Raw genomic sequence first — 113,025 nt, 5'->3', positions numbered from 1 at the left:
TTTCAAGGTGGATTTCATTGTGAGCGTCCCGCCGCTGAGTGATTCTCAGTGTGGAGTTTCAGGCGAGTTTCGAGACATGGCAATGAAATTTTACATATGACGGCTCATGGCACGTCAAGGATGCGGCCGTCTCCGCCGGTCCGTCAGCAGTTTTTGCCACCCTTTGCCCAGTGCAGCACGTCCTTGCGGATGCGGTCGGCGCCTGTCTCGTTCATCATCGGTCCAAAAGCATCCAGCCGCGCCGGGCGTCCCTCGGCCTGAACGACGAGAAGCGGGCGGATGTCGGCAGAGCCGCGGCGAACGACGAGGAAGCGCGGCTTGCCGGAGAAGGAGTTCAGTTCCGGTGCCATCGAATAGGCCTTGAAGGCCGTGTCGCCCGATTTGAACCAGCAGCGATTGGCGGCGACGGCAACGAGTTCCATCACATCCAGTGCGGATTGCCCACGCGGCGGCGGTGGCGGCGCTTCGGGCTTGCAGGCGGCAAGCAGTGTTGCGGCTGAAACAAAGGCAAGGCAGAGAAAGGGGCGCATGGCAGGTATCCGGCTGTTCGCCGCCTCTCTAGCATCATTTTGGTTAAGCGAAGCTTGAATTATGCCGCGATGACATCGAGTGCCGAGGCAAAGATGCCGCGACCGTCATTGCCGCCATGGGCCGCTTCGATCAGGTTTTCCGGATGCGGCATCATGCCGATGACATTGCCCTTGGCGTTGATGACGCCAGCAATATCGTTGACCGAACCATTTGGATTGGTGTCGTCGGCATAGCGGAAAACGACCTGACCATTGCCTTCGATCGCCTTCAAGGTTTCAGCATCGGCGAAATAGTTGCCGTCATGGTGGGCGACCGGGCAGCGGATGATCTGGCCCTTAGCGTAGGCACGGGTGAAGTCCGTGTCGGCGTTGACGACTTCGAGCTTGATCTCCCTGCAGACGAATTTCAGAGACGCATTGCGCATCAGTGCGCCGGGAAGCAGGCCGGCTTCGACCAGGATCTGGAATCCGTTGCAGACGCCGATGACCTTGACGCCTTGTTCCACCTTTTCCTTGATCGCCTGCATGACCGGCATGCGGGCGGCGATCGCGCCGCAACGCAGGTAATCGCCGTAGGAGAAGCCGCCCGGGATGACGATCAGATCAACGTCCGGAATCTGCGTTTCGGTCTGCCAGATGGTAGTCGGGGCATGGCCGGAAATCTTGGTGAGGGCGGCAATCATGTCGCGATCGCGATTGAGGCCGGGGAGCTGGACGACGGCGGACTTCATGGGTGTGGCTCAAACCTTGCTTGTGCTTCCTGAAGCTCCCGCAGCTCCAGGCGATTTTCAATTCGACTGAGACGCTGATCCACGCGGTCCAGCCGCGTATAGATCTGATGTATGTCCATCTGCATGGAGGCGACCGTCCCGCGCAGATTGCTAAGCTCGTTTTTGGTGCTGGCCATCTCGAACTTCAAGCCAGACATTTCATGCTGAATCTTCTTCAGCAGTCAAAAATCAGCTCATTCGTGATCTCGGCCATGCACCATCGCTCCTTCAACCCTTAGGCGAGAGCGATAGTATAGTTCTCAATAACCGTGTTGGCGAGGAGCTTCTCGCACATCGCCTTGAGGTCGGCCTCGGCCTTGGCCTTGTCCGTGCCTTCGACTTCGAGGTCGAAGACCTTGCCCTGGCGGACCTGGCCGACGCCTTCAAAACCCAGCGCGCCGAGCGCGCCCTCGATTGCCTTGCCCTGGGGGTCGAGTACGCCGTTCTTCAACGTAACGGTGACGCGTGCCTTGATCACTTGCGTTTTCTCCAGATCTTACTTGACCAGAACCGGACCGGTGCCACGCAGCGGTTCGTTCTCATTGATGATGCCGAGCCGCTTGGCGACTTCCTGATAGGCTTCGAGCAGGCCGCCAAGATCCTCGCGGAAGCGGTCCTTGTCGAGCTTTTCGCGGGTTTCGATGTCCCACAGACGGCAGCTGTCCGGCGAAATCTCGTCCGCCAGGATAATGCGCATCATGTCGCCTTCGTAGAGGCGGCCACATTCGATCTTGAAATCGACGAGCTGGATGCCGATGCCGAGGAAGAGGCCCGACAGGAAGTCGTTGACCCGGATGGCCAGCGCCATGATGTCATCGAGTTCGGGCGGGCTTGCCCAGCCGAATGCCGTAATGTGCTCTTCCGACACCATAGGATCTGCGAGCGCGTCGGACTTGTAATAGAACTCGATGATCGAGCGCGGAAGCACGATGCCTTCTTCGATGCCCAATCGCTTAGACAGGGAGCCGGCAGCGACATTGCGAACGACGATCTCGAGCGGAATCATTTCCACTTCCTTGATCAACTGCTCGCGCATGTTGAGCCGGCGGATGAAATGCGTCGGGATGCCGATCTTGTTGAGATGCGTGAAGAGATATTCGGAGATGCGGTTGTTCAGAACGCCTTTTCCGTCGATGACTTCATGTTTCTTCTTGTTGAACGCCGTTGCATCATCCTTGAAGAATTGAATCAACGTGCCGGGCTCGGGTCCTTCATAGAGGATCTTAGCCTTGCCCTCGTAAACGCGGCGGCGACGGTTCATGGCTGGTTTTCTCTGTTGTTGGCATCCGATTGCGGACGCAGTGGTTGGGTATCGAAGCGGTCCCTTAACGGAAAACCTCGGTTTTCACAATGCAGCAGTTTCTCCTTCCCACCAAAACCTCTCCGCGAGGCCGACGCACACGGAATCGCGGAAGTGTGCATTGCACTTTGTACTCCCTTTTGATTAATGGGGAAACGATACCGCACAATGGCGGCATAAAAGGGGAGATGCAGATGAGCGGCATAAGCGATCGCGAAAAGGCGTTTGAAAACAAGTTCGCCCATGACCAGGAACTACGCTTCAAGGCTGAAGCCCGTCGCAACAAGCTGATCGGCCTCTGGGCTGCGGGCTTGCTCGGCAAAGAGGACGCCGATGCTTATGCGAAGGAAGTGGTGGCTGCCGATTTCGAAGAAGCGGGCGATGAAGACGTGTTGCGCAAGCTGCGCGCGGATCTTACTGCCGGTGGCGTGTCGATCACCGATGAGGAACTGCGCGCCAAGATGACCGAATATCTCGTCGTGGCCGTCGAGCAGATCCAGAACACCTGATCTCAAAGCTCATGTGCTGAAAACAGTCCGCCCGCATGTCTGTCGGGCGGATCAAATGCCTTTGGCCAGAAATGCGGTCGTTGCGATAAAATCCATCGGTTTTGCCAATCCGAAGCCTTGAAGCGTGTGACAGCCAAGCCTTTTCAGGATGGCGACATGATCTTCGGTTTCGACCCCTTCTGCGATTACCCTGATATTGAGCGACTTCGCTATTCCGATGATCGATTTGGCGAGCGCGCGCTGTTCCTGACTGCTTGGCAGTTTGTGAATAAGCTGGCGGTCGATTTTCAACGTCTTCGGCTTGAGATTGAGAAGGCCGACAATGGAGGCGTGACCAGTGCCGAAGTCATCGATCTCGATGTCGATGCCCAGATGGCGCAAATGGGCGAGATTGCTCATGGCAACCGCGTCATTGCTGTCGAGAAACACTGTTTCCAGCAGTTCGAACGATACGATTCCCGGTTCGATATCGAGGTCGGTCAGCAATTGCGGCAGTTTCGGGTCGTTCAGCCGTTTGGCGGAGACATTCACGGAAATCTTGGGGATGCCCAGGCCCATCGCGCGCCACTGCCTGAAATCGACGAGAGCTTTCTCGAGGATGAGGCCATCAATCCGAGCCAGGACACTCATTTCTTCAGCGATCGGCAGGAAGCGGTCCGGCGCCAATAGGCCATGTTCCGGATGCTGCCATCGCGCTAGGCACTCTGCGCCGACCACTGCGCGGCTGCGTGCGTCGAACTGCAACTGATAGAAAGGGACGATTTCGTTGTTTTCCAGCGCATGCAGAAGATCGTCCGACAGTCGCCGGTGATTGGCGAGGATCTTGCGGCTGCCCTGCGAATAAAATTCGTGGCGATTCCGGCCTAGGTTCTTGGCGTTGTAGAGGGCGATATCGGCGTTCAACAGCATTTGCTGCGGATCGATGATATCGCCATCAGAATGGGAAATGCCGATACTGGCCCCGAAGCGGCATTGATGGCCATCGTGGGTTACGGGTTGGCTGAGTTCGGCGATGATCCGATCGGCCAATTGAGACAGTGTTTTGGTCTTGCCGTCGAAGGCGACGAGCAGGACGAATTCGTCTCCGCCGATGCGCGCGACAAAATCACTGGCACGAATATTGGTGCGCAGGATACTGGCCGCATGTTTGAGCATGGCGTCTCCCGCGCTATGGCCCAGCGTGTCATTGATCTGCTTGAAGCGATCGAGATCGACATGCAAGACGGCCAGCCGGCCGAAGGTATTGGTTTTTGATTTCTGCCATTCGTCGAGCTTTGTTTCGAGATAGCGGCGATTTGGCAGGCCGGTCAGATAGTCATGGAGCGCGCTGTATTCGGCCGTCGCCCGGGTCTGCTCCAGTTCGGCATTGCGCGCTTCAGCCAATGTCTTGGCCCGTTCGAGTTCCTGGCGCAGGCGATGATCCTCGCTCACGTCCCAGTTGACGCCGATCATCTTGAGGTGGCCGTCGTGATCGATATAGGGCAGGCTGTTGGAGCGAATATACCGCACCGAACCGTCGTCTGCGATGATGCGATAATCGTCGGTGAAGGGTTGCAGTTTGCTGATGTGCTTCTCGACATGGGCCAGGGTGCGCGCCCTGTCATCCGGATGGAGCTTCGATTCCCAAAACTCGCCTATGCGGATGTCGTCCCCCTTCTTGACCTCGAAGATACGCCGCATGCTGTCATCCCAGTCGCTGGTACCGGATGCGAAATCGGTTTCGAACACGCCGATCCTCGACACGTCGAGCGCAAGTTTCAAGCGCCGCGAAATGCGCTCCAGCCATTCTTCCTGTTCCTTGCGCGCAGTGACGTCCGTATCCGTCCCCGTTATGCGTGCCGGCTGGCCGTTTTCGTCCCATTCGACGCAGGCTCCGCGGCATTCGATCCAGATATAGTGGCCATCCTTGTGGCGCTCGCGATACTGGAAAACCGTGTAGTCCGGGTCGCCGGCATTCTGCCGCGCGATGCAATGAAGCGTCCTTTCGCGGTCCTGGGGGTGGACCATTTCGAGCCATTGCTCAGTGGTCGTCGGGATTGGATCCTCCGGTGCCATGCCGCGCAACTCGCGCCAGACGTCCGAGTAGTAGAGCTGGCCGTCAAAGCGCTGGTCCCAGACGCCGGAAAGCGAGCTGCGCAGCGCATTGTTCCAGCGGCTTGCGTTGATTTCGAGATCCGCGATCGTGGCTTTCAGCGCAGAGATGTCCGTCAGCTGCACCAGGGCCTGAAGTCCGCCCTCGTCGGTCACTTGGGATGATAGGGCGGCCAGGCATGTTGCATATGCCTGGGTGGTGCCAAATCGGATCTCCAGATTGCTGATGATCGAGCCCGTAAAGGCTGACGACAGGGCCGCCAGAAAAAGTGGGCGATCGTCTGGATGCAGCGAATCCATGAGACTAGATGAGCCTGCACGGAACTCAGTCGTGAGCGCCGAAAACGCCACATTCTCGACAATCAGCGCACAACTTGCATCGATTAACGCTGCCGCGATCGGCATGCTTTCGATGCCGATTTGCCGGTCTATGCCGGATGGGTCCTGATAAAGAAAGTTTGGCTGCAATAGCTTTGCTCACATGGAACGCAGAACATCGTGCCATGCTAGGTTTTTCGTCTTAATATCGCTTTAATGCGCAATGCTAATAAAACTAAGGGTATAGTTCGGAAACGATCCGCATATCTTGCGCATTGTACCGATTTGAAGCGATCATCCCTTATTTCAGTTTTCCGATAAATTGCGCGAAAACCATCGTGCCTTCCGGCCAGGGTCCATGCCCTGAATCTGCGTTGATATGGCCGGACTCGCCGGCGTCTACCAAAAGAGATCCCCAGCTGTTGGCGACGTCCTCGGCATGGTCGTAGGCGCCAAACGGGTCGTTGCGGCTGGCAACCATCACCGATGGAAAAGGCAGCGGATCGCGCGGGTACGGTCCGAATGTCATCAAGTGTTTCGGCCTGATTTCGGCGTTGGCCACATCTGGCGGGGCGACCAGAAACGCGCCGGCAACACGCTGCTTGAATTGCGGCACGGCATGAATCACAGTCGGAACACCGAGCGAATGCGCCACCAGCACGACTGGGCGTGTCGATGCGTTGACCTCGGCAACCAGCCGGGCGACCCAGTCTTCGCGCACGGGCTTTGTCCACTCCGCCTGTTCGACTCGGCGTGCGGTGGAGAGTTTTGTCTCCCAGCGGCTCTGCCAGTGGTCTGGGCCAGAATTGGTGTAGCCGGGGACGATGAGGATATCTGCTTCAGAGACTTTCATGCGCCCTATCTGCGTTCGCCTCCTTCCGACGTCAAGATGCCCGAGCGCATAGGTGGCGCGAAAAATTGGCATGGCGCCGTGTCGGGCGGAGAAAACCAACAGGCACTACGGGGGGGGCGGGTCGTTCATCGGTCGCAGGAGACGCCTCTGCCGGGCGATTGAAATCTGTTGGAGATCAGACCGATCAGACGTACAGTATCGTTGAAAAACAACCGCCACCTATCGGTGACCTCGCACCAGGCTTACGCCGGCGACTGCCGGGTGGACGCGACGGTATGAGACGTACCGCCTTCTGAATTTCATTGCCAGACTGCAGACTTGCTTTGCTTGAGGAGGAAATGAGGATGTCGAACTTTCATGTCATGACCGGCTCAGCCGGTGTTCTGGAACGGCCGGATATACGGCGCATAACGGTGGAGGATGTCTTCGATGCGCTGCGCGCGGGCGTTGACGACTTTCGCGAACAGCCGTCGCATTATGCCTTTGTCTGCCTGATCTATCCTATCGCGGGCGCGATCATGATCGCATGGAGTGCCGGGGTCGAGCTGCTGCCGATGGTCTATCCGCTGATGTCCGGCTTTGCGCTTCTGGGGCCACTGCTTGCGCTTGGCCTGATGGAAATCAGCCGGCGGCGGGAGAGGGGCGATGATACGAGCTGGTCGCATGTCTTTGCCCTGCGCAAGTCTCCGGCCCTGCCTTCCCTGCTGATGATGAGCCTCTATCTGCTGACTTTGTTCATGGTCTGGCTGATCACGGCTCGGGCGCTCTATCTGCATTTCATCGGCGACTATCCGGCGCCCGGTTTTATCGGCTTTGCCTCTGGCGTGCTTTCGCATCCGAACGCCATGGCGCTGATTGTCTGGGGCAATCTGATCGGATTCGCGCTTGCCCTGATTGCTCTGGTGATCAGCATTGTGGCGTTTCCGCTGCTTCTCGATCGCGACGCCGGGGCGGCGACCGCGGTGCACACGTCGGTTCGGGTCAGCATGCTCAACCCGGTGCCCGTTGTCGTCTGGGGGCTGATCGTGGCCGCATCGCTTGCGGTCGGCATGGCGACCATGATGGTCGGCCTTGTGGTGATCATGCCGATCCTCGGTCACGCGACATGGCACCTGTACCGAAAGCTTGTGGTGTCGTCGCCGCGCTGAGTAAAGCTCTGCGCCTGGAGAAAGAAAAAGGCCCGGTCGCTCAAAGCGCCGGGCCATGATCGTCATCGTGTTCCGTGCGGCTCAGCCGAAGACGCGTCTGAAAATCGTGTCGACATGTTTGGTGTGATAGCCGAGGTCGAATTTTTCGCGGATTTCCGCTTCCGGAAGTGCTGCGCGAACTTCGTCGTCGGCGAGCAGTTCCTCGAGGAAATCAGCACCCTTTTCCCAGACCTTCATGGCGTTGCGCTGGACGAGACGGTAGCTGTCTTCGCGCGAGATGCCGGCCTGCGTCAGTGCGAGCAATACGCGCTGGCTCATGACCAAGCCTTTGAACTTGTTCATGTTTGCAAGCATGTTTTCCGGGTAGATCACCAGCTTCTCTATGACTCCGGCCAAGCGGTTCAGGGCAAAATCGAGGGTGATCGTCGTGTCTGGGCCGATTGCGCGCTCAACGCTCGAATGGCTGATATCGCGCTCGTGCCACAGCGCCACGTTTTCCAGTGCCGGGACGACCGACATGCGTACGAGACGGGCAAGGCCGGTCAGGTTCTCGGTCAGGACCGGGTTGCGCTTGTGCGGCATGGCGGAGGAGCCCTTCTGGCCCGGTGAGAAGAACTCTTCGGCTTCCAGAACTTCGGTGCGCTGCATGTGGCGGATTTCGATGGCGACGTTTTCGATCGACGAGGCGATGACGCCAAGCGTGGCGAAAAACATCGCATGGCGGTCGCGCGGGATGACCTGGGTCGAGATCGGTTCGGCGACCAATCCCAGCTGTTCACAGACATATTCCTCGACGCTTGGATCGATATTGGCAAACGTGCCGACGGCGCCCGAGATCGCACCAGTGGCGATTTCGGCACGGGCGGCGACCAGGCGGGCGCGGTTGCGGTGCATCTCGGCGTAGAAACGGGCAAAGGTCAGGCCCATCGTCGTCGGTTCGGCATGAATGCCGTGGCTGCGACCGATGCGGACCGTGTCCTTGTGTTCGAAGGCGCGGGTCTTGAGGGCATTCAGAACCCGGTCCATGTCTGCCAGCAAGAGGTCGGCAGCGCGCACCAACTGGATGTTCAGCGTGGTGTCGAGCACGTCCGACGATGTCATGCCCTGATGCACGAAACGGCTGTCGGGGCCGATGAATTCGGCGAGATGCGTCAGGAATGCGATGACGTCATGCTTGGTGACGGCTTCGATCTCGTCGATGCGGGCGACGTCGAATTCCGCAGCCGAGCCCTTTTCCCAGATGGTCCTGGCGGATTCCTGCGGAATTACGCCGAGATTGGCGAGCGCGGTGCAGGCGTGGGCCTCGATCTCGAACCAGATGCGGAACTTGGTTTCGGGCGACCAGATGGCGACCATTTCTGGCCGGGAATAGCGCGGGATCATCGGGATTTCTTTCGTTCAAACGGGAGACTGGCTTACGCAAGCTGGCCCGCTTTAGCAAAGACCACCGACAAGCTCAACGGTTACGGCGCGACATAGCGAGGCTGACGACAAACAGAAGCAAAAATGCGAAGGGGAGGAAGTGGCGCAGGCCGAGCACGGCAAACTGGTAAAGCGCGGACGCGCTCGTAAAGATCTGCTGTAGAAACCAAACGCGAGATAGAAAAGGCGCGTGCCATTGCGCATAAAAAATGCGGTATTGCAGGGCGAAAAGCCCGGCGGTCACGGCGATCGTGCCCATGCCGAGAAAGAGGAACCAGGCGGCCAGTACCGTTTCCGACTGTCGGCCGAAGGCAGCGACGCGGATTATTGGCAGAGCGGTCAGCCAGGCCAGAGCGCCACCGGCGCCGTAAATGAAGGCAAGAAGCGGCTGGTGACTGCCGCCGGATCGTCCCAGCAGATGGACGGACAGGGTGAAACATCCGGCCATTGCCAGACCCCAGGCGATTGCGCCGAAAAACCAGAGCGTTGCGGGCGGTCGGCTGGCCGAAAATCGGGAAACGGGCCTTGATCCGCGCGAGAATGTCGCTGCGCTCGTCGTCATGGGATCTGCGGCGAAAGGCATGCGATATCACTGGCACTTGTCGGCAGCGGAAGGCATATGGCGGCGCGAGCCACGGTGCATTCCTTCAATCGCCTCAAGCCCTTCCTCCTTTGGCCGCCATGCGCAGAGTGTCGATCGTTTTGCGGTAGTCGTCAACGCCCTTGCCCTGATAGATGGCGGAGCCCGCGACCAGCACATTCGCACCGGCCTTGGTGACCAGCGGCGCCGTCGCCGCCGTGATGCCGCCGTCGACTTCGAGGTTGATCGGTCGGTTGCCGATCAAGGCATTTGCCTTGGCGATCTTGTCGGTCATGGCGGGGATGTATTTCTGGCCGCCGAAACCCGGATTGACGGTCATGACCAGGATCAGGTCGAGATCGTCCATCACATGCTCGATGGCTGAGAGTGGCGTTGCCGGATTGAGCGACACGCCGGCCTTCTTGCCAAGGGCCCGAATGGTCTGCAGCGAGCGGTGCAGATGCGGACCGGCTTCGGCATGCACGGTGATGATGTCGCAGCCGGCATCGGCGAAGGCAGCGAGGTAAGGATCCGCCGGCGCAATCATCAGGTGGCAGTCGAAGATCGCCTTGGTATGCGGGCGAAGTGCCTTGATCACGGCAGGTCCGAAGGAGATATTCGGGACAAAGTGGCCATCCATCACGTCGAGATGCACCCATTCGGCACCGGCATCGACGACATCGGAGACTTCCTGTCCAAGCCTGGCGAAATCGGCAGCAAGAATGGAAGGCGAAATCAGCAGCGGGCGGGTCATGGGGCAGGGTCCTCGATGGCAGTCGTTGTTGCGGCTGCCCATAGCATCGCGTGCCTTTCGCGGCAACCGTCGTGGGCCCCGACGATCTTGGCAGGTAGGCGGGATCCCGCGCTGTGCGATCTTGACTGTTGGCAGCGGTCCCGTCATCCATCGTCAACGGGGTGGAGCCCCGGCAGGGAGGACGGACATGCACAAATTTACCATTATCACCGGCGGCAGTTCAGGTATCGGCCGGCATCTGGTCCATGCGTTTGCGGCAGCAGGCTACGACATTGCCTTCACCCATCTCGGCCAGATGGATGCGGCTGACGAAGTGGTGCAGGACGTTGCCCATCATGGCGTCCGGGTGATCGGGCACGATACCGACGTTGCCGATAGTGCCGCCGTCGCAAGTTTCCTCGATCAGGCCATCTCATGGGCGGGGCAGGCGCCGGATGTGCTGATCAACAATGCCGGAATCCAGACCTGGGCGCCGCTGCTTGAGTTGTCCGAGGAGCGCTGGGACATGGTCATTCGGACCAATCTCAAGGGCACGTTCCTCAATACCAAGCTGACCGCGCAGCGCATGATCGATGCAGGCAAGGGCGGCTCGATCATCAATCTCGGCTCCGGCTGTAACAAGCTCGCCTTTCCCAAACTCGTCGACTACACGGCCTCCAAGGGCGGCATCGAGCAGTTTACCAAGGTGTCGGCGGTGGAACTGGGGCCTTATGGCATCCGGGTCAACTGCATCGCGCCAGGCGCCATTGAAACGGCAAGGACGCAAGCCGAAGCGCCGGACTACGGCAAGACTTGGGGTGATGTCACGCCGCTAAGACGTGTCGGTACGCCCGAGGATCTCGCAGGCCCCGCCCTGTTTCTGGCCGGCGATCAGTCGAGTTTCGTCACCGGCCAGACGATCTGGGTCGACGGCGGCGTGTTCAGCCAGGCCTTCTGGCCCTATCGTGACTAGCATTCCTACTGGGTGCTTGCGGCGACAGGTACAAAGACGCCGTCCTTCCACTCGACAATCCGATAAGGGTTATCTGCCAGTTCATGCCCCTCGGTGAAGGTGATCGGTCCAATCACCGTCTCGAACATGGTGCCTGTGAGGGCATCCGTCAGGGGCGTGCCCATGGCCGACGATATACCGGCTGCGTCCGCGACGATGGTGACTGCGGCATGCGCTGGCAGTAGATAGCCGTCCGGCGGGCGATTTTGCTCGGCCAGGGCCGCGTTTACCTCGTCCGCCGATGGGCCTTCCGGTGTCTCCGTCAACGCCACGGCCATGACGCCATTGCGCAGCGGCACGGGCTCGTCGGCGGCCTGCATCGCATCACCGGCCAAAATCGTCAGGGGGATTTTCTCCGCGGCCGCGTCGCGGGCGATGATCGCGACATCATTGCGGTCACCGCCGATGAAGACATGCGTCGCGCCAGCCTTCTGAAGGCGGCGGACCAGAGCCAGCTGCTGCTCCTGACCCGGACGCAAGGTGTCGGTGAAGACGGGCTTCAGACCGCGTTCTTCCAGGCTGTTGCGGATCGCCTCGGTGAGTTCGCGGCCACGGATGGTACCGTCCTCCAGAAGTGCCACGGGTTCGCTCGCCCAATCGCGCAGAATGAAGTCGGTGAGTATCTGCACTTCGGATTCTGCCGTCGGCGCAAGTCTGAAGAAAGGCCAGCCTTGCTTGGCCGCATCCTCCATCAGTCCTTTCCAGCGCACCGATAGCGAGATGGCCGGGATGTTCTTGTCCGCGAGAAGGGGCAGCCCGCCCTCGAGGCTTTCGCTGCAGAGGAAACCGATCGCGGCCGTGACCTCAGCCTCGGTGATCTTTTTCGCAATGTCGGGGCCGCTACCGGCCTCGCAGTTTTCGTCGATCTCGACGAGGTCGATGGAAAGCCGGCTGGCTGCCAGTTGCGCGCCGTGGCGGACCTGATCGCCAAGCGGTGCAAACATGCCGGTTTTCGGGGCCACGACCGCCAATGTCAGCGGCTTTGCCTCGGAGCCGGCAATGCCGGCAAGCAGAAGGGCGGTGGTGATCAGCAGGCGCTTCATCGGGTCATTTCCATCTCTGTCGCGATGATCCTAGCGCAAAGGTTTGCCGTTTGGAAATGTGCCGAGCTTGGCTTTCTCTTTGGTGCTTTTTTCAAGGCGGCCGGCCCGTTGTGGAAAAGGTAAGGCTTGCGGCCCATATTCGCCTCGGCTACGGAGCTTGGACGTGCAGGGAGACGGCATTTGAAAATCGAGAATTTGGATCCGGTCATCTATCGCGACGCGATGAGCCGCTATGCCGGCCATGTGCAGATCGTGACCACCCAGCATGACGGGATCCGGCGCGGTGTGACGATTACCGCGGCCTGCTCGGTGTCGGACAAGCCCCCCACCGTTCTTGTCTGCCTGAACAATGGCAATGCCAATAACATCGTCATGTTCGAAAGCGGGCATTTCGCCCTGAATTCGCTTTCCGATCACCATCGTCCGCTGGCCAATGCCTTTGCCGGTTTCGATGGTCTTTCCGTCGACGAGCGATTTGCGCTGGCCGAATGGCAGGTGATGGCGACCGGATCGCCTGTGCTTGTCGAGGCGGTAGCCGCCTTCGACTGCGTTGTCGTGGATCGCAAGGTGACGGCCACCCATACCGTCCTGTTCGGTGAGGTCAAGGCGGTGCATTTTGGCCCGAAAAACGCCCCGCTCATCTATCTGGACCGGGGCTACCACACGCTGTAAGCTCTTTCTCAAACAGGAGGAGACATGGCGGATACCTCTACAAAGGGACTGCCGGAATCAATTGATTCTGTTGTGGAAATTCTTGCGGCCGAGGATTATCTCGCCGGTCGGTCGCTGGCGACCGTGTTGTTTCTGGCGTTGAAGATGAAACGGCCGCTGTTTCTCGAGGGCGAAGCGGGGGTCGGCAAGACCGAGGTCGCCAAGGTGCTGGCCAAAGCCCTTGATAGACCGCTGATCCGACTGCAGTGCTATGAGGGTCTGGACGTCGCATCCGCCGTCTATGAATGGAACTATCCGGCACAGATGCTGGAGATCCGCATGGCGGAAGCCGCCGGTGTATCCGATCGCGACCGTCTCGAACATGACATCTTTTCCGAGCGATACCTGATCCGCCGGCCGGTTCTTCAGGCTCTGCAGAGCGCTCCCGGCCGGGCGCCGGTCTTCCTGATCGATGAACTCGACCGCACCGACGAGGCCTTCGAGGCTTTCCTGCTGGAAGTGCTGTCCGATTTCCAGGTGACCATCCCGGAGTTCGGCACGGTGAAGGCGGCCGAACCGCCCATCGTCATCGTCACCAGCAATCGGACCCGCGAGGTGCATGATGCGTTGAAACGGCGCTGCCTCTACCATTGGGTGGACTATCCGACGGCGGCCGACGAGTTGGCCATCATCCGCCGCAAGGTTCCGGGCTGCAATGAACAGCTTTCGCGGCAGATCGTTGCCTATGTGCAGCGATTGCGGACCATCGACCTGTTCAAGAACCCGGGCATTGCCGAAACCATCGACTGGGCGACGGCACTGACAGAACTCGACCGACTGGCGCTCGATCCGGAAACCATTGCCGACACGCTGGGGACACTGCTGAAATACCAGGAGGATATCGCCCGCATTCAGGGCAGCGATGGTCAGAAGGTGCTGTCGGAGGTCAAGGCTGAACTTCTGGCGGCGGGCTGAGCCGATGCAGACGCCTGGCGCGGGACCTGACAAAAGAGATGGGATCGTGGCGTCTCTGCCCGTTCAGGGAGAGGGCCGACTGGCCGACAATATCGTGCATTTCGCCCGTGTGCTGCGCAAGGCCGGCTTGAAGCCGGGCCCGGGGGCGGTGATCGACGCTATCGAAGCCATTGATACGATTGGTATTGGTTCCCGGTTGGAGTTTCATGCGGCAATGGCTTCGATCTTCGTCAAGCGGCATGAGGATCAGCCGGTGTTCGACGAGGCTTTTGCGATCTTCTGGCGCGGTCGCGACCTTGTCGGCAAGATGATCGCGCTGATGTCACCGGTGGCGATGGATCTCAGTGAGCGGCAAAAACCGAAACCGGGATCGGCGCGGGTCAGCGATGCGCTGTTTGCCGAGAAGAACAGGCCAGCGCGGGAACGCAACGAACCCGATATCGAGATTGATGCCCGGTTGACCGTGTCAGGCCAGGAAGTGCTGCGGCAGATGGATTTCGGCCAGATGACTTCAGGCGAACTGGCGCAGGCACGACGGGAAATCGAACGCCTTGCCATGCCCTTCGACAAGGTATCGACGAGGCGTTTCCGTGCGTCGACACGGGGTCGCTACGTTGACCAGAGGGCCAGCATGCGCCAGGCGCTCAGAACCGGAGGCGATCTGATGCTGCCGCGTTTTCGCGAACGGCGTCAGCGTCCGCCGCCGCTGGTGGTGCTTGCCGACATTTCGGGTTCGATGAGCCAGTACAGCCGGATCTTCCTGCATTTCCTGCATGTGCTGAGCGAGCGCCGGCAACGGGTGCATACCTTCCTGTTCGGCACGCGGCTGACCAACGTCACGCGGCAACTACGCCATCGCGATCCGGACGAGGCGATCGACCAATGCACGGATGCCGTGGCCGACTGGTCGGGCGGCACCCGTATCGGCGAGACACTGCGACTGTTCAATCGCCAATGGGCACGCCGCGTTCTGGGCCAGGGCGCCGTCGTGCTTCTGATCACTGACGGTCTGGAGCGGGATGATGTCGAGACCCTGGGCGTGGAGGTCGACCGATTGCACCGCTCGTGCCGCAGACTGGTCTGGCTGAACCCGCTGTTGCGGTTTTCAGGTTTCGAGGCTAGAGCGCGCGGGGTCCGGGCGATGTTGCCGCATGTTGACGAATTGCGTGCGGTTCACAATCTCGAGGCCTTGGGCGACCTTGTCAGGGCGTTGTCCGGCCCGCCCGAGAGAGACGCCGATCCGCGTCGGTTCCTTGCATCCATGAAAGGTGTGTCATGACCAAAGACAGCTTGCGGCATGATCCGCTGGTGATTGCTGAAGAATGGATCGGGGAAGGCCGCGATGTCGCCATCGCCACGGTGGTCGAGACCTGGGGCTCGGCGCCTCGGCCCGTCGGCAGCCATTTGGTGATCGATCGCGACGGCAATTTCGAGGGGTCGGTGTCCGGCGGCTGTGTCGAGGGCGCGGTGATCACCGAAGCGCTCGACGTGCTGGACAGCCGGCAGCCGAAGATGCTCGAATTCGGGGTGGCGGATGAAACTGCCTGGCGGGTCGGCCTGTCCTGCGGCGGGCGCATTCGTGTCTATGTCGAAAGGCTCGGCTGATGGATCCGGCGCATCTGAAGGCTCTGAACGCGGCCAGACGCACGCGCAGCGCTGTCATGCTGGTGACAGACCTGGCGAATGGCCATGACAGGCTGGTTCTGGAAGGCGAGGATGTTGACGGCCCGCTTGGCGAGGCGGTTGCGCAGCATTTCCTTTCGGGGAAAGCCGGGGCGGTGCAGATCGATGACCGGCACCATTTCCTTAATGTCTATCTTCCGCTGCCGCGCATCGTGGTGATCGGTGCCGTACATATCAGTCAGGCACTGGTGCCGATGGCCCAGCTTGCCGATTTCGACGTGACGATCATCGATCCGCGTACCGCCTTTGCGACGCCGGAGCGCTTCGCCGATGTCGAGCTGATCGCCGACTGGCCACAGGACGTTTTCCCGCAGCGTCCGCTCGATCGCTATAGCGCCTTGGTGGCTGTCACCCATGACCCCAAGATCGACGATCCGGCGATTGCTGCTGCACTTGAGGCGCACTGTTTCTATGTCGGTGCGCTTGGAAGTCGAAAAACCCATGGCAAGCGGGTCGAACGGCTGCTGACGGCAGGCTTCGGGCCTGAGCAGATCGGGACGATCTCTGCACCGATCGGGCTCGACATCGGGGCGGCGACACCGGCGGAAATCGCCGTTGCGGTGTTGGCGGACATCATCCGCGCCTTTCGCCGCCGCACGCTTGTCTCGTCGACAGGGGACGCCGCATGATCTTCGGCAGCGTGGCGGTCGATGAAGCCTTGGGCGCAGTCTTGGCCCATTCGATTTCGCTTGAATCTGGAAAACTGGCCAAGGGCCATGTGCTGGAGGCCCGCGACCTGGATGCATTGCGCGCAGAGGGTATTTCCTCGGTGATCGCTTGCTGTATGGAGCCGGGCGATCTCGGTGAAGATGCTGCGGCTCAAAAGCTCGCTGAGATGCTGGACAGCATTGAAATTCGGCGTTCGCCAGCGACCACGGGCAGGGTCAATTTCTATGCCGAAGCCAATGGTCTTTTTGTTGCGGACAAATCGGTGGTCGATCGGTTCAATCGCATCGATCCCGCCATCACGCTCGCCTGTCTGGCCGATCATGCCGATGTCCGGACCGGGGATCTGGTTGCGACGATCAAGATCATCCCGCTCGCGGTCGCCGGACGCTGGGTCGAACAGGCCTGTCAGCTGCTGCAAACAGGCCCCGCTTTTCAACTGAAACCGTATGTCGCCCATGCCGTGTCTCTGGTCGCCACGACCTTGCCATCGCTGAAAGCGTCGGTGATGGACAAGACAGCCAGGGTTCTGCAGCAGCGGCTCGTTTCGTCCAGCAGCGAACTCACCTCGGAAGTTCGCGTGGCGCATCGGGCCAAGGCCGTTGCAGAAGCGATGAAAACTGCGATTGCGGCTCCACAGAGCACTGAGAAGACGCTGCCCGCCATGATCATCGTCTTCGGCGCGTCGGCGATGAGCGATCCGCAGGATGTCATTCCGGAAGCGATCCGGCTGGCGGGCGGGCGGGTTGTCCAGGTTGGGCTCCCGGTCGATCCCGGCAATCTCCTGGTGCTCGGTTATCTCGGCGACGTGCCGGTGATCGGTGCGCCGGGCTGTGCGCGATCGCCGAAAGAGAATGGTTTCGATTGGGTGCTCAGCCGCCTGCTTGCCGGCGAGGTGCCGACACGTGACGATTTGACCGGTCTTGGTGTTGGAGGATTGTTGATGGAAATCCCGAGCCGGCCGCTGCCGCGTCTGATGGCTACGGCCGATCACAAAGCAGAGGAAATTGCCGTCGTCATCCTTGCAGCGGGTCGGGCAAGTCGCATGGGAGAAGGCGGGCAGCACAAGCTGCTGGCGGAATTCGGCGGCGAGGCGCTTGTGCATCGGGTTGCGCGTCAGGCGGTCGAGGCAAAGATAGGGAAGGTGCATGTCGTCGTCGGGCATCGCGGCGATGAAGTATCCGCCGCGCTTCAAGGGCTGGATGTGACGATCATCGATAATCCACACTACGCGACCGGCATGGCGAGCTCGCTAAAGGCAGGGCTTGAACAAACAGATGTCTCGGAGGCTCCGGGCATGATGGTGCTGCTTGCCGATATGCCGAATGTCGCCACGGACGATATCAGGGCGCTGGCAAAGGCATTTTCCAAGGCGTCCGGAACGGCAATCGTTCGTGCCGTCGCTGACGGGCAGCGCGGCAATCCGGTCATCCTGCCGCGTTCCACCTTCGAAGCGCTCAAGGCGATCGAAGGCGATATTGGCGCACGTCCGGTGATCGAAAGTGCCGGCCTGCCGGTGATCGATGTTGAAATCGGCGTGGCAGCGCGGCTTGATGTCGATACGCCGGAGGCTATCGTGGCGGCGGGCGGTATTCTCAGGGACTGAGCAGACACATGGACAATGATGCGATCGAGGAAATGTTTCAGGCGCTCGGGCCAGTCTCCATCCGCCGGATGTTCGGCGGCAAGGGCATCTATCACCGGGGCATCATCTTCGCGCTCGATCTGTTCGATGAGATCATGCTGAAGGGCGACAGCGAGACGGCGCCGCTGCTGGAGGCCGCCGGTGCCAGGCGCTGGTCCTATGAAGGCAAGACTGGAAAGCCGGTCGCCATGCCTTACTGGAGCGTTCCCGAAGAGGCCTATGACGATCCCGACGAGATGGCGAAATGGGTGCGGCTGGCTTTCGAGGCAGCCATCAGGGCGGACGCCAAGAAATAGGTTTCAGCGCAGATAGGGCAGCAGCGCCAGGGTGAAGGCCGAGAGCGGCTGCGGCAGGTCGTCGAGAGCAAAGAAGCCGATTGCCGACAGCTTGTCCGGCTCGGTCAATTGCGGCTCGCCCTGGATGTCGGTGGTCTTGTAGAGCAGGGAGACCCAGTGCTGGCGATCCGCTTCGATCCGCTGCTCGGACCAGGCGACGAACTCGATCGCGCCGATCGTCAGGCCAGTTTCCTCCTCGGCCTCGCGACGGGCTGCTTGTTCGGCCGGTTCCATATGGTCGACCTTGCCGCCGACGATGTTCCAGTGGCCAGCTTCCGGCGCCTTCATGCGTTTGCACAAAAGCAACTTGCCATCCCGAAGGATGGCAAGACCGACGCCGAGGCCGGGAAAATCAATGCCGGGTGCACCCATGACCGGATCAGGCCTTGGCTGCAGCCACGATCAGCATGAAGGCAGGGATATCATCGCCGAAACCAACCGGTGTCGGGCCGTCATCATGGTCGCGGTGGTGGCTGCGGCGACGCTCGCGATGATCGTCATTGGCCGGGTTCGGCGTCGAATTGTTGCGGGCATTGCGCGGGTTCTGGTTTGGACGCTTGTCCGCCTTGCGCTCGTTTGCCACGGGTGTTTCGATCCTTGCCGGTTCCATTACGACTTCCTCTACAGGCTTAACATATTCTGCGCGCGTTTCGGTTTTGTGACTGCTGCGCTCGCCACGGCCTTCGCGATTGCTATCGCGTGCACGATCACGGCTGCCTTCGCGGCCCTTGTCGCGACTGCCACGCTTGCCGCGACCTTCGTCACTGCTCTCAGCGGGGGCCGGCAAGGCGGAAAGGTCACCATTGTGCCATTCGATCTTCTGACCGATCAGCTTTTCAATGGCATCGAGGAACTTGGAATCGCTGCGGGTCACGAGCGAGAAAGCCGCGCCGGACCGGCCAGCACGCCCTGTACGACCGATGCGGTGGACATAGTCTTCGGCATGGATCGGGATGTCGAAGTTGAAAACATGGCTGACGTCGGGAATGTCGAGACCACGGGCTGCGACGTCGGACGCGACGAGCAGGGTGATCTGGTTATCCTTGAAGCCGGCCAGCATGTTGGTGCGCGAGCGCTGGTCCATGTCGCCATGCAGGGCGCCGACGGAGAAACCGTGGCGTTCGAGCGAACGGAACAGGTCAGCGACGTCCTTCTTGCGGTTGCAGAAGATAATGCCGTTCTTCAGGTCTTCCTGGGAACGGATCAGGTCGCGCAGGACAGAGCGCTTTTCGTAGTCCTTATTGTGCGCGGCGACGAGGCGCTGCGTCACGGTCGTGGCCGTCGAAGACGGCAGCGACACTTCGACGCGCTCCGGGTTCTGCAGGAAGCGGTCGGCCAGTTTCTGGATCTCTGGCGGCATGGTGGCCGAGAAAAACAGGGTCTGGCGGGTGAACGGGATCATCTTGGCGATGCGTTCGATGTCCGGGATGAAACCCATGTCGAGCATGCGGTCGGCTTCGTCGATCACGAGGATCTCGACGCCGGTCATCAGAAGCTTGCCGCGCTCGCAATGGTCGAGCAGGCGGCCAGGGGTGCAGATCAGCACGTCGGCGCCGCGTTCCAGCTTGCGGTTCTGCTCTTCGAAAGACACGCCGCCAATGAGAAGCGCGACATTGAGCTTGTGATTCTTGCCGTATTTATCGAAATTTTCGGCGACCTGGGCGGCGAGCTCGCGGGTCGGCTCGAGAATCAGTGTGCGCGGCATGCGGGCGCGCGCACGGCCGTTTTCCAGGAGCGTCAGCATGGGGAGAACGAACGAAGCGGTCTTGCCCGTACCTGTCTGCGCGATGCCGCAGATATCCCGGCGCTGCAGGGCAGGCGGGATCGCACCGGCCTGAATCGGCGTCGGGTTAACATAGCCGGCATCGGTGACGGCTGAGAGGACTTTTTGGCTCAAGCCAAGGTCAGCAAAAGTGATCAAAGGGAAGTAGTTCCGTTCCTGTTCTTACGAACATCCATGAATCGCCCTAAACGCGGGCCTTAATGGAAGGGGCGAATAGTCCCAAACTACCTGAAAGTCAAGGAAACTGAGGTATCTGGCGCAACAAAGGCTTAACAGCTGTGCTTAACTGCTGCGGGTTGTCACAAGGATCTGAATACCAGCCAGTGCCAATGCGGAGCCGGCAATCCGGTTGGCGCGTCTGATAATTGACGGCGTGCGCAGAAGGGCGCGGGCGCGATCGGCAATCCAGACATGGCCACCGATGACCGCGCACTCGACCAGAACAATGACCATTGCCAGTCTGCCATAGTCGCCCATGCCGAAACTGGTGCCGACAAAGCCGGGCAGCAGCGCAAGATAGAACAGTGGCATTTTCGGGTTGCCGAGATTGAGCGCAACAGCGGTCAGGCAGATGCTGACGAGGTCGCGTGGGCCGCCGCCTGCCTTGATTTCGGGAACGACGGCCGGTTCGGTCCAAAGCCGATAGGCCATGTAAATCAGGTAGGCAGCGCCGGCATAACGCAGGACGGTCATCAACAGGCCCATTTCACTGGCAATGATCGACAGGCCGAAGGCGGCAAGGCCGAGATAGATCAGGATGCCGAAGACTGTGCCGATGCCATAGGCGATGCCCGAAGCGGGACCATGCGAAACCGTTCGGGCAACGATGGTCATGTTGTCAGGACCGGGGGAGGCGGCAAACAGGAAGAAGGCCAAGGCAAAGGCAAGCAGCGACATCGTGTCCATGGCAGGCTCCAATCACATTGTTGCCTGCAATCATTGGGCGAAACCGTGGGCGCGTCAATTGATCAGGGTGGTCAATTTCATGCCGGCATTGAGAAAGCGGATCGGATCAACCGCTTCCTTGCCGCGGCGGACTTCGTAGTGCAGATGCGGTCCGGTGGAGCGACCGGTGGAGCCGGACAGGCCGAGGAGATCGCCGGCCTCGATCTGGTCGCCTTCCTTCACCAGGATACGGGACATGTGACCGTAGCGGGTCGACAGGCCAAAGCCATGGTCGATTTCGACCATGTTGCCATAGCCGCCGGAGGGGGCGGCCGTCACCACCTTGCCGGCGCCCGTCGCGTGAATTTCGGTGCCGGTCGGCGCGCGAAAGTCGATCCCGGCATGCATGGCCAGGCCACCGAAAAATGGGTCCGGGCGATTGCCGAAGCGGCTGGTGATCTCATGGCCGGGGGCAGGATTGGCAAAGGGCAGGCGCCGCGCGGTGTCACGCACGGTCTCCAGTCGCGTCAGGGCCGCATCGAGCGTGTTCAGGGTGGCATTGAAATCATGGTCGGGGTTGGGGGCGATGTAAGGCCCGCCGATCGCATCGGGTTGCGGGGCCAGTGCATCGTCGAGCTGAATTCCACTGCGTTCCAGGATCGCGGCAATCTCGGCGGCTGTCTGCGTGGCGCCGGATGCGAGACTGGCGATGCGGTCCATCTGTTCGCTCTCGATGTCTTTCAGCGACAAGGTCATGTGGGAAAACAGCTTGTCGGCCCGGTCGGCGACGTTTTCCTCCGTCATCGGCACATAGCCAAGTGCCAGGTTTGCCCTGCCGGCCCTGGTCACCGGTTTTGCGCCGAGAAGAGAGGCGAATGCCTGGGTGCTTGTCGTTGGGACAGAGGCTTCGTCCTTGATGCCGATCTGCGGGCGATCCGCCGGCATCGGGCCATCGGTCGGCAGGCTCTCCTGGCCTGATGCCCCTTCGAGAAGCGCGTCGATGCGGCCATGGCGCGAGGTCAGCGCCATCTGCTGCTCCAGCAGTTTTTCAACCTTCTCTTCCACCACCTGCTGATCGAGCAACTGGCGGGAGGTGACCCGGTCGACCTGAGCCCGGAGTGAAGCGATGCGATCTTCGTAATCGTGCTGCATGCGCGCCTGGCGTGCCATTGTGGCGCCGATCAGGTTGTCGCGCAAAACCAGATAGGTGGTGGCGCCGAGATAGCCGATCGCCATGGTGCCGCAAAAGCAGAATGTCAGGGCGACCATCCAGGGGCGGATTGTCATGTGGCGTATCTTGTCGCCGCTGGCGAGAATCACGACGTGTTGCTGACGGCGCTTGCCAAAGACCTGGTTGCTTGCCTTGATTGTCACGTCGTTCCCCATCGCTTCGGCGGCTTACCGCACAGGAAGAGGGTGAAAGCCGGCGCCTAGGCTCTCACTCGTCCATGCGCATTTACGCATGATTAGGGTTAATAAACGCTTAGCCATGGCCGACCGCTCGGTCGGCTACGATGCGTTTTTCGACGACAGAGACCGATAGAATGATGGTGTCAGGCCAGCCTCGGCGCGGGCAACGTCGTTGAATGGCGGCTTGAGGTTTCCGCGGAAATTGGCCCGGACCAAATCCTGGAATGTCTTGGCCGGATCGCGTTTCTCCCGCGCGCAAAGAAAGCGGAACCACTTGGCGCCTACGGCGACATGGCCTTTTTCATCCTCATAGATGATGTTCAACACATCGGCGCTTTCGTTATCACCTGTTTCACGCATCTTCTCTTGCAGGGCGGGCGTCACATCGAGGCCGCGCGCCTCCAGAATCAACGGGACCACGGCAAGGCGGGCAGTCAGGTCGTTGCGGGTGGAATGGGCAGCCTGCCACAATCCGTCATGGGCCGGCATGTCGCCATAGTCCGCGCCAAGGCTGCGCAACCGGTCGCGCACCATGCGGAAATGCTTGGCTTCCTCGAAAGCAACTTTCATCCAGCCGTCGAAGAACGAATGCGGCACGGGTTGCGAGGCGAAGCGGCCGACGATGTCGAGCGCGAGATCGACGGCATTGAGCTCAATATGCGCGAGCGCGTGCAGCGTTGCGATACGTCCGGGCAGGGTGTGAAGCGAGCGCTTCTCGGTGCCTTTCGGGGGAACGAGAACCGGCTTTTCCGGACGTCCCGGACGATCCGGCAAGGGCGGATCCAATGGCGACCGGAGTGACAGACGCCGCTCCTGCCAGCGGACCGCAGCTGTCTGGGCTAGGCTGGTCTTTTCGTCGAGATCTGCGCTCATGATGGCAAGCGTTGCTGCGCCGCGCAGGGAGTGAAACTGGGTCTTGGGCTCTCTCACTGTCAGATCCATCAGAGGGATTGAACCGCCTCGAGCACAGCCTGTGCGTGTCCCGCAACCTTCACCTTTGGCCAGATTTGGGCGATCTTGCCCGCCGCATCGATCAGGACCGTGGTGCGTTCGACACCCATATAGGTCTTGCCGTACATGCTCTTCTCCTTCCAGACACCGTATGCTTCAAGCGCCGTGTGCGCTTCATCGGCAGCCAGGATCACCGACAGGTTATGTTTTGAGGCAAACTTGTCGTGGCTCTTGACCGAATCCGGCGATATGCCGATGACGGTTGCGCCCGCGTTTGCGAATTTTTCAAAAAGATCCGTGAAATCAAGCGCTTCTGTCGTGCATCCTGGCGTGTTGTCTTTCGGATAGAAATAGACAACGGTGGGTTTCCCGGCGACATCAGCGAGGGAAACAGTGCCGCCTCCGGCCTTGGGCAGGGAGAAATCGGGGGCCGCGTCGCCAACTTTCAAATCCGTCATGGGATAACCTTTCTTTCGCCCGCTTTATGGATGATTGTGGGCGTCATCGATATATAGTCCGCTTCGGAGTCGTCCACAGCGACTTGATAGCTGCATCGATAGACGGAGACAATCACCAGGACATGTCGGATATCCGGGGCGAAAAGCTACGGTTTCGCACGCGGGACATCGTTCCGCTGCATGCCCTGCCTTCGGCGCAGGCGGAGGATCCGATGATCGTCCACTGCCCGCCGCGTCGCAGTGTTGCGCGCCGGTGTCTGCGGGGGATCATCGCTTTCATCGGGCTCTGGGCCGTCGTCATCGGCGGGGTGTTTGCCGTCGTCGAAAGCGGCGCGCTGGACGCAGCCCTTGCGCAGCGGGCCGCAGTCGCTCTCTCCAATGCCATGGGGCCACAATTCGACGCGAAGATCGGCCGGACGGAAGTTCGTTTTTCGGGCGGCCTTGATGTGACTGTCGATGCGCATGACGTATCGGTCGTCGAGGCAGCAAGCGGCCAGCAAGTCGCCATGACGCAGTCGGTCAGCTTCATCCTCGAGCCGATGGCGCTGCTCGGGGGGCGGTTCTCCGTTCGAGAAATCGACAGTCAGGGCATTGCCCTAGACGCCCGGCTTTTGCCGAAGCGCGAACCGTTGGATCTCTCCAAATTCCGCATCGACAACATGCCCGCTGTTTTAGACGGCGCTTTCGTCGAACTGGATCGGTTGCAGGGTTTCATCGCGCGCGGCGGGCTCGACCGCATGCGGATCGGCGGGCTCGAAGTGGCCGCGACAAGCGCAAGTGGTCGGCCTTTGACGCTGTCCATCGATGATCTCGCATTGGAGCGGGGCGGGGACGATTCGCTCTCGATCTTCGGTGCGATCTCGGTCAATGGCCAACAGACCGAATTGACGGCGCTGACGACGAATGTGGGCGGCGCGGTCCATTCCATGACGCTTCGGGTTGCCGATTTCCGTGTCACGCCCTTCATGCTGCGGCGATCCAAGGCTGGGCTTGCTCGCCAGGGCATCGACGGTTCGGCGGAACTGGTTCTGTCTGCCAAACGCGATATCGACGGCCAGAAGCCGCAGATGTCGCTGGCGGTCAACACGAGGGCCGCGACATTCTATTCGGACGGCCAGCCGCAGGAAATCACCAAGGCAGACCTGAATTTTTCCTATGACTTCGACAAGGATACGGTCGAAATCGGCGATTCCAGGGCTGAGTTCGGGCCAATGATCCTGCCGCTTTCCGGCGGCTTGATTGATCTCGACCGGCTGCCTGAGGGCAAGAATTTCGGCAAGGGCATAGGCATTGATCTGCTCGTCGCACAAGGGCGTGCCGATGTTCCCTCGTCGGGCGAAGCGGCGTTTCCCTTCGACATGAAGGCTTATGGCCGTTATCTTTTCGACGGCACGCTGCTGCAAGTCGATACGCTGGATGTCTCGACGGCTGGCGGCAAGTTGGTCAGCACGTTGCAGATCCGCTTCGGGGGCACCGGTCCGGAGGTCAAGTTCGACGGCGTCGTCGAGAATATGAAGTCTGCGGTGGTCAAGCAGCTCTGGCCATACTGGATCGCCGACAAACCGCGCAGCTGGGTCTTGCGCAACATCTTCGGCGGCACGGTCTCACATGGCGAAATTTCCGTATTTATCCCGCAGAATCGCCTGTCGCTGGAACCGCGTCCCGTACATCTGGTGGGCGACGAGCTGCGCGTCGGTTTCGACGTTGTCGATGCCAGAGTGAACCTGACCGGCGACATTCCACCACTGCGCGACGCCGATGCCCGGTTCGACATGAAGGGTGAGCGGATCGAGGTGAAGATCAAGTCCGCGGCATCCTACTTCCCGTCCGGTCGCGTCGTGACGCTGGACAGTGGCGCGGTGACGATTGCGCACGCCTATGAGAAACCGTTGATGGCGACCATCAATGTTGCCGTCAACGGCGCTGCGGATGCAGTTGCCGAGTTGGTGTCGTTCAAGCCGATCCAGGCGTTGCAACGTATCGGGTTTGTCGCGGAAAACTTTTCAGGCGGGGTCAAGGGCACTGCTGAAGTCACTCTGGGTCTGATTGCCGATCAAAATCCGCCATCGCCGGTCTGGCGGGCCGACCTTCAACTGGACAAGGTGGCGATCGATAAACCATTCGACGGGCGCAGGATCAGCGATTTTACCGGGACACTCGGCGTCGATCCCAAACTTGCCAATATCGAAGGCTCGGCAAAGATCGATGACGTTCCGATGGACATCCGCATGAGCGAACCCGTCGAGCGGGGCGTCGACAGCGGACGCGAGCGGGTGGTTACCGCCAAACTCGACAATGCGACGCGCAACATGCTCGTGCCGGGGCTTGACGATATCATCGATGGCCCGATTTCGGTGGAACTCACCCGGCTTGGCGATAAGCGTCAGGCGGCGTCCGTCGATCTGCGCAATGCCAATCTCAATATACCGTGGATCGGCTGGTCGAAGGGGCAGGGCATCGGTGCGAAGGCGACATTCGAGCTCATCGAACAGGACGGCCAGACGACGATCGAAAAATTCGTGCTGGATGGCGATGGTTTTGGGGCAAATGGAGAGTTGTCCATCGGCCCCAAGGGTCTGGTCGCAGCCAATTTCAGCAAGGTAAGGCTGGCGCCGGACGATAATCTTTCCATCGCGATCCGCCAGGCCAAAGGCGCCTACAATGTCTCGGTGTCCGGTGCGTCGTTTGATGCGCGATCGCTGGTTTCCAAGCTCAAGGCGCCAGCCACGAAGGGCACGGGCAGCGGCGATGATGTCACCTTGCGGATCGAGGGCAAGATCGATCGCGTCCTGGGCTTCAACGGCGAGGCACTTTCGGGAGCCTCGGTGATCTACAGTGCGCGACAAGGCAAGACGACGGCACTGGATTTTTCCGCCGTGACCAGCAACGGCCAGGCGGTCGTCGCCAAGCTTCGCCGGCCTGAGGGGTTCAGCGAGGTATCGGTCACGAGCAGCGATGCCGGCGCGCTCGTGCGTTTTATCGATCTCTACAAACGGCTGGTCGGCGGACTGGTGAACCTGAAGCTGAACGAGACCCCGAAGGGCGCCTGGGCTGGAAATCTCGACCTGCGCAGCTTTCAAGTCGACAACGAGGAACGTCTGCAATCGATCGTCTCGACGCCGACAGGCAGCGATGGCCGCAGCCTGAACAGCGCCGTGAAGCGCGATATCGATGTCAGTTCCGCCCGGTTCCAGCGCGCTTTCGCGCGGCTGTACTACAATGCCGGCACGCTGAGTGTGGAGAATGGCATCGTCAGGGGGGACCAGATCGGGGCGACGTTCCAGGGCATCGTGCGCGACAGCAGTGGCCAGATAGACCTGACCGGTACCTTCATGCCGGCCTATGGCCTCAACCGGCTGTTTGGCGAGCTGCCGATCATCGGTGCGATCCTGGGCAATGGTCGCGACCGCGGTCTCCTGGGGATCACCTTCAAGCTGACCGGCGCCGTCGAAAAGCCCAACCTCGTGATCAATCCGCTGTCGATCATTGCGCCCGGCGTGTTTCGCCAGATCTTCGAATTCCGCTAACAAAAAACCCGCCGGTTGGCGGGTTTGATGAGAGTGTGGATCGTGTGCCGGATCAGACCGGACGCACCAGGATATGCTTCTTCTTGCCGAGCGAGAGCTTGATCACGCCATCGGCGGTCACTTCGCCTGTGCCGACGACCATCTTTTCATCCGACACGCCGGCGTCATTGATCTTGACCGCGCCACCCTGGATATGGCGGCGCGCTTCGCCGTTCGAGGTTGCGAGACCGGCCTTGACGATCAGTGCCAGCAGGCCGATTCCGGCTTCAAGTTCATTCTTGGCGACCTCAATGGTCGGAAGGTTGTCGGACAGGGCGCCTTCCTCGAAGGTCTTGCGGGCAGTCTCGGCCGCCTGTTCGGCGGCTTCACGGCCGTGCAGCATGGCTGTGACTTCGGTGGCGAGGATCTTCTTCACCTCGTTGATTTCCGAGCCTCCGAGTGCCGACAGCCGCGCGATCTCGTCCATCGACAATGTCGTGTAGAGCTTCAGGAAGCGCGAGACGTCGGCGTCCTCGGTGTTGCGCCAGTACTGCCAGAAATCATAGGCCGACAGCATGTCCGGGTTAAGCCAGACAGCGCCGTTCAGCGACTTGCCCATTTTTGCGCCCGACGACGTGGTCAGCAGCGGCGAGGTCAGCGCGTAGAGCTGCGGCGTGCCCATGCGGTGGCCGAGGTCGATGCCGTTGACGATGTTGCCCCACTGGTCGGAACCGCCCATCTGCAGGCGGCAGCCGTAGCGCTTGTTGAGTTCGACAAAGTCGTAGGCCTGCAGGATCATGTAGTTGAATTCAAGGAAGGACAGCGACTGCTCGCGGTCCAGGCGTGTCTTGACGCTGTCGAAGGACAGCATGCGGTTGACCGAGAAATGGCGGCCGACATCGCGCAGGAATTCGAGGTAGTTGAGATCGCGCAGCCAGTCGCCGTTATTGATCATCTTGGCGTCCTTCTGACCTTCGCCGTAGCTGAGGTAGTTGGAGAAGACGCGCTTGATCGAGGCGATGTTGCTTTCGATCGTGTCGACCGTCATCAACTGGCGGGCATCGTCCTTGAACGACGGATCACCGACCATGCCGGTGCCGCCGCCCATCAGGGAAATTGGCTGGTGACCGGTCTGCTGCATCCAGTGCAGCATCATGATCTGGATAAGCCCGCCGGCATGCAGACTTGGAGCCGTCGGATCGAAGCCGATATAGGCGGTCACGGTTTCCTTGGCGAACAGTTCATCGAGCCCGGCCTCGTCGGAGACCTGGTGGATGAAACCGCGCTCGTCGAGCGTACGGAGGAAATCGGACTTGAACTTCGTCATGACGGTCTAGCTTTCAGGTTTTCAGTAAATTCCGTCGGCGCTTTAGCATTGTTTTTTTGAAAAGTGCACCCGTTTCCACCATGAATGTTGACGATAAGTGGCATGCGAATCGGTGATGGGCTCATGACAGAATTACTCACAGCAATCGGCCTGATGAGCGGTACCTCGATGGATGGCATCGACGTGGCGCTGGTGACGACGGATGGCGAGGCTGTCGTCGAGCGCGGGCCGTCACTCTCCGTGCCCTACGAACCGGCTTTTCGCGCCCGGCTGAAACAGGGGCTGGAGGATGCCAAGCCGATCACCCAACGTGATCAGCGGCCAGGCGACCTCTCACGTCTGGAGACGGAACTGACGCAACGACATGCGCAGGCCGTTGCGATTTTCCGCCGACGCCATAGTCTTCAGCCAGACAAGATCAACGTGATCGGGTTTCATGGCCAGACAGTGCTGCACAGGCCGGATCAGGCGCTGACGGTTCAGATCGGCGATGGTGCGTTGCTGGCCCGGGAGACCGGGATCGAGGTGGTTTTCGACATGCGGGCCAATGACATGGTGCATGGCGGCCAAGGCGCGCCGCTGGTACCGGTCTATCACCTTGCGCTCGCCCGGCGCCTGCCGCCCGAACAATGGCCGGTCTGTTTCGTCAATATCGGCGGGATTTCCAACCTGACCTATCTCGATCGCCAAGGCGCAATCATCGGCTTTGACAGCGGGCCGGGCAATACGTTGATCGATCAATGGGTCGAAGCACATGCTGGTATTCCCTATGACGATGGCGGCCGCATCGCATCTGAGGGCAGGGTATTGATGCCGCTGGCCGAGCGCTATCTTGCCAATCCGTTTTTCACCGCCAGCACACGCCGTTCATTGGATCGCAATGACTTTTCTCCACCAACAGGTAGCGAGGCGGAGCTTTCGGATGGCGCGCGCACGCTGGCCTATGTCTCGGCGGCGGCGATCCTCAAATCAGCAGCGCATCTTCCGCAAAGACCGAAGACCTACGTGGTCTGCGGCGGCGGTCGGCTGAACCGGATCATCATGGCTGATCTGGCGCAATTGGCGGGCGAGCAGGGCGCCAATGTCCTGTCGGCGGAAGCGGCAGGTTTCGACGGCGATGCGATGGAGGCCGAGGCCTGGGCCTATCTTGCCGTGCGTGCGACAAGAGGATTGCCGCTGACCTTTCCCGGAACCACCGGCGTCAAGGCGCCGGTCACCGGCGGCATCCTGGCACGACCGCCGGCCGTTCAAGTTGTGCGAGACTGAGGGTTCCGCGCAAAGGCCAGCCCATCTCTCAAGCCCACTTCATAGGCATGCCGGATGCCGGCCGCATCACCGACGGCGAATTTGCTGACGGGAATGTCCTCGCTTGGGCCGACCACGATGCGGTTCGGCGCTGATAGCGGCTTGCGGCCGTAGCGTGTGGAGAGGAGCAGCGTCCGCCAGCCCTTGTTCTCGACTTCCGTCAGTTTCATCAGCGGCGGGTTGTCGACCAGCCCGCCGTCGAGATAGGCGCGGCCGCGCACGCGCCCCACCGGCATGAACGGCGGCACCGAGGAGGTTGCCATCAGCGCATCGACGAGTTCTCCGGGATAATCGATATGGTGCGTCGAGATCCACACGGGCCGGAGCCCCATCCGCGCGCCTGCTCTTGAATGAGTTCCGTCGGTCAGCAGCTTCTCGATCTGGTAGGCGCCGATCGATCCGAGCGCCCCGAGGGCGCCCGGCATCCAGTCCGGCAGGCCGGACAGCTGGATCAACATGGGTGGCGCCACCTTCAATGCTTCTAGCTCTGTCTCGCCGAATTCGCTGGCGAGCAACTGCCGGAAGAGCGAACCGACGACGAGCGGCGATTGCCGGCGCCTGAGCGCCCGCCAGTCGACGCCCGGGTGTCGCTGTTCGGCAAAGGCGAAGGCGGAGGCGCGAACACGGTCGCCGACGCCTGCAAGGAACATCGCGCCATGATAGGCGCCTGCCGAGACGGAGACGTAGAAGCGTGGCGACAGAGGCTGGTGTTCGCTGAAGGCCTTGAGAAAGCCGCTCTGCCAGTAACAGCGGTTTCCGCCGCCTGCGAGCCCGACGGCGCCAAAGTTCATGTCACTCGCCATGGTGCAGCTCTCCAAGACTGCGGCGTCTGCGGCTCTGCAATCTTGCGTCACAGGCTTCAGGCGTTGCATCGAAAGCAAATGGCGCGGAAGCAATCCGCGCCATTCATCTCTTGTATGTCGATGTTACCGGATGCGTTTGGCGGCCGGTTCAGGCACCAGCTCACCTTCGAGGCGACGGTCGAGATAGTCCTCGCATTCGCCCATCAGGGTTTCGACCTGGCCGTTGAAGAAGTGGTTGGCACCGGGGATCGTCTTGTGGGTGATCAGAATGCCCTTCTGGGCCTTGAGCTTGTCGACCAGGCCCTGGACGTCTTTTTCCGGCGCGACCTTGTCATTGTCGCCATGGATGATCAGGCCGGATGACGGGCAGGGGGCGAGGAAAGAGAAGTCATAGGTGTTCGGCTGCGGCGCGATCGACATAAAGCCTTCGATCTCCGGACGGCGCATCAGAAGCTGCATGCCGATCCAGGAGCCGAAGGAATAGCCGGCGACCCAACAGCTCTTCGAATCGGGATGCAGGCTTTGTACCCAGTCGAGCGCGGAGGCGGCATCGGACAATTCGCCGGCGCCATGGTCGAATTCGCCCTGACTGCGGCCGATCGAGCGGAAGTTGAAGCGCAACGTGGTGAAGCCGCGCTTCTGGAACATGTAGAAGAGCTGGTAGACGATCTGGTTATTCATCGTCCCGCCGAATTGCGGATGCGGATGCAGGATGATCGCGATCGGCGCGCTCTTTTCCTTCGAGGGCTGGTAACGTCCTTCGAGGCGACCCGCAGGGCCGTTGAAAATGACTTCGGGCATTGAGACTCCGGTCAGTAAGAATTTTGCAGTTCTGTTCCATCAATTTAGAAACCTGACTTGACGACATCAGTCAGCTTTTCTAAAACGAAGTTTAGAATTGTTCGAAACTGGATGCTGCGCATCCGGGATGAACGTGTCATAGTGCAAGCCCGGTCGAAATTTCAAGAAAAATGCGCCGGTGCTAATCAGAGGTTTTCCAGAACAGATGGCGATTGAGCGCATCTATCTCGATTGGAACGCGACCGCGCCGCTTCTCGGCTGCGCGCGCGATGCCATGATCGAGGCGCTGTCGCTGCCTGGAAATCCGTCTTCCGTGCATGCTGAGGGCCGTTCGGCGAGAACGCTTGTCGAGAATGCGCGCCGCGCGGTCGGAACGCTGGTCGGTGCGTCGCCTGCAACGGTGACCTTTACGGCAAGCGCAACTGAAGCTGCCAATCACCTTCTGTCGCCGGTCTATCGCATGGGGCGTTCGCCCATCTCGATCGGTCGGCTTTATGTTTCCGCGATCGAGCACCCCGCCATTCGCTCCGGTGGACGCTTTGCCGCAGACCAAATCAGTGAAATCGCGGTTAAGCCGTCAGGTGTGATTGATCTCGGTTCCTTGACTGCGCATCTCATGACGCATGATGTCACCTCCGGTCTGCCGCTGGTGGCGTTGATGCTGGTCAACAACGAGACCGGAATCGTGCAGCCGATCGCCGAGGCCGCAGCGATCGTCCACAAGCATGGTGGTCTGCTGGTTGTTGATGCGGTCCAGGCTGCCGGGCGCCTGCCGCTTTCGCTCGATGCGCTCGGTGCCGATTTCCTGATCATTTCCGCGCACAAGATCGGCGGCCCCAAAGGCATCGGCGCGGTGATCGCGCGCGGTGAGGCGCTGATGCCGGACCCGCTGGTGCGGGGCGGTGGCCAGGAAAAAGGGCATCGTGCAGGCACGGAAAATGTCGCGGCAATTGCCGGTTTCGGCGCTGCGGCCCGGTTCATGGCCGAAGGGCTGGAGATCCGCAATGGCGAGATTGCTGCGCATCGGGATCGGCTTGAGCAGGCGATGGTCTCGGCGGCACCTGATGTTCTGATCTACGGCCGCAATGAACAGCGTGTGGCCAATACAAGTTTTTTCCATCTGCCCGGTCTGAAGGCCGAGACGGGGCAGATTGCTTTTGATCTTGAAGGCGTTGCGCTGTCTGCTGGTGCCGCCTGTTCGTCGGGAAAGGTCGGCGCCAGCCATGTGCTGACGGCGATGGGCGAAGATGCGGCAATTGGCGCGCTTCGGCTTTCGCTGGGTCCTTCGACGACGGATGCGGAGATCGATCGCGCCATCGAGGTGTTCAGCAAAGTCGCCGGACGGCGCAAGCTGTCGGGTCAGGCCGCGTGAAATTGAGGAAGAAATTGGCCTTTGCCAATTTTTACCTTGCCAACAGGGGGTGAAATAGTGCCTCCGAACATTACATATGGCGGACATCCCGCCCAACGTTAACAAGCTGCCGGACTTTGACCCGGCAAGATTGGAGAACGACCATGGCTGCTGTGCAGGAAACAATCGATCAGGTCCGCCAGATCGATGTCGATCAGTACAAGTATGGTTTTGAAACCACCATCGAAGTCGACAAGGCCCCGAAGGGTCTGTCAGAAGATATCGTCCGCTTCATCTCGGCCAAGAAGAACGAGCCGGAATGGATGCTGGAATGGCGTCTCGACGCCTACAGGCGCTGGCTGACGATGGAAGAGCCGACCTGGGCGCGCGTCAACTATCCGAAGATCGACTTCCACGACATCTACTATTATGCCGCGCCGAAGAGCACGGCTGGCCCAACCTCGATCGACGATGTCGATCCGGAACTGTTGAAGGTCTATGAAAAGCTCGGCATTCCGTTGCGCGAACAGGAAATCCTCGCCGGCGTGCAGACCTCGAAGATCGCCGTCGATGCCGTGTTCGATTCGGTCTCGGTCGTCACCACCTTCAAGGAAGAGCTGAAAAAGGCCGGCGTGATCTTCATGTCGATCTCGGAAGCGGTGCGCGAACATCCGGATCTGGTGAAGAAATATCTCGGCTCGGTCGTTCCGGTCACCGACAATTATTACGCGACGCTGAACTGCGCCGTGTTTACCGATGGTTCGTTCGTTTATGTGCCGAAGGGCGTTCGCTGCCCGATGGAGCTGTCGACCTATTTCCGCATCAACGAGAAGAACACCGGCCAGTTCGAGCGCACGCTGATCATCTGCGAGGAGGGCGCCTATGTGTCCTATCTCGAAGGGTGCACGGCGCCGCAGCGCGACGAAAACCAGCTGCACGCAGCGGTGGTCGAACTCGTGGCGCTTGACGATGCCGAGATCAAGTATTCCACCGTCCAGAACTGGTATCCGGGCGACAAGGAAGGCAAGGGCGGCATCTACAACTTCGTCACCAAGCGTGGCGATTGCCGCGGCCACCGCTCGAAGATCGCCTGGACCCAGGTCGAGACCGGGTCCGCGATCACCTGGAAATATCCGTCCTGCATCCTGCGTGGCGATGAGAGCCAGGGCGAATTCTACTCGATCGCCGTATCTAACGGCCATCAGCAGGTCGACAGCGGCACCAAGATGATCCATCTCGGCAAGAACACCAGGAGCCGGATCATCTCCAAGGGGATCTCGGCCGGCGTGTCGCAGAATACCTATCGTGGCCAGGTGTCGATGCACCGCAAGGCTGAGAACGCGCGCAATTTCACCAATTGCGATTCGCTGCTGATCGGCGACAAATGCGGCGCTCATACCGTGCCTTACATCGAGGTGAAGAACTCAACCGGCAAGGTTGAGCACGAGGCCACCACCTCGAAGATTTCCGAGGACCAGAAGTTCTACGCCATGCAGCGCGGCATCCCGGAAGAAGAGGCAATCGCCCTGATCGTCAACGGCTTCGTCCGCGACGTCATCCAGGAATTGCCGATGGAATTTGCGGTGGAAGCGCAGAAGCTGATCAATATCTCGCTCGAGGGAAGCGTGGGGTAATGAGGCGGTTCGCTCAGCCATTTACGGCCGTCAATGGTTCGAGCAGCATCCGAACATCGTCCTGGCGATACGAAGAGAGAAGTCTCTGAAGCGATATCTGCGGGACTGGAAGATCAAGCTGATCGAAGGGTTGAACCCGACATGGCTCGATCGCTATGACCGGATCTATGAAATGGAGAGCATCTATTCGCCGCATCCAGGCACACCGCATTGGTCGGACTACAATTGAAACGGCAGCAGATCCTCGGGACAAGCCCGAGGATGACGAAATTGAAGAGCGCCGCGCGGCGCAACAGGAAACGACAGGCGGCCTTTGAACCGCCCGATGGACAGGAACACAGACATGCTTGAAATTCGCAATCTACATGCCCGTATCGCCGAAGACGGCACCGAGATCATCCGAGGCCTGAACCTCACCGTGAAGGCCGGCGAAGTCGCTGCCATCATGGGCCCGAATGGCTCCGGCAAGTCGACGCTGTCCTACATCCTGTCGGGCCGTGAAGACTACGAAGTCACCGAAGGCGATATCCTGTATAACGGCGAGAGCATTCTCGAACTCGACCCGGCCGAACGCGCTGCCAAGGGCATTTTCCTCGCCTTCCAGTATCCGGTCGAGATCCCGGGTGTGGCCACCATGCAGTTCCTCAAGGTCGCGATGAACTCGCAGCGCAAGGCGCGCGGCGAGGCCGAGCTGACGACGCCGGACTTCATTCGCCGGGTCAAGGAAGCTGCTGCCGAGCTTAAGATCAACCCGGACATGTTGAAGCGTCCGCTCAACGTCGGCTTTTCCGGCGGTGAGAAGAAGCGCGCCGAGATCCTGCAGATGGCGTTGCTCGAGCCGAAGCTTTGCATCCTGGATGAGACCGATTCCGGCCTCGACATTGACGCCCTGAAGATCGTCGCAGACGGCGTCAACGCGCTGAAGCGTCCGGACCGCGCGACTGTCGTCATCACCCACTACCAGCGCCTGCTCGACTATATAGTGCCGGACAGCGTCCATGTTCTCTACAAGGGCCAGATCATCAAGAGTGGTGACAAGGATCTTGCACTGGAACTCGAAGCCAACGGCTACGCCGACATCACCGGTCAGGCAGCCTGAGGGCTCTCAAGTTTGAAGGAGTAGCAACGATGACATTGCAAGCGGCCAACCGGCTCACAGCAGCCGAGACCCAGCTCATCGACGCGTATACAAACCAGATCGGCAGCCTGCCGGGCGATGGTGCCGTGCTCTTGCAGCGCGACAACCTGTTCGACGTGCTGAAGCGACAGGGTCTGCCGACACGACGTGTCGAAAGCTTTCACTATACGGACCTCAAGGCATTGCTGCGTGCGCTGCCAGCCGAAGAGATTTCTGCCATCGCGCATGGCGTCAAGCCGATCGTCGCTGACGCATCGGTTCTGGCCATTCGCCAGGGCGTGGCACAGGACGTCGGCATGATGCCGGAAGGCCTGACCGTCACTGCCTATCGCGAAAGCCTGAAGGATGGTTCAGCGGCCCCCGCACTGACCGCCTACAACAGTGAGGACACGATTGGACGGATCAATGGTGCCTTCGTGCGTGACGGTTTCAGCCTGAGCGTCGCCGATGGTGCCGAGATTGAACACCTGATCGAGTTGCAGTCCGTGCATGCGGCCGGTCATCTGCATCTGCGCTTCCCGGCCTCGTTCGGCAAGGGCGCCAAGGCGACCGTGGTCGAGCGCCATGTCGGCCAGTCGGAGTCGGCCGCTCTTGCGACAGTCGTTGCCGATCTTTCGCTGGCGGAGGGTGCCGAGGTGACCTGGATCATCCTCCAGGGCGAAGGCGATGCCGACAGCCATCTCGGCCAGATCCGCGCCGATCTCGGCCCCAATGCCAAGTTCCGCCTCTTCATCATCAATGCCGGTGGCAAGCTGGTGCGCCAGGAAGTGCATGTGAAGACGACGGGCGAAGGCTCGGACTTCACGATGCGCTGCGTCAACCTGCTCGGTGGCGATACGCATACCGACGTCACCATGACGCTTGGTCACAACGTGCCACACACGACCTCGACCGAGATCATCCGCAACATTGTCTTCGATCGTGCCAAGGGTGTGTTCCAGGGCATGATTCGGGTTGCCCCCGACGCGCAGAAGACCGATGCGCGCATGGCCTGCAACACGCTGTTGATGTCCGACGAGGCCGAATTCTCGGTCAAGCCGGAACTCGAGATCTTCGCCGACGACGTGCAATGCGCCCATGGCGCAACGGTCACCGACATCCAGAAGAACCATCTCTACTACCTGATGTCGCGCGGCATTCCGGAAAAGACGGCGCGTGGCTTGCTGATCAACGGCTTCGTCGCCGAGATCGTCGAAGAGCTAGAAGACGAGGCACTCGTCGCGGCGCTGGAAGAGATCATCACGGATTGGCTGGAACATCATGGCTGATACAGGTGTGGCCAAGGCAGGATATGATGTAGAGGCCGTTCGGCGGGATTTCCCGATCCTGTCGCGCGAGGTTTATGGCAAGCCGCTTGTCTATCTCGACAATGCGGCGTCCGCCCAGAAGCCGCAAATGGTGATCGACGCGATCAGCCATGCCTACAGCCATGACTATGCGAACGTGCATCGCGGCCTGCATTTCCTGTCCAATGCCGCGACCGATGCCTATGAAGCGGCGCGCGAAAAGGTGCGCCGGTTCCTGAATGCCGGCTCCATCGACGAACTGGTGTTCACCAAATCCTCGACAGAGGCGATCAATTTGGTCGCCTATGGCTGGGGCATGAGCCATATCGGCGAGGGCGACGAGATCGTCCTGTCGATCATGGAGCACCATTCCAACATCGTGCCGTGGCACTTCCTGCGCGAGCGCTGCGGCGCCAAGCTCGTTTGGGCGCCGGTTACCGATGACGGCGCCTTCGATCTTGAAGCGTTTGAAAAAAGCCTGACCGAGCGCACCAAGCTCGTCGCCATCACCCATATGTCGAATGCGCTTGGCACGATCGTGCCGATCAAGGAGGTCTGCCGGATCGCCCATGCACGCGGCATTCCGGTCATGGTTGACGGCTCCCAGGGCGCCGTCCACCTGCCGGTCGATGTCCGCGATCTCGATTGCGACTGGTACGCCGTCACCGGCCACAAGCTCTATGGCCCGTCGGGCATCGGCGTGCTCTATGGCAAAATGGAGCGGCTGAAGGAAATGCAGCCGTTCATGGGCGGTGGCGAAATGATCGTCGAAGTGACGCAGGATACCGTCACCTACAACGATCCGCCGCATCGCTTCGAGGCGGGAACGCCGCCGATCGTCCAGGCGATCGGTCTCGGCTATGCGCTTGACTACATGGAAAGCATCGGTCGCGAGGCGATTGCAGCCCATGAGGAGAGCCTGCGTGCCTATGCGCATGAGCGTCTGTCGGCGATCAATTCGCTGAGAATCATCGGCAATGCGCCGGGCAAGGGTTCAATCTTTTCCTTCGAGCTTGCCGGCATCCATGCCCATGACGTGTCGACGATGATCGACCGACGGGGCGTTGCCGTGCGTGCGGGCACGCATTGTGCGCAGCCGCTGCTGGCGCGCTTTGGCGTGACGTCGACTTGCCGTGCCTCATTTGCCCTTTATAACACCCGCGAGGAAGTCGATGCGCTGGCGGATGCGCTCGACTATGCCCGAACCTTCTTCGCCTGAGGATGAACCGATGAGTGATACCGAAACCAAGCCGGACGTTCGCGAAGGCATCGTCCAGACCAGCCTGCCGGCCGAGGAAGTGGCGCGTCTGTCGGATGACATCATTGCGGCACTGAAGACCGTCTATGACCCGGAAATCCCGGCCGATATCTTCGAACTCGGCCTGATCTACAAGATCGACATCGAGGACGATCGTTCGGTGAAGATAATGATGACGCTGACGGCCCCCGGTTGCCCGGTTGCCGGCGAAATGCCGGGCTGGGTGGAGAACGCCGTCAGTTCGATCGAGGGCGTTTCCGGCGTCGACGTGTCGATGACCTTCGACCCACCATGGACGCCGGACCGGATGTCGGAAGAAGCTCAGGTCGCCGTCGGCTGGTACTGAGCGCGGCACTGATCAGAGTTTGGAGAAAGGCCCGCTGTCGAAGTGGGCCTTTTGTCTGTCAGACCAGACGATAGTCGCGGTCGAAATAGATCAGCGAGCGGCCGTCTTCGCGCGTGCGCACATCGATCACCTCGCAAAACAGCACGTCATGGGTGGCGCCGTCGGCAACCGAGGTGATGCGGCAGTCGAACGAGGTGAGGGCGCCTTGCAGGCGATGGCAGCCGGTCTGGGTGGTTTCCCAACTGGCTGCGGCAAAACGTTCGTCGACCGGCGTCTTGCCACCGAACAGCTGGCTCAGGCCAATATGCCCGCTTTCCAGGACATTGACGCAGAGCACGCCATTGGCGCTCACTGCCGGATAGGCCGACGAGCCGCGGTTGAGGCAGACGAGCAGGGTCGGCGGGTTGTCTGAGACGCTGGTGACGGCGGTGGCGGCAAAGCCTGCCCGTCCGCCCTTGCCGTCGGTTGTGACGATGTTGACCGCAGCCCCCATGCGCGCCATGGCATTGCGATAGGCAAGGCGTTGCTCTTCGCTCACGGCAGGGGCCTCGGGGGTGATCGTTTTTGCAGCCAGCATGGCGTTCTCCTCGTTCGGCATCAGGTCTACGACAGGAAGTCGAGTACGGTTTGGTTGAAGGCGTCCGGATAGGTGACATTCACGGCATGACCACCGAAATCAGTCACGCTGAGTGTTGCATTGGGCAGACCTTCGGCCAGCCGCAGCGAGCGCGAATAGGGCACCAGCAGATCGTCGCGTGTGGCAATCAGCAGCGTCGGGGTCTCGATGGTGGCAAGTTGTGCATCGACGTCGAATGCCCGCAATGCCGCGATCCGGCGCAGGATATTGGTCTTGCCCTGGAAATGGGCGATGGCATGGGCTTCTTCGGCCGCCATGCGCTCCGGATTTTCCGCCATGAAGATCGCCGGATAGAGGAACAGCGGCTGTGCCTTGACGAAGGCCGGCACGCCGGATTTTTCCAGCAGTTCGATGCGCACGTCGAAACAACGGCCGGAATGCGGGTCGGCCTTGCTCCAGGCATTGATCAGCACCTGTTTGGCGATGCGGCCGAGCTGGCGCAACCCAATGTCGAGCGCCATCAGGCCGCCGAGCGCGTGGCCGATGAAATCGAACTGCTCGAGCTTCAGGGCATCGGCAATCGTCAGCACGTCGTCGGCCATGGCGCGGATGCCGCCGTCTTCTGGAACGTCGCCGCCCGTCTTGCCGCAGCCGGTGTGATCATAGGTGACGAGGCGATATCGCTCGCCGAGTGCTGCGATCTGCGGCGCCCAGTAGCTGCCCGATCCGCCGAGGCCGGAGGACAGGATTATGGTGGGAGCATCGGGGGCGGTGAGGCCGTGGATATCGTAGTGCATGGAAATCCCAAATGTTGCGGCGAGTTGATACCCCCCTCTGTCCTGCCGGACATCTCCCCCCACAAGGGGGGAGATCCAAGGGTGGCAAGGTCTGTGCCCCGCCGTTGATCATGGATCATTGTGGGAGGGGCTGGAGTGGCAGTCGGGGAAGTGCGGTACGGTTTGCTGATCTCCCCCCTTGTGGGGGAGATGGCCGGCAGGCCAGAGGGGGGGTAAAACCACACCCTCGCAGATGTCATCACTTCGTTCCGATATGCGCCACCGTGGCGATCTCGACCAGCGCGTCGGATTTCACCAGTCCGCATTGCACGCAGTAGCGGGCCGGCTTGTCGCCGGGGAAATATTCGGCATAGACCGTGTTGACGGCCTGGTAGTTGGCCCAGTCGGTGACGAAGATGTGGTTCATCGTCACGTCTTCCATCGTGCCGCCAGCGGTCTCGATGACAGACTTGATCGTCTCCAGCACGTGGCGGGTCTGGGCGCCCGCATCGCCGACATGCACGACATCGTTATTCTTGTCGAAGGGCAGAGTGCCCGAGACATAGACGATGCCGTCTGCCAGCGTGCCGGGTGAATAGGGGGCGATCGGCTTCTGAGTGCCTTCGGGGACGATGATGGTCTTTGGCATAAATCTCTCTCCGTATATTCCTATTGGTGTCAGATGGCGTCGGCGGGGGCTGCCTGCGCAATCACGCTGCAGAAGTCGTTGACGGTCGCGACCCAGCCGAAGAATTTCTCGACATTGTAGACTGTCGCCTGCTGGATGAAGTCCGGGCCTAAGTGATGGGTCGCGTCTTCGAGCATCACGCCGAAATATTCGAGATGGAAGGCGTCGCGCAGCGAGCTCTCGACGCAGACATTGGTGGCGATACCGACAAAGACGAGGTTGCGGATGCCGCGGGCTCTCAGCACGCTGTCCATATTGGTGTTGAAGAAGCCGCTGTAGCGGGTCTTCGGCACCAGGATATCGCCCGGCTGCGGCTGCAGTTCGTCGACGATGGCATAGTCCCATGTGCCTTTGGCGAGCAGTTGGCCCTGCAGTTCGGGACGGGCGCGCATGGTCTTCAGGGCATTCGACTTGTGCCAGTTCGGCGAACCGGGGCCGCCGGCCTCAACGTAGTCCTTGTCCCAGCCGTTCTGGAAGTAGACCACCAGAACGCCGGCCGCGCGGGCGGCATCGAGCGTCTTCTTGATATTGCCGATGGTCGACTTGGCGCCGGCTATGTCGAAGCCTGCGAGATCGACATAGCCGCCTTCGGTCGAATAGGCGTTCTGCATGTCGATGACAACGACAGCGGTTTCGCTCGGTTTCAGGCTGATCGGTTCCGGGCGGGCCGGAAGCGTCACGCTCTTGCTCAGTTCCGGGCGTGGCTGGTAACCCGCGACGACAACCTCGCTCATTCGGCGGCCTCCAGCATCGGCTTGACATGCTGGCGGCTCTTCATCAGCGGCTGCACATATTTGCCGAATTTCTCGATGCCCTCGACGAAGTCGTCGAAGGTCAGCATGACGCCGCCGGTACCCGGGACTTCGCTCATCTCGTCGAGCATGCTTGCCACCTCCTCATAGGAGCCGATGATCGTGCCCATGTTGATGTTGACGGCTGAAACCGGGTTGGACATGTGGCGGACATTGGTGTCGGAACCGGACTTCGTGTCGGCTGCGCTCTGTAGGCCCAGCCACTTGATCGCCTCCTCGTCGGCGCCAGCCTTGTAGTGTTCCCATTTCGCAAAGGCTGCTTCGGTGGTTTCCTCGGCGAGAACCATGGTCAGCACGAAGGAACGCACGTCGCGACCGGTCGCTTCGGTTGCCTGGATGAGGCGTTCGTTGGTGGCAGCAAATGCCTTCGGCGTATTGACGCCGACGCCGAAGCAGAAGCTGTAATCGGCAAATTCCGCCGAAAATGCCAGGCCGGCATTCGACGACCCGGCGCAGATCAGCTTCACATCGCCCTGCGGCACCGGTTTCATCCGGCAATCATCCATCTGGAAATATTTGCCCTTGAGGTCAGACTGGCCGGTTGTCAGCAGCTCCTTCAGGACCGTGGTATATTCCGTCAGATAGGCATAGCGGTCGGCGAAATACTCGTCGCCCGGCCATAGGCCCATCTGGCTGTATTCGGGACGCTGCCAGCCGGTCACGAGATTGACGCCGAAGCGGCCGTTGGAGATCGAATCGATTGTCGTTGCCATGCGGGCGACGATTGCCGGCGGCATGACCAGTGTGGCCGCCGTGCCGAACAGCTTGATCTTGGAGGTGACGGCGGCCAGACCCGCCATCAGCGTGAAGGATTCGAGATTGTAGTCCCAGAACTCGGTCTTGCCGCCGAAGCCGCGCAGCTTGATCATCGAAAGTGCGAAGTCAAAGCCATATTGTTCGGCCTTCTGGGTCACTTCCTTGCACAGTTCGAACTTCGGCTTGTACTGGGGAGCATTCTCCGACAGCAGCCAGCCATTGTTGCCGATCGGGATGAAGACGCCGATTTCCATGTCATGTTCTCCGCTTCGAAGGGCATGTGCATGCCCGGATGGGTTCGAAACTATGGAAGCAAGCGGTGTGCCATTTGGAATTTCTCAATTTAAACAATTAGATATTACGCCGCGTCGAAATTAATTTACCGAATGGTCAAAAAATGACCGATTGCTCCGTCAAGATCTCCAGTTTTGCCAATGTGGTGGGCGAACATTGCGCGTAATTTGATCGCTGTCAGCCATGGGCGGATCGAATTCGGCTTGCAACATGTTGATAATGATCAATTTTCGCGCTGTGGGCTGCAATGCTTACAAAAATGGCGACACTGGACCGGCGCTGGGCCGACACTGGGCCGGTGCGGTTTGTTGCCCATGCGAATGCGGGCGGGATGCCGTCATCGCTATTGAACGCTTAACCCGCCTCCCTTACATTGGTAGCGAGAAAACACCGGGCCTTGAACCCGGTTGTTGAAGGAGAATGGGCCGATGGGCTTTCAAATCATGAGCATGAGCGATGCGGCGGCTAACCGCGTCAAGGCAATCGTCGAGAATTCCGGAGCGGAGGCCAAGGGAATCCGCGTCGGGATCAAGAAGGGCGGTTGCGCGGGGATGGAATATACGATCGATCTGGTCAGTGAGCCGAACGGCAAGGATGACCTGATCGAGCGCGATGGCGCAAGCGTCTGGATCGATCCCGCCGCCGTCCTCTATCTGCTCGGCACCGAGATGGATTTCGAGACGACCACGCTCCGCTCCGGTTTCACCTTTCACAATCCGAACCAGACGTCGGCCTGCGGCTGTGGCGAGTCCGTCGAACTCAAGGCGGCGGATCTGGCCGAGTTGGCGCGCAAGCGCGAGGCCGAGACGGCCTAACCGACACGCAGTATCTGGACATCGGCGCCCGGCTTTGCCGGGCGTTTTGTTTTTGTGTGCGCTGACATCTGGTGTTTGATTTTCTGCGGTAGGTCCAACATTAATAGGAAAATATCTTGCAAATATGTTGATTTTCAGGATATTTTGCAGCCATGGAAATCGTAGACCGCAAAATCATAAATCTTCTGGCCGAGGACGCCCGCCGCTCGCTTGCCAGTATTGGTGAGGTCGTCGGGCTTTCGGCTTCTGCCGTCAACGAGCGCATCCGTCGGCTGGTCGCCATCGGCGCGATCCGTCGTTTCACCGTGGATGCCAATTCGGCAGCTCTCGGTCTGCCGATTACCACCTTCGTGCTGGTCGCGCTGAATTACGATGCAGGCGAAGACGCATTCAAGGCTGCGATCGAGGCGCATCCGGCCGTGCTGGAATGCCATCACGTTACGGGAGGCTGGTCCTATATGTTGAAGATTCGAACTGCAGACCTCGCCGGAATCGAGGCGTTTCTCGCAGATCTCAAGACGGATCGCTTCGTGGCACGGAGTGAAACCATGATCGCGCTGTCGACGGTTTGCGAGCGCGGCTTTGTCCGGATGGAGACGTAAGATGGATCTCATCGTCCTTGGCAAGGGCCTCGTCCTCGGTGTTGCGATCGCAGCCCCGCTCGGTCCGATCGGTGCACTTTGCATCAACCGGACGCTGGAGCGCGGCTTCTGGGCCGGTGTTGCCGGTGGTCTTGGGACCGCGCTCGCCGATGGTGCCTATGCGAGCCTGGCTGCTGCCGGCTTCACGGCCATGGGAGGGCTGCTGTCTCGCATCGAATTGCCGTTGCAAATTTTCGGCGGGCTGTTCCTGCTCTATCTGGGATGGGCAGCGGTCAGGCCGCGTGGCGCAGTGGTTGCCGCGCGCGTCGATGCCCGTGGCCTGTTGACCACAACGGTTGCCACCTTTCTTCTGACCATCGCCAATCCCGCGACGATCCTGTCCTTTGCCGCCATTTTCGCCGGTCTCGGTCTGGCGGCGGGAGCCGGCGGATGGTCGGCTGCGCTTCTCGTCATCGGCGTTGTTCTCGGCTCGCTGGGCTGGTGGTTCTTTCTCAGCGGCATGGTCAGCCTTCTGCGCTCACGACTGCCACAAGGCTTTGTGGTCTGGGTTTCGTGGGTTTCCGGCGGCGTGCTGCTGTTGTTTGGCCTGGCGTCGCTCGGCATGGCTGTCAACGCGATGCTTTGAGGCGAGCGGCCATCTCGCTGAGGGCAGTCAGTCCCGCTTGATACTCATCAGCACGTCCCACAGATCCGCGCCGGTCTCGAAGGCTGAAGCGTTGGCCTTGAAGGCAATCTCGGTTTCGATGAGGGAGAGCATGTCCTCGCCAAGATCGACATTCGCGGTTTCATCGACAGTATGTGACGACACGGCTGTCGCGGTCACCCCGCCTGTCGAACTGGTGGTCATGCGGGTGTCGCGCCGGTCGTAACCGGTAGAGAGCGCGTTTGCGATATTGTCCGCTGTGGCCGCAAGCCGGCTCTGTTGGGCAAACATCCCGGATGCGGCACTGTTCATCGCGGCGGTGATGGTCATCCTGCGCTCTCATCCTTGGCATCGACGCGCAGAGTGTATGGCGCAGATGTTAGAAAAGTTTGAAAGAGCCGGTGTGCCGGAATGGCACGCATGCGTATGCGTGCCAGTTGTTTCGCACACTGCAAGCGGGCCCTGCGTTATTCCGCGGCGGCCTGGGCGGCGACGCCCCGTCGCATGTTGCGTCTCTGCTCTTCACCGAGATAATGCATCTTCAGCATATGGGCGGGGAGCAGATCGGCGATTGCCTCGGCCGCCGCCAGCAGTTTGTCGAGGGGAACCGGCGCCTTGGGCGGATCGAAGCGGTCGAGGCTGGGTAGGAACCTGAGGAAATTCGCGCGCATCTCCGTGATGATGACCTTCATGAAGTCGCTGAATTCGTTCGGTTGCTGCTCGACGCTGACGAGGTGGTTGTTCACTCTGGCAAGGACCGCAGAACCATCCAGCGAGGCATTGAGTGCCTCGAGATACATCCGGCACTTGTAGTAGTCGCGGTGGATCATGGTCTGCAGCACCCGGGCTTCAGGCGCGACATCATCTCCGACGAGCAGACAGGGCATGACTTTGTCTTGCAGGCCGGTTCTCTCGACGAAGGTCTTCATCGAGCGTCCAGTTCCAACGAAGTCGACAAGCAAGGTGCGTTCGCCGAGTTTTGAGCGGAAATAGGCTTCGAATTCTGGCGTGTCGGAATAACACAGGGTGCGCGACATGCGGACATAGTCGGCCGGAGGCAGGCCGTGGCGGGCAAAATGGGTGGATGACAGCAGGTGGATCAGCAGGTTGCAGTCCCTTGCTGCGGCCATGACCCGGGTGGCGCCAAACGTGTCGGCCTGATGGCGCAGCCAGAAGGTACCCAGCAGCATCAGCGGAATATTGATGCTGGTCTGCGCCTGCAGTGCATTGCGCACCTGCGCATTGCGATGAAAAGTCTGGAGGCGCGTCTCCCGCAGGGCATGGGCATAGGGGCCGAGGCTCGCTTCGTGCAGGATTTCCTCGGTCCTGTCCCATTTGGACAGGCTGACATAGGTCGCCGGGATGCCGAATTCGGCCGCGCCCTTGATGTCGGCATTCTGGTTGTCGCCGTAATGGGCGCGGAGTTTGTATTCCTGCTTGATCGATGGCCAGATGATGCGGTGATGCTTGCCGTAGTTGCTCAGATAGACCTTGTTGTTCAGGCCGCATTTCTCGCGGACGACACGTTCGACAAAGGACTGCGGCAGGTACATGTCGGAAATGATGATGTCGTCCGGATTGACGAATGCGGTGACCTGTTTCATCGGGAACAGATTGTCCCATTCCTCGTCGAGTTCCATCAGCTTGACCATCTTGGCCTGGCTGTCGGTCAGCGTCTTTTCCTGGATCAGCAGATCATAGATGTCGTCGAGGCCATAGTTGCGGCGCCCGAACATGCTCATCTCGACGAGATGACGGCGGGTGGCGAAATTGGCGACGCCGCTTTTTTCCTCGACACGCCGGAAGATTTCCAGCGGCCCGAAACAACGGCGCGCCACCAGCGTGTCGAACAGGTCGAAGCTCTGGATATGTGTGTGCAGGTCGGAAGCATTCGGCGTCAGGATATGCCGGGTGGCCGTGGTCGCGTAGTTGTCCCACGGGCTAATGAAATTGCCCGCGAGGCAGGGCGTGCCGCTGCTGTCACCGAGGAAAGACAACCGGCAGGTGGTCATGCCCTGAAGGTCAATGATCAACAGGTCGTTGCCGTCGAGATCCCAATAGGCTTCGTTGGGATGATTGTAGCCGACGATGAAACCATTCGGATGAAATACCAGCCTGTCGCTGATCGTCTGCCCCTTTGGCTCGGCGCGAAAATCGAAGGTGCGCGTGGTCAGCCACTCGACGGTCAGCGGCGGCATTGGCATTTCGGCGGCAAGAGCCATGATAACCTCATACGATTCTCGATGAGGACAGTAATGCTGCCTGAAACTTGCGTATAACTGGACCTGATGGGTGGCGGACCGCAATCGCAATGCAAGTCGAAGCGCGCCGATCCGAGCTGGGCACAGCGGAAGACGAGGGTCCTTTCAGCAAATCCGAAGGCCACAATCACGTCTATACCGGCCTCGGACCAGAGCATCATTGCGAAACATATCGATGCGCAAAAAAAAGAGCGCCATCGACTACGATGGCGCTCTCCAAAATCTGATCACAGACAAGGAACGTCGGAAACTAGTCCTGCGTGAATTCTTCTGCCTGGGGATTGTCTATTCTGTTGTAGGCCATGTTCGGCGCGGAATTGATCCGGTTGAACTTGAGCGGCTCGCCCTTTTCCAGGACGACAATGCTGTCGTAGAAATGCACGCCCTGAACTTTGCGGAACAGCGAAAGAAGTTGCGGATCGACATGCGGGCCTGCTGGTGTCTTGCCGACGCCGATGGCGAATTTCGTGTGCTTCTCGTTGATCACATCGATGATCTGCTTGGAGAATTCGATGAAGCTTTCGGGATTGCGCAGACCGCCGCCCTGAACCCGGACATTCTTGTAGTAGCTGGTGTGCACGTCCTCGCACCAGTAGACACCGCCATCGCGCAGCAGGCCATAGGTCTTCTGCAGCGTAACGATCTGGTGGACGTTGTCATGGCTTCCGTCATCGATGATGATGTCGAAATAGCCTTCGCCGTAGGTCCTGGCAATTTCGTCCCAGAATGCCGTGCTGCCCTGGTCGCCCTGTATAACTTTCAGGAAGCTGGTGCCAGCACTGCGCGGTGCGATGTCGATGCCGACGATCTCCGTCTCGGGGCCGAAATACTTGTACCACATCTCGGCGCTACCGCCGAACTGCACGCCGACTTCCAGAATGCGTGGGGCGCGATTTACGAACTTGCCGAACCACTTTTCGTACAGCGGAAGGTAATGCTCGAACTTGTCGCAAAGTGTTCCAAGTTGAAAAAATGTTTCTCTTAACGACACTTCACTACCTCGCTTGGTGATCTTGGCCTGCATCCGGTCAGGACTGTTGCGGGATTCGGAAAGCGAGGTCAAGTGAAGGCAAACTACCGGCCGGCGAGCCTTGTTTGGCCGTTAGTCAGCCGTGAAATGGTGGAGGTTGCAATCGCCCCCACCACTTAACCCAGCATCCTCCAGAGAAAACACCGCATGGATCGCTAGAACTTAAAAATCGGCCTCGGTTGGGTGCCGATCTGCTTGGTTGGCGTGTCTTTCCTTGGCGGCCATCGCGACGAGTTTGCCTCAAGAGACATCCGTGACGCGATGGCCAGTGTTTTTCCGAATTTACTCGGCCGCTTCCGCATAGTCCTCCATCGGCGGGCAGGTGCAGACGAGGTTGCGGTCGCCATAGACATTGTCAACGCGGTTTACCGAGGACCAGTACTTGTCGACGCGGAATGCGCCCGGCGGGTAGCAGGCCTGTTCGCGGCTATAGGGACGTGTCCATTCGCCGACGAGGTCTTCCACCGTGTGCGGGGCGTTCTTCAGCGGGTTATTGGTCTTGTCCATCCGGCCGTCCTCGATGGCACGGGCTTCCTCGCGGATCGCCAGCATCGCCTCGCAGAAACGGTCGATCTCCGCCTTGGTCTCGGACTCCGTCGGCTCGATCATCAGGGTTCCGGCCACCGGCCAGCTCATGGTTGGCGCGTGGAAGCCGCAGTCGATCAGGCGCTTGGCGACATCGTCGACGCTGACACCGGCCGACACGTTCAGCGGGCGGGTGTCGATGATGCATTCATGTGCCACGCGGCCGGAAGCCGAGGTGTAGAGCACGTCATAGGCGCCGGTCAGCCTTGCTGCGATATAGTTGGCATTGAGGATCGCCACCTTGGTCGCCTGGGTCAGGCCTTCGCCACCCATCATCAGGCAGTAGGACCAGCTGATCGGCAGGATCGACGGCGAACCATACGGTCCGGCAGAGACTGCACCCGGACGGCCGTCGGTCGAGACATGGCCGGGCAGGTAGGGCGCCAGATGCGCCTTGACGCCGATCGGACCCATGCCCGGGCCACCGCCGCCATGCGGAATGCAGAAGGTCTTGTGCAGGTTGAGGTGGGAGACGTCGGAGCCGATGTCACCGGGGCGTGAGACGCCGACCATGGCATTCATGTTGGCGCCATCGAGATAGACCTGGCCGCCTTGGCTGTGGGTGATCTCGCAGATCTCGCGCACCGTTTCCTCGAACACGCCGTGCGTCGACGGATAGGTGATCATGCAGCAGGAGAGGTTTGCCGCATGATGCTCCGCCTTGGCGCGGAAATCGTCGAGATCGACGTCACCGTTTTCCTTCGACTTTACCGGGACGACCAGCATGCCGGCCATCTGGGCCGAGGCCGGGTTGGTGCCATGTGCAGATGTCGGGATCAGGCAGACGGTACGATGTGCATCACCACGGGCGAGGTGGTAGTTGCGGATCGTCAGGAGACCGGCATATTCGCCCTGGGCACCCGAATTCGGCTGCATCGAAATCGCATGGTAGCCGGTGACGGCGCAGAGCTTTTCCGACAGGTCATCGATCATCTCCTTGTAGCCCAGTGTCTGGTCGGCCGGGGCGAAGGGATGGATGTCGGAGAATTCCGGCCAGGTGATCGGCAGCATTTCGGCTGTCGCATTCAGCTTCATCGTGCAGGAGCCGAGCGGGATCATCGCCCGGTCGAGCGCCAGATCGCGGTCCGACAGACGGCGGATGTAGCGGGTCATCTCGCTTTCGGCGCGGTTCATGTGGAAGATCGGATGCGTGAGGTAGTCGCTGGTGCGCAGCAGATCCTTCGGCAGGCGGTAATCCGGCTTGAAATCGTCGACTTCGAACTTGCCGCCAAAGGCGCGCCAGACGGCTTCGAGGACTGCCGGACGGGTGCGTTCGTCGAGCGCGATGCCGATCCGGGTTTCGCCGACCTTGCGCAGGTTGACGCCTTCGGCGACCGCCGCACGCAGGATCAGGCCCTGCATGTGGCCGACTTCTACGGTGATCGTGTCGAAGAACGTTTCAGGCTCAACCGTATAGCCGAGCTTTTCAAGGCCCTTGGCGAGCAGCACTGTCTTCTGGTGCACCTGCTGGGCGATGGCCTTCAGCCCTTGCGGACCATGGAAAACGGCATACATCGAGGCCATGACGGCGAGCAGGACCTGCGCCGTGCAGATGTTCGATGTCGCCTTTTCGCGGCGGATATGCTGCTCGCGGGTCTGCAGGCTGAGACGGTAGGCGCGGTTGCCGCGGCTGTCGACCGAAACGCCGACGAGGCGGCCGGGCATCGAGCGCTTGATCGCATCCTTGACCGCCATAAAGGCCGCATGCGGGCCGCCATAGCCGACCGGAACGCCGAAGCGCTGGGTCGAACCGATGGCGATGTCGGCGCCCATTTCGCCCGGCGACTTCAGCAGCAGCAGCGCCAAGGGATCGGCGGCAACGGCGGCGAGCGCACCGGTCTGGTGCAGGCGGGCGATCAGGCCGGAGAAGTCGCTGACCTGGCCGTTGCTGCCCGGATACTGGAAGATCGCGCCGAAGACATCGACCGGGTCGAGATCGGTGAAGGGATTGCCGACGATGACCGTCCAGCCGAGCGGTTCGGCACGGGTCTGGATGACGGCGATGGTCTGCGGATGGCAGTTTTCGTCGACGAAAAACGCGGTCGCCTTGGTCTTGGCACTGCGCTGGCAGAGCGCCATAGCTTCAGCGGCAGCCGTCGCTTCATCGAGCAGGGAGGCGTTCGCCACGTCGAGGCCGGTCAGGTCGCAGACCATGGTCTGGAAGTTCAAAAGCGCCTCGAGGCGGCCCTGGCTGATTTCCGGCTGATAGGGCGTGTAAGCCGTGTACCAGGCCGGGTTTTCCAGGATGTTGCGCTGGATCACCGGCGGCGTGATCGTGCCGTAATAACCCTGGCCGATCAGCGAGGTCAGCGCCTTGTTCTTGTTGGCGGTCTCGCGCAACTTGTCGAGCGCCTCGCGCTCGGTCATTGCCTTGCCCCAGGTGAGCGGCACCTGCTGGCGGATCGACGACGGGACGGTGGCATCAATCAATGCGTCGAGTGTCGGATAACCGACGACCTTCAGCATCTCCGTCATCTCGGCCGGCGAGGGGCCGATATGGCGGCGATTGGCGAAATCGTAGGGGTCGTAATCGGTGAACTGAAATTCGGTCGAGGTCGACATCAGGCGATCAGCTCCTTGTAGGCTGCTTCGTCGAGCAGGGCGTCGGCATCAGCCGGGTTGGCGAGCTTCAGCTTGAAGAACCAGGCTGCGCCTTCTGCATCGGAATTGACCAGCGATGGGTCATCGACGATGGCCTGATTGAATGCGGTGATTTCGCCGGCAAGCGGGCAGTAGACGTCGGACGCGGCCTTGACGCTTTCGACGGTCGCTGCAACGGCGTCCTTGTCGAAGGTTGCGCCTTCTTCAGGCAGTTCGACAAAGACCAGATCGCCGAGCTGGCCGGCGGCATGGGTGGTGATGCCGACGGTGGCAACGCCGTCTTCGATCTTCAGCCATTCGTGTTCAGCGGTAAATTTCAGCATGGTTCGTTCCTCTCGTGAAATATGTTGGTTTAATTCTTTTGTGTAGGGAGCAAGTCGCCCCCTCTGGCCTGCCGGCCATCTCCCCCACAGGTGGGGAGATGGGATAGGCGCACCGAATTCCCCACGCATTGTCCGTTTCAATTGGGCGCAGCCTTGCCGCTTGCCGATCTCCCCACTTGTGGGGGAGATGCCCGGCAGGGCAGAGGGGGGTAACGGCTGGCACAGCCATCATGGTGTTCACCGCTTGTAAGTCGGCGTAACAAAAGGCAGATCCGCCACCGTCAGCGGCAGATACTTGCCGCGCACCTCGGCAAAGATCTGGGTGCCGGATGCGGTGTAGGCCATTGGCAGCATGGCCATGGCGACGGGCCCCTCGACGGTCGGGCCAAAGGTGCCCGAGGCGACTTCGCCGATCTCGGTCTTGCCCTCGGCGTCGGCATAGAGGTTCACATGGCTGCGCACCGGTGCCTTGCCGTCGGGTTTCAGGCCGACACGGCGGCGGGATGCGCCATTTTCCAGTTCGCCGAGGATGCGGTCTGCCCCCGGGAAGCCGCCCTCGCGGGCGCCGCCCTTGCGGCGCACTTTCTGGATGCCCCATTCGATGGCACCTTCCATCGGGGTCGTGGTGGTGTCGATGTCGTTGCCATAAAGGCAGAGGCCGGCTTCAAGACGCAAGCTATCTCGGGCGCCAAGGCCGATCGGGGCACAATGCGGATGCGACAGGAGTGCCTTGGCGAGCGCGACCGCCTTGTGGTTGGGAACGGAGATTTCGAAACCGTCTTCGCCGGAATAGCCCGAGCGTGACACGATACAGTCGACGTCCAGCAGCGGGATTTCGCGGACATCCATGAATTTCATGCCGGAGACGCCGGCCCAGAGTTCACCGAGGACCGCTTCGGCGCGCGGCCCCTGTAGCGCCAGCAGCGCGCGATCTTCGAGCAGTTCGACCGTGCAGTTGTCGGACAGATGCGCCTTCATATGGGCGACGTCCGCGTCCTTGCAGGCGGCGTTGACGACGACGAGCAGATGGTCGCCGCGATTGGTGATCATCAGGTCGTCGAGAATGCCGCCGCTGTCATTGGTGAAAAAGCCGTAGCGCTGGCGGCCGGGCTTGAGGCCAAGAATATCGACCGGCACCAGGGTTTCGAGCGCAAGGGCTGCATCCTCGACCTTGCCGGACTTCGGCGTCAACAGGACCTGTCCCATATGCGATACGTCGAACAATCCGGCATCGGAGCGGGTGAACAGATGTTCCTTCAGCACGCCGGCCGGATATTGCACCGGCATGTCATAGCCGGCGAAGGGTACCATCTTGGCGCCAAGCGAAACGTGAAGATCGTAAAGGGGGGTGCGTTTCAGTGCGGTGTGATCGTCCAAGGGGCGTCTCCGGTATCGCGCGCTCGCGCTTGCTCAAGTCTAGGCACGGTTGTGCCGGTGTCATGAGCCCCCTCTGTCCTTGTGCCTGAGATTGTTATCCCTTCGGCGCGATCTGCTTTGGAAACAGACCTCTCTCCAGAGTCCAGTCGACGCCTTGTGGTCCTTTTGCCTGAGAGTTTCCGGGGCGGTTGCTCCTTCGGCACCGGATTGAACCGGCTTCTCCCAACAAGGTCGTGAATGCCATTATCGGGGGCGGCGGTTGCTTGGCAAGAGGCAAACGTCGCCAGCAAACAAATATTTGTCGCGCCAGCGTCATTTGCAGCAATCGGCCCAAGCGGGACCTGCGGTTTCAAGATATGGATTTCGGATGCGGCAAGTTGCGTCTTGGCATCCGAACCGCATGACGTTATGCAACGCATATCGGAGTGGATTGATGAGATTGCACGGGGGACGGATCTGGAGTGTTGCACTGCGCATGATCTGCGCCGTGGCTTTCCTGTCTCTCGGTTTCGCCCACAAGGCGCCGCAGGCAATGGGCTCGCCCTTCATCTCTGCCGCCTATCAACTGCCGGACGGCAGTTTTGCCGATATCTGTGTCAGCGACACGGCCGTCAAGCATGATGTCTTTGGCACCGGCTGCGACGTGTGCCGGCTTGCCTCCACGGTTCTGCTGCCGACGCCTGATCAAGATCATTGGTTGTTGCGCGCTTTCCCGAGCCTGATCTCGGCCTTCGAGCATGCCACGGCGCAATACGTCTTCGCGCCAGTTGAAGAGCCGCGGTCACGCGGGCCACCGGCCATCGCCTGATCCGATTTTCAATCGACCTTTGATCAGATGAGATGCCACGCGCGCCGCAAGAGATGGGCCGTGGCCGGGAGACACACCATGAAGACCATGCTTATTGCCACAACGGCGCTCGCTTCCCTCGTTTCGACCAGCGCTGCCTTTGCCCATGCCAGTTTCGCCAATCCACCGACGGCCGTCGGCGCCTATGTTGCCGCGACCCTGCAGGTGCCACATGGCTGTGACGGCATGGCGACCAACGAGGTGCAGATCAAGCTGCCGGAAGGGTTCATTTCGGCCAAGCCACAGCCCAAGGCCGGCTGGGAAATCGAAGTCATCTCTGGCGACTATCAGAATTCGTATGATAATCACGGCGAGGCGGTGACATCCGGTCCGGTCGAGATCCGCTTCAAGAACGGCAATCTGCCGGATGAATTCTACGACACGTTCACGATCTACGGGAAGGTGGCTGCCGCTGATCCGGAAACCGGTCTGGCTTTCCCGACCGTTCAATTGTGCGGCACCGACGCCACTGTTGCCTGGACCGATATCGCCGCAGCCGGTCAGGACCCGCATGATCTGAAGAGCCCGGCTCCGGTTCTGAAGATTTCTGCGACCGAGGGTGCGGATGAACATGCCGGCCATGGTGCTCCGGCAACCGGTGCCCATGCCGGGCATGATGCGCATGCGGGCCATGGTGACCATGCCGCCGCCGTCAATCCAGGTGGATTCGATACCGTGACCCTCGGTGATCTGGAATTGTCGGGCGGTTTCACCAAGGCGATGTTGCCGGGCCAGCCGGTTGGCGGCGGCTTTATCACCATCACCAACAAGGGTGCTGAAGACGACGTGCTAGTTTCCGCAACGTCTCCCAATGCGGGTGAAGTTCAGTTGCACGAAATGGCGATGGTCAATGACGTGATGAAGATGCGGCAGCTGCCGGATGGGATCAAGGTCCCCGCCGGTCAGTCGGTGGAATTGAAGCCCGGCGGTCTGCATCTGATGTTCTTCAAGATCAGCGAGCCTTTCCGCGACGGTGCGACGGTTCCGGTGACGCTGACATTTCAGAAGGCGGGCAGTGTCGATGTCGTTCTGCCGATCGGCCCGGCCAGGTCCAACTGAGCTGAAAGGCCAGCCACGCTCAGACAGATCCTCGAAAAAGCAAACCGCGGCCAGTCATTGGCCGCGGTTTTGCAATTGGGGAGAGCAGAGTTGCGGTCAGGCGACCGAACTCCGATAAGCCGAGATGGTTTCCTTCAGCGTTGCCTGTTCCAGTTTCTGTTGGCTCGCCGTCAGAAAATAGAGCGCAAGCGCTGGAGGTTGGACAATGCTGACCATTGCCCTCAGCTTGAAGTCTTCACCTTTCGCCGCCTTTTCAGCGAGAAGGCGGGTGGTCTCCTCCGCATGGCTTGATCCGGTCACCCGCTGCTGCGGCTTGATCGGCTCCATTGCGTAGGCGGCGGTGGTAGCAGAGACTGTCACGACCTGTGTCATGGGTTACATCCAGATATTACTTTACCACTTGATCATAAAGCACGGATATCTCTGCATCTTTAAATCGAATGACGTGTTTTTAATAAAATGCCATGGTTGTGTCATGCGGCGAAAAAGGCCGTAAACAGCGGCATTTGTGCTAGATCAAGAATCTGCTCTGTTGGGTCTGTTACAAGGTTCAACAATTCGAAGGCGCCTAGTTAAAGCGCTTTGCGGGAGGGTGGAATGATTGTTCTGGTTGGCTATGTCAGCATCGAGGGGCAGACACGCAAGATTGCTGAGGCGATCGCTGCGGAGATCGAAAAACATGGTCACCGGGCCTTGTTGTTCAATGTCGGGGAGATGGTCGAATACGGCGTTGATCATCCCCAGGCCGCGATCCTTTGCGCGCCGGTGCATGCAGGGCGCTACCCGGATCCCTTCGTCGGCTTCGTCCGTCGCGAAGCTGATTGGTTGAAATCGATCCCGACGGCCTTTGTGTCTGTTTCGCTGTTGATCCGAAGCGAGCTGGAGGAAGAGCGGCAGGAGGCGCAGGATTTCGCAGGCAGCCTGTTTGCAGAAACGCATTGGCGGCCCGGCATGGTGCATCACGCGGCCGGAGCACTGCGCTACAGTGAGTATGATTTCTTCAAGCGCTGGATGATGCGACGCATGGCGGCGCGCGAGAGGGCATCGACAGATGTCAGTCAGGACCATCAATTTACCGACTGGACTGCGCTTGCTACGTTCACTACAGAATTTCTGAAAGCGGCCGTCCAGTGACCTCGTAGGTCCGGTAATGCGGGCGGCTCTCTAAGACGCCTGGAGTTGTCGATGTATCATATGGTGTTGGTTGCGCTTGGCGGCGCCATCGGGTCTGTTTTGCGCTATCTGACCGGTATGGCGGCCTTGCGACTGATGGGGCCGAACTTCCCGTGGGGAACGTTGACGGTCAATATCGTGGGTTCGTTTGCGATCGGCCTTCTGTCGCATGTGGTCATGGTGCGCTTCGGCGCTTCGGATGCCTTGCGACTGCTGCTGATTACCGGCGTTCTGGGCGGCTTCACCACATTCTCGGCGTTTACGCTGGACGCCATTGTGCTGGCCGAACGGGGTGCCTTGGTGATGCCGCTTGTCTATGTCGCTGCCAGTGTCATCCTGTCGATCGGAGCAGCAGTGCTGGGCCTTGGCCTGGCGCGCAGCTTCGGCTAATCGGTTTTCCTGTTTCCATATTGCGGCGAAATGCTCTAAAGCGCACATAAAAAGGCGCAGGCAGGGCCTGTGGCGACAAAGAAAGTTCTGAATATCATGGCAGGCATCGAACATATCACCGTGGCAGCCGACGAGGCCGGCATGCGCCTGGACCGTTGGTTCAAGGTGCATTTCCCGGGGCTTGGCTTCGGCCCGTTGCAGAAACTTCTGCGCTCCGGCCAGGTGCGCGTCGATGGTGGCCGGGTGAAGACCGATGCACGCGTTCAGCCAGGGCAGGTGGTTCGCATTCCGCCGCTCGACGTCGACCTCAAGGTCAAATCCGGTCCGATCGGCTCGCACGATCTCAAGCATTCCGAAGACGGTGAACTCCTGTCGCGCATGCTGCTGCATGAAGACGAAAAGGTCATCGTGCTGAACAAGCCGGCGGGCCTTGCCGTGCAGGGCGGTTCCGGCCTTGTGCGCCATATCGACAAGATGCTCGAAGCCTGGACCAGCAAGAAGGGCGAGAAGCCGCGCCTCGTGCATCGCCTCGACCGCGACACGTCCGGTGTTCTGGTGGTGGCCAAGACCCGCGGTGCAGCGCAGAAGCTGACTGCCGCCTTCCGTGAGCGCGATACCAAGAAGACTTATTGGGCGCTGGTCAAGGGCGTGCCGCGCAAGCAGAGTGACAAGATCTCGACCTGGCTGGTCAAGGACCAGACCGATGAGGGCGACCGCATGCGCGTCTGCAAACATGGCGAGGACGGTGCCGATCACGCGATCTCCTATTACCGCGTTCTGGAGACGGCGGCGCATACATTCGCCTGGCTGGAGATGGAGCCTTATACCGGCCGTACCCACCAGCTGCGCGTGCATGCCCTGCATATGGGACATCCGATCATCGGCGATCCGAAATATTTCGACGACGATCACAACTGGGACTTCCCTGGCGGCGTGCAGAAGCGCCTGCATCTGCACGCCCGGCATATCGACATCCCGCATCCGGATGGCGGACGCCTGAAGGTGACGGCGCCTCTGCCGCCGCATATGGTGCAGACCTGGAACCTGTTCGGCTTCGACATGGCGTCGGGTGAGCGGGAAGATCACGAATGAAGCTGGTCCTGTTCGATTGCGACGGCACGCTGGTCGATAGCGTCGGCTTGATCCATGAGGTGATGCGCCGGACTTTCCTGCAATTCGGCAAGCGCGAACCTGAGGTCGCCGAGACCAAGGCGATCATTGGCCTGACGCTCGACATTGCCATTGCCCGCATGGACGGCAAGCCGCATGCCGATGACGAGGCGGTCGCGATGGCGACCTACTACAAGTCGATCTTCGGTGACGTCCGTCGCGACAGCGGTTTTGAAGAGCCTTTGTTCGACGGTATCCGCAGCGTGATCGACACGCTGGCCGCCCGAGACGATGTTGTCTTGGGTTCGGTCACGGGAAAGTCGCGACGCGGGCTGGCCATGGTCCTGGAAGGCCACGGCTTTGCGCCGCATTTCCAGTTCTGCCGCACGGCCGATGACTGCCCGTCGAAGCCGCACCCGGCGATGGTGACGGAATGCTGTGACGAATCGGGGATTGCACCGTATGAGACGATCGTCATTGGCGATGCCGTGTTCGACATGCAGATGGCCAAGGCTGCAGGCGCGACCGCCATCGGCGTCTCCTGGGGCTATGCCTCGGTCGATGAACTCTGGAAAGCCGGTGCCGATGCGGTCGTCGACCGCCCGGCTGATCTTCTCGCCTATATCCACTGAGGACCCTAATCATGCGTGACGAGCTCAGCGCCATTTCCGGCACGTTCATTCCGGAACAGAGCGATGCCGATCCGGTGCGCCGGGCGCAGATCCAAATGAAACGGCCGTTGCCGAAGCGGTTCTACACGACCGTGTCGATTTCCGCCGACGGGGAGGGATTTGCGATCCATCTCGACGGAAAACCGGTGAAGACGCCCGCCAAGAATACTCTGCGTTTGCCGACGCAGGAGGCGGCCGAACTGGTTTCTGCCGAATGGGCGGCGCAGGATCAGGTGATCAATCCGGCAACGATGCCGATCACCAAGCTTGCCAATACCGCGATCGATGCTGTCAGCCTCAACCTTTCCGAAGTGTTCGACGAGATCGTGCGTTTTGCCGGCAGTGACCTTTTGTGCTACCGCGCCGATAGCCCGCAGGAGCTTGTCGACCGGCAAGCGAACCGCTGGGATCCCGTTCTGGCCTGGGTTGCGCAAGCGCATCAGGCCCATTTCATCCTGGCGGAAGGCGTGATCCACCAGGAACAGCCGGATCAGGCGCTTCAAGCCTATGCGGCCGGTCTTGAACGCTACCGGGAAGCCTTCCGTCTGTCCTGTCTGCATGTCGTGACGACGCTTGCCGGTTCTTCGATCCTGGCGCTGGCTTTTGCCGATGGTGCCTTCGATCTTGATACGGTGTGGGACCTTGCCCATCTCGATGAAGACTGGACGATCGAGCACTGGGGCAGCGACGAGGAGGCTGACGCCCGTCGCGCGGCGCGCTACAGTGAAATAGCCGCCGCAGCATCGCTGTTTGCTGCCCTCGACAGTCAGGATTAACGAAGGGCTAACCATAATCGACCAATGCTCGGACGGGTTAGAATCACCGCGTCGGGGTTGTCCAGATGGTTGCTCGCAGTTTCCGCATCGCTTTTGCGCTCGGGCTCCTCCTCGTCCTGTCCGCTTGTTCCCTGTCCGGGGAAAACCGTATTCGTCGACCGCTCGTCTACTATGTGCGCGACGTAACAGTGATGGCCGATGCAAGCGTTCCATACGATCTGATCAAGGGCATCGATCGGCGGGTTGCGGCGGCGATTGCCTCGACCCGGCCGCCGGCTGACGCCGAGCGCGTCGTACTGCTGGTCAAGATCGACAAGTTCGGAACCGGCCTGAATGCCCGGCGCTATTTCGAGCAAGTGCGCTTTACCGTCACGGCTGCGTCGATCGAGATCGGCGAGCCGGTTGCCGCCGGAACCTTTACCGTCAATAGCCCGACCAATGATCCGCGCTTTGGCCGCGAGCCGCTGGCCGAAGAAATCGCCGCCCGAATCCGTTTTGCCTTTTCGCTGACTGTGCCACGGATCAGGACGGTGCGGCCGCCGAAGACGATGTCGACGCGGTTTGCGAGCGATCCCGCTCCTGCCGTTGCGGCTGCTGTCACGCCGCCGCCGCTACGCACTGCAGCACCGGTTGCGGCGGCTACGCCTACGCCCGTCGTTGACGCAGTTCCGGTTCCCTTGCCGGCGGAAATCGTTGCTCCGGTGATTGTGGCTCCCGTGGTTCAGCCGCCAAAGGCAAAAGCCCGCAACGCGCCGGCGCAAGGTGGCCCGGTGGAGCAGGGAGCCCGTGGGTCTGTTCGGCTTGACGGACAATGCGATCCGGTCACGGATGCCGAGTGCCTGGCGCCCTAGTCCTGACCTGCCAATCCCGAATTTCGTCAATAGCCGTTGATGCGCGGCCGGTCTTGATTGACTTGCCGCAAGTCACGGCCTAATCCTTTGACCTGGATGGTTTTCGGGCGACAGAAGTGTGGCCTGGAAAGCAAAAGGGAATGCGGAGGCAGGGACCCAGACCGGGACTGCCAAACGCAGCCGACCCCGCGACTGTAGAGCAGCGAGGGTTTTCCATCCGGTTTTGGTGCCGAAGGCATGACGGATCGCAGGTGCGGTCGGTGCTGGATGCAGGAAACCGGAAAAGCCACTGGGGTGGCAGCGCGATCAGCCGGGGTTGGACGCCTCTTTATCTACGAATCGTCCGCCTTTTCGCGACTGCCTCAAGCCCTGGGAAGGCGAGGAGGATCCGTTGGCGTTTTCGCCGGCAGCTGCGAGCCAGGAGACCTGCCGTCCGTGACGGGCCGAGAAGGCCCAATTTATGGGGAGAGATCCCCGGCGCCAGCACGGAGGTTGTCGTGGCGACGTTTGATTTCTGCGGGACCTCATGGTCGCGCGGGACGGTGCATCCGGTTCGGGATGCGTACCGGCCTGGTCTGCTTGGCGACGGCATTTTGTCGGTCACGCCGTTCTCCTGCTCCCGTATTGCGGAGCATGTCTGAATCATGCAGTCCGTTGATTCTTCCGTTTTTGTCCTGGGTGGCGCTCGTTCCGGTAAGTCGCGCTTTGCCGAACAAATCTGCCGCGACAGCGGCCTTGCGCTCAACTACCTCGCCACCGGTCGCGCCTGGGATGACGAGATGGGCGCGCGTATCGAAGCCCATAAGCACGATCGCGCCAGCCATGGCTGGACCACACATGAAGAGCCGCTCGACCTTGTCGGCATGCTGGCGCGGATCGACGATCCCGGCCGGGTGGTGCTGGTCGATTGCCTGACGCTCTGGGTCACCAATCTGATGATGGAGGAGGGACGTGATGTTGCTGCAGAGAGCTGCGCACTCGCGGACCTGCTGCCGTCGTTGAAAGCCCGGGTCGTGTTTGTTTCCAATGAAGTCGGCCTCGGCATCGTGCCGGAAAACCGGATGGCGCGCGATTTTCGCGACCATGTCGGACGGCTTCACCAGATGATCGCAGCCCAGGCTGCGGACGTGTATTTCGTCGCGGCCGGATTGCCGCTGAAAATGAAGGGTTGAACCATGTTGCAGCAGAAAATTCCCGCCACCGTGATCACCGGCTTCCTCGGCGCGGGCAAGACCACGATCATCCGCAACATGCTGATGAATGCCAATGGCAAGAAGATCGCTCTGATCATCAATGAATTCGGCGATCTTGGCGTCGATGGCGACGTGCTGAAGGGCTGCGGTGCCGACAATTGCACCGAAGACGACATTATCGAGCTGACCAATGGCTGCATCTGCTGCACGGTCGCCGACGATTTCATTCCGACGATGCAGAGGCTGCTTGAGCGCGACGTGAAGCCGGACCACATCGTCATCGAGACCTCTGGACTTGCGCTGCCGCAGCCGCTGGTCGCCGCGTTCAACTGGCCGGATATCCGCACGCGCGTTACCGTCGATGGCGTCATCACCGTCGTCGACAGCGCAGCCGTTGCCGCCGGCCGGTTCGCCGATGATCACGACAAGGTTGATGCGGCTCGGGCCGAGGATGAAAGCCTCGATCACGAGAGCCCGATCGAAGAACTTTTCGAGGACCAGCTGACCTGCGCCGACCTGATCGTCTTGAACAAGACCGACCTGCTTGATGCCGCCGCCATCGCCGCCGTTCGCGCCGAGGTGACCGGCCGGGTGAAGCGCAAGCCGGCGATGGTCGAAGCACGCAATGGCGAGGTCTCTTCGCTGGTGCTGCTGGGCATCGGTGCCGGTACCGAGGACGATATCGACAATCGCAAGTCGCATCACGAACTGGAACATGAGGCGCTGCACGAAAGCGGCGCGGCACATGACCATCATCATGACCATGACGAATTCGAGAGCTTCGTCCTGAAGCTCGGTTCGATTGCCGATCCGGCGGCCTTCGTCGATCGCCTGAAGCCGGTGATCGAGAGCCATGATATCCTGCGTCTCAAGGGCTTCATCGACGTGCCCGGCAAGCCTATGCGGCTCGTCATCCAGGCTGTCGGCACACGGATCGAAACCTATTTCGACCGGCCATGGACTTCTGGCGAAAAGCGCGAGACCCGCCTTGTCGTGATCGGCCTGCATGAATGGGATTTCGGCGCGGTTGTCGAAGCCGTGCAGGCTGCGGCGGCCTGACATCAGAAGAATAGACAGATGACCCGCGACAGCACCCCCCTCTGGCCTGCCGGCCATCTCCCCCTCAAGGGGGGAGATCCGCTGATCGCATGCCTTGCGCGTCCTGTAAGGTGTGGCGTGGAAATGAGGGGGTGCCGTTTTAAGGCGAGAGCTATCCGTTTGCGATCTCCCCCCTTGAGGGGGAGATGGCCGGCAGGCCAGAGGGGGGTATCGGCTATCGCATCGATCACGGAAGGCGCCCTGTAATGCATCTTCTTCTCGCCCAGAAAGGCTCGATTGCCGACGGAGACGAAGCGATCGATCTTGGGCAGTCGCCTGGCGAAATCCTGTTTCTGTCTGCCGCCGACACAGAACTGTCGGCGGTGGCTACGGCCGTCGCAGCGGCGGGGTCCGGGTCGAGCTGGCGCCTTGCCAGTTTGATGGCGCTCAAGCATCCGATGTCGGTCGATACCTATGTCGAACGCACGGCACGCCACGCGAAACTGATCATCGTCAGGGCGCTCGGTGGCGCCAGTTATTTCCACTATGCGCTGGAGGCGCTGACGGCCGCGGCGCGCGCCAAGGGGGCGTTGATCGTGACGCTGCCCGGCGATGACAAGCCCGATGCTGGGCTTGATCCGTTCAGTCTGTGCACGGATGGCGACCGTTCGGCACTGTGGCGCTACCTGACCGAAGGCGGCGACCGCAATACGGCGCATTTCGTTGGTTATGCGGAAGCGATGCTATCGAATGGCGACAAGCCGGAGCCGGCACGTCCCTTGCTGAAAGCCGGCATCTGGTGGCCAGGCAGGGGCGCGATCGGTATTGCGGAGTGGCAGGATGTGCAGGCAGAGCGCGCCCCTGCACCACCCTCCGTCGCGGCCATATGCTTCTACCGCGCGCTTGTCCAGAGCGGCGAGACGAAACCGGTCGAGGCGATGATCGAGGCGTTGCAGGCGGAAGGGTTGCGCGTGCTGCCGGTGTTCGTTTCCAGCCTGAAGGACCAGGTCTCGGTCGAGACACTGCGGGCTGTCTTTGGTGACGTGCCGCCGGAGGTGGTGATCAACATGACCGGTTTTGCCGTCTCGGCGCCGGGATCAGAAAATCCCTCGACCATTCTCGACGAACAGGGTGCCGTGGTGCTGCAGGCGATCTTTTCCTCGTCACCGAAAGCGGTATGGGAAGCGTCGAGCCAGGGGCTGTCGGCGCGCGATCTTGCAATGAGCGTGTCGCTGCCAGAGGTCGATGGAAGGGTGCTGACGCGTGCCGTCTCGTTCAAGTCGGCGGCCCGCTTCGATGACCGGGTCGAGACCAATCTTGTCAGTCACGAACCGGATCCGGGGCGCATGGCATTTGTCGCGCAGCTTGCCGCCAACTGGGCGCGGCTGCGCGCAACGCCGCCCGTCGAGCGCAACATTGCGCTGATCATGGCGAATTATCCGAACCGCGACGGCAGGCTCGGCAATGGCGTCGGGCTCGACACGCCGGCAGGCACGATCGAGGTGCTGCGGGCTTTGGCTGCGGCAGGATACAAGGTGGAAGAGCTGCCGGCCGATGGCGATGCGCTGATCACGGCGCTGATGGATGGGCCGACCAATGCAGCGCATGATGGCCGCGTCATTCGCGAAGTCATTTCACTCAGCGATTACAAGGTCTTCTTTGAATCGCTTCCGAAACAGATTCAAGACGATGTGAGTGCTCGCTGGGGCGATTCACAGACGGATCCCTTCTTCCTCGACGGCGGCTTCGCCTTGCCGTTGATGCGCTTCGGGCGGGTCATGGTCGGCATCCAGCCGGCGCGCGGCTACAATATCGATCCGAAGGAAAGCTATCATTCGCCGGATCTGGTGCCGCCGCATGGGTATTTCGCCTTCTACGCTTTCCTGCGCAAACAGTTTGCAGCGCATGCGCTGATCCATATGGGCAAACACGGCAATCTCGAATGGCTGCCGGGCAAGGCGCTGGCACTCAGCGAGACCTGTTATCCGGAAGCCATCTTTGGGCCTCTGCCACATCTCTATCCGTTCATCGTCAATGATCCGGGCGAGGGCACGCAGGCCAAGCGTCGGACATCGGCTGTCATCATCGACCACCTGACGCCGCCTTTGACGCGAGCGGAAAGCTACGGGCCGCTGAAGGATCTGGAGGCGTTGGTCGACGAATATTACGAGGCATCCGGCGGCGACCCACGTCGGCTGAAGCTGCTGAAGACGCAGATCCTCGACTTGGTCAGGGATATAGGCCTCGACCAGGATGCCGGGATCGGCAAGGGCGAGCAGGAAGAGACGGCGCTGGAAAAGCTCGACGCCTATCTCTGCGACCTCAAGGAAATGCAGATCCGCGACGGACTGCATATCTTCGGCCTTGCCCCGGAAGGACGGTTGTTGACCGACCTGACGGTGGCGCTGGCGCGTGTTCCGCGCGGATTGGGCGAGGGCGGGGATCAGAGCCTGCAGCGGGCGATCGCGGCGGATGGGCTGCATCCAGGTTTACCCCCCTCTGCGCTGCCGGGCATCTCCCCCACACGGGGGGAGATCGATCTGGTGCAGCCGCCCGATCCAGATGCTACGGGTGCAGAAGCCCACCCCTTGGTAAACCTCGGCGGCGAGCGAGGCGTTTCGGGTCTGTCGATCTCCCCCCGTGTGGGGGAGATGTCCGGCAGGACAGAGGGGGGTATTGTAACCCACAAGTCCAACTTCGACCCCCTCGACTGCATCATGTCCGACCCCTGGACCGGACCGCGCCCAGAAATCCTCGCCCCGCTCACTGACCAACCTTGGCGCACCAATGGCGACACGGTCGAACGCATCGAACTGCTGGCTGCGGCCTTCGTCTCCGGCGATCTCCGATGTCCGCCGGACTGGTCGCGAACCCGAGCGGTCCTCGCGGAAATCGAAGCCCGCCTGAAACCCTCGATCGTCAAGTCCGGTCCCGCCGAAATCGTCGGCCTGCTCAAGGGCCTTGATGGCCGTTTTGTCGCCCCCGGCCCGTCCGGTGCGCCGACGCGCGGACGACCGGACGTGCTGCCGACGGGCCGAAATTTCTACTCCGTCGATAGCCGTGCCGTTCCGACGCCAGCGGCCTATCAGCTTGGCAAGGCCTCGGCGGAACTGCTGATCCAGCGCTACGTGCAGGACCACGGCGAATGGCCGGTGTCGTTCGGATTGACGGCCTGGGGCACGTCGAACATGCGCACCGGTGGTGACGACATCGCCCAGGCACTGGCGCTGATTGGGGTCAAGCCGGTCTGGGACATGGCCTCGCGGCGGGTGACCGGCTACGAGATCCTGCCACAGGCGCTGCTCGGCCGACCACGCGTCGATGTCACCCTGCGCATTTCGGGATTCTTCCGCGATGCCTTCCCGGAGCAGATCGCCCTCTACGACAAGGCGATCCGCGCCGTTGGCGCACTGGACGAGGACGAAGGCGATAATCCGATCGCAGCGCGCATGCGGGCCGATACCGCGCAGTTTGTCGCCGACGGTCTCGATGTAGCCTCCGCTTCACGGCGGGCCGGTTACCGCGTGTTCGGCTCCAAGCCGGGCGCCTATGGTGCCGGCCTGCAGGCCTTGATCGACGAAAAAGGCTGGGAAAAGCGCGGTGATCTTGCCGAGGCCTATCTGGTCTGGGGCGGCTATGCCTATGGTGCGGGTGCCGAGGGCAAGGTCGAACGCGGCTTGTTCGAGGAAAGGCTGCGCACGGTTCAGGCGGTGGTACAGAACCAGGACAATCGCGAGCATGACCTGCTCGACAGCGACGACTACTACCAGTTCGAAGGCGGCATGACGGCGGCGATTGAAGAGGTTTCGGGCGCCCGGCCGGTGGTCTACCACAACGACCACTCACGCCCGGAAAAGCCGGTGATCCGCACGCTTGAGGAAGAAATCGGCAGGGTGGTGCGTGGCCGCGTGGTCAATCCCAAGTGGATCGACGGCGTGATGCGCCATGGTTACAAGGGTGCTTTCGAAATTGCAGCGACGGTGGACTATATGTTTGCCTTCGCAGCCACGACCGGCGCCGTGCGCGACCACCATTTCGAGGCCGTCTACCAGGCCTTCCTGCTGGATGAGCGTGTGCGCGACTTCATGGCAGAAAAGAATGCACCGGCGCTCAGGGAAATGTCTGAGCGGCTTATCGAGGCGATCGATCGCGGACTGTGGACGCCGAAGAGCAATTCGGCCAAATTCTCCCTGCTTGAGATCGTACAAGGAGAGCAGACCCATGGCTGATTTATCCGGACATTGCCTGTGCGGCGCGGTGCGCTTCAAGGTCCAGGGACCGGTGCGCACGGCCGGGCACTGCCACTGCGAAAGCTGCCGACGTGCGGCCTCGTCGCCGGTTACGAGTTTCTTTACCGTCGAGCGTGCCGATGCCTCATTTGCCGGCGACAGCCTGCGTTTCTATGCGTCTTCACCCGGCGTGCGGCGCGGGTTCTGTAGCGAATGCGGATCGCCAATGTCGTTCCAGACCGAGCGGCGACCGTCCGAGATTGATTTCTATGTCGCGAGCCTCGATGACGGCCAGTCGGTTGGCATCCTCGAACATTGGCATTGGGACGAGCGTGTCGACTGGATCACTATTGTCGACGATCTTCCCAAGGGTGACGGTGGCGCATGACCGATACGATCCAGATCAGCGTCGTCGCGGGTGAGGACAAGGATTTTTACGACGCAACCGTTGCCATTCTCGACGAGGCAGCGCGCGGGCTCGAAAAGCCGTTCGACGGCGAAACCGTGCAGTTGCGCGCTGAAGACGGCGATGGACGTTTGCTGGGCGGTCTGGTCGGCTCCGAGATACAGGGCTGGTTCTATGTGAAGCTGCTTGCGGTTGCAGCGCATGTCCGCAATCTCGGGGTTGGCGCCAAGCTCCTGTCTCGGGCCGAAGACATGGCGCGGGCCAAGGGCTTCGTCGGTATCTATCTCGATACGTTCGATTTCCAGGCGCCGCGCTTCTACCTGCGCGAAGGCTTTATCGAAATCGGCAGGCTGCCTTCTATCGACGGCAAGCCGCAGCGCATATGGTTCGTCAAAACATTTGATAATTCTGGGAGTGCACCATGACCGAAGAGACGATGTCCAATGACGCGGATCTCGCCCGCCACGCCGAGAAGATGGCCAAGAAGAAGGCCGCGCGCGACAAGATCATGGCAACCAAGACCGGCGAGAAGGGCCTGGTGATCGTTCATACCGGCAAGGGCAAGGGCAAGTCATCGGCCGCCTTCGGCATGATCTTCCGCCATATCGCCCATGGCAAGAAATGCGCAGTGGTGCAGTTCATCAAGGGGGCAATGTCGACCGGTGAGCGGGACATGATCCTCAAGCATTTTTCTGATCTCTGCCAGTTCCACACCATGGGCGAGGGCTTTACCTGGGAGACGCAGGACAAAGCCCGCGACGTTGCCATGGCCAAGGCCGCCTGGGAAAAGGCCAAGGACCTGATCCGTGACCCGTCGCACTCGATGATCCTGCTCGACGAGATCAATATCGCCATCCGCTACGACTATATCGACATCGCCGAGGTGGTCGACTTCCTGTCCAACGAGAAACCGGAGATGACGCATGTCGTACTCACCGGCCGCAACGCCAAGGACGAGCTGATCGAGATCGCCGATCTGGTCACCGAGATGGAACTGATCAAGCATCCGTTCCGCTCCGGCATCAAGGCGCAGATCGGCGTGGAGTTCTGATGGCGCAAAGATGGCCCGCCCTTAGGTCGTCGCTTTCCCTGCCATCAGGCGCGCAAGGATTTCCGCTGTTGCGGGATCGGCGGGGAAGAAGGATTCGATCGCCAGTTCCGACAAGGTGATGTCGACCGGTGTTCCGAACACGGTCGTCATCGACAGAAAGGACAGGACGCCGGCTGCGGTCTTGAGCTGCAGCGGCACTGCGATATCGCCGTGATCGCGGATGGGAGAGCGGTGGTCCGCGGCGCGGCCGACTGGCTGCGGCAGTTCGCGCAATTCCATCAGCAGCGCTCTCAGCACCGGGTCACCACTTGCGGAAATCTGTTGCTGCAGGCGATCCAGCAGATGATGACGCCACTGGCTGAAGTTGACGATCGCAGGTGCCAGACCTCCGGGATGCAGACTGAGCCGCAGGACATTGACGGGAGGCCGGAGCAGTTCCGGCTCGGCGACACCGGCCAGCAACGGCGATAGCGCATTGTTGGCGGCGACAAGCGTCCAGTGGCGGTCCACGGCCAGAGCCGGATGCGGCTCATGGCCTTTCAGGATCAGATCAATGGTCAGTCGCGCAGCGGCGAGGGCGGGGTCATCCAGCGGACGCTGCAGATAAAGTGGCGCATAACCTGCCGCCAGCAGGATCGGATTTCGCTCCCGCAGCGGCACATCCAGTCGCTCGGCCAATCTCAGCAGCATCTCGCGGCTCGGCGAGGCCCTGCCGCTTTCGATGAAACTCAGGTGCCGTTGCGATATATCGGCCTCGAGGGCGAGATCCAGCTGGCTCAAGTGGCGGCGACGCCGCCACTCTCGCAGGATGTCGCCCAGGCTTTGGCTCGATGTGATCATGCCGTCGCCGGCACCTGATCGAGGAAGCCATTGATGCTGCGTAGGCGCCCGTTTTCGACGATCGCGAAATCGGTACCCTTGATCATGTCGTCATTGTCGGCCGGACCGAGCTTCCAGCAGAAGCGCAGGCGGTCACCATAGCCATCCGGCTTGCCCATCAGCGCGAAGCGGAAGCCGGGGAAACGTTGATGGACGGCACCTACCAGCGCATGCAGTTCGACCGGACCACTCGCCGCCATCAGCGGATCGACATAGGAGGTGTCTTCCGTGAACGTATCGGCAATCAATTGCGACCGTAGGCCGACATCGGTCTCGTTCCACACGGCGATATAGCGCTCTGCGATTTTCTCTGCATTGTTCATTGTCATGCTCCTTTTGATCACTTGCCCTCATCAGGCAGGGTGATCATCGCGGGCTGGCAACAGACTAGCAATTATGCCGGAGGTAATCAAAAGCGGTCGCGTGCCTAAAACCCCATCCATAGCCGGATCGGATTGGTTGGATCGAGCAGCAACTTGATGGCCAGTGCCACGCAGGTGACGATCAGCAGCGGTTTGATCAGCTTGGCGCCACTTTTCATGGCAAAGCGCGAGCCGACCTGGGCGCCGAGAAACTGGCCAAGGCCCATCATCAGGCCGATTTTCCACAACACGACCCCGCCGACCATGAAGACGATGAAGGCGCCGACATTGGAGCCGAGATTGAGCAGCTTGGTATGGGCTGTCGCCTTCAGCACGCCGAAGCCGGCCAGCGAGACGAAGGCGAGCATGAAGAAGGAGCCGGTGCCCGGGCCGAAGACGCCGTCATAGAGGCCGATCAGCGGCACGAAGGTCATGCCGAAGAGGAATGGCGTGATGCGCTGGTGGCGATCGTCGTCCGACAGGTTCGGCTTCAGGGCGAAATAGAGCGCGATTGCCACCAGAAGGAACGGCATCAGCGCGCGCAGGACGCTTCCCGGCACGATGGTTGCGATCAGGGCGCCGATCGCGCCGCCAGCCACCGCCATGACCGCCATCGGCAATTGCTTCTTCAGGTCGACATGGCCCTTGCGGGCATAGGCAATCGTCGCAGACGCTGCGCCGAACATCGATTGCAGCTTGTTGGTTCCCAGCGTTTGCAACGGCGGGATGCCGACGATCAGCATGGCAGGGATGGTGATCAGCCCGCCACCCCCGGCGATCGAATCGACGAATCCGGCGATAAAGGCGGCGACAAAGAGCAGAAGGAGGAGGTTGAAGGCGAGATCGGACACGGGTCACTCGATGTCAGTGGAGGGGGGTGCCGGGTTGGGGCAGGTGGAAAGAAGCCCAGGACTTTTGCACCGAGTCTTGACCGGGAGCAACTCCATCCGCCGCGTTTGTGCTCCAGCCGGCCGTCCAGCTGTGTTCTGGCGCATCTTCCACACGAAGCGGCGCAAACCGGTTTGACCCCGTAAGCCGGCTTCGATAAAGCTCTATTTAATGTGCGACGGCGCCTGTTCGACAGGCTGGAAATAGTCCGGTGCGGCTGACCCAATCAGGGGGCCAATTCCGGAGCTGTCCCAAAGGCCATAGAGTAGTTTCATCGCTGCTCTGGCGCTTCGTACATAGTGAAAAATACGAAGCAGGGAGGCCGGAATTCATGGCTGAAAAACTTGGAATCATGGTCTGTGGCCATGGCAGTCGCAACCAGAACGCGGCGCGTGAATTCGCGATTATCGCCGAGGCGCTGCGTGCGCGCAATCCCGACATGCCGGTCGAATACGGCTATCTCGAATTCTGCAATCCGGTGATCGCCGAGGGCCTCGATAGGCTGCGCGCGGCCGGCGTGACGCGGGTGCTGGCGGTACCGGGCATGCTGTTCGCCGCCGGTCATGCCAAGAACGACATTCCGTCGGTTCTCAACACCTATCAAGCACAGAACCCGGGCATGGTGATCAATTATGGTCGCGAACTCGGTATCGACCTGAAGATGATCCGCGCCGCCGGCGACCGGATCCAGGAAGCGGTCGATCAGGCCAATGCCGAACTCGGTTTCGTCGACAAGCATGACACGCTGCTGATGGTGGTCGGGCGTGGCTCGTCTGATCCCGATGCCAATTCCAACGCGACCAAGGTCATGCGCATGCTCTGGGAGGGCATGGGCTTCGGCTGGGGCGAGACATGTTATTCCGGCGTGACCTTCCCGCTGGTCGAGCCGGGCCTGAGTCATGCCGCCAAGCTCGGCTACAAGCGCATCATCGTCTTCCCTTACTTCCTGTTCACCGGCGTGCTGGTCAAGCGCATCTACAGCTATACCGACGAGGTCGCGGCCCGCCATCCGGAGATCCAGTTCGTCAAGGCGAGCTATCTGAACGATCATCCGCTGGTACTCGACGCCTTCCAGGACCGGGTCAGGGAGATCCTCGACGGTGCGGCCGTGATGAACTGCCAGATGTGCAAATATCGCGAGCAGGTCCTCGGTTTCGAAGCCGATATCGGCCAGCCGCAGGAGAGCCATCACCACCATGTCGAAGGCATTGGCGGTGGCATGGAAGACTGTCCGTGCCAGGGCGACTGCGATGCGTCGTGCCGCGAGGAAGATTTCTGCCGCGAACATGGTCTGCCGTGGACGCCGGTGCACAGCCATGCCGAGCCTGCTCCGCTGGAGCCGGCTTTCGATTACGGCGCCTCGACCTTGCTGGGTGGGAAATATGGCCACCTGCTGAACGCCGCACCCGATGCGGGACTCGAAGCGGTGATGAATGCTCCGTCGAGCGGCAGGAAGGCCGTGCATGAGCACGGACCGGATTGCGGCTGCGGCCATGACCATGACCACGACCATGGTCACGATCATCACGGCGGCCCTGCCGCGCACGATCACGGCCATCACGATCAAAAACATGGTCATGACCATGGCCACAGCCATTCGCATGATCACGGGCACGCGCATGATCATGGCCATCATCATGCGCCTTACCCCCATGCCGACCATCCGCTTGGCCCGAAGTCGATGCAGAAGAAGAAATAATGGCCCTGTTCGACCGCATCCTGATTGTCGACTGGTCCGGCGCCGGCGTGCCGGTGAAGGGGGCCAATTCGATCTGGGCCTGCCTTGTCCGGCGCAGCGGCGATCAGGTGCGTCTCGACTGGCTGGAGAATTTCGCCACCCGTCATGCCTTCATGCAGCGGCTTGCGATTGTTGTCGACGAAGCGCTGGCTGCCGGCGAACGGCTGCTCTGCGGCTTCGATTTCGCCTTCGGCTATCCGGTAGGAACGGCGGAGCGGTTGACGGGCAGGGCCGATTGGCGTTCGCTGTGGCGCAAGATCGCAGAGGACATTGAGGACGGGCCGGACAATGCCAATAACCGGTTCCAACTGGCTTCGGACTGGAACCGCGATTATTTCGCCGACGCGCCGCGCTTCTGGGGCCGGCCGCAGGGGCATAGCTACACACATCTGAGCGACAGGAAGCTGGTTGGACTTGTCGACGCGCCACGGGTGTTTCGCGTGGCCGAGGCCCATGCCAAGGGCGCCAAGTCGGTTTGGCAATTGGCCTATGTCGGTTCGGTCGGCAGTCAGTCGCTGCTGGGCATCGCGCGGCTGTCGCGCTTCATCGATGACAGCGGTTTTGCCGATCGCATCGCGGTCTGGCCGTTCGAGACCGGCTTTTCAGCCGAGTTCAGCAAGTCTATCGTCTTCGCCGAAATCTATCCCTCGCTGTTTTCGCCTGATGGCGCAGAGGGTGTCCGCGATGCGCTGCAGGTTTCGACCGTGGCGGAAGCGTTTTCACGTTTCGATTCCGCTGGTGTTCTCGAGCACCTGTTTGCGGCACCGGATATGCTGTCGGCCGTTGAGCAGGATCAGGTTGTGCGGGAAGAGGGCTGGGTGCTCGGGATCGGGCATCAGGCTTTGGTTGCGCAGGGAGTTCCCCCCCTCTGGCCTGCCGGCCATCTCCCCCACAAGGGGGGAGATCAGAATGCGGATGGCCACTGTGCCGCAAAATCGGTTGGCCGACCTGAACATGGGGCTGTCGCAACAAGCTCCAGCTTGGCGCGTTCAGCGATCTCCGCCCTTGTGGGGGAGATGTCACGCAGTGACAGAGGGGGGTATTCCCCGAGCGCAACTCTCGACTACATCCGTGACCCCGCTGAAATCTATCGCCAATCCTTTTCAACGATCAGAGACGAAGTGAATTTATCACGCTTTTCCAATGGTCTCGATGCGTTGGTTATCAGATTGATTCATGCCTGCGGCATGGTCGATCTGGTCGACGACATTGCCTTTTCGGACGGCGCGTTCGATGCCGGTGTGGCGGCACTTGCGGGGGGTGCACCGGTGCTGGTTGATGTCGAGATGGTTCGCCATGGCATCATCCGCCGGTTGCTGCCGGCCGACAACGAGGTGATCTGCCTGCTCAACGACGCGCGCGTGCGGCCGAAGGCCGAAGAGATCGGCAATACGCGATCGGCCGCCCAGGTCGATCTCTGGGATGAGCATCTCGCGGGCGCCGTTGTTGCGATCGGCAATGCGCCGACGGCGCTGTTCAGGCTGCTGGAGCGCATCGATGGCGGTGCGCCAAAGCCGGCGCTCATCCTCGGCATGCCGGTCGGTTTTGTCGGGGCGGCGGAAAGCAAGGATGCGCTGATAGAAGACAGCCGTGGCATCCCATACATTGCCGTGCGCGGCCGACGTGGCGGGTCGGCGTTGGCTTCCGCTGCGGTCAATGCGCTGGCCGGAGGGCTTGGCACCAGTGTCTGATCTGTCGCAACCCTGGCTCACCATTATCGGCATCGGCGACAACGGGCTGGAAAGCCTGACGCCGGAAGCGCAGTCGCATGTCTGGCAGGCGGAAACGCTGGTGCTCGGCGAACGGCTCGATGCGGTGATCGACGGCAGTTCGCTGCCGGAATTGAAGCGTATCCTCACCTGGGGAGCCGGCTTCCGCGAAACGCTGGCGGAAATCCTCAAGTTGCGTGGCTCGCCGGTCACGGTGCTGGCCACCGGCGATCCGATGCATTTCGGCATTGGCGCGACGCTTCGCCGCCATGTGGCTGCCGAAGAAATGTATGTCCTGCCGAGCCCGTCTGCCTTTTCGCTGGCGGCAGCGCGGCTCGGATGGCCATTGCAGTCGGTGACGCAGATTTCCCTGCATGGTCGGCCACTCGCCTTTCTGCATCGCCATGTGCTTCCGCGCGCACGCATCCTGGCGCTGACTTCCGACGCTGCGACCATCGAGCAGGCGTCTGCGCTCCTGGTCCATCGCGGCTTCGGCAATTCGATCCTGCATGTGCTCGAGCATATGGGCGGCGGGACGGAGCGTATCGTGACGCTGACGGCGCGCCAGATCCTCGAACATCAGCCGGAATTTTCCGATTTCAACACGCTGGCTATCGACTGCGCTTCCGATGGACCGCTGCTGTCGCCGGTCTCTGGCCTGCCGGACGAGGCTTTCCGCCACGACGGCCAACTGACCAAGCGCGAGATCCGCGCCGTGACGCTGTCACAGCTCTCGCCCTTTCCCAATGCCACGCTCTGGGATGTCGGCGCCGGTTGCGGATCGATCGCCATCGAGTGGATGCGCGCTGGAATGGGCACAAGAGCCGTCGCGATCGAAGCCAAGCCGGAACGGGTGGCGATGATCAGGGAAAATGCCGAAAATCTTGGTGTCCCGGATCTCGACATTGTCGCGGGCGAGGCGCCAACAGCCCTTGCGGGCCTGCGCCGGCCGGACGCCGTTTTCATCGGTGGCGGCATTACCGGCGAGGGTGTGTTCGAGGCCTGCTGGCAAGCGCTCGGGCCGGGTGGCTGGCTGGTCGCCAATGCCGTCACCATCGAGGGCGAAGCCCGGCTTGCCGAGTTGCGCGGAGTTTTCGGCGGCGACCTGACCCGAATCCAGGTCTCGCGGGCAGCACCAGTCGGGCGCTATTGCGGCTGGAAGTCGCTGATGCCGGTGACGATCTGGACCGCGACGAAGGACGAGGCGTGATGGTGTTTGTGCGGGTTTTACCCCCCTCTGGCCTGCCGGCCATCTCCCCCTCAAGGGGGGAGATTGGCAGAACGGATATCGCCTGCCGGATCGTCGCCAACAGGCCAGTGCCATTATTCGGCCCGCTGTTTTTTGGGAAAAGTGCCCGCCGCGAATTGATCTCCCCCCTTGTGGGGGAGATGCCTAGCAAGGCAGAGGGGGGTATTGGCCCGATGGCAGCAAGGAGGCTGGCATGACCGGAACACTTTACGGCCTTGGCCTTGGCCCCGGCGATCCCGAACTGCTGACGCTGAAGGCGCATCGCATCCTCAAGTCGTGCCCGGTCGTTGCCTATCCGGCGCCGGACACGGGACCAAGCTTTGCCCGCCAGATCGTCGCCCCGTATCTGACCGCCGCCCAGCTCGAAGTGCCGATCATCGTGCCGATGCGGGTCGAGCGTTTCCCGGCGCAGGAGATCTACAGCCAGGCCGCCGAGGTGCTGGCGCGGCACCTCGATGCCGGCGCAGACGTTGCGGTTCTTTGCGAGGGCGATCCGTTCTTCTATGGCTCCTTCATGTATCTGTTCGAGCGCCTGGCCGATCGCTACCCGACCGAGGTCGTGCCGGGCGTGTCGTCGATGATGGCAGCGGCTGCAGGCCTTGGTCGGCCGCTTGCCGCCCGCAATGACGTGCTGACCGTGCTGCCCGGCCCGTTGGACGACGCAATTCTGGCAGACCGCATTGCTGCCTCCGGCGCGGTGGCGATCATCAAGATTGGCCGGCATTTTTCCCGTATCCGTTCGCTGATCGCCGACCTCGGGCTGACGGCGCAGGCGGGATATGTCGAGCGCGTCAGCCTCGCCGAACAGCGGTTGATGCCGCTTGCCGAGGTTGCCGAAGATGTTGCGCCGTATTTCTCGATGATCCTGATCTACAAGGGGGCTGAAACCTGGCATCCGGCGCTGGCAAGCCGGCTTGGTGCGGAGCAGGGCGCGTGAAGATTTCCCTTGGGCCCGCAGTCATCGTGCTGAGCGACAGCGCCGCCAATCTTGGTCGCCGCATTGCCGCATTGGTCGATGGCGAACTGCATGGCGCGCGGGCGCGGGTCACGGAGGCCGACCGGCATTTCGACGCGGTCAAGCCCTATCTCCAGGCACTGTTTGCCGAGGGCCGGCCGATCATTGCGGTGATGGCATCGGGGGCGCTGATCCGGTTGCTGGCACCGCTTTTGTCCGACAAGCAGTCCGAGCCGCCGGTATTGGTGGTGTCGGATGACGGTGCGTCGGTCGTGCCTCTGCTCGGCGGACATCATGGCGCCAACGATCTGGCGCGCAAGATTGCAACTGGTTTGTCCTCCCATGCCGCGATCACCACGGCCGGTGACCTGAAGTTCGGCGTGGCGCTTGACCAGCCGCCAGCCGGTTACCGTCTCGCCAATCCCGAAACCGCCAAGGCCGTGATGGCCGAGCTTGTCGCTGGATCTGCCGCCAGGCTTGTCGGCACGGCGCCATGGCTCATGCATTCCCGTATTCCTTTCGACAACGAGGCTCCCGTGACCCTGACTGTGACTGATAAAACAAAGACTGCCGACGGGCTGGAGCTGGTCTATCATCCGAAGACCCTGGTGCTCGGTATGGGCTCCGAACGGCATGCCGATCCCGCGGAAGCGATCGCACTGGCCGAACAGGCGCTGGCAGGTGGTGGTTATTCGGCTGCCAGCCTTGCCGCCGTCTGCTCGATCGACCTGAAGGCCGACGAGGCGGCGATCCATGCCGTTGCCCGGCATTTCAATGTGCCGGCGCGGTTCTTTAGCGCTGCGGCGCTGGAGGCCGAAACGCCGCGGCTGAAGAACCCGTCCGATGTTGTCTTTGCCGAGGTCGGCTGCCATGGCGTTGCAGAAGGTGCGGCGCTCGCGGCTGTCGGCGAGACGGGCGAACTGGTGGTCGAAAAGATCAAGTCGAAGGGCGCAACCGCTGCCATCGCTCGGGCTGCCGAGGTGATCGAGGGCAGGGCCATCGGCCGTTCGCGCGGACGGCTTTTTGTCGTCGGTATCGGACCCGGTTCGGACGGCTGGCGTTCGCCGGAAGTCTCCTCCATGGTCGCAGCCTCGACGGATCTCGTCGGTTATTCGCTCTATCTGGATCTGCTCGGTGCGCTTGCCGACGGCAAGACCCGTCACGATTTCGATCTCGGCAAAGAAGAAGCCCGCGTCGTGCATGCGATGGAATTGGCCGGCGAAGGCAGGGATGTTTCGCTGGTCTGCTCCGGCGATGCAGGTATCTATGCCATGGCGACGCTGGTGTTCGAGCTGTTCGACAAGGGCGGCATCACCGATGCGGCAAACCGGATCGAGGTGCAGGTGTCACCGGGAATCTCGGCGCTGCAGGCGGCAGCGGCCCGCATTGGCGCGCCGCTTGGCCATGATTTCTGCACCATTTCTCTGTCGGATCTTCTGACTCCGTGGGAACATATCCAGCGGCGGGTAAAGGCGGCGGGCGAGGGCGACTTCGTCATCGCCTTCTACAATCCCGTTTCGATGAAGCGCCGGACCCAACTGGCCTATGCACGCGACGAACTTTTGAAATACCGCCCCTTCGATACACCGGTGATCCTCGCCACCAATCTCGGCCGTCCGGGCGAACTGGTGCGCACGGTGCCGCTCGGCGCGCTCAATGTCGATGATGTCGACATGCTCACCGTCGTGGTCGTCGGCTCGTCGGAAAGCCGCACGGTGACGACCGGCGACGGCAAGACCTGGGTTTACACGCCGCGTGGCTATTCGGGGAAGGTGGATACGGGCATGAAGGCTGGAACTTGATGTCACAGCACAAATCACACGCAATATCCCCCCTCTGGCCTGCCGGCCATCTCCCCCTCAAGGGGGGAGATCGGACGCTCGCTGGCGCATCATCCTGTCGTTTTCCGGTTGGTTGGTCTGGTGCAAGAGTGGCTTTCGTGAAGCTGGGGGCCTGCTTTGATCTGATCTCCCTCCTTGAGGGGGAGATGCCCGGCAGGGCAGAGGGGGGTACCCCCGCACGCAACTTGAGGACAAGAACATGACCGTCTATTTCATCGGCGCCGGACCGGGCGCACCAGACCTGATCACCGTGCGTGGCCTTCGCCTGATCGAGCGCTGCCCGGTCTGCCTCTATGCCGGATCGCTGGTGCCGGAGGAAACGGTCAAGTGCGCGCCGGAAGGTGCTGTCGTCAAGGACACGGCCCCGATGCATCTCGACGAGATCATCGCCGAGATCGTCGCAGCCCATGGACGCGGTGAGGATGTTGCCCGGGTGCATTCCGGCGATCCGTCGATCTATGGCGCGATTGCCGAGCAGATGCGCCGGCTCGACGCGCTCGGCATTCCCTATGACGTTGTGCCCGGCGTGCCGGCCTTTGCCGCGACCGCCGCGCGGCTGAAGACCGAACTGACATTGCCGGAAATCGCCCAGACCGTCATCATCACGCGGACCGAGATGAAGGCGTCTTCGATGCCGGAATTCGAGACGCTGGACATTCTCGGCAAGTCGCGGGCGACGCTTGCGATCCATCTGTCGATTCGCAACCTGCCGCATATCCGCGATACGCTGACGCCCTATTACGGCGATGATTGCCCGGTGGTGATCGCCTATCGCGCGACCTGGCCGGACGAGCTGTTCATCCGCTCGACGCTCAAGGATATGGCCGAGGATGTGCGCAAGGCAAAGATCACCCGCACCGCGCTGATCATGGTCGGCAAGGTCTTCGGCCATGTCGAGTTCCGCGACAGTGACCTCTACAATTCCGATTTTACCCATGTGCTGCGCAATGCGGGCAAGAAGAAAAAGAAGGTCGCAGGCTAAGATTGCCTGGCCGAGATTGACGTTCGCGGGACTGGCTGTAGGCTTCCCGCATGTATGTTCTGAAGCGCGGCATCAAGAAGGATCCGGTCAGGCGGTGGGCACTGCCGGACCGGATATTCTTTGGCTACGGCGCCTGTCATATCCTGGCGGGTGTCTATCTGAAGCATGAACCTCTGGCAGGCTTTCACGCTGAGCGCATCATCCCAGACGATGGCTTTGCCGGCGGCCACATGTTCGTCACGGATGGCGTGATCGCTTTCGACTATCACGGATATTGCCTGCGCGATCGCCTGCTCGCGCATCATCGAAAAGGCTGGTCGACCCATAGTCCCGGCTGGAGCAGCACGATCGAGCCGGTCGATTTCGATGCGCTGGACACGGTTGAGCTGAATGCCCGGAAAATGCTCGGGCCTGACCAGTATCTGCACGATGCGCGTCCGCGTGCCTTTGCATTTATCGCAAGACGCAATCACGCGGCCGAAGCGGCGAGGGTGCTGCAGGCTGCAACGCAATTTTCATGAGCGGAGGAAATGTGCTGATGTCCGATGATACCAGTATTCACGCCGGCAGTTGCCGCTGTGGCCAGGTGCAGTTGAAGGTCAGGGGTAAGCCGCTGATGACCATGGCCTGTCATTGCACCGGCTGCCAGAAGATGACGGCCAGCGCCTTTTCGCTAAGCGCGCTTTATCCGCTCGATGCGGTCGAGGTCCATGGTCTTGAACCGGTCATCGGCGGCATGCACGGTGATCTGCATCACAATTTTTGCCCGCATTGCCTGAGCTGGATTTTCACCCGCGGCAAGATGTTTGGGCCGATGATCAATGTGCGTGCGACCGTGCTCGACAATGCGGCCGAACTTGCGCCCTTCATCGAGACCTGCACGGACGAGAAGCTACCCTGGGCAAGAACGCCAGCCGTGCACAGCTATAACAAGTTTCCACCGATGGAGGCGTTTGCGCAGTTGATGCAGGAATATGCCATGGCCGACGTCTGAGCCTTTCAGCACATTCTGTGTGCCCGGCAATCCGCGCCTCGTTCGCGCCTTGAACCAATTCCGGTCCTCGGCTAAGCCGGATGGATTGCGGCGGGTGATCTGCCGTTTCCTTTCTCAGATATGATGGCGGCACTCTCTTCATGCATAAGGTCATTTTCGACACGGATCCGGGCGTCGACGACGCCATGGCGCTGCTCTTTCTCCATCACCATCCCGACATAGACCTGATCGGCATCACCACCGTTTTCGGCAATGCGACGATCGAGACCACGACACGTAACGCGCTGTTCCTCAAGCGCGAATGGCAGATCGAGGCGCCTGTTGCCCGCGGTGCCGGCGAAACCTTCATTCCGCACCGCGTCAGCCATGAGCCGCCGACCTTCATCCATGGCGACGACGGTCTCGGCAATATCGGCGTGCCGGAGGTGACGGATGTCGAGCCTGATCCGCGTCCGGCCCATCGTTTCATCGTTGACATGGTGCGCGCCCATCCGGGCGAGGTGACGCTGGTTGCCGTCGGCCGGATGACCAATCTCGCCAATGCGCTGAAGGAAGATCCCGAGATCGTTTCGCTGGTCAAGGAAGTCGTCATCATGGGCGGTGCCTTCGACACCAATGGCAATGTCACGCCGGCGGCCGAAGCCAATATCCATGGCGACCCGGAAGCAGCCGACATCGTCATGACCGCGACATGGCCCGTCGTCGTGGTCGGGCTCGATGTCACCCTGAAGACGGTGATGACGCGACAGGCTCTCGCCGATATCCGCGATGCCGCCGGCAAGCGGGCGCAACTGCTGTTCGATCTGTCGCAATTCTACATCAAGTTCTACGAGGGCCGCGTTCAGGACGGCATGGTCGTGCATGACAGCTGCGCCTGCGTTTATGTCGTGGCGCGGGAACTCTTCACCACCCGCTCCGGCCCGATTCGCGTCGTCTGCGGCGGCATTGCCGATGGCCAGACGATCCAGAAGCCCGACGGCAAGGGTTTTGGCCCGTCCGACTGGGATGGCGATCTGCCCAGCCAGAAGATCTGCGTCGATATCGAGGCAGATGCGGTGCTGAAGCTGATCCACGACACGATCGTGGCGATCAAGGAAGACTGAGTTACAGTCTCTTGTCGCATTGATGCGCCCCGGCCCTGTCCGGGGCGTTTCTGCGTCCGGCCTCAGCCTTACACTTGATCCAGTCGTGGTGCGCCGACCTTGAACCAGGCCTATTCGCGCTCCAGCATGATCACCGGCAGGCCAAGGCTGCGGGCGGCGATGATCTTGGCATAACCGGCTGGACCGCCGGAATTGCGGGCGATCAGATGCGTGATGCCGTGGGCGGTCATGAGATCAGATTCATGCGACGGATCGCTTGCCGGTTTGCCGAGGACGACCGCGTAGTCGAAAAAGCCGAGCGGTTTCTCCGGCGCATCCACCATGCGGATGATGAAACGGCAGTCGGTGCGCGGCACGAAGGCGTCGAGATATTGCCGCCCGAGCGCCAGGAACACTGTGGCACCAGAGGGCAGGAGGTCTGCCGCCTGCTCCAGCGTGGCGACCGCACGCCAGCGATCGCCCGGCTGTTTCTGCCACCGTGGCCGCACGATCTGGTCCAGCAAAATGCCGGTATCGGCCGCGGCCTTGATGGCGTTTTCGGAGATCCGCCGGGCGAAGGGATGGGTCGCATCGATGATCCGGATGAAGGCGTTTTCGCGTAGATAGGCGGCCAGTCCCTCGGCGCCGCCGAAGCCGCCAATTCGGACTTCGCCAGCGGGCAGCATCGGATCCATGGTGCGGCCGGCGAGCGACGTGGTCACGGCATGGCCGTTTTCGACCAGTGTCTGCGCCAGTTCGCGCGCCTCTTTCGTGCCGCCGAGGATCAGGATTTTTTGCCGTTCCCCGGGATTTTGATCAGACGGCATGGGCGAGAATGTTCCCCTTGCGGTCGATGACGATGACATCCACCTCGATCGGTGCGTCGCGTAGAACCGCAATGGCGTTCGAACGCGCGGATACGGCAACGAATGACGCAATGTCTCGTCCGACTTCGGTCATGATTTCAAGAACTTCCAGAGCTGTGTTCGCGGCCTGAACTCTGTCTCTGATATCTTGATCAAGGTTTTCACTGCAAGGCAATGATAAAAAATAGCTATTGTCTATTTGACTGCGCGAAGAATGAAGGTCCAGCGCACCCTGTGCAAGCTTGGCCATCTTGGCGAAACCGCCGGCAAGAGTGAGGCGCGGGACCGGGTGTGCACGCAGATATTTGAGCAGTCCGCCGGCAAAATCCCCCATGTCGAGCAGTGCTCCGTCAGGCAGTTGGTGAAACGCCTGGGCGGACCTTTCCGAGGTTGAGCCGGTCGCGCCGAGCACATGGGTCAGGCCTTCGGCGCGGGCAACGTCGATGCCGCGATGGATCGAGTGGATCCAGGCCGCGCAGGAGAACGGATGCACGATGCCGGTGGTGCCGAGAATGGAAATGCCGCCGACAATGCCGAGGCGCGGGTTCCAGGTCTTCTCGGCCAGCAGGTTGCCGCCGGGCACGGAGATGGTGATCTCGACATCCGAGGCAACGCCATGGGCCACGCAAAGCGCCTCGACCTCGGCTGTCATCATCTGGCGCGGCACGGGGTTGATGGCGGCCTGTCCCGGGGGAATGGGCAGTCCGGCCTTCGTCACCAAACCGACGCCGTCGCCGGCCGCAAAGACAATGCCGCTTCCGGGATTTGTCCGGCGGACCTTAGCCACTACGGTTGCGCCATGGGTCACATCCGGATCATCGCCCGCATCCTTGACGATGCCTGCATAGGCACTCTCGCCGTCCATACCCTCGATGGCGAGGGCAAAGGCAGGCGTCTCGCCACGCGGCAGCGTGATCGACACAGGATCGGGGAACTCACCGGTCAGAAGAGCGGTCAAGGCGGCTTTGGTCGCTGCGGTGGCGCAGGCGCCGGTGGTCCACCCTTTGCGAAGCGCGCTATCCGGTTTTTCCAGACGCAGATCCTCTGCGCCGGTCGGGTCGCTCTGCACCTCGTTGCTTGGCTTGCTCATGGCTTCCTTATAGGCGAGGCGAGGTGCGACCGGAAGCGCAACTGGCGCGCCGCGCATTGCATTTTTCATAGGCCGGACATAGACCATGAGCATGAGTGACACGACGCATCTTTCCCTGCCATCGAGCCTGCCGGCGATCCAGCCGGGCCATGTCTGGCTGGCCGGTGCGGGGCCGGGCGATCCTGGACTTTTGACGCTTCTGGCGGCCAAGGCGCTGAGCGAAGCGGATGTCATCGTGCATGACGCGCTCGTCAACGACGAATGCCTGAAGCTCGCCCGCAGCGGTGCCATGCTCGAATATGCCGGAAAGCGCGGCGGCAAGCCGTCGGCCAAGCAGCGCGACATTTCGCTGCGGCTTGTCGAACTGGCGAAATCCGGTCTGCGCGTGCTGCGCCTGAAAGGCGGTGATCCGTTCGTCTTCGGCCGGGGCGGCGAGGAGGCCCTCACATTGATCGAGCATGGCGTGCCGTTCCGCATCGTACCGGGCATTACCGCCGGTATCGGCGGGCTGGCCTATGCCGGCATCCCGGTGACCCATCGCGAGATCAACCATGCAGTCACGTTCCTGACCGGGCATGATTCGTCCGGCGTCGTTCCCGACCGGATCGACTGGGATGCGATCGGTCGCGGTTCGCCGGTCATCGTCATGTATATGGCGATGAAACACATGGGCCAGATTGCCGCCAACCTGATTGCTGCCGGTCGGTCTGTCGATGAACCTGTTGCCTTCGTTTGCGATGCGGCCACGCCGGCGCAGACGGTTCTCGAAACAACGCTCGGCCGGGCCGAAGCCGATATGCTCTCGGCCGGTATCGTGCCGCCTGCGATCGTCGTCGTCGGCGAAGTTGTGCGGCTGCGTGCCTCGCTCGATTGGCTTGGAGCCCTGGACGGCCGGGTGCTGCAGCCCGACCCATTCGCCGTGCAGGAGAGGAAAGACCGGGCATGAGCGGTCTGATGATCGCAGCCCCTGCGTCCGGGTCCGGCAAGACGGTGGTGACGCTCGGCCTGATGCGGGCGCTGAAGCGTCGTGGATTGCAGCTTGCGCCCGGCAAGGCCGGGCCGGACTATATCGATCCGGCATTTCATTCGGCCGCCAGCGGCGAGACCTGTTTCAATTTCGATCCCTGGGCCATGCGGCCGGAATTCCTGCTCGCACAGGCCGAGAGTCATGGCAGTGGCCGTCTGTTGCTGATCGAGGCGATGATGGGCCTGTTCGACGGTGCGGCCGACGGTTCCGGATCGGCAGGCGACCTTGCGGCACTGCTCGGGCTTCCGGTGGTGCTGGTGGTCGACTGCGCCAAGACGTCGCAATCTGTGGCGGCACTGGTCTCCGGTTTTGTCTCTTACCACGCCGATGTCCGTGTGGCCGGCGTCATTCTCAATCGGGTCGGCAGCGACCGTCACGAGGCGATGCTGCGCACCGCGCTCGACGCAATCGAGGTGCTCGTGCTGGGTGCGATCCGCAGTGATACCGCGCTCGCGCTGCCCGAGCGCCATCTCGGCCTGGTGCAGGCAGGCGAACATGCCGCACTCGAAAGCTTTGTCGCACATGCGGCCGATGTGATGGAGCGCTGCTGCGATCTCGATCGTCTCGTGGCTCTGGCCGGCAGCCATGTTTTTTCGTCCGGAGCACCTGTCGTCTCGTCGATCGCCCCCATTGGCCAACATGTCGCCATTGCCCGGGACATGGCGTTTGCCTTTTCTTATGCCCACATGATCGAAGGGTGGCGCGGGCAGGGCTGTCAGGTCAGCTTCTTCTCGCCCTTGGCCAATGAGGCGCCGTCGGCTGACGCCGATGCGGTTTATCTGCCCGGCGGCTATCCGGAACTGCATGCGGGCACGTTGGCACATGCCTCCGGCTTCAGGACCGGCATGTTAAGTGCCGCCCAGCGTGGTGCGCTGATCTATGGCGAATGTGGTGGCTACATGGTCCTCGGCGATGCGCTGATTGACGGTGAAGGGAACTCGCATGCCATGCTCGGGCTGCTGCCGCTGGTGACAAGCTATGCCGCTCGCAAGCGCCATCTCGGCTATCGACGCCTGACATCGCTTCAACCGGATCTGTTTTCTCAACCTTTGACCGCGCATGAATTTCACTATTCGACCGTGGTATCAGAGGGTGATGCCGATCGCTTGTTCACGGCTGAGGATGCCCTGGGAGAAAAGCTCGGCGAAGTCGGTCTCCGGCGCGGCAATGTGTTCGGCTCCTACATGCATCTGGTCGATATCGCGGAGACCGGTGCATGAGCGGCTCGATCCAGCATGGCGGCGGTCTGGCCGCCGCGGCTGCCATCTATGGTGGAGAGCCGAAGGACTGGCTCGATCTGTCGACCGGCATCAATCCGTGCCCGCCGCCTCTGCCGGCGATCCCCGATCGGTCCTGGCACCGGTTGCCGGATCGCGAGTTGGAACTTGCTGCGGGCGCCGTGGCCCGTAAATTTTACGCATCCGGCGACCGGCTGCCTTTGCCTGTTCCAGGCACGCAATCGGCCATCCAGCTCCTGCCACGCCTTGTCGCGCCATCGCGGCGGGTTGCGATCTTTGCGCCGACCTATGGCGAATATCGCCGAGCCTTTGAACTTGCCGGCTTTGCCGTCGATGCGGTCACGTCGATCGATGAAATCGATGCGCGTCATGGTCTTGTGGTTGTCGTCAATCCCAACAATCCCGACGGCCGCTTGTATACGCGAGAGCAGCTTTCGCTGCTGGTCGAAAACCTGCGACAGAGTGATGGAATTCTGGTGGTGGACGAAGCATTCGGCGAAATGTGCCCCGATAGCAGCATGGCTGGCATATGCGATCCGAACCTCATCGTCTTCCGCTCCTTCGGCAAGTTCTTCGGCATGGCCGGGATCCGGCTCGGTTTTGTCATCGCGGACGAGAGCATCACCGGGCGTTTTGCCGAGTGGCTGGGTCCCTGGTCCGTATCCGGCCCGGCACTCAGTATCGCCACGCAACTCTTTGCGGCAGATCGGCAAAGGATCGCCGATCAGATTGCCGCGCGCCGCGCCGGGCTCGACAGCATCCTGTCGGCGCATGGTTTGACAATCCGCGGTACCGTCGGGCTGTTTGCGCTGGTCGAGGACGAGCAGGCGGCGGATCTGCACGCTCATCTTTGCCGACACCACATCCTGACCCGCAAATTCGACTATGCCCGGAACTGGCTGCGTTTCGGTCTTGCACCGGACGGGGATTCTGATCTTCGCTTGAGCACGGTACTGGATCTGTGGCGGGCGGGCTCAGCATGATGCACCTGCTTACACTGTGCCTGGCGATCGTGCTTGATCGGGTGATAGGCGATCCGCCAGTTCTGTGGTCGCGCCTGCCGCATCCGGTGGTCCTGTTCGGTGCCGGGATCAGTTTTCTGGAAAAACATCTGAACAATGCACGCTTCACGCCGGAAGGTCGGCGTCTGAACGGTGTGCTGTCGATCGTGCTGCTGCTGTCTGTTTCGGTATTGGCGGGAGCTTCGCTATCCTGGCTGTTTGACAGTCTCGGAGCCGTCGGTCTCGCCTGCGAAGCCATTGTGGCTGCCGTGTTCATTGCCCAGAAAAGCCTTGGTGATCATGTTCAAGCCGTTGCCCGCGGGTTGAAACAGGATGGAATCGAAGGTGGACGGCAAGCGGTGTCGATGATCGTCGGGCGTGATCCGAAGACACTCGACGGTCCGGGTGTCTGCCGGGCGGCAATCGAGAGCCTGTCGGAGAATTTTGCCGATGGCGTCGTGGCGCCGGTCTTCTGGTATGCGGTCGCCGGTCTGCCCGGGATCCTGGCCTACAAGATGCTGAACACAGCCGATTCTATGATCGGCCACAAGAACGAGCGCTATGTCGATTTCGGTTGGGCTTCCGCGCGGCTGGACGATCTGGCCAACTGGCCGGCGGCGCGGATCTCGGCGGTGCTGCTTGCGCTTGCGGCCTGGTTGCGCCTGGGCCGTAATGCAGGCCGGATGTCGCTTTCGGCGGCGCTGCGCGATCACGGGCTGCATCGCTCGCCCAATTCCGGCTGGCCGGAGGCGGCGATGGCGGGTGCGCTTGATCTGCAACTGGCCGGGCCACGCATCTATGGGGGCGTGCGTGTCAGCGAGCCGATGATGCATGCCGCCGGTCGCGACGATGCCAGCTATCAGGACATCGTCACAGGCGTGCGCGTCTTTTACACGGCCTGCGGTCTGCTTCTTGCTATCACGGTGCTGCTCGCTCTCGTGGTCGGGCTGTAGTGCCGGACCGCGCTTGCCTCAATCAATACCGGCGGCGTCGCGAAGGCGCTCGGTATTGGGCACGATGACATGGCGGTTGTTCTCGATGACGATGGTGCCGTCCTTGCGTAGCTTGGTCATCTGGCGGCTGACCGTCTCTATGGTGAGGCCAAGGAAGTCAGCGATATCGGCGCGCGACAGCGGCAGGTCGAAGGTTGAGGTGTCGACCGTTTCCGGGTCGATGTGGGTGGCGATCAGGTAGAGGAAACTCGCGACCTTTTCCTGGGCCGTCTTGCGGCCGAGTGTCAGCATCCAGTCACGCGCCTCATCGAGTTCCTTCAGCGCTTGGCCGTGAAGCATGCGTTCCATGTCCGGGACTTCGCCGACCATGCGATCGATGATGTGGCGGGGGAAGGTGCAGATTTCCGTATCGGTCGCGGCTTCGGCTGTGATCGAGCTTTCGCCCTGGAACGGTCTGCCGAGAAAATCCGGGGCAAATTGCAGGCCAACGATCTGCTGGCGCCCGTCGGCCATCATCTTCGACAGCTTGATGACGCCTTTCAGGATATTGCCGTAACTACCGACCGGCTCGCCCTGGCCGATTATCTCGTTGCCGGCCTCGACGCGCCTGCGAATGGAGTGGCGGTTGAGTTCCACCATCTGCGCGGCAGACAGGACCGAGCAGAGGCCACCCTGGCGGGCTTCGCAGTTCCGGCAGACGGTTGGGGCTTCACAATCGGGCCGTGGTTTTTGGAATGCGTCCATCATCATGCCGCCTGTAAATACCCTTGGTCCTACGTCTTAGACCGTTCGCGCCGCGGTGCTCGACCGAAAAACTTCCGTTCAACTCTAGGCGGAATAATCGGTTTGCGACTTGATCGAAGTCAAAGGAAGCGCGATTTGCGGCAGTTATCCTTGGCTAAAATCAAGTCGATGCGGAGCCTCAACTCGCCATGCAAAACAGCCTTCTCTTCCGTTATTCCGGTGCGGTCCCACGCTATACGAGCTATCCGACAGCGCCACATTTTCATGAGGGGATCGACTGTGGCATTTATGCGCAGTGGCTGAGCTCTTTGTCGGGGCAAGAGGATCTGTCTCTCTATATCCATATTCCCTATTGCGACCGGCTGTGCTGGTTCTGTGCCTGTCACACGAAACATACGCTGAAATATGAGCCGATCTCGACCTATCTCGAATCGCTGACGAAAGAGATCGCCAAGGTCGGCGCGCTAGTCTCCGGCGAGGCCAAGGTGTCGGCGGTGCATTTCGGCGGCGGATCGCCGACCATGGTCAGACCCGAAGATCTGATTTCGCTGATGGATTGCCTGAAAGCTGCGTTCAGCTTCGGCGAACGCTTCGAGATCAGCGTCGAGATGGACCCGAACGATCTCGATGACAGTCGCTATGATGCGCTGGCTCAGATCGGCATGACGCGGGCAAGCCTTGGCGTGCAGGATTTCGACCCGCTCGTGCAGGCGACGATCAACCGGCTGCAATCCTTCGAGCAGACGAAGTCCGTTGTCGATGCGGTCCGGGCGCGGGGCGTGCATTCGGTCAATTGCGACATTCTCTATGGGCTGCCGCATCAGACCCTGGAAACGCTTGGCCGGACCGTTGACGATATCCTGTCGCTGGCGCCGGATCGTATCGCGCTGTTCGGCTATGCCCATGTGCCGTGGATGAAGAAACACCAGACCATGATTCCCGAGGTAGCGCTGCCGGGCCTCGAGGAACGCTTCGCGCAGATGACCATGGCATCCGAAATGCTGCTGGCCGCAGGTTACGAGGCGATCGGCATCGACCACTTCGCCCTGCCGGGTGACAGCCTGGCGGTTGCTGCGCGGGAAGGGCGGCTGCGCCGCAATTTCCAGGGCTATACCGATGACGGGGCCAAGGCGCTGATCGGGCTCGGCGCCTCGTCTATCGGGCAATTGCCGCAGGGTTATGTGCAGAACATGCCGGCAACCGGCGAATATCAACGGATGACCGATAGCGGCGGTCTTGCCGCCGTCCGTGGTATCGCCGTATCGGACGAGGACCGCATGCGCGCCCGGGTGATCGAGGAAATCATGTGCCGCTTCGCCGTGTCGTTTTCCGGGTTGAGAACAGATTTCGGCCATCTTGCCGAAACGGTGATCGCCGAGGCCCGGCAGTTCGCGGGGAACAATCGGGACGGGATATGTGAGATCGCCGGGGATGAATTCCGGCTGACCGAAACCGGCCGGCCCTTTGCCCGCACGGTTGCCGCTGTGTTCGACAGCTACCTTTCCAATGGCAAGGGACGCCATTCGATTGCTGTTTAGGCAACACTTCGGTGGCAAATTTCATCCTGTCTTAAAACGGCCATTGGCTTTTAAGACTGTTTTCCCTATGTGGAACACAGAATTTAAGACATATGAGGTACGAGCGTGACCGCTACATTCGACAAAGTTGCCGACATCATTGCTGACACCAGCGAAATCGATCGCGAGACGATCACGCCGGAAAGCCACACGATCGACGATCTCGGCATCGACAGCCTGGACTTCCTCGACATCGTCTTTGCGATCGACAAAGAATTCGGCATCAAGATCCCGCTCGAGCAGTGGACCCAGGAAGTCAACGAGGGCAAGGTCTCGACCGAGGAATACTTCGTTCTGAAGAACCTCTGTGCCAAGATCGACGAACTCAAGGCTGCCAAGGGCTGATCCGCTCAAACGGCGGAGATCGTCATGCTGCTTGAATATTTCCAGATGATTGACAAGGTCGAGAGCGTGGATCTCGGCCTTGGACGTTTGAAGGCCCGCTCGGTCGTGCCGATGGAAAGCCCCGTGTTCGAGGGTCATTTCCCCGGCATGCCGTTGGTGCCCGGCGTCCTGTTGATCGAGACCATGGCCCAGGCATCCGGCCTGCTGGTGCTCGCGGCCAAGGATTTCGCGGCGATGCCGTTCCTGATGGCCGTCGATGGCGCCAAGATGCGGACCTTTGTCGAGCCCGGCGCCGTGCTCGACATCGAGGCAGACCTCGAACATGACGGTTCCGGCTTTGCCGTGACCAAGGCGCGCATTACCTCGGAGGGCAAGAAGGTTTGCGATGCCCAGCTGAAGCTGCGTACCATGCCCTTCAGCGAAATTCCGCTGGCGCCGATCGTGCGCAAGCGCGCCGAGGATATCGGCCTGATCGATGCGATTGCGGCAGCCCGCTGAGGGCTGCTCGTGCCTTCCGGCGCAATCGCCTATTGACCTTCGGGCGCGGATCGGGAAAACCCAGCTTTTGACGCTGGCCGTGGGGCCTGCGAGAGGATTGCATATGGTCAAGAATCCGAATGATGTGGTGATCACCGGCATTGGCATTGTGACATGCCATGGAACCGGCAAGGAACCACATATCGCCCTCTTGTCGTCGTCCAAGGCGCCCGATCCGGTGCTCGAGACGGACAAGTTCAAACCCTATGTCGTGCATCCGTTGCCGGAGATCGACTGGTCGGCCCAGATCGGCCGCAAGGATCAGCGGCAGATGGAAAACTGGCAGCGCCTCGGCGTGTTCGCCGCGGGTCTCGCGCTCGACGATGCCGGCATGAAGGATGACGTCGAAGCCTGTGGCTCGATGGATCTGATCGTCGCAGCTGGTGGCGGCGAACGTGACATCGCCGTCGACAGCCTGATCGTCGATGAGGCCCTGAAGCGCAATGATCGCGAAAAGCTGCTGATCGAAAAGCTGACGACCGAACTGCGTCCGACGCTGTTTCTGGCGCAGTTGTCCAATCTGCTCGCCGGCAATATCTCGATCGTGCACAAGGTCACTGGTTCGTCGCGCACGTTCATGGGCGAAGAATCGGCCGGGATTTCGGCCATCGAAACCGCGTATTCGCGGATCAAGGCCGGTCAGTCGACCCATACCCTGGTCGGCGGCGCCTTCATTTCGGAACGCCCTGACATCCTGCTTCTGGTCGAGGGTATTCGTGCCCACCAGACTGGCCCATGGCAACCACTGTGGTCGCGTGACGGCACGGACGGTGGCGGCATGATCCTTGGCACAGTCGGCGCTTTCCTGGTGCTCGAATCGCGCGAACACGCCGAGGCCCGCGGCGCTCACATCTATTGTGTTCTGGATGCTGTGGAAGGCGACCGGGGCAATCGTGATGATGGACGTTTCGAGCAACGGCTCTCCGGTATCACACCGGAGGCTGACGCTCTCGATGCAGCGGACACGATCGTGTTCTCCGGCGCATCCGGCATGGCCGATCTGTCGAAGCGCGAAAAGGCAACCCTGGAAGCCCGTTTCGGCGCGGTTCCCGTACGCGGCTATGCCGGCTCCATCGGTCATTCGCTCGAAGCGCAATTCCCGGTTGGACTGGCGCTTGCTGCCCTGTCGATCGACAGCGGTGCGATCGTGCCGGTCTTCGACGAGAGCAACGAGGCCAAGCAGGCAAAGCCTGCCCGGCACGCGGTCGTGACGACCGTCGGCTACGTGCGCGGCGAAGGTCTTGCCGTTCTTTCGGCAGATGCTTGAGGAGACTGGATCCATGACTGACAACCGTTTCACGGACCACCTTGGACGCCCGATCATCGCCGTCACCGGCATGGGCGTCATCACCTCGCTTGGCCAGGGGCTTTCCGACAACTGGTCGGCGCTGACCTCGGGCAAGTCGGGGATCCACAGGATCAAGCGCTTTGATACCGAAGGCATGTCAACCCGCATTGCCGGGACCGTGGACTTCCTGGAAGTGCCGGCCCCCAATTCCGTCGAGCGGTCCTACGCGATGGCACGCGAAACCACGATCGAGGCTCTGGCGCAGGCCGGTATCGATGGCGACTTCAATGGACCGCTGTTTCTCGCGGCCCCTCCGGTCGAACCCGAATGGCATGACCGTTTTGCGCTCGCCGACCGCGCACCACCGGCCTCCGAGCCGGGCGATGCCTATGTGCGTTTCCTCGCCGCCATGCGCGCCAAGCCTGATCCGGTGTTTCTCGAAGCTGTCCAGTTCGGGGCGATCTCGGAGCGTCTGGCCGACAGGTTCGGCACGCGCGGACTGCCGGTTACCTTGTCGACCGCCTGTGCCTCGGGGGCTACCGCCATCCAGTTGGGCGTCGAAGCCATTCGCCGGGGCCGCACCACCCGTGCACTGACTGTTGCGACCGATGGTTCGATCAGCCCGGAATCGGTGGTGCGTTTCGCATTGCTGTCGGCGCTGTCGACCCAGAACGATCCGCCAGAAAAGGCATCCAAGCCGTTCAGCAAGGAACGCGATGGTTTTGTGATTGCCGAAGGCGCAGCCACGCTGGTGCTGGAATCGCTGGAAGCAGCGATTGCACGCGGCGCCAGGGTCCTCGGCATCATGAAGGGTTGTGGCGAAAAGGCCGATCACTTCCATCGTACACGCTCGTCGCCTGACGGTGGCCCGGCGATTGCCACGATGAAGGCGGCACTTGCCGATGCGGGTCTGTCGGAAGCGCAGGTTGGCTATATCAACGCCCATGGTACATCGACGCCGGAAAACGACAAGATGGAATACGGCGCGATGCTGTCGGTCTTCGGCGATCGCCTCAAGGATGGCATCCCGTGCTCGTCGAACAAGTCGATGATTGGCCACACGCTCACGGCTGCCGGTGCGGTCGAGGCGGTGTTCTCGATCCAGACCATGCTGACCGGCACACTGCCGCCGACGATCAACTACACCAATCCCGATCCGTCGATCGTGCTGGATGTGGTGCCGAACGCGAAGCGAGACGCCGATGTTTCGGCGGTTGCGTCGAACTCGTTTGGCTTCGGTGGCCAGAACGCAAGCCTTGTCATGACGCGGGAACCGGCGTAATCCGCCTCGCAACACTGGTAGACCTGAACTAACGCCCGCCGGGCGGGGAAAAATCCTATGCGCGCATTGCAACTCGTCGAAGACCGCAAGCTTGAAATCGTCGATCTGCCGGAGCCCGATGCACCCGGTCCGGGCGAGGTGACCCTTCGCGTCAAGGCTGTGGCGCTGAACCACATCGATGTCTGGGGCTGGCGCGGCATGGCGTTTGCCAAGCGCAAGATGCCGCTGGTGATCGGTGCGGAAGCCTCAGGTGTCGTCGAGGCGATCGGCCCGGGTGTCGGCAACATCCTACCGGGACAGCTTGCAGCCATCTATGGCGCGCGGACTTGCGGCCTGTGCAAGCCATGCCGCGAAGGCCGTGACAACCTGTGCGAAAACGTCAGCGGCGTGCACGGTTTCCATCTCGACGGCTTTGCCCAGGAAAAGATCAACCTTCCGGCTCGCCTGCTGGTTCCGGCCCCTCCGGGCGTTGATGCCATTGGCGCAGCGCTTGCCCCTGTCACTTTCGGGACCGTCGAACACATGCTGTTCGACAATGCCAAGCTTGAGCCGGGCGAAACGATCCTCATCCATGCCGGCGGTTCGGGTATCGGGACTGCTGCCATCCAGCTGGCGAAGAAGATCGGCTGCACGGTCATCACCACCGTCGGTTCCGACGACAAGATCGAGCCGGCCAAGGCGCTGGGTGCCGATCATGTCATCAACTACCGCAAGGACCGCTTCGAAGGTGTCGTGCGCAAGCTGACCAAGAAGAAGGGTGTCGATGTCGTCTTCGAACATGTCGGCAAGGATACGTTCGCAGCGTCGATGTTCTGCCTGAAGCGCGGTGGTCGTCTGGTCACCTGCGGCTCGACATCGGGTGTATCCACCGACGTCAACCTGATGATGCTGTTCCAGCAACAGCTGAAACTTCTCGGCTCCTTCGGTTGCCGGATGGAGAACATGGCGGACGCCATGCAGAAGATGGCGCGCGGCCTGGTGCATCCGGTGATCGATACACAGGTCAGCTTCGACGATATCGACAAGGCACTTGCCCGCATGGAAGGTCGCCAGGTGTTCGGCAAAATCCTCCTGAAGATGGATTGATCCATTGCGGATGATCATCACCCGCATCGTGCTCGCCCTGCGCAAGCTGTCCCAGTGGATGGTTGCGCAGGCGGCGTTCGGCTTTCTCAGCATGCTCAAGGTGCTTCCGGCCGATGCGGCGATCGATTTTGCCGATCGACTGATGCGCTGGATCGGGCCGAAGACGCGCCGGCACACGCTGATGATGGTCAATCTTCGCAACGCGTTTCCGGAAAAACCCCAGGCCGAGCGTGAGGCAATTGCGCTCGCCAGTTGGGGCCATATGGGTCGGCTTGCGGCCGAATATGTCTTTCTCGACCAGCTGTTCGACTACGACCCGGATAGACCGGGTGAGGGGCGGATCGAGGTGTCGGGCGTGCCGATCTTCATGGAGCTGCGCAATCAGCCGCGGCCGTTCATCGTCTTTACCGCGCATACGGCGAATTTTGAACTGCTGCCTGTCGCAGGGGCGGCATTCGGCCTTATGGTGACGGTGCTGTTCCGGCCGCCGAACAATCCGTATATCGCGGAAAAAGTGTTCGAGTTTCGCCGCAAGCGCATGGGCAAGCTGGTTCCCTCGCATGCGGGGTCATCCTTTGCCCTGGCGCGCCAGCTGGAGCAGGGCGGTGGCGTGGGCGTGCTCGTCGACCAGAAATTCCAGCGCGGCGTGCAGACGCAGTTCTTCAACAATCCGGTTCAGACCAATCCGCTTCTGGCCAAGCTTGCCCGGCAGTTCGGTTGCGACATCTATCCGGCGCGCTGCATTCGTCTGCCCGGCAATCGGTTCCGGCTGGAGATCGAGCCGAAGATTGATCTCCCCCATAATGACAAGGGTCAACTGGACGTCGCTGCAACCGCGCAGGTGTTGAACGACAAGGTCGAATCCTGGGTCCGGGAGCATCCGGAGCAATGGCTCTGGTATCATGATCGCTGGAACATAAAACACACGATCTGAAGCAGTTGGCGCGGTTTGACCGTGTCTGCGACATCCCTGATATGCCGTAACATTTTTTGGGCTAGCGAGTGAACGCTACGCCCAGAGATTGAAGATGATGCAACCTCATGTTATCGCTCAAATTGGAGTGAATGTGACTTGGTGGCTTGCCCATGTCACACGAGTAAATGAGGTGATTGCATGTCTTCAGGTCCATCGCGTGACGGGAATCTGCTTCCGTTGTTCGAAGCTGTCACATTGAAGAACGTCCAGTTGCAGCAAGCCATTCGCAGCGGCAACGACCGTCTGGTTGCGGTGCTTGATCGCGAGCTTGATCCCCTGATCTGCGAAATGGTGGCTTATCGCGCCAGTGAACCTGAGGAAATCTATCTTCAGCTTCAACTGCTCACCAAGCTGCTGCGCGAGGATGCCGATGATCGCTCCTGCGTTCTGCGCCATACCGCTTTGATGTCCATCCTGATCGAGCGCTATTTTGGGCCGCGTGGTCTGGCAAAGCCGACTGGCGAGGCGGTGGCCTCCATGCTCGAGGCAAAGCCTTATGCTTCGTTTGGCGACGACGACATGCTGAACGAGGTGATCCTCAACAGTCTTCCCGATCGCGTCGCCGTGGTCACCCGGGATTATCGCTACCTGTTTGCCAATCCGGCCATGGCTGACATGCTGCGCATGCGCCCGATCGAAATGATCGGCCGCAGCGTTTTCGAGCTTGGTCTGCAACCGGAGGCATTTACGTCGATGCGCGACGCGCTCGATCATGCATTCCGTGGTGAAAGTGGAGATTTTGCCAGCCGCTTTATCGGCGGCAACCATATGGTTTCAGCGTTTTACGGGCGGTTTGCGCCCTTGCGCAGCAGCCACGGCGCGATCAATGGCGCTGTATTGTCGTTCAGCGAGAGTAACGTGAGCGTCAACAATCTCGCGGCCTGAGCTTTCCGGCGTGCCCGCAGATCGATGGAAAACGCCCGGGAGGCTGAGCGCATCGATTTAGCACGCGGCGTTCAGTTTACATCGAAACCGCGCGCCCGGTCGCTGGCGCCGGCCAGAAGATGTTCACGCTCGAACGCAATGTGTCGACGTATGCCTTCGAAGAATCCTCGCAGCATATAGCCGACTGCCTCCATGTTCACGGTATCGCCTGCGCCCAGCTTGAGCAGGGCATCGGTCAGTTCTTCGGCAAAACACTGATCTTCGAAATGTTCGAATTTCAAACGCTCGAGCGTCTCAGCGAGATGTTCCGGTGGGTTTTCGCTTGAGCGCAGTTGCGGGAACAGCACCGTCTCCTCGTAGTGATGCGCAGCCTTGACCAGCGGGCCAAGCGCCTTCGCCGCATAGATGCACTTTTGCCGATTGATGCTGGAGGGCAGGGAATCGGCAATCTCCTCGAGGTCGCTGCACAGTGCCAACTGTTCACCATGCGAGTGCCGCAGCCAAGCGGCGCAACTGTCGCCGCCCTCTGTGCGATTGGGGTTGCCGCCGTGGAACTCGTCTGTTGCGGACAGATATGTGGTGGTTTTCGCTTGCATGTCGATCATCTCCAACGCGCCGTCCCTGGCGGGCTTGCCGTGCCTGTCACCGCAGATCCAGACCTCCCCGATCACACCGCTGACAGGCTGCTTCCTCCGGTGTGATGTCGAGGTTGACCAATCCGACGGGAGATTGCCTTGACCTGGATCAAGGTGGGTTTGCCCCGTCAATGCGATGTCTGCAGTCGATGCGGGAGGATTCTCCGTCTGGTGATGGCACCCGCACGTGAATCAGCAAGCCGTTGGGGGATTCCAACAATGAATTATACGATAGAAACCATGGGGATGGCATTGCTCGCCTTCGCCGCGCTGCTCGGGGTGGCTTTTGCCCATGACAGCCTGTTTGCCGCCCATATGTGGGTTGCTTTCTTCGTGCTGGCGGGCGGCACGATCATCATGTTGCGACGGATGAAGTTTGCCCCGACGAATGGGGCCGTCGCGGCCCCTTCCGCGCCAAAGTCCGAATATTTCGATGAGGTCGTGCGCTACGGCGTGATCGCCACGGTCTTCTGGGGCGTGGTCGGGTTCCTGGTCGGCGTCGTTGCGGCGCTGCAACTGGCCTATCCGGACCTCAACATCGAGCCGTGGTTCAATTTCGGCCGGGTCCGCCCGCTGCATACCTCGGCCGTCATCTTCGCCTTCGGCGGCAATGCGCTGATCGCCACCTCTTTCCATGTGGTACAGCGCACGTCGCGGGCACGCCTGTTTGGCGGCAATCTCGGCTGGTTCGTCTTCTGGGGCTACCAGTTCTTCATCGTCATGGCCGCAACAGGTTATTTGCTGGGCATTACCCAGGGACGAGAATATGCCGAGCCGGAATGGTATGTCGATCTCTGGCTGACCGTCGTTTGGGTCGCCTATCTGATTACCTTCCTCGGAACGCTGCTGACCCGCAAGGAGAGCCACATCTACGTGGCCAACTGGTTCTACCTGGCCTTCATCGTGACGATCGCGATGCTGCATATCGTCAACAACCTGGCGATGCCGGTCTCGATCCTCGGCGTGAAGAGCTATTCGGCCTTCTCCGGCGTGCAGGATGCCCTAACGCAGTGGTGGTACGGCCACAATGCGGTCGGCTTTTTCCTGACGGCCGGCTTCCTCGGCATGATGTATTATTTCGTGCCGAAGCAGGCCAACCGTCCGGTCTATTCCTACCGCCTGTCGATCATCCACTTCTGGGCGCTGATCTTCATGTATATCTGGGCCGGCCCACACCACCTGCACTACACGGCGCTTCCGGACTGGGCCCAGACGCTCGGCATGGTGTTCTCGATCATGCTGTGGATGCCGTCCTGGGGCGGCATGATCAACGGCCTGATGACGCTGTCGGGCGCCTGGGACAAGATCCGCACAGACCCGATCATCCGCATGATGGTGATTGCCATCGCCTTCTACGGCATGTCGACCTTCGAAGGCCCGATGATGTCGATCAAGGCGGTCAACTCGCTCAGCCACTATACCGAATGGACCATCGGCCACGTTCACTCCGGTGCGCTCGGCTGGGTCGGCATGATCACGTTCGGCGCCATCTACTACCTGACGCCGAAACTGTGGAACCGCAACCGGCTGTACTCGATGCGCCTGGTCAACTGGCACTTCTGGCTCGCCACGCTCGGCATCGTCGTCTACGCCGCCGTTCTGTGGGTTGCCGGCATCCAGCAGGGTCTGATGTGGCGCGAATACGATAGCCAAGGCTTTCTGGTCTATTCCTTCGCCGAATCGGTTGCTGCCATGCATCCCTATTTCGTGCTGCGTGCCATCGGCGGTGCCATGTATCTGCTCGGTTCGCTGATCATGGCCTACAACGTCCTGATGACCATCCTCGGCTACGAGCGACAGGAAGCACCGATCCCCGGATCCGTCATTCCTGCTGCCGCGCAGCCGGCTGAATAAGAAGGAAGGCTCATATGTCTATTCTTGATAAACACGTCATCTTCGAGAAGAACGGGAGCCTTCTTCTCCTCGGTTCGCTGCTGGTGGTCACCATCGGCGGGATCGTGGAAATCGCGCCGCTGTTCTACCTCGAAAACACGATCGAAAAGGTCGAAGGCATGCGGCCCTATACGCCGCTGGAACTGGCCGGTCGCAACATCTACATCCGCGAGGGCTGCTACGTCTGTCACAGCCAGATGATCCGCCCGTTCAAGGACGAGGTCGAGCGCTACGGACATTATTCGCTGGCGGCGGAATCGATGTACGACCATCCGTTCCAGTGGGGCTCGAAGCGGACCGGGCCGGATCTGGCTCGGGTCGGAGACCGCTATTCCAACGAATGGCACGTCCAGCACCTGAACGAACCGCGCGACGTCGTGCCGGAATCGGTCATGCCGAGCTACTCCTATCTGAAGACCACGGTGCTCAAGGTGCCGGATGTCGGCATGGAACTGGTCGCCAATCGTCGGGTTGGGGTTCCCTATTCCGACGAGATGGTTGAGCAGGCATCCGCTGACCTCGCGGCCCAGGCGGATCCGAATGCCGACACAGAGGCACTTCTGGCCCGTTATCCAAAGGCCAAGGTCGGCGATTTCGACGGCGATCCGGCCCGGTTGACGGAGATGGACGCACTTGTCGCCTATCTCCAGATGCTCGGCACGCTGGTCGACTTTTCCACCTATGACGACGCAACCGGTTATCGCTGAGGAGGGCATCATGGAAACCTATACGGCTCTGCGCCACTTCGCCGACAGCTGGGGGCTGCTCGCCATGGCCCTGTATTTCGTGGGCGTCGTCCTCTTCACCATGCGTCCGGGCGCCAAGCGGCTGGCGGAAGAAGCCGCCAGCATCCCTCTCAAGGAGGATTGAACAATGGTAGAAAAACACATTGACGAAATCAGTGGCGTCGAAACCACTGGCCATGAATGGGACGGCATCCGGGAACTGAACAATCCCATGCCGCGCTGGTGGGTCTATACTTTCTACGCAACCATCATCTGGGCCATCGGCTACATGGTCGCCTATCCGGCGATCCCGATGCTGACCGGGGCGACCAAAGGTCTGCTCGGCTATTCGAGCCGGGCCGAGGTCGCGGCCGAACTGACCAGCGCAAAGGCTGCCCAGTCGGTCTATCTCGACAAGATCACCACGCTGCCGTTGAACGAGATCGTCGCCGATCCGGGCTTGGCACAGTTTGCGGTTGCCGGTGGTGCTGCGGCCTTCAAGGTCAACTGTGCCCCTTGCCACGGATCGGGGGCTGCCGGTGGTGCCGGCTATCCGAACCTGAACGATGACGACTGGCTGTGGGGCGGCGATCTGGAATCGCTGCACACCACCATAGCCCACGGCATTCGCTACGATGGCGATGCCGATACCCGGATCTCCGAGATGCCGGCTTTTGCCGAGATCATCGAGCCCGAACAGGTGAAGCAGGTTGCCGCCTATGTCGTCAGCCTGACCGGCACGCCGTCCAATCCGGCACTGGTTGAACCCGGTCGTCAGGTGTTTGTCGACAATTGCGCAGCCTGCCATGGCGAGGATGCCAAGGGTCTGCGGGATTTCGGTGCCCCGAACCTTGCCGATGCCATCTGGCTGAAGGCGGGTACGGAAGCGGGGATCATCGCCCAGATCAATGCGCCCAAGCACGGCGTCATGCCCGGCTGGGGGACACGTCTGGGTGACGCAACCGTCAAGCAGCTGACCGTCTATGTGCATTCGCTGGGCGGCGGCGAATAACGGTGTGACCGAACGACACAAGTCTGTTGCAAGACTGGCCGCATCCCCGGATGCGGCCATTTTTCTGCGCCTCCCTGGCTCGAACAGAGCCAGCCCAATGCCTTGCGACGCTTCGCCGCTGCTTGACTTAAGTCAAGGCGGGTTGAACCACCAGATGGGACAAGCAAACATCAGAAACAGGTGCGGGTGCCACAAATATGCTTGCCGATCAGAAACAAGTCGCCAATGGCGGCGAGGTCGAGAGACACGAAGCTGAGGCGGTGATGTCGGCCAAGCTGCGCGGCCCGCTTTACGAGGCGCGCAAAAAGATCTTTCCCAAGCGCGCCGAGGGCCAGTTTCGCCGGTTCAAGTGGATCGTCATGGCGATCACGCTCGGCATCTACTACCTGACGCCCTGGTTGCGCTGGGATCGCGGTGCCTATGCACCGGACCAGGCGGTACTGATCGATCTCGCCCACCGGCGCTTCTATTTCTTCTTCATCGAGATCTGGCCGCAGGAATTCTTCTACGTCGCCGGCCTGCTGGTGATGGCCGGGTTCGGGCTGTTCCTGATCACCTCTGCGGTCGGTCGCGCCTGGTGCGGCTATACCTGTCCGCAGACGGTCTGGGTCGATCTGTTCCTCGTGGTCGAGCGCTTCATCGAGGGCGATCGCAACGCCCGGATCAAGCTGGAAAGTGCGCCCTGGAGCCTGTCGAAGATCTGGAAACGGGTTTCCAAGCATGCGATCTGGGTGCTGATCGGGGTGCTAACAGGGGGTGCCTGGATCTTCTATTTCGCCGACGCTCCGTCGCTTGCCATGGATTTTGTCGCTGGCCGCGCCGAGCCGGTTGCCTATATGACCGTCGCCGTGCTGACCGCCACGACCTATGTGTTCGGCGGCCTTATGCGCGAGCAGGTCTGCATCTACATGTGCCCCTGGCCACGTATCCAGGCGGCCATGCTCGACGAGAAATCGCTGGTCGTCACGTATAACGACTGGCGCGGCGAACCGCGTACACGCCACGCCAAGAAGGCGGCCGCCGCCGGCGAGCCGATCGGCGATTGCGTCGATTGCAATGCCTGCGTCGCCGTCTGTCCCATGGGCATCGATATCCGCGACGGACAGCAGTTGGAATGCATTACCTGCGCGCTTTGCATCGATGCCTGCGACGGCGTGATGGACAAGGTCGGCAAGCCGCGCGGGCTGATCGCCTATGCGACGCTCGAAGAATACCAGTCGAACATGGCACTGGCGACCAATGATGGTTTGACGGTGATCGAGCCGGCACGGGTGCGCAATCCGGATGGTTCGTTCAGCGACAAGGTCCGCCATTTCGACTGGCGGGTGATTTTCCGGCCGCGGACGCTGCTCTACATGTTTGTCTGGAGTGCCGTCGGCGTTGGTCTGGTCGTCACGCTGCTCGGTCGCGACCGCCTCGAACTCAATGTCCTGCATGACCGGAACCCGCAATATGTGCTGGAATCCGACGGCTCGATCCGCAACGGCTATACGATCCGGATTCTCAACATGATCGCCCAGCCGCGTGATATCATTGTTTCGCTGGACGGACTGCCCGACGCGGTGATGAAGATCAACGGCATCAACGAGGCACCGGGTCGGTCGTTCACCGTTTCGGTCGAACCGGACGAGGCGACCACTCTGAAAGTCTTCGTGACCATGCCGGGCGACAAGATCGCCAGCGATGCCGAGAATGTCCAGTTCATTGCCAAGGATACCGCAAGTACCGAGCAGGATACCTATACCGCTGTCTTCAATGCGCCGGGAGCGAAGAAATGAGCCAGAAAACGATCAAGACCTTCACTTTCACCGGATGGCATATGCTGGCTGCCATGGTGCTTTTCTTCGGCACGATCATCACCGTGAACTTTACCATGGCCTATTTTGCCACCTCCACCTGGAGCGGGCTGGTGGTGAAGAACACCTATGTCGCCAGCCAGCAGTTCAATGGCAAGACGACTGCCATCCGCGAGATGCTGGCCACCGGCATCAAGGGGCAGCTTGAGGTGGACGGCACGGTCATTCGCTACCGCTTGCGCCTTCCCGGCGAAAAGCCTGTCGTGGCCGACAGTGTGACGGCACATTTCAAGCGGCCTGTCGGCGAACATCAGGATTTCCAGTTGGCTCTGACACCGGCCGGCGACGGTCTCTATGTCGCAGAGCACGAGGTTCTGGCCGGCAACTGGATCGTCGAGATGATCGCCATTCAGGGCGGCAAGACCATCATGCATGAAGCCAATCGCATCGCGATTGCAGGAGAATAACCATGAGCTGCTGCGCGGCAGGAACAGAAGGTGCGCTCGATATCGAACGGGCAGGGCACGCCTTGCCCTCGGCCGAGGAAATGAAGATGTCGAGCCGCGCGGTTGGGCCGGGGCTTTTCCAGGTCGATCTGAGCGTCCCGGCCGTGCATTGCGGCACCTGCATCACGACGGTGGAACGTGCGCTCAAGGCTTTGCCGGAGGTCGAGCGGGCGCGGGTCAACCTGTCGACCAAGCGGGTCTCCATCGTCTGGCACGAGACGGTCGACGGTATCGAGACCGATCCGGTTCGGCTTGCCCGGGCAATCGCCGCCACCGGTTATGATTCGAACCTGTTCACGGCAGCGGAAGAAGCCTCCGATGCGCTGCGCAACCAGTTGATCCGGGCGGTTGCGGTATCGGGTTTCGCGGCGACCAATATCATGCTGCTATCGGTGTCGGTCTGGTCCGGCGCGGATGCCTCGACACGCGATCTGTTCCACTGGATCTCCGGTCTGATCGCCGCACCTGCGCTGATTTATGCCGGCCGGTTCTTCTATCAGTCGGCCTGGAATGCGCTGAAACACGGCCGCACCAATATGGACGTGCCAATCGCGATCGGCATCACGTTGTCCTATTTCGCATCGATCTGGGAGACGATCCATCACGGCGAACATGCCTATTTCGATGCCACGGCGTCGCTCTTGTTTTTCCTGCTGATCGGTCGCACGCTCGATCACATCATGCGCGACCGCGCGCGCTCGGCGATCAGCGGCCTGGCACGGCTCAGTCCGCGCGGTGCCATGGTGATCGATGCCAATGGAGCACGCGACTACCGGCCGGTGGAAGATATCCGTGTCGGTGACCATGTGGCGATTGCCGCCGGCGATCGTATTCCGGTCGATGGCCTGGTCATCGCCGGTGAGACCGACCTCGACATGTCGATCGTCAACGGTGAAAGCGCGCCCGTTTCCATTCGTCCGGGTGCTGCCGTCCAGGCCGGGACACTGAGCCTGACCGGTTCTCTGACGATCGAGGCCACGGCAACGGCGCAGAATTCCTTCCTGTCGGAAATCATCCATCTAATGGAGGCCGCCGAAGGGGGCAGGGCGCGTTACCGCCGCATCGCCGACAGGGCTGCGCGCTTCTACTCGCCGGCGGTTCATTTCCTGGCGATTGCCGCCTTCGTCTCCTGGGGCCTTTATGATGGCGACTGGAAGCATGCGATGATGGTGGCGATTGCCGTGCTGATCATCACCTGCCCCTGTGCGCTCGGCCTAGCCGTGCCGGTGGTCCAGGTTGTCGCGGCCGGCCGCCTGTTCAAGGCGGGCATCATGGTCAAGGACGGGTCAGCGATGGAGCGTCTGGCCGAAATCGACATGGTCGCCTTCGACAAGACCGGGACGCTGACGCTCGGGCGCCCGCGGCTAATCGATGGCAACCGGATCGATCCGGCTGTGTTTGCCATCGCGGCCGGGCTTGCCGCCCACTCACGTCATCCGCTGTCGCAGGCGCTGTGGAACGCCTATGGCGGCCAGCCGCTCGGCTTTTCCTCGGTTCGCGAAGTGCCGGGTTCTGGTGTCGAGGCCCGGAATACGTCCGGCCTATACCGGCTTGGCAACCGGCGCTTTGTCTGTGCCGATATGGCGGAGCAGGACGAGGCCAATGTCTATTCCGAGGTGGTACTCTCCCTGAACGGCGTTGAAATCGGCACCTTCCATTTCGAGGACATGCTGCGCCCGCGCGCCGAGGCCGCGATCCACAGCCTGAAGGTTTCCGGCCTGACGCTCGCCATCCTGTCCGGCGACCGCGCGCCGGTGGTAGCGCGGCTGGCGGCCCAGCTCGGCATCGAACGCTGGCGGGCCGAACTGTCGCCGCGGGATAAGGCCGAGGCCTGCGCGTTCGCAGCCGACAATGGGCACCGCCTGCTGATGGTCGGCGACGGCATCAATGATGCGCCGGCGCTGGCTGCCGCGCATGTGTCGATGGCGCCGGCAACGGCGGCCGATGTCGGACGCCAAGCCGCCGATTTCGTCTTCATGCGCGACGGTCTGGACGCCGTGCCGTTCGCCATCGAGGCATCGCGCCGCGCCGGTCGCCTGATCCGCGAGAATTTCGTGTTGGCGATCGGCTACAACGTGATTGCCGTGCCCATTGCGCTTCTCGGCTACGCCACGCCGTTGATCGCATCGATTGCCATGTCGACTTCGTCGCTGATCGTGGTCGCCAATGCCTTGCGCCTCAATCGCCTTACGATGAAAGCGGAGCTGGCGGTTGTCGGTGACACCCTGGCCAAAGCTCGCATTCCTGCGCCGAATGAGAGGCTTGCCGCATGAATATGCTGATTTTCCTCATACCGATCGCATTGTTCCTCGGCGGGCTCGGGCTCTATGCCTTCCTCTGGGCGCTGAAGAGCGGCCAGTATGAGGATCTCGACGGTGCAGCCTGGCGGGTGATCACCGACGATGACGATCATCCTGCGACATGATGACCATTAACATGATTACCGTAATCATCTTTACCGATTGATCAAATTCTGCCTTGCCGCTGACGCCGGAGAATGCGAGAAAAGCCCTCCTTAATCGATTTGCATGCGGAGGTCTTTGTCGTGCAGCAGGCGGAAATCGGACTGATCGGTCTCGGAGTCATGGGCTCCAATCTTGCGCTTAACATTGCCGAAAAGGGCAATCGTATCGCGGTCTTCAACCGGACGACGGCACGTACCGACGAGTTCCTCGGCGAGGCTGGTCCTCTGGCCGACCGGATCATCGGGTGCCATACGATCGAAGAATTCGTTGCCGCGATCCGCCCGCCACGGCCGATCATCATCATGATCAAGGCCGGCGAGGCCGTTGACCAGCAGATCGATGCGCTGATGCCGTATCTGTCGAAGAACGACATCATGATCGACGCCGGCAATGCCAATTTCCGCGACACGGTCGCGCGTTTCGCCCGTCTGGATACCACCGACTTCACCTTCATCGGCATGGGTGTCTCCGGCGGTGAAGAGGGCGCGCGTCATGGCCCGTCGATCATGGTCGGCGGTACTGAAGAAAGCTGGAAGCGCGTCGAGCCGGTGCTGACCTCGATTGCCGCAAAATATGACAACGACCCGTGCGTCGCCTGGCTCGGCACCGATGGCGCCGGTCACTTCGTCAAGACGATCCACAACGGTATCGAATATGCCGACATGCAGATGATCGCCGAAATCTACGGCATCCTGCGCGACGGTCTCGGCAAGAAGGCCGGCGAAATCGGCAATATGTTCGGTGCCTGGAACAAGGGCCGCCTGAATTCCTACCTGATCGAGATCACCGAGAAGGTGCTGGCTGCCGCCGACCCGGAAAGCGGCGCGCCGATCGTCGACGTGATCCTCGACAAGGCCGGACAGAAGGGCACGGGCAAGTGGTCGGTCATCGAAGCCCAGCAGATGGGCATTCCGGCAACCGCGATCGAAGCCGCCGTTGCCGCCCGCAGCCTGTCTTCCGTCAAGGAAGAACGCGAAGCGGCGCAGAAGATCTTCGGCAACCCGGCCCGTGTGTTCAAGCTTGAGGGTGGCGCGATCGAGACCGATCTCGAGCTGGCGCTGTTTGCCGCCAAGATCGCGGCATATGCCCAGGGTTTTGCCGTGATGTCGGCAGCGTCGAAGGAATTCAACTGGTCGCTGCCGATGCCGACGATTGCCAAAATCTGGCGTGCCGGCTGCATCATCCGCTCGCAGTTCCTCGACGAGATCACCCAGGCCTTCACCGCCAATCCCGATGCGGCCAACCTGATCGTCACGCCGGCGTTTTCGGCCATGGTCAAGCAGAGCCTGCCATCGCTGCGTCGCGTCGTCGCCGCTGCCGTCACCGCCGGCCTGCCGGTTCCGGCACTTGCCTCAGCGTTGACCTATTTCGATGCCTATGCCCAGGCACGCGGCACGGCCAACCTGATCCAGGCACAGCGCGACTTCTTCGGTGCCCATGGCTTCGACCGCATTGATGGCAAGGACATTCACCACGGTCCCTGGGGCAGCGGCGCCTGAGCCTTCTGGTCTGTTCTATGCTAGTCTGAGGCCCGGGTAACCGGGCCTTTTTGCTATCGAGACCAGCGTGGCAGTTGTAGCGCATAGCTGCCATGCATTTTATGGGGGCAATATGCGCCTCACCATTATGTCGCGGTTAACCGCCGGCTCATACGGTTCCACAAGCTGCCGACGTGGGGGTCTTCAGCGGAACTGATCGAGTGTGCATTCCGTGACCGCAATTCACCTTCCGACCATCATGCTTGGCTCGTTTGCCGCGCTCCTGGTTTTCAGCGTCTTCTTTGCGCTGGACTGGGTTCGCGATCGGCATCGCTTCGAGCTGTTGATGTGGTCGATGTCGTTTTTTTCGGCGGCGATCGGTTTCATATTGCTCGCCCAGCGAACGGGCAGCTACAGCTTCCTGACCATTTCGCTCGGCAACAGTCTGGCATTGTCGGGGCTTGCTTTCGTCTGGGTGGGATTGCGATTGTTCGACGGGCGGCGGCTGCACATTGCTGCTGCCTTCGTCGGACCGATGTTGTGGATCGTGCTCACGGCGGGGTTTGCCGAAATCGGCAACAGCGTCAACATTCGTCTCTGCATCTATTCCATACTGGTCGCGGTCTATTCGATGCTGATCGCCTGGGAGGTCTGGAGAGACAAGGTGGGTGAGACGCTGCCAAGCCGTCTCGTCGTCGCCATCTGGTTCTTCCTGCACGGGGCGATCTATCTGCTCAGAATTCCGTTTTCCTTTGTCTGGCCGGTCGTTGCCGGTGGCGATACCCGCGTCTTGCAACCGTTCTGGTATAGCATCATCACTTTCGAACTGTTCGTGCACATCATCGTCGGTGGGTTTTCCTTCTTCGTGCTGATGAAGGAGAGGATGCAATGGGAGCACAAGCAGGCGGCGGAAACCGATGCACTGACGGGTCTTGCCAATCGACGGGCCTTCTTCTCAAGGCTCGACCGGCTGACGTCGGAGGACCTTGGCCGGGGCGCGTTGCTGTACATGGACCTCGATCACTTCAAGCGTATCAATGACCAACACGGTCATGCCGCGGGAGATATGGTTCTGTCCTCGTTCAGCGCGCTGTTGTCACGCGAAGCGCCTGAGGGCTGTGCGGTCTCTCGCCTGGGCGGCGAAGAGTTCGCTGCTTTCCTGCCCAATACCGGCGAGGTCGATGCCTTGGCCTTTGGCAATCGCCTGCGCTGGGTGCTCGGTCAGGCGCGTTTCAAGGTCGACGACGGCGAGATCTCGGTCTCGGTCAGTATTGGCATTGCCAGCGGATGCGCCTTGACGTCGGATGAATTGCTCAAGCGCGCCGATCGCGCACTCTACCGGTCGAAAGCCGGCGGTCGCGACCGCGTCACCCTGTGGACACCGGAAGCGATGGCGCTGCCTGCCTGAGGCATTGCACCTCAATCGCCCCAGATCGGCTGGCTGACGCTCTGCAGCAATTGCGGCTCAACGCCGTCGATCCGGGCGATGACCGCCTTGGCGAGTTCGCGACCGGACTGGCGCACGTCCTCATAGGCGGTAATGATTTCCGGGCGGATCCAACTGAGGATCGGCGTGCCCTGCTTGGAAACAAGATCAAGCTCGCGTCCGACATGTTTGCCTGCCGCCTCGATGCCGGCATTGGCGGCAATTGCCGCGCTGCCCGATGCCGTGATCAGTCCATCCGGGGCATCGGTCGCGCGCATCAACCGTTCGACGGCGTTGCGAATGTCGGCCAGCGATGCATCGATGTTGATGTTGAGCGGAACCTCTTCTGCGCCAAAATCCCTCAGGCCGCGCTGAAAACCATTTTTGGTGTGTTCGCTATAGGTCAGTTTGTTCGGCGGCGGCAAAAGTGCAATGCGCCTGCGTCCTTTTTTCACCAGGCGCTCCACTGCACCATAGGCAAATGCCTCGTTGTCGAAATCGTGAAATGGGTGCAACTCGCCCATGTTCGTCCGGCCGTGGGTGGCGAACGGCATGTTCTGCTCGATCAACAATTGCACGCGGGCATCTTCAGGTTCCGTGCGCGAAATGATCACGCCATCGGCCGATCCGGTCTCGAGAATGTAGCGCACCGGCAGCATGGGATCCTTGGTATGGGCATGCGGGGTGACGACGATGTGATAGGGCGTGCCGGACAGGACTTCGGAAATACCGACCACCATCTGGTTGGAAAAGCCGAGGATTTCTTCATCGATGCCGAGCACCAGCGCAATGACATTGGTCTTGCCCGTGCGCAGGCGGACACCGGCCCGGTTCGGCTGGTAACCGAGTTGCCGCGCCACCATGCGGACCCGCTCCTTGGTCTCCGCACCGATGTCGGGCGCATCTTTCAACGCTCTCGAAACGGTTGTGATGCCAAGGCCGGTCATGAAGGCGATCGTCTTGAGCGTAGGTCGCTCCTTGGTCGCCGTCGCGCGGTCAATGATCCCGCGCCCTTGCTGCTCTGTCATGGTGCCCCTGCCATTCGTGTAAGCCTTGCTTATAGTTGCCTTTTTAAAGGCTGCAAACACGCCGGACCGCGCCTCTCACAGGTCCGGTGGATGCGAAATCTGTAACGATACAGTTGCTTTGTCGAGCGGATTCTTACGGGTCGCCGTCCCTGGCTGCAACCTGTGCATGAAGATGATCATAATCCCATTCGAAACACAGGTTTTCCGGTTGAAATTGCTGCAAAGCACATAAAAAGCTCTCAAATTCGGCATTTATGAATGAAATCATAGCAAATACCTCTATTGCTTCGCAGCATATGGTATGCTCAAAGCGCCTTAAGATCAGAGTGACAAGTGCATCTTTTGATTGAATAATGCGTAAAAATATAAATTTCATGTTCTTGTGGTTGCGCCCTCATATCGTTTCGCATAGATTTTTCCGGCAACGTTTCAGTGAGGGAGGAGACTCATGAATTTTCGTAGCTTCGCGGCAGCTTTGGCCGTAACCGTCGTCATGCCGTTCGCGGCTCATGCAACAGATCTCGAAGTCACCCATTGGTGGACATCCGGCGGTGAAGCCGCGGCGGTCGCCGAACTTGCCAAGGCTTTCGACGCCACCGGCAACAAATGGGTTGATGGTGCAATCGCCGGATCCGGCGGCACCGCGCGTCCGATCATGGTCAGCCGCATCACCGGTGGCGACCCCATGGCCGCCACGCAGTTCAACCATGGTCGTCAGGCAGAAGAATTGGCCCAGTCCGGCCTGCTGCGCGACCTGACCGATGTCGCAACCAAGGAAGGCTGGAAGGACATCATCAAGCCGGCCAGCCTGCTGGAATCCTGCACCATCGACGGCAAGATCTACTGCGCCCCGGTCAATATCCATTCCTGGCAGTGGCTGTGGCTCTCGAATGCCGCCTTCAAGACAGCTGGTGTCGAGGTGCCGAAGAACTGGGACGAGTTCGTCGCAGCCGCTCCGGCACTTGAAAAGGCTGGCATCATTCCGCTCGCCGTTGGCGGTCAGCCGTGGCAGTCCGCCGGTGCCTTCGACGTTCTGCTCGTCGCCATTGCCGGCAAGGATACTTTCGAGAAGGTGTTCAAGGACAAGGATGCCGAGGTCGCAGCCGGTCCGGATATCGCCAAGGTGTTCAAGGCTGCCGACGATGCCCGTCGCATGTCGAAGGGCTCCAACGTGCAGGACTGGAACCAGGCCACCAATCTGGTGATCACCGGCAAGGCCGGCGGACAGATCATGGGCGACTGGGCGCAGGGTGAATTTGCTCTGGCCGGCCAGACCGCCGGTACGGACTACACCTGCCTGCCGGGTCTCGGTGTCAACGAGATCATCTCGACCGGCGGTGATGCCTTCTACTTCCCGCTGCTCAAGGACGAGGAGCAGTCCAAGGCACAGGAAGTCCTGGCCTCGACCCTGCTCGCGCCGGCAACACAGGTTGCGTTCAACCTGAAGAAAGGCTCGCTGCCGGTTCGCGGCGACGTCGATCTGGCCGCTGCCAACGACTGCATGAAGAAGGGCCTTGAGATCCTTGCCAAGGGCAATGTCATCCAGGGTACCGACCAGCTGCTGTCGCCGGACAGCCAGAAACAGAAGGAAGACCTGTTCTCCGAATTCTTTGCCAATGCATCGATGACGCCGGAAGACGCGCAGAAGCGTTTCGCCGAAATCATCGCCGCTGCAGACTGAGCAAGGGCGGTTGACGATATCCGGTCGGGTTCGAAGGAGCCCGGCCGGTGATCTGCCAACTCCGGTAGAGGTAGCGTGACCATTGTGTTCGGCATACCGGCAGGGCCAAGAGCTCAGCGGTTTGCGTCTGGTTGTCTCGTAAAGCCCCGTACCGTGCAACAGGAGGACTGACCCATGACGGGCCACGCGCACGCCGGTCGACCCAATAAACTGTTCCGCAATCTCAATTCCAAGATTGCTTCGATCCCGATGATTCTCACCGCCCTGGTGATCTTCCTCGGAGGAACCATCTGGACGGTGGTTTACTCCTTCACCAATTCCAAACTTCTACCGCGCCTGCAGTTTGTCGGTCTCGACCAGTACGATCGCCTGTGGGATGCGCCGCGCTGGATCATGTCGATCCAAAATCTGGCGATCTATGGTCTTCTGTCGCTGATCTTCAGCCTGGTGATCGGTTTTCTGCTTGCCGCGTTGATGGACCAGAAGATCCGCTTCGAAAACACCTTCCGCACCATTTTTCTCTATCCATTCGCCCTGTCCTTCATTGTGACCGGCCTCGTCTGGCAGTGGATCCTCAATCCCGATTTCGGCGTCCAGTCGATCGTGCGAAGCCTGGGATGGACAACGTTCACCTTCAACCCGCTCTATGATTCCGAAATCGTCATCTACGGCATCCTGATTGCCGGCCTCTGGCAGGGAACGGGTCTCGTCATGTGCCTGCTGCTGGCTGGCCTGCGCGGCATCGATGAGGATATCTGGAAAGCGTCGCGCGTCGACGGCATCCCGGTCTGGAAGACCTATTTCTTCATCATCATCCCGATGATGCGTCCCGTGTTCATCACCACGCTGGTGATCATCACCAGCGGCATCGTGCGGCTCTATGACCTCGTCGTGGCCCAGACCAGCGGCGGTCCGGGCATCGCCTCGGAAGTGCCGGCCAAATACGTCTACGACTACATGTTCCAGGCGCAGAACCTTGGCCAGGGCTTTGCCGCGTCGACGATGATGCTGCTCACGGTGGCGATCGTCATCATTCCCTGGGCCTATCTGGAATTCGGAGGAAAGAAGCGTGGCTAATTCGGCTTCCCCCAATCATCCCACTGTCTCCGCTGCAATGCCGATTCCGGCTGGAACCGGTCCGATCGGTCGCCTCGGCCCGGGGCCAAGCGGTGCCAAGCCGCGCCGCACCTTTTCCGGCCGCAACATCATGCTTTACGGCGCGCTGATCTTCTTTGCGCTGTATTACCTCCTGCCGCTCTACGTGATGATCGTCACGTCGCTGAAGGGCATGCCGGAAATCCGCATGGGCAATATCTTTTCGCCGCCCATGGAAATCACCTTCGAACCCTGGGTCAAGGCCTGGGCGACGGCCTGCACCGGCCTCAATTGCGATGGCCTGTCGCGTGGCTTCTGGAATTCGGTGCGGATCACCGTGCCGTCGACCTTGATCTCGATCCTGATCGCCTCGGTCAACGGCTATGCACTGGCCAACTGGCGCTTCAAGGGTGCGGACCTGTTCTTCACCATCCTGATCGTCGGCGCCTTCATTCCCTACCAGGTGATGATCTATCCGATCGTTATCGTGCTGCGCGAACTCGGCATCTACGGCACGCTGACCGGCCTGATCATCGTGCATACGATCTTCGGCATGCCGATCCTGACGCTGCTGTTTCGCAACTACTTCACCTCGCTGCCGGAAGAGCTGTTCAAGGCCGCGCGTATCGACGGGGCAGGGTTCTGGCAGATTTATCTCAGGATCATGCTGCCGATGTCGCTGCCGATCTTCGTCGTCGCGATGATCCTGCAGATCACCGGTATCTGGAACGACTTCCTGTTCGGCGTCGTCTTCACCCGTCCGGAATATTACCCGATGACGGTCCAGCTCAACAACATCGTCAACTCCGTCCAGGGCGTGAAGGAATACAACGTCAACATGGCCGCCACGCTGCTCACCGGCGCGGTGCCGCTGTTCGTCTATTTCGTGTCGGGACGTCTCTTTGTCCGCGGCATCGCCGCCGGCGCAGTCAAGGGTTAATCACATGTCGCATAGTGTATCGATCAGAGACCTCTCCCTGAGCTTCGGCGCCGTCAAGGTGCTGCAGAACCTCGACCTCGACATCGGCGATGGTGAGTTCCTCGTCCTGCTCGGCTCATCCGGCTGCGGCAAGTCCACGCTGCTCAACTGCATCGCCGGCCTGCTGGAGCCGACCGAGGGGCAGATCTTCATCAAGGGCAAGAACGTCACCTGGGAAGAACCGAAGGACCGCGGCATCGGCATGGTGTTCCAGTCCTATGCGCTCTATCCGCAGATGACAGTCGAGAAGAACCTGTCCTTCGGCCTGCAGGTTGCCAAGATGCCGAAGGCGGATATCGACAAGCGCGTGCAGCGCGCGTCCGATATCCTGCAGATCGGGCCGCTGTTGAAGCGCAAGCCGTCGGAACTGTCAGGCGGCCAGCGCCAGCGCGTGGCGATCGGCCGGGCGCTCGTGCGTGACGTCGACGTCTTCCTGTTCGACGAGCCGCTGTCCAACCTCGACGCCAAACTGCGCTCGGAACTGCGCGTCGAAATCAAGCGTCTGCACCAGAACCTGAAGAACACGATGATCTACGTCACCCATGACCAGATCGAGGCTCTGACGCTGGCCGATCGGATCGCGATCATGAAGAACGGCGAAATCCAGCAGCTCGCCGATCCGAACACGATCTACAATCAGCCGCGCAACCTGTTCGTTGCCGGCTTCATCGGCTCGCCGTCGATGAATTTCCTGCATGGCGAAATCAAGGAGCAGGGTGGCCAGCCGTTCTTCAAGACCCATGATGTCCTGTTCTCATTAGCTGGCTACCGGTCAACCGAGACATTGATTTCCGGCCGCAAGGTGGTGCTTGGCGTGCGTCCCGAACATGTCAAGGTCGACGAGGAAAGCGGCATCACCGAGTTTCACGAGGCGGTTGTCGATATCGAAGAACCGATGGGCGCCGACAACCTGTTGTGGCTCAAGCATGCCGGGCACACGATGTCGGTCAGGATTGGAGGCACGCGGCGTTATGCGCCGGGTGCGCGCGTGCGCCTGAGCTTCGACATGGCGGTGGCTTCGCTGTTCGATGCACAAACGGAAGAGCGCATCTGAGCGCCTTCCTCCAAGCGTCCCGGTTTGCGCCGGGACGTGCGTCTCAGTTCAGGATCAGACATCATGCAGACTTTAAGCGGCGACATCATCGATCTTCACGGCGAATGGCAGCTCGCGTCCGTCGATGGCGAACATTCGGCTCCGATCGAATTGCCGGGCGACGTGCATTCGGCGCTAGTCGCTGCCGGCATCATTCCGGACCCCTATGCCGGCCGCAACGAAGAGGTCGTCCAGTGGG

General features: G+C 60.8%; 112 protein-coding genes, 1 pseudogene and 2 riboswitches (2 of these 115 running past the window's edge). Of the genes and pseudogenes, 72 read left to right on the top strand and 41 right to left on the bottom strand.

What is annotated here, in order from left to right; all coding sequences use genetic code 11:
* The 6 genes from LQ231_RS13765 to purC all read right to left on the bottom strand — a co-directional run.
* A protein-coding gene (locus LQ231_RS13765; RefSeq protein ID WP_230171747.1) for an acyloxyacyl hydrolase crosses the window boundary here: on the bottom strand, positions 1–18 show its beginning. The gene continues 555 nt to the left of window position 1, outside the view; the window shows 18 of its 573 coding nt (coding positions 1–18); its start codon is at positions 16–18; its stop codon lies off the left edge, out of view.
* Between the two features lie 125 nt (positions 19–143).
* Positions 144–530 (bottom strand): hypothetical protein, encoded by a 387-nt coding sequence (locus tag LQ231_RS13760; RefSeq protein WP_230171746.1) that lies wholly within the window; start codon positions 528–530, stop codon positions 144–146.
* A 59-nt stretch (positions 531–589) separates the two neighbouring features.
* Positions 590–1,261 carry a phosphoribosylformylglycinamidine synthase subunit PurQ gene (gene purQ, locus LQ231_RS13755; protein WP_230171745.1) on the bottom strand — a complete coding sequence of 224 codons (672 nt, stop codon included), beginning with the start codon at positions 1,259–1,261 and terminating at the stop codon, positions 590–592.
* A complete protein-coding gene (locus LQ231_RS13750; protein ID WP_230171744.1) occupies positions 1,258–1,437 on the bottom strand; it encodes a hypothetical protein in 180 nt (59 codons plus the stop codon). The genes purQ and LQ231_RS13750 overlap by 4 nt, the downstream gene beginning before the upstream one ends.
* A 98-nt stretch (positions 1,438–1,535) precedes the next feature.
* Positions 1,536–1,778, bottom strand: coding sequence for a phosphoribosylformylglycinamidine synthase subunit PurS (gene purS, locus LQ231_RS13745; protein WP_113141568.1), 243 nt, complete (start codon positions 1,776–1,778; stop codon positions 1,536–1,538).
* An 18-nt stretch (positions 1,779–1,796) separates the two neighbouring features.
* Entirely contained in the window at positions 1,797–2,561 is a 765-nt protein-coding gene (purC, locus tag LQ231_RS13740; protein WP_007606066.1) for a phosphoribosylaminoimidazolesuccinocarboxamide synthase, read from the bottom strand.
* Positions 2,562–2,794: 233 nt separating this feature from the next.
* Between purC and LQ231_RS13735 the strand changes: the two genes are divergently transcribed.
* The gene (locus LQ231_RS13735) at positions 2,795–3,109 is read left to right on the top strand and encodes a DUF1476 domain-containing protein (RefSeq protein WP_113141566.1); all 315 of its coding nucleotides are present in this window, start codon (positions 2,795–2,797) and stop codon (positions 3,107–3,109) included.
* 51 nt (positions 3,110–3,160) lie between these two features.
* Here LQ231_RS13735 and LQ231_RS13730 read toward each other — a convergent pair whose 3' ends face one another.
* Positions 3,161–5,668, bottom strand: a complete 2,508-nt coding sequence (locus tag LQ231_RS13730; protein WP_230171743.1) for a bifunctional diguanylate cyclase/phosphodiesterase — start codon at positions 5,666–5,668, stop codon at positions 3,161–3,163.
* Positions 5,669–5,819: 151 nt separating this feature from the next.
* Complete coding sequence (locus LQ231_RS13725) at positions 5,820–6,371, bottom strand: alpha/beta hydrolase (protein WP_113141564.1); 552 nt, start codon at positions 6,369–6,371, stop codon at positions 5,820–5,822.
* Positions 6,372–6,715: 344 nt separating this feature from the next.
* Between LQ231_RS13725 and LQ231_RS13720 the strand changes: the two genes are divergently transcribed.
* Positions 6,716–7,519, top strand: coding sequence for a DUF2189 domain-containing protein (locus LQ231_RS13720; protein WP_230171742.1), 804 nt, complete (start codon positions 6,716–6,718; stop codon positions 7,517–7,519).
* An 81-nt stretch (positions 7,520–7,600) separates the two neighbouring features.
* On the opposite strand, the gene purB is transcribed toward LQ231_RS13720, so the two are convergent.
* The 3 genes from purB to rpe form a co-directional block, all read right to left on the bottom strand.
* Positions 7,601–8,902 carry an adenylosuccinate lyase gene (gene purB, locus LQ231_RS13715; protein ID WP_230171741.1) on the bottom strand — a complete coding sequence of 434 codons (1,302 nt, stop codon included), beginning with the start codon at positions 8,900–8,902 and terminating at the stop codon, positions 7,601–7,603.
* Positions 8,903–8,975: 73 nt separating this feature from the next.
* Positions 8,976–9,503 carry a hypothetical protein gene (locus LQ231_RS13710; RefSeq protein WP_230171740.1) on the bottom strand — a complete coding sequence of 176 codons (528 nt, stop codon included), beginning with the start codon at positions 9,501–9,503 and terminating at the stop codon, positions 8,976–8,978.
* 94 nt (positions 9,504–9,597) lie between these two features.
* Positions 9,598–10,275, bottom strand: coding sequence for a ribulose-phosphate 3-epimerase (rpe, locus tag LQ231_RS13705; RefSeq protein WP_230171739.1), 678 nt, complete (start codon positions 10,273–10,275; stop codon positions 9,598–9,600).
* A gap of 187 nt (positions 10,276–10,462) precedes the next feature.
* Between rpe and LQ231_RS13700 the strand changes: the two genes are divergently transcribed.
* A complete protein-coding gene (locus LQ231_RS13700) occupies positions 10,463–11,227 on the top strand; it encodes an SDR family NAD(P)-dependent oxidoreductase (protein WP_230171738.1) in 765 nt (254 codons plus the stop codon).
* A gap of 5 nt (positions 11,228–11,232) precedes the next feature.
* Here LQ231_RS13700 and LQ231_RS13695 read toward each other — a convergent pair whose 3' ends face one another.
* Positions 11,233–12,309: a branched-chain amino acid ABC transporter substrate-binding protein gene (locus LQ231_RS13695; RefSeq protein WP_230171737.1), complete on the bottom strand. Its 1,077-nt coding sequence runs from the start codon at positions 12,307–12,309 to the stop codon at positions 11,233–11,235.
* Positions 12,310–12,489: 180 nt separating this feature from the next.
* Between LQ231_RS13695 and LQ231_RS13690 the strand changes: the two genes are divergently transcribed.
* The 7 genes from LQ231_RS13690 to LQ231_RS13660 are packed head-to-tail and all read left to right on the top strand — an operon-like array spanning position 12,490 to position 18,225.
* Positions 12,490–12,981 (top strand): flavin reductase family protein, encoded by a 492-nt coding sequence (locus LQ231_RS13690; RefSeq protein ID WP_230171736.1) that lies wholly within the window; start codon positions 12,490–12,492, stop codon positions 12,979–12,981.
* A 24-nt stretch (positions 12,982–13,005) separates the two neighbouring features.
* Complete coding sequence (locus tag LQ231_RS13685) at positions 13,006–13,935, top strand: MoxR family ATPase (RefSeq protein WP_230171735.1); 930 nt, start codon at positions 13,006–13,008, stop codon at positions 13,933–13,935.
* A gap of 4 nt (positions 13,936–13,939) precedes the next feature.
* Entirely contained in the window at positions 13,940–15,214 is a 1,275-nt protein-coding gene (locus LQ231_RS13680) for a VWA domain-containing protein (RefSeq protein WP_230171734.1), read from the top strand.
* Positions 15,211–15,540, top strand: coding sequence for an XdhC family protein (locus LQ231_RS13675; RefSeq protein ID WP_113141556.1), 330 nt, complete (start codon positions 15,211–15,213; stop codon positions 15,538–15,540). Before LQ231_RS13680 ends, LQ231_RS13675 begins: the two co-directional genes overlap by 4 nt.
* Positions 15,540–16,247, top strand: a complete 708-nt coding sequence (locus tag LQ231_RS13670) for an XdhC family protein (protein ID WP_230171733.1) — start codon at positions 15,540–15,542, stop codon at positions 16,245–16,247. The genes LQ231_RS13675 and LQ231_RS13670 overlap by 1 nt, the downstream gene beginning before the upstream one ends.
* Positions 16,244–17,890, top strand: a complete 1,647-nt coding sequence (locus tag LQ231_RS13665) for a molybdopterin-binding/glycosyltransferase family 2 protein (RefSeq protein WP_230171732.1) — start codon at positions 16,244–16,246, stop codon at positions 17,888–17,890. Before LQ231_RS13670 ends, LQ231_RS13665 begins: the two co-directional genes overlap by 4 nt.
* An 8-nt stretch (positions 17,891–17,898) precedes the next feature.
* The gene (locus LQ231_RS13660) at positions 17,899–18,225 is read left to right on the top strand and encodes a TfoX/Sxy family protein (RefSeq protein WP_230171731.1); all 327 of its coding nucleotides are present in this window, start codon (positions 17,899–17,901) and stop codon (positions 18,223–18,225) included.
* 3 nt (positions 18,226–18,228) lie between these two features.
* Here the strand turns inward: LQ231_RS13660 and LQ231_RS13655 are convergent, their stop codons facing one another.
* The 6 genes from LQ231_RS13655 to bcp all read right to left on the bottom strand — a co-directional run bounded on the left by LQ231_RS13655 (position 18,229) and on the right by bcp (position 23,751).
* On the bottom strand, positions 18,229–18,636 hold the full coding sequence (locus LQ231_RS13655) for an NUDIX domain-containing protein (protein WP_230171730.1): 408 nt from the start codon (positions 18,634–18,636) through the stop codon (positions 18,229–18,231).
* 7 nt (positions 18,637–18,643) lie between these two features.
* Positions 18,644–20,185 carry a DEAD/DEAH box helicase gene (locus LQ231_RS13650; protein WP_230171729.1) on the bottom strand — a complete coding sequence of 514 codons (1,542 nt, stop codon included), beginning with the start codon at positions 20,183–20,185 and terminating at the stop codon, positions 18,644–18,646.
* Between the two features lie 144 nt (positions 20,186–20,329).
* Positions 20,330–20,953 carry a LysE family translocator gene (locus LQ231_RS13645; protein ID WP_230171728.1) on the bottom strand — a complete coding sequence of 208 codons (624 nt, stop codon included), beginning with the start codon at positions 20,951–20,953 and terminating at the stop codon, positions 20,330–20,332.
* 54 nt (positions 20,954–21,007) lie between these two features.
* Positions 21,008–22,318 carry a M23 family metallopeptidase gene (locus tag LQ231_RS13640; RefSeq protein ID WP_230171727.1) on the bottom strand — a complete coding sequence of 437 codons (1,311 nt, stop codon included), beginning with the start codon at positions 22,316–22,318 and terminating at the stop codon, positions 21,008–21,010.
* A gap of 123 nt (positions 22,319–22,441) precedes the next feature.
* On the bottom strand, positions 22,442–23,284 hold the full coding sequence (locus LQ231_RS13635) for a ferritin-like domain-containing protein (protein ID WP_230171726.1): 843 nt from the start codon (positions 23,282–23,284) through the stop codon (positions 22,442–22,444).
* The gene (gene bcp, locus LQ231_RS13630) at positions 23,284–23,751 is read right to left on the bottom strand and encodes a thioredoxin-dependent thiol peroxidase (RefSeq protein WP_230171725.1); all 468 of its coding nucleotides are present in this window, start codon (positions 23,749–23,751) and stop codon (positions 23,284–23,286) included. Before bcp ends, LQ231_RS13635 begins: the two co-directional genes overlap by 1 nt.
* 122 nt (positions 23,752–23,873) lie before the next feature.
* On the opposite strand from bcp, the gene LQ231_RS13625 reads away from it, so the two are divergent.
* Positions 23,874–27,278, top strand: a complete 3,405-nt coding sequence (locus LQ231_RS13625; RefSeq protein WP_230171724.1) for an AsmA-like C-terminal region-containing protein — start codon at positions 23,874–23,876, stop codon at positions 27,276–27,278.
* 52 nt (positions 27,279–27,330) lie between these two features.
* Here LQ231_RS13625 and tyrS read toward each other — a convergent pair whose 3' ends face one another.
* On the bottom strand, positions 27,331–28,584 hold the full coding sequence (gene tyrS, locus LQ231_RS13620; RefSeq protein ID WP_230171723.1) for a tyrosine--tRNA ligase: 1,254 nt from the start codon (positions 28,582–28,584) through the stop codon (positions 27,331–27,333).
* Positions 28,585–28,707: 123 nt separating this feature from the next.
* Between tyrS and LQ231_RS13615 the strand changes: the two genes are divergently transcribed.
* Positions 28,708–29,850, top strand: coding sequence for an anhydro-N-acetylmuramic acid kinase (locus LQ231_RS13615; RefSeq protein WP_230171722.1), 1,143 nt, complete (start codon positions 28,708–28,710; stop codon positions 29,848–29,850).
* Here LQ231_RS13615 and LQ231_RS13610 read toward each other — a convergent pair.
* Positions 29,832–30,692 carry a patatin-like phospholipase family protein gene (locus LQ231_RS13610; RefSeq protein WP_230171721.1) on the bottom strand — a complete coding sequence of 287 codons (861 nt, stop codon included), beginning with the start codon at positions 30,690–30,692 and terminating at the stop codon, positions 29,832–29,834. The two genes, LQ231_RS13615 and LQ231_RS13610, sit on opposite strands and share 19 nt — an antisense overlap.
* Positions 30,693–30,815: 123 nt before the next feature.
* Positions 30,816–31,493 carry an alpha/beta hydrolase gene (locus LQ231_RS13605; protein WP_113141544.1) on the bottom strand — a complete coding sequence of 226 codons (678 nt, stop codon included), beginning with the start codon at positions 31,491–31,493 and terminating at the stop codon, positions 30,816–30,818.
* 205 nt (positions 31,494–31,698) lie between these two features.
* Between LQ231_RS13605 and LQ231_RS13600 the strand changes: the two genes are divergently transcribed.
* From LQ231_RS13600 to LQ231_RS13570, 7 genes and pseudogenes are all read left to right on the top strand, one after another.
* Positions 31,699–32,865, top strand: coding sequence for a cysteine desulfurase family protein (locus tag LQ231_RS13600; RefSeq protein ID WP_230171720.1), 1,167 nt, complete (start codon positions 31,699–31,701; stop codon positions 32,863–32,865).
* 143 nt (positions 32,866–33,008) lie between these two features.
* On the top strand, positions 33,009–34,478 hold the full coding sequence (gene sufB / locus LQ231_RS13595; protein WP_230171719.1) for a Fe-S cluster assembly protein SufB: 1,470 nt from the start codon (positions 33,009–33,011) through the stop codon (positions 34,476–34,478).
* A gap of 34 nt (positions 34,479–34,512) precedes the next feature.
* Positions 34,513–34,707, top strand: a pseudogene (locus LQ231_RS13590) (GIY-YIG nuclease family protein); the annotation flags it as partial.
* A 114-nt stretch (positions 34,708–34,821) separates the two neighbouring features.
* Entirely contained in the window at positions 34,822–35,577 is a 756-nt protein-coding gene (gene sufC, locus LQ231_RS13585) for a Fe-S cluster assembly ATPase SufC (RefSeq protein WP_230171718.1), read from the top strand.
* A gap of 29 nt (positions 35,578–35,606) precedes the next feature.
* A complete protein-coding gene (gene sufD, locus LQ231_RS13580; protein WP_230171717.1) occupies positions 35,607–36,884 on the top strand; it encodes a Fe-S cluster assembly protein SufD in 1,278 nt (425 codons plus the stop codon).
* Positions 36,877–38,121, top strand: coding sequence for a cysteine desulfurase (locus LQ231_RS13575; RefSeq protein ID WP_230171716.1), 1,245 nt, complete (start codon positions 36,877–36,879; stop codon positions 38,119–38,121). The genes sufD and LQ231_RS13575 overlap by 8 nt, the downstream gene beginning before the upstream one ends.
* Before the next feature lie 10 nt (positions 38,122–38,131).
* Positions 38,132–38,506, top strand: coding sequence for an SUF system Fe-S cluster assembly protein (locus tag LQ231_RS13570; protein WP_113141538.1), 375 nt, complete (start codon positions 38,132–38,134; stop codon positions 38,504–38,506).
* Between the two features lie 58 nt (positions 38,507–38,564).
* Here the strand turns inward: LQ231_RS13570 and LQ231_RS13565 are convergent, their stop codons facing one another.
* The 5 genes from LQ231_RS13565 to rutA form a co-directional block, all read right to left on the bottom strand.
* Positions 38,565–39,083, bottom strand: coding sequence for a flavin reductase (locus LQ231_RS13565; RefSeq protein WP_230171715.1), 519 nt, complete (start codon positions 39,081–39,083; stop codon positions 38,565–38,567).
* Between the two features lie 26 nt (positions 39,084–39,109).
* Entirely contained in the window at positions 39,110–39,880 is a 771-nt protein-coding gene (gene rutD / locus LQ231_RS13560) for a pyrimidine utilization protein D (protein WP_230171714.1), read from the bottom strand.
* 238 nt (positions 39,881–40,118) lie between these two features.
* On the bottom strand, positions 40,119–40,508 hold the full coding sequence (gene rutC / locus LQ231_RS13555; RefSeq protein ID WP_230171713.1) for a pyrimidine utilization protein C: 390 nt from the start codon (positions 40,506–40,508) through the stop codon (positions 40,119–40,121).
* A 29-nt stretch (positions 40,509–40,537) separates the two neighbouring features.
* Positions 40,538–41,281 (bottom strand): pyrimidine utilization protein B, encoded by a 744-nt coding sequence (rutB, locus tag LQ231_RS13550; protein ID WP_230171712.1) that lies wholly within the window; start codon positions 41,279–41,281, stop codon positions 40,538–40,540.
* Positions 41,278–42,369 carry a pyrimidine utilization protein A gene (rutA, locus tag LQ231_RS13545; RefSeq protein ID WP_230171711.1) on the bottom strand — a complete coding sequence of 364 codons (1,092 nt, stop codon included), beginning with the start codon at positions 42,367–42,369 and terminating at the stop codon, positions 41,278–41,280. Before rutA ends, rutB begins: the two co-directional genes overlap by 4 nt.
* A 468-nt stretch (positions 42,370–42,837) precedes the next feature.
* Between rutA and sufA the strand changes: the two genes are divergently transcribed.
* The 3 genes from sufA to LQ231_RS13530 all read left to right on the top strand — a co-directional run bounded on the left by sufA (position 42,838) and on the right by LQ231_RS13530 (position 44,451).
* Positions 42,838–43,224: a Fe-S cluster assembly scaffold SufA gene (gene sufA, locus LQ231_RS13540; protein ID WP_113141533.1), complete on the top strand. Its 387-nt coding sequence runs from the start codon at positions 42,838–42,840 to the stop codon at positions 43,222–43,224.
* 152 nt (positions 43,225–43,376) lie between these two features.
* Positions 43,377–43,826 (top strand): Lrp/AsnC family transcriptional regulator, encoded by a 450-nt coding sequence (locus tag LQ231_RS13535; protein ID WP_230171710.1) that lies wholly within the window; start codon positions 43,377–43,379, stop codon positions 43,824–43,826.
* A gap of 1 nt (position 43,827) precedes the next feature.
* A complete protein-coding gene (locus LQ231_RS13530; RefSeq protein ID WP_230171709.1) occupies positions 43,828–44,451 on the top strand; it encodes a LysE family transporter in 624 nt (207 codons plus the stop codon).
* A 27-nt stretch (positions 44,452–44,478) separates the two neighbouring features.
* Here the strand turns inward: LQ231_RS13530 and LQ231_RS13525 are convergent, their stop codons facing one another.
* From LQ231_RS13525 to gcvT, 6 genes are all read right to left on the bottom strand, one after another.
* Positions 44,479–44,799: a flagellar basal body protein gene (locus LQ231_RS13525; RefSeq protein WP_230171708.1), complete on the bottom strand. Its 321-nt coding sequence runs from the start codon at positions 44,797–44,799 to the stop codon at positions 44,479–44,481.
* A 137-nt stretch (positions 44,800–44,936) separates the two neighbouring features.
* Complete coding sequence (locus LQ231_RS13520) at positions 44,937–46,691, bottom strand: hypothetical protein (RefSeq protein ID WP_230171707.1); 1,755 nt, start codon at positions 46,689–46,691, stop codon at positions 44,937–44,939.
* Positions 46,692–46,980: 289 nt separating this feature from the next.
* A complete protein-coding gene (locus LQ231_RS13515) occupies positions 46,981–47,793 on the bottom strand; it encodes a class I SAM-dependent methyltransferase (RefSeq protein WP_230171706.1) in 813 nt (270 codons plus the stop codon).
* Between the two features lie 249 nt (positions 47,794–48,042).
* Positions 48,043–50,907, bottom strand: a complete 2,865-nt coding sequence (gene gcvP, locus LQ231_RS13510; protein WP_230171705.1) for an aminomethyl-transferring glycine dehydrogenase — start codon at positions 50,905–50,907, stop codon at positions 48,043–48,045.
* Positions 50,907–51,269 carry a glycine cleavage system protein GcvH gene (gene gcvH, locus LQ231_RS13505; protein ID WP_230171704.1) on the bottom strand — a complete coding sequence of 121 codons (363 nt, stop codon included), beginning with the start codon at positions 51,267–51,269 and terminating at the stop codon, positions 50,907–50,909. Before gcvH ends, gcvP begins: the two co-directional genes overlap by 1 nt.
* Positions 51,270–51,506: 237 nt before the next feature.
* Entirely contained in the window at positions 51,507–52,646 is a 1,140-nt protein-coding gene (gene gcvT / locus LQ231_RS13500; protein WP_230171703.1) for a glycine cleavage system aminomethyltransferase GcvT, read from the bottom strand.
* Between the two features lie 147 nt (positions 52,647–52,793).
* A riboswitch (glycine riboswitch) is annotated at positions 52,794–52,881 on the bottom strand.
* Between the two features lie 198 nt (positions 52,882–53,079).
* Between gcvT and LQ231_RS13495 the strand changes: the two genes are divergently transcribed.
* Together LQ231_RS13495 and LQ231_RS13490 are read left to right on the top strand one after the other, a co-directional pair.
* On the top strand, positions 53,080–53,454 hold the full coding sequence (locus LQ231_RS13495) for a hypothetical protein (RefSeq protein ID WP_230171702.1): 375 nt from the start codon (positions 53,080–53,082) through the stop codon (positions 53,452–53,454).
* A 78-nt stretch (positions 53,455–53,532) separates the two neighbouring features.
* Positions 53,533–54,552: a DUF1775 domain-containing protein gene (locus LQ231_RS13490; RefSeq protein WP_230171701.1), complete on the top strand. Its 1,020-nt coding sequence runs from the start codon at positions 53,533–53,535 to the stop codon at positions 54,550–54,552.
* Positions 54,553–54,648: 96 nt separating this feature from the next.
* On the opposite strand, the gene LQ231_RS13485 is transcribed toward LQ231_RS13490, so the two are convergent.
* The gene (locus LQ231_RS13485; protein ID WP_113141521.1) at positions 54,649–54,924 is read right to left on the bottom strand and encodes a hypothetical protein; all 276 of its coding nucleotides are present in this window, start codon (positions 54,922–54,924) and stop codon (positions 54,649–54,651) included.
* Positions 54,925–55,149: 225 nt separating this feature from the next.
* Here LQ231_RS13485 and LQ231_RS13480 point away from each other — a divergent pair, with 225 nt between their 5' ends.
* From LQ231_RS13480 to cobO, 12 genes are all read left to right on the top strand, one after another.
* Positions 55,150–55,686, top strand: coding sequence for a flavodoxin domain-containing protein (locus LQ231_RS13480; RefSeq protein WP_230171700.1), 537 nt, complete (start codon positions 55,150–55,152; stop codon positions 55,684–55,686).
* Positions 55,687–55,737: 51 nt separating this feature from the next.
* Positions 55,738–56,115 (top strand): fluoride efflux transporter CrcB, encoded by a 378-nt coding sequence (gene crcB, locus LQ231_RS13475; RefSeq protein ID WP_113141519.1) that lies wholly within the window; start codon positions 55,738–55,740, stop codon positions 56,113–56,115.
* Between the two features lie 96 nt (positions 56,116–56,211).
* On the top strand, positions 56,212–57,207 hold the full coding sequence (locus LQ231_RS13470) for an RluA family pseudouridine synthase (RefSeq protein ID WP_113142469.1): 996 nt from the start codon (positions 56,212–56,214) through the stop codon (positions 57,205–57,207).
* A complete protein-coding gene (locus tag LQ231_RS13465; RefSeq protein ID WP_230171699.1) occupies positions 57,204–57,857 on the top strand; it encodes an HAD-IA family hydrolase in 654 nt (217 codons plus the stop codon). Before LQ231_RS13470 ends, LQ231_RS13465 begins: the two co-directional genes overlap by 4 nt.
* An 11-nt stretch (positions 57,858–57,868) precedes the next feature.
* Positions 57,869–58,672: an ATP12 family protein gene (locus LQ231_RS13460; RefSeq protein ID WP_230171698.1), complete on the top strand. Its 804-nt coding sequence runs from the start codon at positions 57,869–57,871 to the stop codon at positions 58,670–58,672.
* A gap of 65 nt (positions 58,673–58,737) precedes the next feature.
* Positions 58,738–59,523: a hypothetical protein gene (locus tag LQ231_RS13455; RefSeq protein ID WP_230171697.1), complete on the top strand. Its 786-nt coding sequence runs from the start codon at positions 58,738–58,740 to the stop codon at positions 59,521–59,523.
* Between the two features lie 80 nt (positions 59,524–59,603).
* Positions 59,604–59,972: riboswitch (cobalamin riboswitch) on the top strand.
* Between the two features lie 195 nt (positions 59,973–60,167).
* Positions 60,168–60,695, top strand: coding sequence for a bifunctional adenosylcobinamide kinase/adenosylcobinamide-phosphate guanylyltransferase (gene cobU, locus LQ231_RS13450; protein WP_230171696.1), 528 nt, complete (start codon positions 60,168–60,170; stop codon positions 60,693–60,695).
* Between the two features lie 3 nt (positions 60,696–60,698).
* Positions 60,699–61,775 carry a cobalamin biosynthesis protein CobW gene (cobW, locus tag LQ231_RS13445; protein WP_230171695.1) on the top strand — a complete coding sequence of 359 codons (1,077 nt, stop codon included), beginning with the start codon at positions 60,699–60,701 and terminating at the stop codon, positions 61,773–61,775.
* Between the two features lie 245 nt (positions 61,776–62,020).
* Positions 62,021–65,983 carry a cobaltochelatase subunit CobN gene (cobN, locus tag LQ231_RS13440; RefSeq protein WP_230171694.1) on the top strand — a complete coding sequence of 1,321 codons (3,963 nt, stop codon included), beginning with the start codon at positions 62,021–62,023 and terminating at the stop codon, positions 65,981–65,983.
* Entirely contained in the window at positions 65,976–66,371 is a 396-nt protein-coding gene (locus LQ231_RS13435) for a GFA family protein (RefSeq protein ID WP_230171693.1), read from the top strand. Before cobN ends, LQ231_RS13435 begins: the two co-directional genes overlap by 8 nt.
* A complete protein-coding gene (locus tag LQ231_RS13430) occupies positions 66,368–66,814 on the top strand; it encodes a GNAT family N-acetyltransferase (protein WP_230171692.1) in 447 nt (148 codons plus the stop codon). Before LQ231_RS13435 ends, LQ231_RS13430 begins: the two co-directional genes overlap by 4 nt.
* Positions 66,811–67,440: a cob(I)yrinic acid a,c-diamide adenosyltransferase gene (gene cobO / locus LQ231_RS13425; protein ID WP_230171691.1), complete on the top strand. Its 630-nt coding sequence runs from the start codon at positions 66,811–66,813 to the stop codon at positions 67,438–67,440. The genes LQ231_RS13430 and cobO overlap by 4 nt, the downstream gene beginning before the upstream one ends.
* 21 nt (positions 67,441–67,461) lie before the next feature.
* Here the strand turns inward: cobO and LQ231_RS13420 are convergent, their stop codons facing one another.
* The 3 genes from LQ231_RS13420 to LQ231_RS13410 form a co-directional block, all read right to left on the bottom strand.
* On the bottom strand, positions 67,462–68,280 hold the full coding sequence (locus LQ231_RS13420; RefSeq protein ID WP_230171690.1) for a helix-turn-helix transcriptional regulator: 819 nt from the start codon (positions 68,278–68,280) through the stop codon (positions 67,462–67,464).
* On the bottom strand, positions 68,277–68,642 hold the full coding sequence (locus LQ231_RS13415; protein ID WP_230171689.1) for a nuclear transport factor 2 family protein: 366 nt from the start codon (positions 68,640–68,642) through the stop codon (positions 68,277–68,279). The genes LQ231_RS13420 and LQ231_RS13415 overlap by 4 nt, the downstream gene beginning before the upstream one ends.
* A gap of 104 nt (positions 68,643–68,746) precedes the next feature.
* A complete protein-coding gene (locus LQ231_RS13410) occupies positions 68,747–69,532 on the bottom strand; it encodes a TSUP family transporter (protein ID WP_230171688.1) in 786 nt (261 codons plus the stop codon).
* Between the two features lie 368 nt (positions 69,533–69,900).
* Here LQ231_RS13410 and LQ231_RS13405 point away from each other — a divergent pair, with 368 nt between their 5' ends.
* The 9 genes from LQ231_RS13405 to LQ231_RS13365 all read left to right on the top strand — a co-directional run bounded on the left by LQ231_RS13405 (position 69,901) and on the right by LQ231_RS13365 (position 80,140).
* The gene (locus LQ231_RS13405; RefSeq protein ID WP_230171687.1) at positions 69,901–71,268 is read left to right on the top strand and encodes a sirohydrochlorin chelatase; all 1,368 of its coding nucleotides are present in this window, start codon (positions 69,901–69,903) and stop codon (positions 71,266–71,268) included.
* Positions 71,269–72,323: 1,055 nt separating this feature from the next.
* Positions 72,324–72,998 carry a precorrin-8X methylmutase gene (locus LQ231_RS13400; protein ID WP_230173348.1) on the top strand — a complete coding sequence of 225 codons (675 nt, stop codon included), beginning with the start codon at positions 72,324–72,326 and terminating at the stop codon, positions 72,996–72,998.
* On the top strand, positions 72,991–74,226 hold the full coding sequence (gene cbiE, locus LQ231_RS13395; protein WP_230171686.1) for a precorrin-6y C5,15-methyltransferase (decarboxylating) subunit CbiE: 1,236 nt from the start codon (positions 72,991–72,993) through the stop codon (positions 74,224–74,226). The genes LQ231_RS13400 and cbiE overlap by 8 nt, the downstream gene beginning before the upstream one ends.
* 232 nt (positions 74,227–74,458) lie before the next feature.
* A complete protein-coding gene (gene cobI, locus LQ231_RS13390; protein WP_230171685.1) occupies positions 74,459–75,202 on the top strand; it encodes a precorrin-2 C(20)-methyltransferase in 744 nt (247 codons plus the stop codon).
* Between the two features lie 2 nt (positions 75,203–75,204).
* On the top strand, positions 75,205–77,022 hold the full coding sequence (gene cobJ, locus LQ231_RS13385; protein ID WP_230173347.1) for a precorrin-3B C(17)-methyltransferase: 1,818 nt from the start codon (positions 75,205–75,207) through the stop codon (positions 77,020–77,022).
* Between the two features lie 238 nt (positions 77,023–77,260).
* Positions 77,261–78,043 (top strand): precorrin-4 C(11)-methyltransferase, encoded by a 783-nt coding sequence (gene cobM, locus LQ231_RS13380; protein WP_230171684.1) that lies wholly within the window; start codon positions 77,261–77,263, stop codon positions 78,041–78,043.
* Positions 78,044–78,093: 50 nt separating this feature from the next.
* Positions 78,094–78,564, top strand: a complete 471-nt coding sequence (locus LQ231_RS13375) for a hypothetical protein (protein ID WP_230171683.1) — start codon at positions 78,094–78,096, stop codon at positions 78,562–78,564.
* A gap of 17 nt (positions 78,565–78,581) precedes the next feature.
* Entirely contained in the window at positions 78,582–79,037 is a 456-nt protein-coding gene (locus LQ231_RS13370) for a GFA family protein (protein ID WP_230171682.1), read from the top strand.
* Between the two features lie 140 nt (positions 79,038–79,177).
* Positions 79,178–80,140: a nucleoside hydrolase gene (locus tag LQ231_RS13365; protein WP_230171681.1), complete on the top strand. Its 963-nt coding sequence runs from the start codon at positions 79,178–79,180 to the stop codon at positions 80,138–80,140.
* 110 nt (positions 80,141–80,250) lie between these two features.
* Here LQ231_RS13365 and LQ231_RS13360 read toward each other — a convergent pair whose 3' ends face one another.
* Positions 80,251–80,946 (bottom strand): cobalt-precorrin-6A reductase, encoded by a 696-nt coding sequence (locus LQ231_RS13360; protein ID WP_230171680.1) that lies wholly within the window; start codon positions 80,944–80,946, stop codon positions 80,251–80,253.
* The gene (locus LQ231_RS13355; RefSeq protein ID WP_230171679.1) at positions 80,936–82,075 is read right to left on the bottom strand and encodes a cobalt-precorrin-5B (C(1))-methyltransferase; all 1,140 of its coding nucleotides are present in this window, start codon (positions 82,073–82,075) and stop codon (positions 80,936–80,938) included. Before LQ231_RS13355 ends, LQ231_RS13360 begins: the two co-directional genes overlap by 11 nt.
* A gap of 91 nt (positions 82,076–82,166) precedes the next feature.
* On the opposite strand from LQ231_RS13355, the gene cobA reads away from it, so the two are divergent.
* Genes cobA through cbiB form a run of 4 tightly spaced genes read left to right on the top strand, consistent with a single transcriptional unit; the run spans position 82,167 to position 86,294 of the window.
* Positions 82,167–83,021 carry a uroporphyrinogen-III C-methyltransferase gene (cobA, locus tag LQ231_RS13350; protein WP_230173345.1) on the top strand — a complete coding sequence of 285 codons (855 nt, stop codon included), beginning with the start codon at positions 82,167–82,169 and terminating at the stop codon, positions 83,019–83,021.
* Positions 83,018–84,322 (top strand): cobyrinate a,c-diamide synthase, encoded by a 1,305-nt coding sequence (locus LQ231_RS13345; RefSeq protein ID WP_230171678.1) that lies wholly within the window; start codon positions 83,018–83,020, stop codon positions 84,320–84,322. The genes cobA and LQ231_RS13345 overlap by 4 nt, the downstream gene beginning before the upstream one ends.
* Positions 84,319–85,323 (top strand): threonine-phosphate decarboxylase CobD, encoded by a 1,005-nt coding sequence (cobD, locus tag LQ231_RS13340; RefSeq protein WP_230171677.1) that lies wholly within the window; start codon positions 84,319–84,321, stop codon positions 85,321–85,323. The genes LQ231_RS13345 and cobD overlap by 4 nt, the downstream gene beginning before the upstream one ends.
* Positions 85,320–86,294: an adenosylcobinamide-phosphate synthase CbiB gene (gene cbiB, locus LQ231_RS13335; protein ID WP_230171676.1), complete on the top strand. Its 975-nt coding sequence runs from the start codon at positions 85,320–85,322 to the stop codon at positions 86,292–86,294. Before cobD ends, cbiB begins: the two co-directional genes overlap by 4 nt.
* 18 nt (positions 86,295–86,312) lie before the next feature.
* Here the strand turns inward: cbiB and LQ231_RS13330 are convergent, their stop codons facing one another.
* Positions 86,313–87,038: a Crp/Fnr family transcriptional regulator gene (locus LQ231_RS13330; RefSeq protein ID WP_230173343.1), complete on the bottom strand. Its 726-nt coding sequence runs from the start codon at positions 87,036–87,038 to the stop codon at positions 86,313–86,315.
* A 188-nt stretch (positions 87,039–87,226) separates the two neighbouring features.
* Between LQ231_RS13330 and hemN the strand changes: the two genes are divergently transcribed.
* The 8 genes from hemN (at position 87,227) to LQ231_RS13290 (ending at position 95,014) form a co-directional block, all read left to right on the top strand.
* Positions 87,227–88,576: an oxygen-independent coproporphyrinogen III oxidase gene (gene hemN, locus LQ231_RS13325; RefSeq protein WP_230171675.1), complete on the top strand. Its 1,350-nt coding sequence runs from the start codon at positions 87,227–87,229 to the stop codon at positions 88,574–88,576.
* A 105-nt stretch (positions 88,577–88,681) separates the two neighbouring features.
* A complete protein-coding gene (locus tag LQ231_RS13320) occupies positions 88,682–88,960 on the top strand; it encodes an acyl carrier protein (protein ID WP_027675812.1) in 279 nt (92 codons plus the stop codon).
* Positions 88,961–88,984: 24 nt separating this feature from the next.
* A complete protein-coding gene (locus tag LQ231_RS13315) occupies positions 88,985–89,458 on the top strand; it encodes a 3-hydroxyacyl-ACP dehydratase FabZ family protein (RefSeq protein WP_230171674.1) in 474 nt (157 codons plus the stop codon).
* 103 nt (positions 89,459–89,561) lie between these two features.
* Positions 89,562–90,764, top strand: a complete 1,203-nt coding sequence (locus tag LQ231_RS13310; protein WP_230171673.1) for a beta-ketoacyl-ACP synthase — start codon at positions 89,562–89,564, stop codon at positions 90,762–90,764.
* A gap of 13 nt (positions 90,765–90,777) precedes the next feature.
* The gene (locus LQ231_RS13305) at positions 90,778–92,067 is read left to right on the top strand and encodes a beta-ketoacyl-ACP synthase (RefSeq protein WP_113141492.1); all 1,290 of its coding nucleotides are present in this window, start codon (positions 90,778–90,780) and stop codon (positions 92,065–92,067) included.
* A gap of 57 nt (positions 92,068–92,124) precedes the next feature.
* Entirely contained in the window at positions 92,125–93,153 is a 1,029-nt protein-coding gene (locus tag LQ231_RS13300; RefSeq protein WP_113141491.1) for a zinc-binding dehydrogenase, read from the top strand.
* 4 nt (positions 93,154–93,157) lie between these two features.
* Positions 93,158–94,087: a lipid A biosynthesis lauroyl acyltransferase gene (locus LQ231_RS13295; protein ID WP_230171672.1), complete on the top strand. Its 930-nt coding sequence runs from the start codon at positions 93,158–93,160 to the stop codon at positions 94,085–94,087.
* Between the two features lie 180 nt (positions 94,088–94,267).
* Positions 94,268–95,014 (top strand): PAS domain-containing protein, encoded by a 747-nt coding sequence (locus tag LQ231_RS13290; protein WP_113141489.1) that lies wholly within the window; start codon positions 94,268–94,270, stop codon positions 95,012–95,014.
* Positions 95,015–95,085: 71 nt separating this feature from the next.
* Here LQ231_RS13290 and LQ231_RS13285 read toward each other — a convergent pair whose 3' ends face one another.
* Complete coding sequence (locus LQ231_RS13285; protein WP_230171671.1) at positions 95,086–95,610, bottom strand: hemerythrin domain-containing protein; 525 nt, start codon at positions 95,608–95,610, stop codon at positions 95,086–95,088.
* Positions 95,611–95,868: 258 nt separating this feature from the next.
* On the opposite strand from LQ231_RS13285, the gene ccoN reads away from it, so the two are divergent.
* From ccoN to LQ231_RS13235, 10 genes are all read left to right on the top strand, one after another.
* Positions 95,869–97,503 (top strand): cytochrome-c oxidase, cbb3-type subunit I, encoded by a 1,635-nt coding sequence (ccoN, locus tag LQ231_RS13280; protein WP_230171670.1) that lies wholly within the window; start codon positions 95,869–95,871, stop codon positions 97,501–97,503.
* A gap of 14 nt (positions 97,504–97,517) precedes the next feature.
* Positions 97,518–98,249, top strand: a complete 732-nt coding sequence (gene ccoO / locus LQ231_RS13275; RefSeq protein ID WP_230171669.1) for a cytochrome-c oxidase, cbb3-type subunit II — start codon at positions 97,518–97,520, stop codon at positions 98,247–98,249.
* 10 nt (positions 98,250–98,259) lie between these two features.
* Positions 98,260–98,412: a cbb3-type cytochrome c oxidase subunit 3 gene (locus LQ231_RS13270; protein ID WP_113141486.1), complete on the top strand. Its 153-nt coding sequence runs from the start codon at positions 98,260–98,262 to the stop codon at positions 98,410–98,412.
* A 3-nt stretch (positions 98,413–98,415) separates the two neighbouring features.
* Entirely contained in the window at positions 98,416–99,279 is an 864-nt protein-coding gene (gene ccoP, locus LQ231_RS13265) for a cytochrome-c oxidase, cbb3-type subunit III (protein WP_230171668.1), read from the top strand.
* A gap of 197 nt (positions 99,280–99,476) precedes the next feature.
* Complete coding sequence (gene ccoG, locus LQ231_RS13260) at positions 99,477–101,057, top strand: cytochrome c oxidase accessory protein CcoG (protein WP_230171667.1); 1,581 nt, start codon at positions 99,477–99,479, stop codon at positions 101,055–101,057.
* A complete protein-coding gene (locus LQ231_RS13255; RefSeq protein ID WP_230171666.1) occupies positions 101,054–101,542 on the top strand; it encodes a FixH family protein in 489 nt (162 codons plus the stop codon). Before ccoG ends, LQ231_RS13255 begins: the two co-directional genes overlap by 4 nt.
* 2 nt (positions 101,543–101,544) lie before the next feature.
* On the top strand, positions 101,545–103,854 hold the full coding sequence (locus tag LQ231_RS13250; protein WP_230171665.1) for a cation-translocating P-type ATPase: 2,310 nt from the start codon (positions 101,545–101,547) through the stop codon (positions 103,852–103,854).
* The gene (ccoS, locus tag LQ231_RS13245) at positions 103,851–104,006 is read left to right on the top strand and encodes a cbb3-type cytochrome oxidase assembly protein CcoS (protein ID WP_113141482.1); all 156 of its coding nucleotides are present in this window, start codon (positions 103,851–103,853) and stop codon (positions 104,004–104,006) included. The genes LQ231_RS13250 and ccoS overlap by 4 nt, the downstream gene beginning before the upstream one ends.
* Positions 104,007–104,126: 120 nt before the next feature.
* The gene (gndA, locus tag LQ231_RS13240; RefSeq protein WP_113142462.1) at positions 104,127–105,545 is read left to right on the top strand and encodes an NADP-dependent phosphogluconate dehydrogenase; all 1,419 of its coding nucleotides are present in this window, start codon (positions 104,127–104,129) and stop codon (positions 105,543–105,545) included.
* Between the two features lie 211 nt (positions 105,546–105,756).
* Positions 105,757–106,932, top strand: coding sequence for a GGDEF domain-containing protein (locus tag LQ231_RS13235; RefSeq protein WP_230171664.1), 1,176 nt, complete (start codon positions 105,757–105,759; stop codon positions 106,930–106,932).
* Between the two features lie 11 nt (positions 106,933–106,943).
* On the opposite strand, the gene LQ231_RS13230 is transcribed toward LQ231_RS13235, so the two are convergent.
* Positions 106,944–107,978, bottom strand: coding sequence for a LacI family transcriptional regulator (locus LQ231_RS13230; protein WP_113141480.1), 1,035 nt, complete (start codon positions 107,976–107,978; stop codon positions 106,944–106,946).
* A 448-nt stretch (positions 107,979–108,426) separates the two neighbouring features.
* On the opposite strand from LQ231_RS13230, the gene LQ231_RS13225 reads away from it, so the two are divergent.
* The 5 genes from LQ231_RS13225 to LQ231_RS13205 all read left to right on the top strand — a co-directional run.
* A complete protein-coding gene (locus LQ231_RS13225; RefSeq protein ID WP_113141478.1) occupies positions 108,427–109,659 on the top strand; it encodes an ABC transporter substrate-binding protein in 1,233 nt (410 codons plus the stop codon).
* A 174-nt stretch (positions 109,660–109,833) separates the two neighbouring features.
* Complete coding sequence (locus LQ231_RS13220; RefSeq protein ID WP_113141477.1) at positions 109,834–110,736, top strand: sugar ABC transporter permease; 903 nt, start codon at positions 109,834–109,836, stop codon at positions 110,734–110,736.
* Positions 110,737–110,773: 37 nt separating this feature from the next.
* On the top strand, positions 110,774–111,694 hold the full coding sequence (locus LQ231_RS13215; protein ID WP_113141476.1) for a carbohydrate ABC transporter permease: 921 nt from the start codon (positions 110,774–110,776) through the stop codon (positions 111,692–111,694).
* Positions 111,695–111,698: 4 nt separating this feature from the next.
* Positions 111,699–112,787: an ABC transporter ATP-binding protein gene (locus LQ231_RS13210; protein WP_230171663.1), complete on the top strand. Its 1,089-nt coding sequence runs from the start codon at positions 111,699–111,701 to the stop codon at positions 112,785–112,787.
* A gap of 63 nt (positions 112,788–112,850) precedes the next feature.
* Positions 112,851–113,025 carry the start of a glycoside hydrolase family 2 protein gene (locus LQ231_RS13205; RefSeq protein ID WP_230171662.1) on the top strand. 2,282 nt of this gene lie beyond the right edge of the window, so the window shows 175 of its 2,457 coding nt (coding positions 1–175); its start codon is at positions 112,851–112,853; its stop codon lies off the right edge, out of view.

The sequence above is a fragment of the Rhizobium sp. CECT 9324 genome, assembly GCF_918741265.1.
Lineage (GTDB): Bacteria > Pseudomonadota > Alphaproteobacteria > Rhizobiales > Rhizobiaceae > Allorhizobium.
This window is presented reverse-complemented; position numbering and strand designations above follow the sequence as displayed.

Excerpts from the sequence above, each read along its gene's own strand:
- LQ231_RS13465 (WP_230171699.1), top strand. The coding sequence starts at position 57,204 with ATGAAGCTGGTCCTGTTCGATTGCGACGGCACGCTGGTCGATAGCGTC.
- sufB (WP_230171719.1), top strand. The coding sequence starts at position 33,009 with ATGGCTGCTGTGCAGGAAACAATCGATCAGGTCCGCCAGATCGATGTC.
- LQ231_RS13400 (WP_230173348.1), top strand. The coding sequence starts at position 72,324 with ATGTCACGCAGTGACAGAGGGGGGTATTCCCCGAGCGCAACTCTCGAC.
- LQ231_RS13610 (WP_230171721.1), bottom strand. The coding sequence starts at position 30,692 with ATGGCGAGTGACATGAACTTTGGCGCCGTCGGGCTCGCAGGCGGCGGA.
- gcvH (WP_230171704.1), bottom strand. The coding sequence starts at position 51,269 with ATGCTGAAATTTACCGCTGAACACGAATGGCTGAAGATCGAAGACGGC.
- sufD (WP_230171717.1), top strand. The coding sequence starts at position 35,607 with ATGACATTGCAAGCGGCCAACCGGCTCACAGCAGCCGAGACCCAGCTC.
- LQ231_RS13565 (WP_230171715.1), bottom strand. The coding sequence starts at position 39,083 with ATGCTGGCTGCAAAAACGATCACCCCCGAGGCCCCTGCCGTGAGCGAA.
- LQ231_RS13270 (WP_113141486.1), top strand. The coding sequence starts at position 98,260 with ATGGAAACCTATACGGCTCTGCGCCACTTCGCCGACAGCTGGGGGCTG.
- LQ231_RS13495 (WP_230171702.1), top strand. The coding sequence starts at position 53,080 with ATGAGATTGCACGGGGGACGGATCTGGAGTGTTGCACTGCGCATGATC.
- rutD (WP_230171714.1), bottom strand. The coding sequence starts at position 39,880 with ATGCACTACGATATCCACGGCCTCACCGCCCCCGATGCTCCCACCATA.
- LQ231_RS13665 (WP_230171732.1), top strand. The coding sequence starts at position 16,244 with ATGATCTTCGGCAGCGTGGCGGTCGATGAAGCCTTGGGCGCAGTCTTG.
- LQ231_RS13720 (WP_230171742.1), top strand. The coding sequence starts at position 6,716 with ATGTCGAACTTTCATGTCATGACCGGCTCAGCCGGTGTTCTGGAACGG.
- cobI (WP_230171685.1), top strand. The coding sequence starts at position 74,459 with ATGACCGGAACACTTTACGGCCTTGGCCTTGGCCCCGGCGATCCCGAA.
- LQ231_RS13535 (WP_230171710.1), top strand. The coding sequence starts at position 43,377 with ATGGAAATCGTAGACCGCAAAATCATAAATCTTCTGGCCGAGGACGCC.
- LQ231_RS13750 (WP_230171744.1), bottom strand. The coding sequence starts at position 1,437 with ATGGCCAGCACCAAAAACGAGCTTAGCAATCTGCGCGGGACGGTCGCC.
- ccoN (WP_230171670.1), top strand. The coding sequence starts at position 95,869 with ATGAATTATACGATAGAAACCATGGGGATGGCATTGCTCGCCTTCGCC.
- crcB (WP_113141519.1), top strand. The coding sequence starts at position 55,738 with ATGTATCATATGGTGTTGGTTGCGCTTGGCGGCGCCATCGGGTCTGTT.
- LQ231_RS13230 (WP_113141480.1), bottom strand. The coding sequence starts at position 107,978 with ATGACAGAGCAGCAAGGGCGCGGGATCATTGACCGCGCGACGGCGACC.
- LQ231_RS13625 (WP_230171724.1), top strand. The coding sequence starts at position 23,874 with ATGTCGGATATCCGGGGCGAAAAGCTACGGTTTCGCACGCGGGACATC.
- LQ231_RS13655 (WP_230171730.1), bottom strand. The coding sequence starts at position 18,636 with ATGGGTGCACCCGGCATTGATTTTCCCGGCCTCGGCGTCGGTCTTGCC.
- LQ231_RS13405 (WP_230171687.1), top strand. The coding sequence starts at position 69,901 with ATGGCTGAAAAACTTGGAATCATGGTCTGTGGCCATGGCAGTCGCAAC.
- LQ231_RS13615 (WP_230171722.1), top strand. The coding sequence starts at position 28,708 with ATGACAGAATTACTCACAGCAATCGGCCTGATGAGCGGTACCTCGATG.
- LQ231_RS13360 (WP_230171680.1), bottom strand. The coding sequence starts at position 80,946 with ATGCCGTCTGATCAAAATCCCGGGGAACGGCAAAAAATCCTGATCCTC.
- LQ231_RS13345 (WP_230171678.1), top strand. The coding sequence starts at position 83,018 with ATGAGCGGTCTGATGATCGCAGCCCCTGCGTCCGGGTCCGGCAAGACG.
- cbiB (WP_230171676.1), top strand. The coding sequence starts at position 85,320 with ATGATGCACCTGCTTACACTGTGCCTGGCGATCGTGCTTGATCGGGTG.
- ccoS (WP_113141482.1), top strand. The coding sequence starts at position 103,851 with ATGAATATGCTGATTTTCCTCATACCGATCGCATTGTTCCTCGGCGGG.
- LQ231_RS13310 (WP_230171673.1), top strand. The coding sequence starts at position 89,562 with ATGGTCAAGAATCCGAATGATGTGGTGATCACCGGCATTGGCATTGTG.
- LQ231_RS13480 (WP_230171700.1), top strand. The coding sequence starts at position 55,150 with ATGATTGTTCTGGTTGGCTATGTCAGCATCGAGGGGCAGACACGCAAG.
- LQ231_RS13760 (WP_230171746.1), bottom strand. The coding sequence starts at position 530 with ATGCGCCCCTTTCTCTGCCTTGCCTTTGTTTCAGCCGCAACACTGCTT.
- LQ231_RS13290 (WP_113141489.1), top strand. The coding sequence starts at position 94,268 with ATGTCTTCAGGTCCATCGCGTGACGGGAATCTGCTTCCGTTGTTCGAA.
- cobM (WP_230171684.1), top strand. The coding sequence starts at position 77,261 with ATGACCGTCTATTTCATCGGCGCCGGACCGGGCGCACCAGACCTGATC.
- LQ231_RS13695 (WP_230171737.1), bottom strand. The coding sequence starts at position 12,309 with ATGAAGCGCCTGCTGATCACCACCGCCCTTCTGCTTGCCGGCATTGCC.
- LQ231_RS13575 (WP_230171716.1), top strand. The coding sequence starts at position 36,877 with ATGGCTGATACAGGTGTGGCCAAGGCAGGATATGATGTAGAGGCCGTT.
- LQ231_RS13305 (WP_113141492.1), top strand. The coding sequence starts at position 90,778 with ATGACTGACAACCGTTTCACGGACCACCTTGGACGCCCGATCATCGCC.
- cobO (WP_230171691.1), top strand. The coding sequence starts at position 66,811 with ATGACCGAAGAGACGATGTCCAATGACGCGGATCTCGCCCGCCACGCC.
- purC (WP_007606066.1), bottom strand. The coding sequence starts at position 2,561 with ATGAACCGTCGCCGCCGCGTTTACGAGGGCAAGGCTAAGATCCTCTAT.
- LQ231_RS13315 (WP_230171674.1), top strand. The coding sequence starts at position 88,985 with ATGCTGCTTGAATATTTCCAGATGATTGACAAGGTCGAGAGCGTGGAT.
- LQ231_RS13685 (WP_230171735.1), top strand. The coding sequence starts at position 13,006 with ATGGCGGATACCTCTACAAAGGGACTGCCGGAATCAATTGATTCTGTT.
- rutC (WP_230171713.1), bottom strand. The coding sequence starts at position 40,508 with ATGCCAAAGACCATCATCGTCCCCGAAGGCACTCAGAAGCCGATCGCC.
- LQ231_RS13215 (WP_113141476.1), top strand. The coding sequence starts at position 110,774 with ATGCCGATTCCGGCTGGAACCGGTCCGATCGGTCGCCTCGGCCCGGGG.
- LQ231_RS13470 (WP_113142469.1), top strand. The coding sequence starts at position 56,212 with ATGGCAGGCATCGAACATATCACCGTGGCAGCCGACGAGGCCGGCATG.
- LQ231_RS13700 (WP_230171738.1), top strand. The coding sequence starts at position 10,463 with ATGCACAAATTTACCATTATCACCGGCGGCAGTTCAGGTATCGGCCGG.
- LQ231_RS13645 (WP_230171728.1), bottom strand. The coding sequence starts at position 20,953 with ATGGACACGATGTCGCTGCTTGCCTTTGCCTTGGCCTTCTTCCTGTTT.
- LQ231_RS13250 (WP_230171665.1), top strand. The coding sequence starts at position 101,545 with ATGAGCTGCTGCGCGGCAGGAACAGAAGGTGCGCTCGATATCGAACGG.
- LQ231_RS13680 (WP_230171734.1), top strand. The coding sequence starts at position 13,940 with ATGCAGACGCCTGGCGCGGGACCTGACAAAAGAGATGGGATCGTGGCG.
- cobN (WP_230171694.1), top strand. The coding sequence starts at position 62,021 with ATGCATCTTCTTCTCGCCCAGAAAGGCTCGATTGCCGACGGAGACGAA.
- cobW (WP_230171695.1), top strand. The coding sequence starts at position 60,699 with ATGTTGCAGCAGAAAATTCCCGCCACCGTGATCACCGGCTTCCTCGGC.
- purB (WP_230171741.1), bottom strand. The coding sequence starts at position 8,902 with ATGATCCCGCGCTATTCCCGGCCAGAAATGGTCGCCATCTGGTCGCCC.
- LQ231_RS13225 (WP_113141478.1), top strand. The coding sequence starts at position 108,427 with ATGAATTTTCGTAGCTTCGCGGCAGCTTTGGCCGTAACCGTCGTCATG.
- LQ231_RS13375 (WP_230171683.1), top strand. The coding sequence starts at position 78,094 with ATGTATGTTCTGAAGCGCGGCATCAAGAAGGATCCGGTCAGGCGGTGG.
- ccoO (WP_230171669.1), top strand. The coding sequence starts at position 97,518 with ATGTCTATTCTTGATAAACACGTCATCTTCGAGAAGAACGGGAGCCTT.
- LQ231_RS13420 (WP_230171690.1), bottom strand. The coding sequence starts at position 68,280 with ATGATCACATCGAGCCAAAGCCTGGGCGACATCCTGCGAGAGTGGCGG.
- bcp (WP_230171725.1), bottom strand. The coding sequence starts at position 23,751 with ATGACGGATTTGAAAGTTGGCGACGCGGCCCCCGATTTCTCCCTGCCC.
- cobA (WP_230173345.1), top strand. The coding sequence starts at position 82,167 with ATGAGTGACACGACGCATCTTTCCCTGCCATCGAGCCTGCCGGCGATC.
- tyrS (WP_230171723.1), bottom strand. The coding sequence starts at position 28,584 with ATGACGAAGTTCAAGTCCGATTTCCTCCGTACGCTCGACGAGCGCGGT.
- LQ231_RS13255 (WP_230171666.1), top strand. The coding sequence starts at position 101,054 with ATGAGCCAGAAAACGATCAAGACCTTCACTTTCACCGGATGGCATATG.
- LQ231_RS13735 (WP_113141566.1), top strand. The coding sequence starts at position 2,795 with ATGAGCGGCATAAGCGATCGCGAAAAGGCGTTTGAAAACAAGTTCGCC.
- LQ231_RS13370 (WP_230171682.1), top strand. The coding sequence starts at position 78,582 with ATGTCCGATGATACCAGTATTCACGCCGGCAGTTGCCGCTGTGGCCAG.
- LQ231_RS13490 (WP_230171701.1), top strand. The coding sequence starts at position 53,533 with ATGAAGACCATGCTTATTGCCACAACGGCGCTCGCTTCCCTCGTTTCG.
- LQ231_RS13640 (WP_230171727.1), bottom strand. The coding sequence starts at position 22,318 with ATGGGGAACGACGTGACAATCAAGGCAAGCAACCAGGTCTTTGGCAAG.
- LQ231_RS13520 (WP_230171707.1), bottom strand. The coding sequence starts at position 46,691 with ATGGCTCTTGCCGCCGAAATGCCAATGCCGCCGCTGACCGTCGAGTGG.
- gcvP (WP_230171705.1), bottom strand. The coding sequence starts at position 50,907 with ATGTCGACCTCGACCGAATTTCAGTTCACCGATTACGACCCCTACGAT.
- rpe (WP_230171739.1), bottom strand. The coding sequence starts at position 10,275 with ATGACCCGCCCGCTGCTGATTTCGCCTTCCATTCTTGCTGCCGATTTC.
- LQ231_RS13330 (WP_230173343.1), bottom strand. The coding sequence starts at position 87,038 with ATGGACGCATTCCAAAAACCACGGCCCGATTGTGAAGCCCCAACCGTC.
- LQ231_RS13670 (WP_230171733.1), top strand. The coding sequence starts at position 15,540 with ATGGATCCGGCGCATCTGAAGGCTCTGAACGCGGCCAGACGCACGCGC.
- LQ231_RS13710 (WP_230171740.1), bottom strand. The coding sequence starts at position 9,503 with ATGACGACGAGCGCAGCGACATTCTCGCGCGGATCAAGGCCCGTTTCC.
- LQ231_RS13635 (WP_230171726.1), bottom strand. The coding sequence starts at position 23,284 with ATGGATCTGACAGTGAGAGAGCCCAAGACCCAGTTTCACTCCCTGCGC.
- LQ231_RS13675 (WP_113141556.1), top strand. The coding sequence starts at position 15,211 with ATGACCAAAGACAGCTTGCGGCATGATCCGCTGGTGATTGCTGAAGAA.
- LQ231_RS13430 (WP_230171692.1), top strand. The coding sequence starts at position 66,368 with ATGACCGATACGATCCAGATCAGCGTCGTCGCGGGTGAGGACAAGGAT.
- LQ231_RS13660 (WP_230171731.1), top strand. The coding sequence starts at position 17,899 with ATGGACAATGATGCGATCGAGGAAATGTTTCAGGCGCTCGGGCCAGTC.
- LQ231_RS13570 (WP_113141538.1), top strand. The coding sequence starts at position 38,132 with ATGAGTGATACCGAAACCAAGCCGGACGTTCGCGAAGGCATCGTCCAG.
- LQ231_RS13415 (WP_230171689.1), bottom strand. The coding sequence starts at position 68,642 with ATGAACAATGCAGAGAAAATCGCAGAGCGCTATATCGCCGTGTGGAAC.
- LQ231_RS13435 (WP_230171693.1), top strand. The coding sequence starts at position 65,976 with ATGGCTGATTTATCCGGACATTGCCTGTGCGGCGCGGTGCGCTTCAAG.
- LQ231_RS13210 (WP_230171663.1), top strand. The coding sequence starts at position 111,699 with ATGTCGCATAGTGTATCGATCAGAGACCTCTCCCTGAGCTTCGGCGCC.
- LQ231_RS13220 (WP_113141477.1), top strand. The coding sequence starts at position 109,834 with ATGACGGGCCACGCGCACGCCGGTCGACCCAATAAACTGTTCCGCAAT.
- cobU (WP_230171696.1), top strand. The coding sequence starts at position 60,168 with ATGCAGTCCGTTGATTCTTCCGTTTTTGTCCTGGGTGGCGCTCGTTCC.
- LQ231_RS13485 (WP_113141521.1), bottom strand. The coding sequence starts at position 54,924 with ATGACACAGGTCGTGACAGTCTCTGCTACCACCGCCGCCTACGCAATG.
- LQ231_RS13600 (WP_230171720.1), top strand. The coding sequence starts at position 31,699 with ATGGCGATTGAGCGCATCTATCTCGATTGGAACGCGACCGCGCCGCTT.
- purQ (WP_230171745.1), bottom strand. The coding sequence starts at position 1,261 with ATGAAGTCCGCCGTCGTCCAGCTCCCCGGCCTCAATCGCGATCGCGAC.
- ccoG (WP_230171667.1), top strand. The coding sequence starts at position 99,477 with ATGCTTGCCGATCAGAAACAAGTCGCCAATGGCGGCGAGGTCGAGAGA.
- LQ231_RS13455 (WP_230171697.1), top strand. The coding sequence starts at position 58,738 with ATGGTTGCTCGCAGTTTCCGCATCGCTTTTGCGCTCGGGCTCCTCCTC.
- rutB (WP_230171712.1), bottom strand. The coding sequence starts at position 41,281 with ATGAGCGAGGTTGTCGTCGCGGGTTACCAGCCACGCCCGGAACTGAGC.
- hemN (WP_230171675.1), top strand. The coding sequence starts at position 87,227 with ATGCAAAACAGCCTTCTCTTCCGTTATTCCGGTGCGGTCCCACGCTAT.
- cobD (WP_230171677.1), top strand. The coding sequence starts at position 84,319 with ATGAGCGGCTCGATCCAGCATGGCGGCGGTCTGGCCGCCGCGGCTGCC.
- LQ231_RS13460 (WP_230171698.1), top strand. The coding sequence starts at position 57,869 with ATGCGTGACGAGCTCAGCGCCATTTCCGGCACGTTCATTCCGGAACAG.
- LQ231_RS13285 (WP_230171671.1), bottom strand. The coding sequence starts at position 95,610 with ATGCAAGCGAAAACCACCACATATCTGTCCGCAACAGACGAGTTCCAC.
- LQ231_RS13365 (WP_230171681.1), top strand. The coding sequence starts at position 79,178 with ATGCATAAGGTCATTTTCGACACGGATCCGGGCGTCGACGACGCCATG.
- LQ231_RS13300 (WP_113141491.1), top strand. The coding sequence starts at position 92,125 with ATGCGCGCATTGCAACTCGTCGAAGACCGCAAGCTTGAAATCGTCGAT.
- LQ231_RS13725 (WP_113141564.1), bottom strand. The coding sequence starts at position 6,371 with ATGAAAGTCTCTGAAGCAGATATCCTCATCGTCCCCGGCTACACCAAT.
- LQ231_RS13605 (WP_113141544.1), bottom strand. The coding sequence starts at position 31,493 with ATGCCCGAAGTCATTTTCAACGGCCCTGCGGGTCGCCTCGAAGGACGT.
- ccoP (WP_230171668.1), top strand. The coding sequence starts at position 98,416 with ATGGTAGAAAAACACATTGACGAAATCAGTGGCGTCGAAACCACTGGC.
- LQ231_RS13525 (WP_230171708.1), bottom strand. The coding sequence starts at position 44,799 with ATGACCATCACCGCCGCGATGAACAGTGCCGCATCCGGGATGTTTGCC.
- sufA (WP_113141533.1), top strand. The coding sequence starts at position 42,838 with ATGGGCTTTCAAATCATGAGCATGAGCGATGCGGCGGCTAACCGCGTC.
- LQ231_RS13530 (WP_230171709.1), top strand. The coding sequence starts at position 43,828 with ATGGATCTCATCGTCCTTGGCAAGGGCCTCGTCCTCGGTGTTGCGATC.
- LQ231_RS13355 (WP_230171679.1), bottom strand. The coding sequence starts at position 82,075 with ATGAGCAAGCCAAGCAACGAGGTGCAGAGCGACCCGACCGGCGCAGAG.
- sufC (WP_230171718.1), top strand. The coding sequence starts at position 34,822 with ATGCTTGAAATTCGCAATCTACATGCCCGTATCGCCGAAGACGGCACC.
- rutA (WP_230171711.1), bottom strand. The coding sequence starts at position 42,369 with ATGGAAATCGGCGTCTTCATCCCGATCGGCAACAATGGCTGGCTGCTG.